Source organism: Klebsiella sp. C349492, assembly GCF_042055345.1.
Taxonomy (GTDB): domain Bacteria; phylum Pseudomonadota; class Gammaproteobacteria; order Enterobacterales; family Enterobacteriaceae; genus Klebsiella; species Klebsiella scottii.
In genome coordinates this window covers 57,672-173,014 of the sequence record NZ_JANQCE010000008.1, presented here as the reverse complement: position 1 = coordinate 173,014, position 115,343 = coordinate 57,672, and the positions used below count along the sequence as shown (strand labels likewise).

The window sequence follows — 115,343 nt, the reverse complement described above, 5'->3', positions numbered from 1 at the left end:
CTTTCGCGCAGATCACCAGCACCTTCTGCGAACGGTGGCTGGTCAGGTGGCCCATCAGCCACTCGACGCGCGGGTCGAAGTTCCACCAGGTTCCGCTATCGCCTTCAAACTCCTGATAGATCTGCTCCGGATAGAGCATGTCGCGAGCGCGCTCTTCGGCGGTTTTACGCGCGCCCATAATGCCGGAGACCTTGATGGCCGTCTGGTACTGCATCGGCAGCGGCAGGCGAATGGTGTGCAGTTCGCGTTTCGGGAAGCCTTTCACGCCGTTACGGGTGTTACGGAACAGAACGCGGCTGGTGCCGTGGCGGTCCATGAGCATGGAGACCAGCTCCTGGCGCGCGGACTGCGCCCCGTCGCGATCGCTGTTGGCGGTCTGCAGCAGCGGCTCGATATCCTGCTCGCCGATCAGCTCGCCGAGCATATTCAGATCGGCATCGCTCAGCCTGTTGCCTGCCAGCAGCAGGGCGACGGCGTCGGCCACCGGGCGGTAGTTCTGCTGCTCTTCAACGAACTGGGCGAAGTCGTGGAAACGGTTTGGGTCCAGCAGGCGCAGACGGGCGAAATGGCTCTCCATCCCCAGCTGCTCCGGCGTGGCGGTCAGCAGCAGGATCCCCGGCACGCGTTCGGCCAGCTGTTCAATGGCCTGGTATTCACGGCTCGGCGCATCTTCGCTCCACACCAGATGGTGCGCCTCATCGACGATCATCAGATCCCATTCGGCGTCACACAGGTGCTCAAGGCGCTGCTTGCTGCGGCGCACAAAATCCAGGGAGCAGATCACCAACTGCTCGGTTTCAAACGGATTATAAGCGTCGTGCTGCGCTTCGGCGTAGCGCTCGTCGTCAAACAGCGAGAAGCGCAGGTTGAAGCGGCGCAGCATTTCGACCAGCCACTGGTGCTGCAGGGTTTCCGGAACGACGATCAGCACGCGCTCGGCGGCGCCGGCCAGCAGCTGCTGATGCAGGATCATCCCGGCTTCGATGGTTTTACCGAGCCCGACCTCATCCGCCAGCAGCACGCGCGGGGCGTGGCGACGGCCAACGTCGTGGGCGATGTGCAGCTGGTGCGGGATCAGGCTGGTACGCTGGCCGCGCAGGCCGCTCCACGGCATCCGGTACTGCTCGCTCTGATATTTACGCGCGCGGTAGCGCAGCGCAAAGCGGTCCATACGGTCGATCTGCCCGGCGAACAGGCGGTCCTGCGGCTTGCTGAAAACCAGCTTGCTGTCGAGCAGCACTTCACGCAGAACAACGTTGGCTTCCTCGGTATCCAGACGGGTCCCGGTATAGGCCAGCAGGCCGTTTTCTTCATTAACTTCGTCAACCTGGAGCTGCCAGCCTTCGTGGCTGGTGATGGTGTCGCCCGGATTAAACATCACGCGGGTGATCGGGGAGTCGTTGCGTGCGTACAGACGATTTTCACCGATGGCGGGGAAAAGAAGGGTAACCATGCGCGCATCCAGCGCTACTACCGTCCCTAATCCCAGTTCGCTCTCTGTGTCGCTAATCCAGCGTTGACCAAGTGTAAAAGGCATATGTGTTCGGCTCTTTAGTTCTTAAATTGCAGGCAATAGTTGATCATCTCCGAATAGGCTGGAGAGAGATCAAAATTGGGTCCAGGAGTGGAAAGGGCGCTATGGTACTGGATGCTGCGGTGATAGTCACCTGTCAAAATAGCCCCAGCTGCCCTGTCACTATTGTAGCAAAATCATCGTCGACAAAGGGAAGTATTCCTTCCGCGACCGGCTGTAATTGTTTCGACAAATAGTGCTCGTAATCGAGCGGCGACTGCTGATAATCGACCGGCTCCGGCCCGCCGGTGGTCCAGACATATTTGATGCTGCCGCGCTGCTGGTACTGCTGCGGCCTGCCCAGCCTGACGTTGTGCTCGTCGGCAAGCCTTGCCGCGCGGACGTGCGGCGGAACGTTGCGCTGATATTCCGCCAGCGGTCGGCGCAGCCGCTTACGGTAGATCAGCCGATCGTCGAGCTCGCCGTTCATCAGCTGACGAATCGTCTCCAGGACGTAGTCACGATAGGGCTGGTTGCGGAAAATGCGCAGGTACAGCTCCTGCTGAAACTGCTGGGCCAGCGGCGTCCAGTCGGTTCGCACCGTCTCCAGCCCTTTAAAGACCATTCTCTGCTCCTGCGCCTCCTGAATCATTCCGGCGTAGCGCTTTTTGCTGCCGGTATCGGCCCCGCGGATGGTCGGCATTAAAAAGCGGCAGAAGTGGGTTTCAAACTCCAGCTCCAGGGTGCTGGTAAGGCGCGCTTTCCCCAGCTCGGCGGCCCACCAGTCGTTGACATAGGCCACCAGCGAACGGCCGATTTTCGCCGCCTCTTGTTCATCATGGGCGCGCCTGAGCCAGACAAAGGTGGAATCGGTGTCGCCATAGATAACGTCATAGCCCTGAGACTCAATCAGCGCTTTGGTCTGGCGCATGATGGCGTGGCCGCGCATGGTGATTGACGAGGCCAGCCGCGGGTCGAAAAAGCGGCAGGCGCTGGTGCCGAGCACGCCATAAAAGGCGTTCATAATGATCTTCAACGCCTGAGACAGCGGCTTGTTTTTATGCCGCTTGGCGTCGTCGCGGCCGTGCCAAATCTGGCCGACGATACCCGGCAGACAGTGCTTCTCGCGGGAGAAGCGCGCGCCGAGAAAGCCTTCGGTGCTGTGCTCGTCATCGGGCAGGGCGCCGCCTTCGACGAGCCCCACCGGGTCGATCAGGAAGGTGCGAATAATCGAGGGATACAGGCTTTTGTAGTCCAGCACCAGCACCGAATCGTACAGGCCGGGGCGGGAGTCCATCACGTAGCCGCCGGGGCTGGCCTGCGGCGGAACTTCGCCGAGGTTTGGCGCAACGTAGCCCAGCCGGTGCATGCGTGGAAAATAGAGGTGGCTGAAGGCGGCCACCGACCCGCCGTGGCGGTCGGCGGGCAGGCCGTTAACCGTGGCGCGTTCCAGCAGAAACGGCACGATCTCCGTTTTCTGGAAGATGCGCGTGACCAGCTCGCAGTCCTGCAAATTGTAGGTTGCCAGCGCCGGCTTATCCTCGCTGAAGCGGCGGTCGATTTCGTCCATCCGATCCCAGGGATTATCGATGGCTTTGCCTTCACCCAGCAGCTCGCGCGCTACCGCCTCAAGTGAAAAAGAGGGGAAGCTCCAGAACGCGGATTTCAGCGCCTCAATGCCGTCGATAATCAGCCGCCCGCTGGCCTGGGCGAAGAATACGCCATTTTTAAAACCGTGCTCGCGCCACTCCAGCTCGCTGTTGCCGCGGCCGAGCAGCAGCGGAATACGGTAGCGCTCGGCGTGTTTTTGCAGCACGCGCAGGTCGAACTGCACCACGTTCCAGCCGATCAGGATGTCCGGGTCGTGGGCGGCAAACCAGGCGTTGAGCTTTTCCAGCAGCTGCGGGCGGCTGGCGACGTACTCCAGCTGAAAATCGACGGCGGGAGAGGCCGCCGGCTCTGGCCCGAGCATGTAGACGACCCGCTGGCCGCAGCCTTCCAGGCCGATGCAGTACAGCTCGCCGTGGCGGCTGGTTTCGATATCCAGCGATACCCATTTCAGCGGCGGCCGGTAGTGCGGGCTGGCCTTCATGCGGGCGTTGAGCAGCTGCGCTCCTCGTTTTTCGCCCTCGACCCAAACCGGCGCGGTAATAAAGCGCTCCATCAGATAGCGCTCCGGCGGGCGGATATCGCCTTCGTAGACGGTAACGCCCTGTTCGCGCAGCTTCTTTTCGAGGCGCATCAGCTGGCGATGGGCGCGGCAGTAAAGGCCAAAAACCGGCTGGCGGTGAAAGTCTTTTAGGCTGAGGGGGGCGAGGCGCAGGCCGTTTTCGCCCTGCAGCAGGCGTTCAGCCTGGGCACGCTGCGCTTCGGGGATAAATGCCACGGACTCCTGCGGCGGCAGGGTGACCTGAAGGGGGCCGTCGTCGGTCGCCAGCCAAAAGGTCAGCTCCGTGCCCTGCGGGGTATCCCGCCAGTGACGGGTCAGTAAGAAACCTTCTCGTGGCTGAGTCACGCCGTGCTCTCATCAAGTCAAACCAGGCCTGAGTATAGCCTGGTTCACGGCGCGATGCTGGGGTTTTATACAGGTATTTTGACCCGTCCCGGCGGCGCTACTGCCCGTAATAGGCCTTCGCGCCGTGCTTGCGTAAATAGTGCTTATCCAGCAGGGTTTGCTGCATATCCGGCAGCTGCGGCGCCAGCTGGCGGCAGAAAATCCCCATATAGGCGATCTCTTCCAGCACAATCGCGTTATGCACCGCATCTTCCGCGTTCTTCCCCCAGGCAAACGGGCCGTGGGAATGCACCAGCACGCCGGGCATTTGCGCCGGGTCGATGGCGTTCTCGCGGAAGGTTTCGACGATAACGCGCCCGGTTTCCCACTCATATTCCCCGTTGATTTCGCTGTCGGTCATCAGGCGGGTGCAGGGAACCGCGCCGTAGAAGTAATCGGCGTGGGTGGTGCCGGTCGCCGGGATTGACTGGCCCGCCTGCGCCCAGATGGTCGCATGGCGTGAATGGGTATGGACGATACCGCCGAGGGTCGGGAAGGCCTGATACAGCAGGCGATGGGTTGGGGTATCCGACGAGGGTTTCTTTTTCCCTTCCACCACTTCGCCGGTTTCCAGGCTCACCACCACCATATCCTCAGCGCTCATCGCGCTGTAGTCGACGCCCGAAGGCTTGATCACCAGCAGGCCCCGCTCGCGGTCGACGGCGCTGACGTTGCCCCAGGTTAAGGTCACCAGGTTGTGCCTGGGCAGCGCGAGATTGGCTTCCAGAACCTGACGTTTCAGATCTTCTAACATTGTGTACTCCGAATAGCGGGTCAGCACAGTTTCCCCTCTTCTCCTCTCCTTAGCGGCGGAGAGGGAGAAGAGGGGGCGACCTCTTAACGTTTGCCGGCGTAATAAACTTCGTTCCAGCGCAGCGCATCTTTGAAGGAAGGCAGGCGGGTTTCGTTATCAATGACGGTCAGCTCGATATCCTGCAGCTCCGCAAACTGGCGCATATCTTCGAGAGTCAGGGCGTGGCTGAAGACGGTATGGTGCGCGCCGCCGGCAATGATCCAGGCTTCGGACGCGGTGCGGAGATCCGGCTGCGCTTTCCACAGCGCGTTGGCTACCGGCAGCTTCGGCAGAGCGTGCGGGGTAGGCACCGTTTCAATGGTGTTAACCAGCAGGCGATAGCGATCGCCGAGATCGATCAGGCTGGCGACGATCGCCGGGCCGGTTTGGGTGTTGAAGATCAGGCGCGCAGGGTCGGCTTTACCGCCAATGCCCAGCGGCTGAACGTCGAGGATCGGTTTTTCCGCCGTGGAGATGGTTGGGCAGACCTCCAGCATATGCGAGCCGAGCACCAGATCGTTGCCGTTGTCGAAGTGGTAGGTGTAATCCTCCATAAAGGAGGTGCCGCCCTGCAGACCGGTTGACATCACCTTCATGATGCGAAGCAGGGCGGCGGTTTTCCAGTCGCCTTCGCCCGCAAAGCCGTAGCCCTGCTGCATCAGACGCTGCACGGCGAGACCCGGAAGCTGCTTCAGGCCGTGTAAATCTTCAAAGGTGGTGGTGAAGGCGTGGAAGCCGCCCTGCTGCAGGAAGCGCTGCATTCCTAGCTCGATACGCGCGGCATCGAGAACGTTCTGCCGCTTATCGCCGCGGACCTGCGCTGCCGCAGTCAGCCGGTAGCTGCTTTCATACTCATCTACCAGGGCGCTGATATCGCCTTCGCTGACGTCGTTGACCACCTGCACCAGATCGCCCACCGGCCAGGTATTGACCGAGAAGCCGAATTTGATCTGCGCGGCGACCTTATCGCCATCGGTGACCGCGACTTCGCGCATGTTATCGCCAAAGCGGCAGACTTTCAGATGACGGGTATCCTGTTTCGAGACCGCCTGGCGCATCCATGAGCTGATGCGCTGATGGGCGTCCCGATCCTGCCAGTGGCCGGTCACCACGCTATGCTGCTGGCGCATACGGGCGCCAATAAAGCCGAACTCGCGGCCGCCGTGCGCGGTCTGGTTGAGGTTCATAAAGTCCATATCGATGCTGTCCCACGGCAGCGACGCGTTGTACTGGGTGTGGAACTGCAGCAGCGGTTTATTGAGGATGGTCAGGCCGTTAATCCACATCTTGGCCGGAGAGAAGGTGTGCAGCCACACCACCATGCCGGCGCATTTATCATCGTAGTTAGCGTCGCGGCAGATGTGGGTGATTTCGTCCGGCGTGGTGCCCAGCGGCTTTAATACCAGCCGGCACGGCAGTTTTGCCTCCGCGTTCAGGCTGTTCACCACGTGCTCGGCATGCTTTGTGACCTGACGCAGCGCTTCCGCGCCGTACAGATGCTGGCTGCCAATCACGAACCAGACTTCATAGTTATCAAAAATCGTCATTTTGGTGTCCTTAATGGGTGAGAGCTGGCTGAGATTGCGAGGCCTTTTCCGCCTGTGCAGCCGAAGGGAGATACTGTTGTTCAGCGCTGACTGACCATTGCCGGTAGCGCTGATAGAGCTGTTCGAAGCGCTGCGCCTGGGCCGGACGCGGCTGCAGGGTGCTTTCCACCCGGCTTGCCATATGCTGCTGGGCCGTTGGAATATCGCTATATACGCCGGCGGAGACGGCGGCAAAGATGGCCGCACCCAGCGCGCAGCACTGATCGGAGGCGACAATTTGCAGCGGCCGGTTCAGCACGTCGCAGCAGGCCTGCATGATGACCGGGTTTTTGCGCGCGATGCCGCCCAGCGCCATCACGTTGATGACCGGGATCCCCTGGTCGGTGAAGCACTCCATAATGGCGCGGGCGCCGAAGGCGGTTGCCGCAACCAGGCCGCCAAACAGCGCCGGCGCATCGGTGGCGAGATTCAGATCGGTTATTACGCCTTTCAGGCGCTGGTTAGCGTTTGGGGTGCGCCGTCCGTTGAACCAGTCCAGCACCACCGGCAGATGGTCGAGCGAGGGATTTTTCGCCCAGGCTTCGGTCAGCGCCGGCAGCAGCTGTTTCTGGCTGGCGCGGATCTGCTCTTTCAGCTCCGGATGGGCAAGCGCCAGCTGCTCCAGCGGCCAGCCGAGAATGCGGCCAAACCAGGCGTAGATATCGCCAAAGGCCGACTGCCCGGCCTCCAGACCGATAAAATCGGGCACCACGCTGCCGTCGACCTGGCCGCAGATGCCTTTCACCGTGCGGGCGCCAACGCTCTGCTTATCGGCGATCAGAATGTCGCAGGTGGAGGTGCCGATGACTTTAACCAGCGTATTAGGCTGCGCGCCGGCGCCTACCGCCCCCATATGGCAGTCGAAGGCGCCGCCGGAGATGGTGACCGTTTCCGGCAGACCCAGGCGCTGGGCCCATTCGGCGCAGAGGGTGCCGACCGCCGCGTCGGCGGTCCAGGTCTCGCTAAACAGCGGCCAGCTGAGGTGCTGATTGATAATGGGGTCGAGCTCGTCGAAGAAGCTGGCCGGCGGCAGACCGCCCCAGTCGGCGTGCCACAGCGATTTATGCCCGGCGCTGCAGCGGCCGCGACGAATATCCTGCGGGCGGGTGGTCGCGGAGAGCAGCGCCGGAACCCAGTCGCACAGCTCAATCCATGAGGCCGCGGCCTGCGCAACGGCGCTATCCTGACGGGTGACATGGAGGATCTTGGCCCAGAACCATTCGCTGGAGTAGATGCCGCCGATGTAGCGGGAGTAGTCCTCTTTGCCCGGCTGGTGGCACAGGCGGGTGATGGCTTCCGCCTCTTCTACCGCGGTATGGTCTTTCCACAGCACGAACATCGCATTCGGGTTGTTGGCGAACTCTTCCCGCAGGGCCAGCACGTTGCCGTCGGCATCGACAGGCGCCGGCGTCGAGCCGGTGCTGTCAACGCCGATACCGACGACGGCGGCGCGCTGCCCGGGGCTCAGCAGCGCCAGCACGCTTTTCAGCGCGGCTTCCATTGATTCAATGTAATCACGCGGGTGGTGGCGGAACTGATTATTCGGGGCGTCGCAAAATAGCCCCTCCTGCCAGCGTGGGTACCACTCTACGCTGGAGGCGAGCTCTTCGCCGGTGACGCATTCCACTGCCAAAGCGCGAACTGAGTCACTACCAAAATCGAGGCCAATCGCAATTGCCATGCTGTTACTCCATGCTAAAAACCATTCATGGTGAAACAGTAGATATCCTCGGGAAAAACCGTCAGGCCGTATTCGCTAATCTTATGGACTATATTGCTATGTCATCGCAAAGTGTGACGCCGTGCAAATATTCAATGTGGACTTTCCTGCCGTATTTATAGACACTTTTGTTATGCGTTGGAATGGCTTACATTGAGCGGTGTCGTCGATTTTTGCTGAAATCAGGCGGGTTTTAATTCGAATTTCAACCCGCATCCCATTACGGGAAGCGCGCTTAGGGATAAAATAACGAATATGGACAATTGGTGTCCAGAGCCTCTCCGGGAGAGCTGAGTTTATGGCTGAAACACAAAACGATCCTTTGCTACCGGGCTACTCTTTTAACGCCCACCTGGTTACGGGGCTGACGCCGATTGATGCGGATAGCTATCTGGATTTCTTTATTGACCGCCCGCTCGGCATGAAAGGTTTTATTCTTAATCTGACGATTCGCGGTGAAGGGGTGATCAACAACCAGGACGAACAGTTTGTCTGCCGGCCTGGCGATATTTTACTCTTCCCGCCGGGGGAAATTCATCACTACGGCCGCCACCCTGATGCCCGCGAGTGGTATCACCAGTGGGTCTACTTCCGCCCGCGGGCCTACTGGCACGAATGGCTGAACTGGCCGACGATTTTCGCCCACACCGGATTTTTCCGTCCCGATGAGCAGTGGCAGGCGCGCTTTGGCGAGCTTTTCGGCCAGATCGTCGACGCCGGACAGGGGGCCGGGCGCTACTCTGAGCTGCTGGCGATCAATCTGCTGGAACAGCTGCTGCTGCGGCGCATGGAGGCCATTAACGAATCCCTGTACCCGCCGCTGGATAACCGGGTCCGCGACGCCTGCCAGTACATTAGCGATCACCTGGCGGACAGCCATTTTGATATCGCCAGCGTCGCCCAGCACGTGTGTCTGTCGCCGTCGCGGCTGTCGCACCTGTTCCGCCAGCAGCTGGGCATCAGCGTGCTGGGGTGGCGGGAAGATCAGCGCATCAGCCAGGCCAAGCTGCTGCTGAGCACCACGCGAATGCCCATCGCCACGGTGGGACGCAACGTTGGCTTTGAAGATCAGCTCTATTTCTCGCGGGTATTTAAAAAATGCACCGGCGCCAGCCCGAGCGAATTCCGCGCAGGATGTGAATAAAACGTAAATAAAGTGAAATGATGCCCCGGAAAATTGTCACAACCGGTAAACTATTCAGACAATTGATGGCTTGACGAAGGCGCGACGGCTCTGGAGAATCCGTGCTTCGTTTTTAAACCGGGCACACTATGCAAGCATTGCTGGAACATTTTATCACCCAATCCACGGTCTACTCGCTGATAGCCGTGATGCTGGTCGCCTTTCTTGAATCGCTGGCGCTGGTGGGGCTGATACTGCCGGGTACGGTGATGATGGCCGGACTGGGCGCGCTTATCGGCAGCGGTGAGGTTAACTTCTGGCAGGCGTGGCTGGCGGGGATCGTCGGCTGTTTATTCGGCGACTGGATCTCATTCTGGCTCGGCTGGCGGTTTAAAAAACCGCTGCATCGCTGGTCGTTTATGAAGAAAAACAAGGCGCTGCTTGATAAGACCGAGCACGCGCTGCACCAGCACAGCATGGTCACGATCCTGATCGGGCGCTTCGTCGGGCCGACGAGACCGCTGGTGCCGATGGTTGCCGGAATGCTTGACCTGCCGGTCGCGAAGTTTATTCTGCCGAATATTATTGGCTGCCTGCTGTGGCCGCCGCTCTACTTTTTACCAGGCATTCTTGCCGGCGCGGCCATTGATATTCCCGCCGATGAGAACAGCGCCAGCTTTAAGTGGCTGCTGCTGGGCGCCGCGCTGCTGGCGTGGCTGGCGGGCTGGCTCTGCTGGCGCCTGTGGCGTAGCGCGAAAACAAGCGATCGTCTGACCCGGCTGCTGCCGCGTACGCGTCTGCTGTGGCTGACGCCGCTGGCGCTGGTGCTGGCGGGCGTGGCGTTAACCCTGGTGATTCGCCACCCGCTGATGCCGGTCTATCTCAATATTCTGCACCAGGTTATCGCGCGCTGATCCCTAACAGATGGGAGGCGCTGCTGTTGCCGCTTAAGAGCGCATCGGTGGCGCCATCCCAGGCGATACGCCCGTCGGCCACCACCAGCGATCGCGGGGCGATGCGGGCCGCATCCTCCACGCTATGCGACACCATCAGCAGCGTCAAATTCCGGCGCTGACAAACCTCCGCAACCAAAATCAGCATCTCCTGGCGTAGCGCCGGATCGAGCGCGGAAAACGGCTCATCCAGCAGCAGTACCGGCTGCTCGCGCACCAGACAGCGCGCCAGCGCCGCCCGCTGCCGCTGACCGCCGGATAGCTCGTCGGGAAGCCTCTCCAGCAGGGAATCAAGGCCCATCTGTTCGGCAATAGCCTGCAGACTGGCGTTTTGCCCGGCGCTCAGCTTAAGCCCTGGGTGCATGCCAAGGCCGATGTTCTGGCGGATGGTGAGATGGTTAAAGAGGTTATTTTCCTGAAACAGCATTGATACCGGGCGACGGGCGGGCGGCGTATCGGTATGCGGCTGACCGTCGATGACGATGCTGCCGCTCGCCGGCGGCAAAAAGCCGGCGATCAGATTCAGCAGCGTGCTTTTCCCCGCCCCGCTGGGGCCGAGTACCGCAATGCGTTCGCCGCGCTGTACGGAGAGGGTGAAACGCATCGGCAGGTGCTGGTACAGCCAGGTTACATCATTCAGTTTTAACATCACGGCCCGGTAGCTTCTCAATCACGGTAAAGAGGACAAAGCACAGCGCCAGCAGCAGCAGGGCGGTAACGGCACCGTCCTGGCTACGATAGGCGCCAATCTGCTGATACAGATAGAACGGTAGGGTGCGGAAATCGTCGTTGCCGAACAGCGCCACCACGCCGAAATCACCGATCGACAGCACGCAGGCAAAGGCCAGCGCCTGGGCCAGCGGGCGCTTCAGGGCGCGAAGCTCTACGACCCGCAGGCGGGTAAAGCCGCTCATCCCCAGCGATTGGCAGAGCATGCCGTAGCGCACGGCGACGTCGCGCATCGGGTTTTCCAGCACCTTCAGCGCATAGGGGATCGCCATCAGCGCATTGGTGAAGATAACGATGCCGTCGGCGGAGTCGGGCAGGCCAACGCTATTATTGAGCAGTAAAAAGAAGCCGGTCGCGAGCACAATTCCCGGCATGGCGAGGATCAGCATCCCGCTGAGCTCCAGCGCCTGGCCGGCCAGCGGGCGGCGGCGGATGCGCAGCTCGCGGCTGCTCCACAGCAGCATCATCGTCAGAATAACGCTGAGTATGCCGGCGGCCAGCGCGATGCGCAGGGAGGTCGATAAGGCTTGCCATAGCGCAGGCTGGGCCAGCACCCGCGGCAGATTGTTATTCAGGCCATCGATGACGACCGCCAGCAGCGGCGGCAGCAGCAGCAGCAGCGCGATCGCGATGAGCACGAAATCGGTCAGGCGGCTGTGCAGGCGATCGTCAGGGTCGCGCCAGCCGCGAACGTGGGTCACGCCGATCGCCAAGGCCTTGCTCAGGCGCTGGCTGAGCAGCACCAGCCCGAGGCAGCAGCTCATCTGGATCAGCGCCAGCATCGCCGCGCGGGCCGGGTCGTAATCAAAGCTCAGCGCCTGGTAGATCGCCAGCTCGATGGTAGTGGCCCGAGGGCCGCCGCCAAGAGAGAGGACGGTAGCGAAGCTGGCGAAGCAGAGCATAAAGATAAGCGCCGCCACCGGAGGAATTTGCCGCCGCAGCCACGGCCACTCCACGAAGCGGAAAAAGTGAAAGCCGCGCATGCCAAGCTGGGCCGCAATTTGCCGCTGTTCGCCGGGAATATTCTCCAGCGCCTGCAGCAGCAGGCGGGTCGCCATCGGCATATTGAAGAAGACGTGCGCCAGCAGAATTCCCTGCAGCCCGTAAGGGGAGAAATCCCACCGCCATCCCAGCGCGCTAAATGCCGCCGCCAGCCAGCCCTGACGGCCGTAAACGCTGAGGATGCCAAATACCGCCACCAGCACCGGCAGGATAAGAGTCATCGCGCACAGGCGCAGCAGCAGCGTGCGGCCGGGAAAGCGGCGCCGGTAAAGGGCGCGGGCAAGAAAAATAGCCGGCACCACCGAAAGCAGCGCCGAGAGAAACGCCTGCCAGAAGGAGAAGCGGACGACGTGCCAGAGATAGCTGTCGCGAACGATCGCCAGCCAGGCCGCCTCCGGCGCGCTGCTCCAGAGCGCCAGAAAAGCGGCCAGCGCCACCACGACCAGCACGGCGGCGGCCGTCAGGCCCGGCAGCAGCCAGCCGATAGTTAGCGGCTGACGGCGCGTTGCCATGCGTTAATCCAGTTCTGTCGTTCGCCAGCGACCTGCTGCGGAGTGAACTCCAGCGTGGTCTGCGGTTTGACCAGCGCGTCAAAGCCGGCAGGGAGCGTCACCTGGGTGACCGGGTACATCCAGTTGCCCGCCGGAATCGCATTCTGGAAACCCGGAGAGACCATAAACTTAAGGAACTTCTCCGCCAGCTCCGGCTGCTTGCTGGCCGCGGTGCGGGCCGCCACTTCGACCTGCAGGTAGTGGCCTTCGCTGAAAGCGGCCGCCGCGTAGTTATCTTTTTTCTCTTCGATAATGTGATAAGCCGGAGAGGTGGTATAGCTCAGCACCAGATCGCTTTCCCCCTTCAGGAACAGGCCGTAGGCCTCGCTCCAGCCCTTGGTCACGGTGACGGTTTTCGCCGCCAGCTTCTCCCAGGCCTGAGGGGATTTGTCGCCGTACACTTTCTGCATCCACAGCAGCAGGCCGAGGCCCGGCGTGCTGGTGCGCGGATCTTCGTAGATCACCCGCCATTTCCGATCGCTCTCAACCAGCTCTTTCAGGCTTTTTGGCGGATTTTTGAGCTTGTTTTTATCGTAGACGAAGGCGAAATAGCCGTAATCAAAGGGTACGAAGGTATCGTTGTTCCAGCCGCCAGGGACCGTAAGCGCGTCGGTCGGCACGTTGCTTTTGGCGAACAGCTTGCTTTGCGCCGCCGCTTCCAGCAGGTTGTTGTCCAGTCCGAGGACCACGTCGGCTTTGCTGTTTTTGCCTTCCATGCGCAGGCGATTCAGCAGCGAGACGCCATCTTCCAGCGCCACGAACTTCAGCTCGCAGCCGCAGTCGGCTTCAAAAGCCTTTTTGACGGCCGGGCCTGGGCCCCAGTCCGCAGAAAAGGAGTCGTAGGTATAAACGGTGAGAACGGGTTTAGCCAACGCGGGAGCGGCGACCAGCACCAGCAGCGGGAGTAATTTTTTCAACACTTTGCACCTCACAAAAAAGGGGTGGCAAAGGATTTTGAGTGAGCCTCAAATCCCTTCGCCGGCGTTATCCGGATCAGGTTCGACGGGTATTTTCTCAGCCCATACGCTTCATCCTGCAGGCTGTCTCAATGCAACCTGAATGAAGCGGCGTATGTTTATTAGCACCCCGTTGAGAACGGCGACCAGTGTAATGATTTTGTTAGCGGACCGAAAGTGCTTCAGCGTCAGGTGGCAAGGCTCTACGGTTCCGGCGGCGCAAACCACGCCGATTTAAAATCAAACCAGCCGAGGGTGTTCATTCTCACACCGCGCATGCTGCGCTGCCCCTGGATCATCAGCCAGTGGTGGATCAGTGGCACGATCGTTTGATTAGCCAGCAGCTGCTGACTCCAGGTTGCGGGGTTTAACTCGCCCGCATGCCAGCGGCCGGCATCCTCCTGCCAGTCAATCGGGATGCAGTGGCGAATAAGCGGAACTTCATAAAGCCAGGCGAACAGGGAAAAGTCGATCGGTAGGGTAAAGTTGGCGCTGTTTAGCCAGATATCGCTGACAACCTCGCCGCGATGCCACTCCGCGTATTCCAGCTCCCGAATCTCCAGCCTGACCTGATGTTCGGCTAACAGCGTCGCCATAATGCCGCCGATCGCGCGATGCTCAATATGGTCCTGGTAATAGGTCAGCGTCACCGACTCCAGGCCCGCGGGCTTCTCGCAGGCGTGGCTGCGCGCGTGGTGCCAGCGCGGCAGCAGGCCGTAGGCCGGGAACCAGTTGCCCTGGTAATGTTCGCCCGCGTGATAGAGCAGGTTCGCCGGCTGGAACAGATAGCTCAGCCACTGGCGTACGGCTGCATTGGCGCCAAGCGGGCTGCGGGAATCAAACAGCAGGTAGTAGCAGCCTTCTTCCAGACGACTTTCGACGGCTTTCTCGCTCTGCGTGGTGCCCTGCAGGGTTAAGCCGCCGTTCGACTCTTCGCCAATCTCCGGCAGCACCCAGACGTTGACCTCGTCAATTAATGCCCGATAGCCGAAGTAGTCGTCGAAAGCATGGATCTTTAGCTGATTTTGGTTATTGCGCGCCACCGCATAGGGCCCGGTACCGATCGGCATCGCGGAGTAGTTCTCCATCGACTGCCATTCGCGCGGCAGTATCACCGCGGAAACCTGGCCCAGCAGCCACGGCAGCCAGCGATCCGGCTGGGTCAGATGGATATCCAGCGTCCAGGCGGTAGGCGAGACGATGCGCTCAATATGGGAGTAGAGCGGCAGGGCGTTGCTGCGCTGCAAAGAGGCGATCACATCCTCCATTTCCAGTTCGCGTCCGTGGTGAAAGTGGATGCCGGGACGCAAAAAGAAGCGCCAGTGGGTGGGTGATAGCTGCTGCCAGTGGTGGGCAATATCGGCTTCCAGTTCCCCATTTTCCTCATTTACCCGCGTCAGGGCGCTGAAGATTTGCCGGGCGATATGGTTTTCCGAACGGCGCAGAGCGCTGCCGGGGAGCAGATTTTTCATCGGCCGGTAGTAGAGCACGCGCAGAATATGCCGCCCCTGGCGAAAGCTCCGTCCGAGATGAGAGACCAGCATCTGGCGCACGGCGGCCTTATCGCCGACCAGCTGCACCAGCTGATCGATGCGATCCTGCTCCAGCAGATCTTCCGCCCGCTGCTGCTGCAGCGCCAGGCCGGTGTAAAGGAAGGCCAGCTTCGATCGCTTACCGCGTCCCGCTTCCGCCTCCCAGGTTAGCCAGCCGCGCTCTTCCATCATGTTCAGCAGGGTTCTCATATGGCGGCGCGAACAGCTTAGCATCTCCGCCAGCTCGTTGAGCGTCGTCTCCTGCGACCTGCCTTCGCAGCATTGCCATAAGCGGATGAACTGTTGTTGCAGACGGGCGGAAGACATAAAAGGGGAACTCCTGATGAAAACTCAGCAATTTATTAATCCCTATATTAGGCCAATAATAGATTCCGATGAAGCGAGGAGATGAATATGATGAGGTCAACCGCTAAGCAGTTCTACCAACGCTACTTTTCTGCGACGCAGGATGCGTCATGGCTAGCCCGCCTGATGGCAGGACGACAGCAGGAAATACTCGGCGAGCTGATGCAGTGGGGAGTTACGTCACCGACCTCTGAGCGTTAACTTGCAGACATCATGTGTGACTGAGTATTGGTGCGTACCTGTCGTCTTTCACGTTCCCGGCGTTGCCGCGGTCCGCTCATAATGGCCGCCTGCCTGTAACCTGAAATCGATTGAGTATAAAATCACCCGCCAGCAGATGACTTCTGCTGGCTTTTTTCGTTTTCTTCGCGTGCTAAGGACATGACATGCTGTGGTTAATGACAATGGGGCGGCGGCTTAACGGCGTCTACGCGGCTTTTATGCTGGTCGCTTTTATGATGGGGATTGCCGGCGCGCTGCAGGCCCCGACGCTCAGCCTGTTTCTCAGCCGCGAAGTAGGTGCGCAGCCTTTCTGGGTTGGGCTGTTTTATACCGTTAACGCCATTGCCGGGATCGCGGTCAGCCTGGCGCTGGCGAAGCGATCCGATAGCCAGGGCGACCGCCGCCGGCTGATTATGTTCTGCTGTCTGATGGCCGTGGGCAACGCGCTGCTGTTTGCGTTTAATCGCCACTACTTAACCCTGATTACCTGCGGCGTAATGCTGGCATCCATCGCCAATGCCGCGATGCCGCAGCTGTTCGCCCTGGCGCGGGAGTATGCCGACAGCTCGGCGCGGGAAGTGGTGATGTTCAGTTCAATCATGCGCGCCCAGCTGTCGCTGGCGTGGGTTATCGGCCCGCCGCTGGCCTTTATGCTGGCGCTGAACTACGGCTTTACCACCATGTTCTCCATTGCGGCCGCTATTTTTGTGATTAGCCTGGCGCTGATCGCCTGTAAGCTGCCGTCGGTGGCGCGGGTGGAGCAGCCTTCGGAGGCGGCAGGCGCGGTGGCGCAGGCCGGCGGCTGGCAGGATAAAAACGTGCGTATGCTGTTTATCGCCTCGACGCTGATGTGGACCTGCAACACCATGTACATCATCGATATGCCGCTGTGGATCAGCAGCGATCTCGGCCTGCCGGATAGCCTGGCCGGGATCTTAATGGGCACCGCGGCCGGGCTGGAGATCCCGGCGATGATCCTTGCGGGCTACTATGTCAAACGCTGGGGCAAGCGTAGCATGATGGTCGCCGCCGTGGCCGCCGGGGTGTTGTTCTACGCCGGGCTGATCCTGTTCCACGACCGCACGGCGCTGCTGGCGCTGCAGCTGTTTAACGCGATTTTTATCGGTATTGTCGCCGGGATCGGCATGCTGTGGTTCCAGGACCTGATGCCGGGACGCGCGGGAGCGGCCACCACGCTGTTTACCAACAGTATTTCCACCGGCGTAATCCTGGCCGGCGTGCTGCAGGGGGCGCTGTCGCAAAGCTACGGCCACGCCAGCGTTTACTGGGCGATTGCGGCGATTTCGCTGGTCACCCTGTTTTTGACCTGCAAAGTTAAAGATATCTAGCCCGTTACCCGCTCGCGGAGCGCCGCGGGCGGCAGGATTCAGGAGAGGATATCGATCGTTTCCCGCAGCTGCCGGATGGCGATTTGCCCCGGCGCGGAGGCCTGGCCCGCGCTGCCGAACGTCATCGCTGAGCCAAACAGTCGCCCGGTAACCCGGCTGATGCCGCCCATTTTGCCCATCGACATGGTGATGATCGGGCGGGTAGCGTACTTCTCTTTCATGGACAGCGTGGCGGAGAGTAGCGTCAGCACATCCTGCGGAGATTGCGGCATGACCGCTATTTTCGGCAGGTCGGCGCCCAGCTCCTGCATGCGGCAGAGGCGGCGAATAATCTCTTCCTCGGGCGGCGTCTTCTGGAAATCATGATTGCTGACGATCGCCTTAACGCCGGCGGCATGGGCATCGTCGATCAGCGATCGGATCTGCGATTCATCGTTGAAGAGCTCAATATCAATCACCTCGACCAGCCCGCTGAGCGCGACCTGACGGTTAAGCGCAAAATAGTCCGCCTCGTCGAGCTGCGCCTCGCCGCCCTCTTTTTGGCTACGGAAGGTGAACAGCAGCGGCGTATCGGCGAGGATCTGGCGAATGTCAGCCAGCGCCAGCATTACCTGCTCGCTTTCGCCAACCTGCGCAAAGCCGTCGGCACGCCATTCGATAATATCGGCGTCGACCTCCGCCAGCGCCCGAGCACGGGCCTTCAGCTCATCGAGGGTTTGGCCCATCAGCGGAACGCAAATGTGGGTTGAACCTTCCTGGAAGGTGATGTTCTTCACCGTAACGGTTGTCGTCATATCAGCGCCTGTGCGTATTTCCTGAGGCCTTCTGTCGCTGAGAAGGCATAAAAAAATGCCCGGTCAGTGGACCGGGCAGGGGAGCCGCTGGCGGCTTTAGTTCATAAAGGCCGGCTGCTTATTCTCGTAGGCGGAGATCGCCTCTTCGTGCTGCAGCGTCAGGCCGATGCTATCGAGGCCGTTAAGCATGCAGTGGCGGCGGAAGGCGTCGATTTTAAAGCTGTACGACCTGTCGCCCGCTTTAACCACTTCGGCTTCCAGATCCACCTCGAACTTAATGCCCGGGTTGGCCTGCACCAGCTTAAACATCTCGTCGACCTGCTCGTCGCTCAGCGTGACCGGCAGCAGCTGGTTGTTAAAGCTGTTGCCGTAGAAGATATCGGCAAAGCTGGGGGCGATAACCACTTTAAAGCCGTAATCGGTCAATGCCCACGGCGCATGTTCACGCGAGGAGCCGCAGCCGAAGTTTTCCCGCGCCAGCAGAATCGAGGCGCCTTTGTACTCCGGGAAGTTGAGGACGAATTCCGGATTCGGCTGCTGTCCCTGATCATCGAGGAAGCGCCAGTCGTTGAACAGATGCGCGCCAAAACCGGTGCGGGTGACTTTCTGCAGGAACTGCTTGGGAATGATCGCATCGGTATCGACGTTTGCGGCATCCAGCGGCACCACCAGGCCCGTATGTTGGGTAAATTTCTCTGCCATGATGGTCTCCTTATTTGATGTCGCGGATGTCGGCAAAATGGCCGCTAACGGCCGCCGCTGCGGCCATTGCCGGGCTGACTAAGTGGGTACGTCCGCCGCGGCCCTGACGGCCTTCAAAGTTACGGTTGCTGGTGGATGCGCAGCGCTCGCCCGGGTTCAGGCGGTCGTTGTTCATCGCCAGACACATGGAGCAGCCCGGCAGGCGCCATTCAAAACCGGCTTCGATAAAGATTTTATCCAGGCCTTCTGCTTCCGCCTGGGCTTTCACCGGGCCTGAACCAGGCACCACTAATGCCTGCACGCCTGGCGCCACTTTACGTCCTTTGGCGATCTCCGCCGCCGCGCGTAAGTCTTCAATGCGCGAGTTGGTACAGGAGCCGATAAAGACTTTATCAATTGCGACTTCGGTCAGCGGGATGCCCGGCTTCAGGCCCATATAGGCCAGCGCTTTTTCCGCGCTCGCGCGCTCTACCGGATCGGCGAAAGAGGCCGGATCGGGGATCATGTCGGTGACGGAGATAACCTGGCCTGGGTTGGTTCCCCAGGTGACCTGCGGAGCAATCTCTGCGGCCTGTAAGATGACGACGGTGTCAAAGGTGGCATCGGCGTCCGTGGTCAGGGTTTCCCAGTAAGCGACCGCTTCGCTAAAGTCCTCGCCTTTAGGCGCGTGCAGACGGCCCTTCACGTAATCAAAGGTGGTCGCGTCCGGCGCCACCAGGCCCGCTTTAGCGCCCATCTCGATGGCCATATTGCACAGGGTCATGCGGCCTTCCATGCTCAGGTTGCGAATGGCTTCGCCGCAGAATTCGACCACGTGGCCCGTACCGCCGGCGCTGCCGGTTTTGCCGATGATCGCCAGCACGATATCTTTAGCGGTGATGCCGGGGGCCGCCTGGCCCTGGACTTCAATCTTCATCGTTTTGGCGCGGCCCTGCTTCAGGGTCTGAGTTGCCAGCACGTGCTCGACTTCGGAGGTCCCGATGCCGAAAGCCAGCGCGCCGAACGCGCCGTGGGTCGCGGTATGGGAATCGCCGCAGACGATGGTCATCCCCGGCAGGGTCACGCCTTGCTCAGGGCCCATCACGTGGACGATACCCTGATACGGGTGGTTCAGGTCATACAGCTCAACGCCGAATTCGTTACAGTTCTTAATCAGCTCCTGCATCTGAATACGCGCCATTTCGCCGGACGCGTTGATGTCTTTGGTCTGAGTCGAAACGTTATGATCCATGGTGGCGAAGGTTTTTCCCGGCTGGCGCACCTGGCGGTTGTGCGCGCGCAGGCCGTCAAACGCCTGCGGGGAGGTTACTTCGTGTACCAGATGACGGTCGATGTACAGCAGCGGGGTTTCGTTTTGCGCTTCATAAACCACGTGAGCATCAAACAATTTTTCATACAACGTCTTCGCCATGATTACACCCCTTCAGCGACGTAGCGGGCAATAATATCGCCCATTTCATCGGTACTGACCGCCGCCGCACCGCGCGCTAAATCGCCGGTACGGATGCCTTCTTCTAATGCGTGGTTGATCGCGCTTTCGATCGCCGTTGCCGCAGCGTCCGCATCGAGGCTGTAGCGCAGCAGCAGCGCCAGCGACAGGATCTGGGCGATCGGGTTGGCGATGTTCTTGCCGGCGATATCCGGCGCCGAGCCGCCTGCCGGCTCGTACAGGCCAAAACCCTGTTCATTGAGGCTGGCGGACGGCAGCATGCCCATTGAGCCAGTGATCATCGCGCATTCGTCGGACAGGATGTCGCCGAACAGGTTGGAGCACAGCAGCACGTCAAACTGGGACGGGTCTTTAATCAGCTGCATGGTGGCGTTGTCGATGTACATGTGCGCCAGCTCAACGTCCGGGTACTCTTTGGCGATTTCGCCGACGATTTCCCGCCACAAAATGGAGGACTGCAGCACGTTGGCTTTGTCGATAGAGGTCACTTTGCTCCGGCGCTTGCGGGCCGATTCAAACGCGATGTGCGCAATGCGCTCGATTTCAAAGCGGTGGTAAACCTCGGTATCAAACGCTTTTTCGTGATGGCCGCTGCCTTCGCGACCCTTCGGCTGGCCGAAGTAGATGCCGCCGGTCAGTTCACGGACGCACAGAATGTCGAAGCCGTTGGCGGCGATATCCGCGCGCAGCGGGCAAAACTCTTCCAGCCCCTGGTACAGCTTCGCCGGACGCAGGTTGCTGAACAGCTTGAAATGTTTACGCAGCGGCAGCAGCGCGCCGCGCTCCGGCTGCTCTGCGGGCGGCAGGTGCTCCCATTTTGGGCCACCGACGGAGCCGAACAGAATGGCGTCCGCCTGCTCGCAGCCGTCCACGGTTGCCTGCGGCAGCGGGGTGCCCTGGCGGTCGATGGCGATGCCGCCAACGTCATACTGGCTGGTGGTAATGCGCATATCAAAACGGTTACGGACAGCTTCCAGTACTTTCATCGCCTGGTTCATGACTTCCGGGCCAATGCCATCACCTGGCAAAACAGCAATATGATAATTCTTCGACATTACACAGTTTCCTTCTTGTTCTCGTTATTTTGAGCTTTGCGTTGCAACTCTTTTTCGACTTCAGCGGCGCGCCAGATGTTGTTCAGAACGTGAACCATCGCCTTCGCCGAGGACTCTACGATATCCGTCGCCAGCCCGACGCCGTGGAAGCGGCGGCCGTTGTAGTTAACGACGATATCAACCTGGCCCAGCGCATCTTTGCCGTGGCCCTTGGCGCTTAAACCATACTTAACCAGCTCGATGTCATACGCCGTGACGCGGTTGATAGCCTGATATACGGCATCGACCGGGCCGTTGCCGTTAGCCGCTTCGGACTTCACTTCGTCGCCGCAGGCGAGCTTGACGGAGGCGGTGGCGATGGCGTTGGAACCGGATTGAACGCTGAAGTAGTCCAGGCGGAAATGCTCAGGCTCTTCCTGCTGCTTGTTAATAAAGGCCAGCGCTTCCAGGTCGTAGTCGAAGACCTGACCTTTTTTGTCTGCCAGCTTCAGGAACGCGTCGTACAGGTGGTCCATGTTGTAGTCGCTTTCCTTGTAGCCCATCTCTTCCATGCGGTGTTTCACCGCCGCGCGGCCGGAGCGGGAGGTCAGGTTCAGCTGTACCTGATTCAGGCCGATGGATTCCGGGGTCATGATTTCGTAGTTTTCGCGGTTCTTCAGCACGCCGTCCTGGTGAATACCGGAAGAGTGGGCGAAAGCGCCGGTGCCGACGATGGCTTTGTTCGCCGGGATCGGCATGTTGCAAATCTGGCTGACGGTCTGGCTGGTGCGCCAGATTTCGCTGTGATTAATGCGGGTGCGTACGTCCATAATGTCTTTACGCACCTTGATGGCCATGATGACTTCTTCCAGCGAACAGTTGCCCGCACGTTCGCCGATACCGTTCATGGCGCCTTCAACCTGGCGCGCGCCGGCGTGGACGGCGGCAATGGCGTTGCCGACGGCTAAGCCCAAATCGTCATGGGTGTGAACGGAAATGATCGCTTTGTCGATGTTCGGGACGTGATCGTACAGGCCGGTAATGATGTTGGAGAATTCGAACGGCATGGTATAGCCGACGGTATCCGGGATGTTAATGGTGGTGGCGCCGGCGCGGATGGCGGCTTCCACGACGCGAGACAGGTCAGCAATTGGCGTACGGCCGGCATCTTCACAGGAGAATTCGACGTCGTCGGTATAGTTGCGTGCGCGCTTGATCATATACACCGCGCGCTCAATCACCTCATCGAGGGTGCTGCGCAGCTTGGTGGCGATGTGCATCGGCGAGGTGGCGATAAAAGTATGAATACGGAACGCTTCGGCGATTTTTAATGACTCGGCCGCGACATCGATATCTTTCTCTACGCAGCGAGCCAGGGCGCAAACGCGGCTGTTTTTGATGGTACGCGCGATGGTCTGTACGGATTCAAAATCGCCCGGAGATGAGACAGGGAAGCCGACTTCCATCACGTCTACGCCCATACGCTCAAGGGCCAGGGCAATCTGCAGCTTCTCTTTAACGCTCAGGCTGGCCTGTAACGCTTGTTCCCCGTCGCGTAAGGTAGTATCGAAAATAATGACTTGCTGGCTCATGGTTAAATCCTTAATCGGTGTCCTGGGCGCCTTGCTGACGAGCATAAAAAAACCCGCGCAATGGCGCGGGTTTTATAGTCTTACTGGAAGATGACTAACGCTTAACGTCGCCCAGCAGCCTACCGCGCAAATTGGATGCGTTTAGTAGTAGTAGGCTGGTGAAACGAGTGCTGCGAATCATTGCGTCATGCTCCAGATGAAATCGATATGCCTTTAGAGTTACTGGATACGCCTTTTGATGTCAACCCCTGAGGGGGAAAATCGCCTTTTTGCCTTGTCACTGAATTAGCTAATTGTGCTGAAGATCGCGCTTTTTTGCCGACAATCGTTTTTGGCGCCGCGGCAGGGGCGAGACTATTTAAAACATTCGCACAAATTTCTTTTCATTCAAGGCGTCACGTTACCGGGGCGGTAATGGCTGGCATCTTAATGAAAAGACTGAGGATATTTACCCTGTGAATATATTAAAATGAGTTCAGGTTAATTATCTATGATAACGGCATGTTAATTTTAATAGTATATTTAATCGATAGTTTAATGCTGCTTCAATTTAATTTAACTATTCCTGCCGTTGTTTATCTTTATAAGTTATGAGTAAACTTAACACCATCAAGTAATCGATATAGTTAAAATGAGTCGGCCATTTTCTCATCATGCTTATTTTTGTCGAAATCATAACTTTGATATATTCCTAAAATTCATTTTTACCCTTTTGCAAATTTCATATGCGTGCTAAATGATATTTTCGGCATTAATTACTGTACTTGTGCAAAGGGAATTTAGCCTGATGGTGAAATTAGATATGATAATTGAAAGTATTGAATATCAAACAGCCCCTGCGGTGGAAGTGACAAAACCTCAGCTACGAATGGTCGATCTCAATCTGCTCACCGTCTTTGATGCGGTGATGCAGGAGCAAAATATCACCCGGGCGGCACAGTCTCTGGGAATGTCGCAGCCGGCGGTCAGCAACGCCGTATCGCGCCTGAAGGTGATGTTTAATGACGAGCTGTTCGTTCGCTATGGCCGCGGGATTCAGCCAACGGCGCGTGCGTTCCAGCTGTTTGGCTCGGTGCGTCAGGCTTTGCAGCTGGTGCAGAACGAACTGCCGGGCTCCGGCTTTGAGCCAATAAGCAGCGAGCGGGTGTTTAATCTGTGCGTTTGCAGCCCGCTGGATAACTATTTGACGGCAACGATCCTCAATAAAGTTAGCGCCGCCGCGCCAAATATTCATTTGATTTTTAAATCGGCGCTGAATCAAAATACTGACCATCAATTACGTTATCAGGAAATTGAATTTGTGGTTGGCTATGAAGAGTTTCGCCGCCCTGAATTTGCCTGCGTACCGCTGTTTAACGATGAGATGGTATTAGTCGCCAGTCGTCAACATCCGCGTATTAGCGAATTGCTGGCGGAAGACGACATTTATCGGGAAGAGCATGCGGTTGTGGCCCTGGATCGCTATGCTTCATTCAGCCAGCCCTGGTATGACAATCTCGATAAACAGGCGCGAATTGCTTATCAGGGAAATGCGATGGTCAGCGTATTAAACGTGGTTTCGCAAACACAAATGGTGGCTATTGCGCCGCGTTGGCTGGCGGCTGAATTCGCGGATAAGCTTAACCTGCGGCTGGTTACTCTGCCGATGCAGGTTAATAGCCGAACCTGCTATCTTTCATGGCACGAAGCCGCTGGTCGCGATAAAGGCCACCAGTGGATGGAAGAACTGCTGGTCAGTATTTGCCGGCGCTAACCTGTCTCTGCATAATCACAAACGGGAGCCGCGGCTCCTGCTTTGTGATCGGGTAGAAGGGGATATTCTGGCCTGCCGTTGACCGAGGCTAGCGCGGCGGCTCGTTTCGAATGATTTTATCTGTTAATGGGTAGTAAGACAGAATTTTATTCTGTTTGGCGGCCTCAGCTATCCGCAGATTCAGATGAAAAATGGATGATTTCCTGCGGCACGGCGATTTGTCCGAGTAATGATTTGCGCCATTTACTGTCGGTGAAGTTTTCCACCTGATTTTTTATTAAATCCTCTTTTTTATTCTTTTAATACTTCTCGCGTACCCGCGGCGGCTAATTGCCTGCCCGTTAGCGACCAGTTATGGTAAAGGCAGGCAGTCAATTCACCTCAATGCGAAGACGAGATTCTGCGCATTTGTGCGAACGCGCGGAAATTGAATTCCGCTGTCGTTAAAAACAATAAGCCGGGAGGCAAACCATGGAGATGTTGTCAGGAGCCGAGATGGTCGTCCAGTCGCTTGTCGATCAGGGCGTCAAGCAAGTATTCGGTTATCCCGGGGGGGCGGTCCTCGATATCTATGATGCGTTACATACCCTCGGCGGTATCGATCATATTTTGGTCCGCCACGAGCAGGCCGCGGTACATATGGCGGACGGCCTCGCCCGCGCCACGGGGGAAGTCGGCGTCGTGCTGGTGACTTCCGGGCCCGGCGCAACGAACGCCATTACCGGTATTGCGACGGCTTACATGGACTCTATCCCTCTGGTGATCCTCTCCGGGCAGGTGGCGACTTCCCTGATTGGCTACGACGCTTTCCAGGAGTGCGACATGGTCGGTATTTCCCGGCCGGTGGTAAAGCACAGCTTCCTGGTTAAGCAAACTGAAGATATCCCCGGCGTCCTGAAGAAAGCCTTCTGGCTGGCGGCCAGCGGCCGTCCTGGCCCGGTTGTCGTCGATCTGCCGAAAGATATCCTCAACCCGGCGAACAAGCTGCCGTACGTATGGCCGGATGCGGTCAGCATGCGCTCCTATAATCCGACGACCAGCGGGCATAAAGGACAGATTAAACGCGCTCTGCAGACGCTGATCGCGGCCAAACACCCGGTGGTGTACGTGGGCGGCGGGGCGATTAACGCCCAATGCGAAGAGCAGCTGTATCGTCTGGTGGAAAAACTTAATCTGCCGGTCGTTTCGTCGCTGATGGGGCTGGGGGCTTTCCCGGCTACGCACCAGCAGGCGCTGGGCATGCTGGGTATGCACGGCACCTACGAAGCCAACATGACGATGCATAATTCCGACGTGATTTTTGCCGTTGGCGTCCGCTTTGACGATCGCACGACCAACAATCTGGCAAAATATTGCCCGAATGCCACGGTGCTGCATATCGACATCGATCCGACGTCAATTTCGAAAACGGTGCCGGCGGACGTGCCGATCGTTGGCGATGCTCGTCAGGTGCTGGAGCAGATGCTGGATCTGCTGGAGCAGGAAGAGGCGCAGCAGCCGCTGGATGAGCTCCGCGACTGGTGGCGGCAGATCGAGCAGTGGCGCGCGCGTCACTGCCTGCAATACGATACGCAAAGCGGCAAGATCAAACCGCAGGCGGTAATCGAGACCATCTGGCGTCTGACCAACGGGGATGCCTACGTCACCTCCGACGTTGGCCAGCATCAGATGTTCGCCGCGCTCTATTATCCCTTTGATAAGCCAAGACGCTGGATCAACTCCGGCGGCCTGGGCACGATGGGCTTCGGCCTGCCTGCGGCGCTCGGCGTGAAGATGGCGCTGCCGGAGGAGACCGTTGTTTGCGTCACCGGCGACGGCAGTATTCAGATGAATATCCAGGAGCTGTCCACCGCGCTGCAGTATGAACTGCCGGTTCTGGTGCTGAACCTCAATAACCGCTATCTCGGGATGGTGAAGCAGTGGCAGGACATGATTTACTCCGGCCGTCACTCGCAGTCGTACATGGAGTCACTTCCGGATTTTGTCCGCCTGGCAGAAGCGTATGGTCACGTAGGGATTCGCATCAACGAGCCGCAGGAGCTTGAGCCGAAGCTGGCTGAAGCGCTGGAACAGGTGCGTAATAATCGTCTGGTCTTCGTCGATGTAACTGTCGACGGCAGCGAGCACGTGTATCCGATGCAGATCCGCGGCGGCGGGATGGACGAGATGTGGTTGAGCAAAACGGAGAGAACCTGATTATGCGCCGGATATTATCGGTATTACTGGAAAACGAATCGGGCGCCTTATCGCGCGTTATTGGTCTCTTTGCGCAGCGTGGGTATAACATTGAAAGCCTGACGGTGGCACCTACAGACGACCCGACGCTCTCGCGGATGACGATTCAGACCGTGGGTGATGAGAAAGCGATTGAGCAGATCGAGAAGCAGCTGCATAAGCTGGTGGACGTGCTGCGGGTCAGCGAGCTTGGACAAAACTCGCACGTTGAGCGCGAGATTATGCTGGTGAAGGTGCAGGCCAGCGGCTTTGGCCGCGAAGAGGTCAAGCGCAACACCGAGATCTTCCGCGGGCAGATTATTGATGTCACCCCGTCTATCTACACCGTTCAGCTGGTTGGCACCAGCGATAAGCTGGATGCATTCATCGCCTCGCTGCGTGACGTCGCGAGAATAGTTGAAGTTGCTCGCTCTGGCGTCGTTGGCCTGTCGCGCGGCGATAAAATAATGCGCTGAGTCGCTGAAAATGACGTAAAAATAGCCCGGCACAAACTGTCGGGCTATTTTTTTGCGAAATCGGTAGGAACTGGAGATAAAACCGGTTGCTGTGCTAACTGTTCTGCGTTTAGATGTTATGAAAATGAATCCATACCTGAAGAAAGGTTATGTTCTGTACTAAATTACCCAAGGGGCAATTGTGAAACTGGATGAAATCGCCCGGCTGGCCGGTGTCTCGCGAACCACCGCTAGCTATGTGATTAACGGTAAAGCGAAGCAGTACCGCGTGAGCGATAAAACGGTCGAAAAGGTGATGGCTGTGGTTCGTGAACACAACTATCATCCGAATGCGGTCGCTGCCGGCCTGCGTGCAGGACGCACGCGATCTATTGGTCTGGTCATTCCGGATCTGGAAAATACCAGCTATACCCGCATTGCTAACTACCTCGAGCGGCAGGCGCGCCAGCGCGGCTATCAGCTGCTGATCGCCTGTTCGGAAGATCAGCCAGATAACGAGATGCGCTGCATTGAGCATCTGCTGCAGCGCCAGGTCGATGCCATTATCGTTTCGACCTCATTACCGCCTGAGCACCCGTTCTATCAGCGCTGGGCCAACGATCCTTTCCCGATTGTTGCGCTCGATCGCGCGCTCGATCGTGAACACTTCACCAGCGTGGTGGGCGCCGATAGGGACGATGCGGAAATGCTGGGCGCCGAGCTGCGTAAATTCCCTGGCGACAGCGTGCTGTATCTTGGCGCTCTGCCGGAGCTGTCGGTGAGCTTCCTGCGCGAGCAGGGCTTCCGGACCGCGTGGCAGGACGATCCGCGTGAGGTGCAGTACCTCTACGCTAACAGCTACGAGCGCGAAGCGGCGGCTCAGCTGTTCGAGAAGTGGCTGGAAACGAATCCGATGCCGCAGGCGCTGTTTACCACCTCGTTCCCGCTGCTGCAGGGCGTGATGGACGTGACGTTGCGTCGTGAAGGCAAGCTGCCATCCGAGCTGGCGATTGCGACTTTCGGCGATAACGAACTGCTGGATTTCCTCCAGTGTCCGGTGCTGGCAGTGGCCCAACGCCACCGCGATGTTGCCGAACGCGTGCTGGAGATTGTCCTCGCCAGCCTCGACGAACCGCGCAAGCCAAAGCCTGGCCTAAGCCGGATTCGCCGGAATTTGTATCGCCGCGGGAGCCTGAACCGTCGTTGAATATTTCCGGCAGGAGGCTGCCGGGATAATTCTACCGCTCGCCAGACGGACGCGCGTCTGGCGATAATCCATACAAATTGCCTTAAAAATGCAAAACTGAATATCTTTCAGACAAATCCCTAAACTTCTTTACGTATTATTTTGTTTTATTCTGGAGCAGGGCCTTTCTTGCATCTGCTGGGTATAAGAAAAGATGTCCCCGCCGATATTTGTATTATTTTGTTACATTCACTAAGTTAATCGCTGAATTAACACTCATTTTATCGCAAACAATACCCACAATCTTCTCCACCCCGCGACAAGAGAGCCTCTCCGGTGACAACCGGCACTGTTAACGGGCATCAGAATCGCCTAAAATGCCGCTCGCGTCGCAAACTGACACTTTATATTTTCCCGCCGAAGATATTTTGTTGCTTTTAACTGTTACGAATTTGTTGGTTGTTTTCTTACACGTATTCATGACGTTAATTTGCCTCGTTTGTTGATGATTTTATCATCAGGCCTAATATCGGCTGCAAATAATGGGTTTTTAAGCTTCGTTGGTATTCGTGCTGGCTTGACAAGCTTTTCCTCCGCTCCGTAAACTCCTTCTGGTGGGAATTTGTGGGGTAAAGTGGCGAAAAGGGGTGAGGCTGGCATGTTCCGTGGGGCAACGTTAGTCAATCTCGACAGCAAAGGCCGTCTGGCCGTACCGACGCGTTACCGCGACGGGCTGATTGAGAGCGCTTCCGGTCAATTGGTTTGCACCATTGACATTCATCACCCGTGCCTGCTGCTTTACCCCTTGCCTGAATGGGAAATCATCGAGCAAAAATTGTCGCGTTTATCGAGCATGAATCCCGCTGAGCGGCGCGTACAGCGTCTGCTTCTGGGACATGCCAGCGAATGTCAGATGGATAATGCCGGGCGGCTATTGATCGCACCGGTGTTACGGCAGCATGCCGGGCTGACAAAAGAAGTGATGCTGGTCGGGCAGTTCAATAAGTTTGAGCTGTGGGATGAAACGACCTGGTATCAACGGGTCAAGGAAGATATCGACGCTGAGCAGTCCGCAACCGGGGAACTGCCGGAGCGACTGCAGGATTTGTCTTTATAAAATGATGGAAAATTTTAAACATACTTCGGTACTTCTGGATGAAGCCGTTAACGGCCTGAATATTCGCCCGGATGGTATCTACATTGATGGCACTTTTGGTCGCGGTGGTCACTCGCGCCTGATCCTCTCCCGGCTGGGAGCGGAAGGCCGCCTGCTGGCAATCGATCGCGATCCGCAGGCGATCGCCGTGGCGAAGACCATCGATGACCCCCGTTTTTCCATCGTACATGGACCTTTTTCTGCGCTTGCAGATTATGTTAGTGAGCGCGAACTGACGGGCAAGATCGACGGTATTCTTCTCGATCTTGGCGTCTCGTCACCTCAGCTTGATGACGCGGAACGCGGCTTCTCGTTTATGCGCGACGGCCCGCTGGATATGCGCATGGATCCGACGCGCGGCCAGTCGGCCGCCGAATGGCTGCAGACGGCCGAAGAGGCCGATATCGCCTGGGTTATTAAAACCTTTGGCGAAGAGCGCTTCGGTAAGCGCATCGCGCGCGCCATCGTTGAGCGCAACCGCGTTGAGCCCATGACCCGCACGAAAGAGCTGGCGGAAGTGGTGACGGCGGCGACTCCGGTGAAGGATAAATTCAAACATCCCGCGACCCGTACCTTCCAGGCGGTGCGCATTTGGGTGAACAGTGAACTGGAGGAGATAGAGCAGGCGCTAAAAAGCTCGCTCAGCGTGCTGGCCCCGGGCGGGCGGCTTTCTATCATCAGTTTCCACTCGCTGGAAGACCGTATTGTGAAGCGCTTTATGCGTGAGCAAAGCCGCGGTCCGCAGGTTCCGGCAGGGCTACCGATGACTGAAGAGCAGCTTAGTAAACTGGGCGGCCGTGAGCTGCGAGCATTAGGCAAGTTGATGCCGGGCGAAGAAGAGGTGGCAGAGAATCCACGCGCCCGTAGTTCAGTTCTGCGCATTGCAGAGAGGACGAACGCATGATCGGCAGAGTGACAGAAGCCTTAAGCAAAGTTAAAGGATCGTTAGGAAGCAACGAGCGCCATGCCTTGCCTGGCGTTATCGGGGACGATCTTCTGCGGTTTGGGAAGCTGCCACTCTGTCTGTTCATTTGCATCATCATTACGGCAATTACGGTGGTCACGACGGCGCACCATACCCGTTTGTTAACCGCCCAGCGCGAACAGCTGGTTCTGGAACGTGACGCGCTGGATATTGAATGGCGCAACCTGATCCTCGAAGAGAACGCCTTGGGCGATCACAGTCGGGTTGAGCGGATCGCGACCGAGAAGTTGCAGATGCAACATGTCGATCCATCACAAGAAAATATCGTTGTACAAAAATAAGGATTATTGCGACGCATGAAAGCAGCGCCGAAAACGCCAAGACCAAAACGTCAGGAAGAACAGGCCAACTTTATCAGTTGGCGTTTTGCGTTGCTGTGCGGCTGTATTCTGCTGGCTCTGACTTTCCTGCTGGGCCGCGTGGCGTGGCTCCAGGTTATCAGTCCGGACATGCTGGTGCGTCAGGGCGATATGCGCTCCCTGCGCGTACAGGAAGTGTCTACCGCGCGCGGGATGATTACCGACCGCTCGGGCCGCCCGCTGGCGGTGAGCGTGCCGGTGAAGGCTATCTGGGCCGATCCGAAAGAGCTGCACGATGCCGGCGGCGTCACTCTCGACAATCGCTGGAAAGCGCTGGCGGACGCGCTGAATATGCCGCTGGATCAGCTGGCGTCGCGCATCAATACCAACCCGCGGATGCGCTTTATCTATCTGGCTCGCCAGGTCAATCCTGATATGGCCGATTACATCAGGAAGCTTAAGCTGCCGGGGATCCACCTGCGCGAAGAGTCGCGCCGTTACTACCCGTCAGGCGAAGTCACCTCTCACCTTATCGGTTTTACCAACGTCGATAGCCAGGGTATTGAGGGCGTTGAGAAGAGCTTTGACAAGTGGCTTACCGGCCAGCCCGGCGAGCGTATCGTGCGTAAAGACCGCTATGGCCGCGTCATTGAGGATATCTCTTCCACCGACAGCCAGGCCGCGCATAACCTCGCGCTGAGCATCGACGAGCGCCTGCAGGCGCTGGTTTATCGCGAACTCAACAACGCGGTGGCGTTTAACAAGGCGGAGTCGGGAAGCGCGGTGCTGGTTGATGTCAGCACCGGCGAAGTGCTGGCGATGGCCAACAGCCCGTCCTACAACCCGAATAATTTCTCCGGCACGGCAAAAGATATCATGCGTAACCGCGCCATCACCGACGTCTTCGAACCGGGTTCAACGGTGAAGCCGATGGTGGTGATGACGGCGCTACAGCGCGGGATCGTCAATGAAAATACCGTGCTGAACACCATTCCTTACCGTATTAACGGCCACGAAATTAAAGACGTGGCGCGCTATAGCGAATTGACCCTGACCGGGGTACTACAGAAGTCGAGTAACGTCGGTGTTTCCAAGCTGGCGTTAGCGATGCCGTCCTCAGCGTTAGTAGATACTTACTCACGTTTTGGGCTCGGAAAAGCGACCAATTTGGGGTTGGTCGGAGAACGCAGTGGCTTATACCCTCAAAAACAACGGTGGTCTGACATAGAGAGGGCCACCTTTTCTTTCGGCTATGGGCTAATGGTAACTCCGTTACAGTTAGCGCGAGTCTACGCAACGATCGGCAGCTACGGCGTTTATCGCCCGCTGTCGATTACTAAAGTTGATCCACCGGTTCCGGGCGAGCGAGTCTTCCCGGAACCTCTCGTTCGTACCGTGGTGCACATGATGGAAAGCGTGGCGCTGCCGGGCGGCGGCGGCGTGAAGGCGGCGATTAAGGGCTATCGCATCGCGATCAAAACCGGTACGGCGAAAAAAGTGGGGCCGGACGGCCGCTACATCAATAAATATATTGCTTACACCGCAGGCGTTGCGCCCGCCAGCCACCCGCGTTTCGCGCTGGTGGTGGTGATCAACGACCCGCAGGCGGGTAAATACTACGGCGGCGCCGTTTCCGCGCCGGTCTTCGGTGCCATCATGGGCGGCGTTCTGCGCACCATGAACATCGAACCGGATGCGCTGGCAACGGGCGAAAAAAGTGAATTTGTGATTAATCAAGGCGAGGGAACAGGTGGCAGATCGTAATTTGCGCGACCTTCTCGCTCCGTGGGTGCCAAATGCGCCGGAGCGAATTCTGCGAGAGATGACGCTGGACAGCCGGGTGGCTGCTTCCGGGGATCTCTTTATCGCGGTATTAGGTCATCAGGCGGACGGGCGTCGTTATATCCCGCAGGCGATAGCGCAAGGTGTTGCTGCCATTATAGCTGAGGCCAAAGATGAGGCTGGCGACGGTGAAATCCGTGAAATGCACGGCGTGCCGGTCATTTATCTTAGCCAGCTCAACGAGCGCCTGTCGGCGCTGGCCGGGCGTTTTTACCATCAGCCTTCGCAGCAGCTGCGCCTGATCGGCGTAACCGGGACCAACGGCAAAACCACCACCACTCAGCTACTGGCTCAGTGGGGCCAACTGCTCGGCGAAACCAGTGCGGTCATGGGTACGGTAGGCAACGGCCTGCTGGACAAGGTTATCCCGACGGAAAATACCACCGGCTCTGCGGTAGACGTTCAGCACGTGCTGTCCGGTCTGGCAGGGCAGGGCGCGACCCTGGCGGCGATGGAGGTTTCTTCCCACGGCCTGGTTCAGCACCGCGTAGCCGCGCTGCAGTTTGCCGCCTCGGTGTTTACCAACCTGAGCCGCGATCACCTGGACTATCACGGTGATATGGCGCACTACGAAGCGGCGAAATGGCTGCTCTATTCCACCCACCACTGCGGTCAGGCGATCGTCAACGCCGATGATGAAGTGGGCCGCCGCTGGCTGGCGAAGCTGCCGGATGCGGTTGCGGTATCGATGGAAGACCATATTAATCCGAACTGCCACGGCCGCTGGCTGAAGGCAACCGCGGTGAGCTATCACGACAGCGGGGCGACCGTTCAGTTTGATTCCAGCTGGGGCAAGGGCGAAGTCGAAAGTCGCCTGATGGGCGCCTTTAACGTCAGCAACCTGCTGCTGGCGCTGGCTACCCTGCTGGCGCTGGGCTATCCGCTGGCCGAGCTGCTGAAAACGGCCTCTCGTCTGCAGCCGGTTTGCGGGCGCATGGAAGTCTTTAGCGCGCCGGGCAAAGCGACCGTGGTGGTGGATTACGCTCATACGCCTGATGCGCTTGAAAAAGCGCTGCAGGCCGCGCGTCTGCACTGCAACGGCAAGCTGTGGTGCGTATTTGGCTGCGGCGGCGATCGCGATAAGGGCAAACGTCCGCTGATGGGCGCTATCGCCGAAGAGTTCGCCGATATCGCCGTTGTCACTGATGATAACCCGCGTACCGAAGAGCCTCGCGCCATTATCAACGATATCCTGGCCGGCATGCTTGATGCCGGGCACGCGAAGGTGATGGAAGGTCGGGCGGAAGCGGTGACCAATGCCGTTATGCAGGCGAAAGAGGGCGACGTGGTGCTGGTCGCGGGTAAAGGCCACGAGGATTACCAGATTGTCGGCAACCGCCGCCTGGACTACTCCGATCGCGTTACCGTCGCGCGCTTACTGGGGACGGTAGCATGATTCGCTTTACGCTCACTCAGCTTGCCGACATCGCCAGCGGCGAACTGCACGGTAGCGATCTGGCCATCGATGAGGTCACATCGGATACCCGCAAAATAACGGCGGGCTGCCTGTTTGTAGCCCTCAAAGGCGAGCGCTTCGACGCTCACGACTTTGCTGCGCAGGCAAAACAGGCGGGCGCCGGCGCGCTGCTGGTCAGCCGCAGGCTGGAGTGCGATTTACCCCAGGTGGTGGTGAAAGATACTCGCCTGGCTTTCGGTGAGCTGGCCGCGTGGGTTCGCCAGCAGGTACCGGCGCGCGTGGTCGCGCTGACCGGCTCCTCCGGAAAAACCTCGGTGAAAGAGATGACCGCGGCGATCCTCGGACAGTGCGGCACCACGCTGTATACCGCCGGCAACCTGAATAACGATATTGGCGTGCCGATGACGCTGCTGCGCCTGACTCACGAGCACCGGTATGCGGTGATTGAGCTGGGCGCCAACCACCAGGGCGAAATTGCCTGGACCGTTAATCTGACGCGTCCGGAAGCCGCGCTGGTGAACAACCTGGCCGCCGCGCATCTTGAGGGCTTCGGCTCGCTGGCGGGCGTGGCGAAAGCGAAAGGCGAAATCTTTACCGGCCTGCCGGCAAACGGCATCGCCATTCTCAACGCCGACAATAACGACTGGCTGAACTGGCAGAGCGTCATTGGCGATCGTAAGGTTTGGCGCTTCTCGCCAAACGCCGCGAACAGCGACTTTACGGCGACCAATATTCATGTCACCAGCCACGGTACGGAATTTACCCTGCAAACCCCAACGGGGAGCGTGGATGTTCTGCTGCCGCTGCCGGGCCGCCATAATATCGCCAACGCGCTGGCCGCAGCCTCGCTGGCAATGGCGGTCGGCGCTGATTTAGCCGCGGTGAAAGCCGGGCTGGCTCAGCTTACCGCGGTGCCTGGGCGCCTGTTCCCGATCCGGCTTACGGAAAATCAGCTGCTGCTTGATGATTCCTATAACGCCAACGTCGGGTCGATGACCGCCGCGGTGCAGGTACTGGCTGAAATGCCGGGCTACCGGGTGCTGGTGGTCGGCGATATGGCCGAGCTCGGCGCGGAAAGCGCCGCCTGCCATCGTCAGGTTGGCGAAGCGGCGAAGATTGCAGGACTCGATCGGGTACTGAGCGTCGGCGCGCTGAGCGCTGATATCAGCTCCGCCAGCGGCGTGGGCGAGCACTTTAGCGATAAATCCGCGCTGGCGACTCGTCTGCGCGAGCTTATCGCAGAGCATAAAATTTTGACCATTTTAGTGAAGGGTTCACGTAGTGCCGCCATGGAAGAGGTAGTACGCGCATTACAGGAGAATGGAACATGTTAGTATGGCTGGCCGAACATTTGGTCAAATATTATTCAGGCTTTAACGTCTTTTCCTACCTGACGTTTCGCGCCATCGTCAGCCTGCTGACCGCGCTGTTCATCTCTTTGTGGATGGGCCCGCGTATGATCGCTCGTCTGCAAAAACTCGCTTTCGGCCAGGTTGTCCGCAACGACGGTCCGCAATCTCACTTCAGCAAACGCGGTACGCCGACCATGGGCGGGATCATGATCCTTACCGCGATTGTGGTATCGGTCCTGCTGTGGGCTTACCCCTCTAACCCGTACGTCTGGTGCGTTCTGACGGTGCTGATAGGTTACGGCATCATTGGCTTCGTTGATGACTATCGCAAGGTGGTACGCAAAGACACCAAGGGCCTGATTGCCCGCTGGAAATACTTCTGGATGTCGGTGATTGCGCTGGGGGTTGCCTTTGCGCTGTATATGGCCGGGAAAGACACGCCGGCCACCCAGCTGGTGGTGCCGTTCTTCAAAGACATCATGCCGCAGCTGGGGCTGCTGTACATTCTGCTGGCCTACTTTGTGATTGTCGGTACCGGCAACGCGGTTAACCTCACCGATGGCCTCGACGGTCTGGCGATTATGCCCACCGTATTTGTTGCCGCCGGTTTCGCGCTGGTGGCGTGGGCGTCGGGCAACATGAACTTCGCCAACTACCTGCATATTCCCTATCTGCGTCATGCCGGCGAACTGGTTATCGTCTGTACGGCAATTGTTGGCGCGGGCCTTGGCTTCCTGTGGTTTAACACCTATCCGGCTCAGGTCTTTATGGGCGACGTGGGTTCGTTGGCCCTCGGCGGCGCGCTGGGCATCATTGCCGTGCTGCTGCGTCAGGAATTCCTGCTGGTTATTATGGGTGGCGTTTTTGTTGTTGAGACCCTGTCGGTCATTCTGCAGGTCGGCTCCTTCAAGCTGCGCGGCCAGCGCATCTTCCGAATGGCGCCGATTCATCACCACTATGAACTGAAAGGCTGGCCGGAACCGCGCGTGATCGTGCGCTTCTGGATTATTTCGCTGATGCTGGTGCTGATTGGCCTGGCGACGCTGAAGGTACGTTAATCATGGCAGATTATCAGGGTAAGAAAGTCGTCATTATTGGGCTGGGTATGACCGGCCTGTCTTGCGTGGACTTTTTCATGGCCCGCGGCGTGACGCCGCGCGTCATGGATACTCGCGCTGCGCCTTCAGGCCTGGATAAGCTGCCGGAAGAAGTGGAGCGCTACGTTGGCGGCCTGAACGAGGATTGGCTGCTGGCGGCCGATCTGATCGTGGCAAGCCCGGGTATCGCCCTGGCGCACCCCTCTCTGAGCGCGGCGGCGGATGCCGGCGTGGAAATCGTTGGCGACATCGAGCTGTTCTGCCGCGAGGCGCAGGCGCCGGTTGTGGCGATTACCGGTTCAAACGGTAAAAGCACCGTCACCACCCTGGTGGGTGAAATGGCGAAAGCGGCCGGCGTAAACGTCGGCGTCGGCGGCAATATTGGCCTGCCGGCCCTGATGCTGCTGGATGCTGAACGCGAACTGTATGTTCTGGAACTTTCCAGCTTCCAGCTGGAAACCACCTCCAGCCTGCGGGCGGTTGCCGCGACGATCCTCAACGTGACCGAAGATCATATGGACCGCTATCCGCTAGGCCTGCAGCAGTATCGGGCGGCCAAACTGCGCGTTTATGAAAATGCGAAGAGCTGCATCGTGAATGCTGATGACGGATTGACGATGCCGGTGCGCGGCGCCGATGACCGCTGCATCAGCTTTGGCGTGGACGTCGGCGACTACCACCTCAACCGCCAGCAGGGAGAAACCTGGCTGCGGGTGAAAGGTGAGAAAGTGCTGAACGTCAAAGAGATGAACATCACCGGCCAGCATAACTACAGCAATGCCCTGGCGGCGCTGGCGCTGGCGGATGCCGCAGGCCTGCCGCGGGCCAGCAGCCTCAAGGCGCTGACTACGTTTACCGGTCTGGCGCACCGCTTCCAGCTGGCGCTGGATCATAACGGCGTGCGCTGGATTAACGATTCCAAAGCCACCAACGTTGGCAGCACCGAAGCGGCGCTGAACGGTCTGCATCTGGACGGTACGCTATATCTGCTGCTTGGCGGTGACGGCAAATCCGCTGATTTTGACCCGCTGAAGCGTTATCTGGCCGGCGACAATATCCGCCTCTACTGCTTCGGTCGCGACGGCGAGCAGCTGGCGGCGCTGCGCCCTGAGGCGGCGACGCAGACGGAAACCATGGAGCAGGCGATGCGTCAGATTGCGCCGCTGCTGAAGCCGGGCGATATGGTGCTGCTGTCACCGGCCTGCGCCAGCCTCGATCAGTTTAAAAACTTCGAACAACGGGGGGATATCTTTACCCGCCTGGCGAAGGAGTTAGGCTGATGCGTCTATCCCTCCCGCGCCTGAGAATGCCCCGACTGACGCTGCCGCGTTTGCCGGGAATGCGTATCTTCTCCTGGCTGTTTGCCGCGCTGAAGGGCTGGGTGATGGGCTCGCGGCAGAAAGATAACGACAGCCTGGTGATGTATGACCGGATGCTGCTGTGGCTGACGTTTGGCCTGGCGGCGGTCGGCTTCATCATGGTGACCTCGGCCTCGATGCCGGTTGGTCAGCGTCTGGCGAACGATCCCTTTCTGTTTGCCAAGCGCGACGGACTCTACATTCTGCTGGCGCTGGGGCTCGCGCTGGTGACCCTGCGCCTGCCGATGGTGTTTTGGCAGCGGCACAGCACCGCGATGCTGATCGCCTCGATCGTGATGCTGCTGATCGTGCTGGTGGTCGGGAGTTCGGTAAACGGGGCATCGCGCTGGATTGCGCTGGGCCCGCTGCGTATTCAGCCTGCGGAGTTTACCAAGCTGTCGCTGTTCTGCTACATCGCCAACTACCTGGTACGTAAAGGCGATGAGGTGCGCAATAACCTGCGCGGCTTCCTGAAACCGATGGGCGTGATTTTCGTGCTGGCGATTCTGCTGCTGGCGCAGCCGGACCTCGGAACGGTGGTTGTGCTGTTTGTCACGACCCTGGCGATGCTGTTTCTCGCCGGCGCTAAGCTGTGGCAGTTCATTGCCATTATCGGCATGGGGATCTCGGCGGTGGTGCTGCTGATCCTCGCCGAACCGTATCGTATTCGCCGCGTAACCTCCTTCTGGAACCCGTGGGAGGATCCGTTTGGCAGCGGCTACCAGCTAACCCAGTCGCTGATGGCCTTTGGTCGCGGCGAAATGTGGGGGCAGGGCTTAGGCAACTCGGTACAAAAGCTGGAGTATTTGCCGGAGGCGCACACTGACTTCATCTTCGCCATCATCGGCGAAGAACTCGGTTATATCGGTGTGGTACTGGCCCTTTTAATGGTATTCTTCGTCGCTTTTCGCGCCATGTCCATTGGCCGCAAAGCGCTGGAGATTGACCACCGTTTCTCCGGCTTTCTGGCCTGTGCGATCGGTATCTGGTTTAGCTTCCAGGCGCTGGTTAACGTCGGCGCGGCTGCGGGCATGCTGCCGACCAAGGGCCTGACGCTGCCGCTTATCAGCTACGGTGGTTCCAGCTTGCTGATTATGTCGACGGCCATCATGTTGCTGTTGCGTATTGATTATGAAACGCGTCTGGAAAAAGCGCAGGCGTTTACACGGGGTGTTCGATGAGCGGTCAGGAAAAGCGGTTAATGGTGATGGCGGGCGGTACCGGCGGGCATGTGTTCCCGGGGCTGGCGGTCGCGCACCATTTAATGGACCAGGGCTGGCAGGTTCGCTGGCTGGGTACCGCCGATCGTATGGAAGCGGACTTAGTGCCAAAGCACGGTATTGAGATAGATTTTATCCGCATCTCCGGCCTGCGCGGCAAAGGCCTGAAGGCGCAGCTGCTGGCGCCGGTACGTATTTTCAACGCCTGGCGTCAGGCGCGCGCGATTATGCAACGTTTCCAGCCGGACGTCGTGCTGGGGATGGGCGGATACGTGTCCGGCCCCGGCGGGCTGGCGGCGTGGTCGCTGGGTATTCCGGTGGTGCTGCACGAACAGAATGGTATTGCCGGCCTGACCAATAAATGGCTGGCAAAAATTGCGAAGAAAGTGATGCAGGCGTTTCCCGGCGCGTTCCCCCACGCTGACGTGGTGGGCAACCCGGTACGTACCGATGTGCTCGCGCTGCCTCTGCCGGAGCAGCGGCTGTTTGGGCGTCAGGGGCCGACCCGCGTTTTAGTGGTTGGCGGCTCGCAGGGCGCGCGCGTATTGAACCAGACCATGCCGCTGGTGGCCGGGAAGCTGGGCGGCGCGGTGACCATCTGGCATCAGAGCGGTAAAGGCGGCCAGCAGACGGTACAGCAGGCTTACGCCGATGCCGGGCAGCCGCAGCACAAGGTGACCGAATTTATTGATGATATGGCGGCGGCGTATGCCTGGGCCGATGTGGTGGTATGTCGCTCCGGTGCGCTGACGGTGAGCGAAATTGCCGCCGCAGGATTACCGGCGCTGTTTGTGCCGTTTCAGCACAAGGATCGCCAGCAGTACTGGAACGCGCTGCCGCTGGAGAAAGCGGGAGCCGCGAAAATTCTCGAACAGCCCCAGTTCACGGTTGACGCCGTGGCGCAAACCCTGGCCGGCTGGGATCGGGAAACGCTGCTGGATATGGCGGAACGAGCGCGTAGAGTCTCGATTCCGGATGCTACCGAGCGGGTAGCGGAAGAAGTGAGCGCTGCAGCACTGGCGCGCTAATCGCGGTGAATCCCACCGCCCGAATAGAGAAGTTGATGGCGTAAAGAATGAATACACAAGATTTGGCAAAACTGCGTTCCATAGTGCCCGAGATGCGTCGCGTCCGGCACATTCACTTTGTTGGCATTGGCGGTGCCGGTATGGGCGGTATTGCCGAAGTTCTGGCCAACGAAGGCTACCAGATTTCCGGCTCCGACCTGGCGCCGAATCCGGTTACGCAACAGCTGGCTAAACTTGGCGCCACGATCTATTTCAACCATCGCCCTGAAAACGTGCGTGATGCCAGCGTGGTGGTGGTTTCCAGCGCAATCTCTGCGGACAATCCGGAGATTGTTGCCGCGCATGAAGCGCGTATTCCGGTTATCCGCCGCGCGGAGATGCTGGCGGAGCTGATGCGTTTTCGCCACGGCATCGCTATCGCCGGCACGCACGGTAAAACCACGACCACCGCGATGGTCTCCAGTATTTATGCCGAGGCTGGCCTCGATCCTACCTTCGTCAACGGTGGGTTGGTCAAAGCGGCCGGCGTTCATGCCCGTCTTGGGCATAGCCGTTATCTGATTGCGGAAGCGGATGAGAGCGACGCTTCGTTCCTGCATCTGCAGCCGATGGTTGCCATTGTGACCAATATCGAAGCCGATCACATGGATACCTACCACGGTGATTTTGAAAACTTAAAGCAGACGTTCGTTAACTTCCTGCACAACCTGCCGTTCTACGGACGCGCGGTGATGTGCGTGGACGACCCGGTCATTCGTGAGCTGCTGCCGCGCGTTGGCCGCCAGACGACGACCTACGGCTTTAGCGATGATGCCGACGTGCGTATTGAAGACTATCGCCAGCTTGGCGCGCAGGGCCATTTCCGCCTCGTGCGCCAGGACAAAGAGGTTATCCAGGTCACGCTAAACGCGCCGGGCCGCCATAATGCGCTGAATGCGGCGGCTGCCGTGGCGGTGGCGACGGAAGAGGGCATTGAAGACGACGCGATTCTGCGGGCGCTGGAAGCGTTCCAGGGCACCGGCCGTCGCTTTGATTTCCTTGGTGAATATCCGCTGGCTGAGGTCAACGGTAAAAGCGGCAGCGCGATGCTGATTGATGATTACGGTCATCACCCGACGGAAGTGGATGCGACCATTAAAGCGGCTCGCGCCGGCTGGCCGGATAAAAATCTGGTGATGCTGTTCCAGCCGCACCGCTTTACCCGTACGCGCGATCTGTACGACGATTTTGCCAACGTGCTGACTCAGGTCGATGCGCTACTGATGCTGGACGTCTACTCCGCTGGCGAAGCGCCGATCCCGGGGGCGGATAGCCGCTCCCTGTGCCGCACTATTCGCGGTCGCGGCAAGGTGGACCCGATTCTGCTTTCCGACCCGGCCCAGGCGGCAGAGATGCTGGCTTCGGTGCTGACCGGGAACGACCTGGTGCTGGTGCAGGGCGCAGGAAATATAGGAAAAATTGCCCGCCACCTGGCTGAAATCAAACTCATGCCGCAAAAAGCGGGGGAGGAGCGCCGTGGCTGATAAAATCGCGGTTCTTTTCGGCGGGACCTCCGCCGAGCGAGAGGTATCGCTCAACTCCGGCGCGGCGGTGCTTGCCGGCCTGCGTGAGGGCGGCGTTGACGCCCATCCCGTCGACCCTCGCGATGTCGATATTACTCAGCTGAAGCAGCTGGGTTTTAAGAAAGCGTTTATTGCTTTGCACGGCCGCGGTGGGGAAGATGGAACGTTGCAGGGGCTGCTTGAGCTGATTCAACTGCCTTATACCGGCAGCGGCGTGATGGCTTCGGCAATCTCAATGGATAAAGTGCGCAGTAAATTACTGTGGCAGGGCGCGGGCTTACCCGTTGCTCCGTGGGTGGCGCTGACCCGTTCACAGTTCAACGCGGGCCTTACCGCAGAGGCCGCGCAGCAGATTACGGCGCTTGGCCTGCCGCTCATTATTAAGCCGAGTCGTGAAGGTTCAAGCGTCGGCATGTCGAAAGTAAGCGAAAGTTGTGAATTACACAATGCATTGGCGCTGGCTTTTCAGCATGATGATGAAGTTCTGATTGAGAAATGGCTCAGTGGACCAGAATTCACCGTTGCGATCGTCGGTGAAGAAATTTTACCGTCAATTCGTATCCATGTGGCTGGAACCTTCTATGATTATGAGGCGAAGTATCTCTCTGATGAGACGCAATATTTCTGTCCTGGTTGTGAGGAACCTGCCCGCGAGTCAGAAATTCAGGCCCTGGTACTGAAAGCCTGGAATGTTCTTGGCTGTAGCGGCTGGGGACGGATTGACGTGATGCTGGACAGCGATGGCCAGTTTTATCTGTTGGAAGCGAATACTTCCCCTGGCATGACCAGCCATAGCCTGGTGCCGATGGCGGCGCGTCAGGCGGGGATGAGCTTCTCACAGCTTGTTGTTCGAATTTTGGACCTGGCGGGGTGATATGTCGCAGGCTGCGCTGAATACGCGGAACCACGAAGAAGAAGAGGAAACGTCTTCTTCGCGCCGAAGTAATGGAACTCGTCTGGCGGGGATTTTCTTCCTGCTGGCGGTGCTGTGTACCGTATTGGTCAGCGGGTGGATGGTTCTGGGCTGGATGGAAGACGCACAGCGTTTACCGCTGTCCAAGATGGTGGTAACCGGTGAGCGTCACTACACGCGTAATGACGATATTCGCCAGGCAATTCTGGCGCTGGGTTCTCCTGGAACCTTTATGACTCAGGATGTGAATATTATCCAAAGTCAGATTGAGCGCCTGCCGTGGATTAAACAGGCGAGCGTCAGAAAGCAGTGGCCGGACGAATTGAAGATTCATCTGGTTGAATATGTGCCGATTGCGCGTTGGAATGATCAGCATATGGTAGACGTAGAAGGTAATTCTTTCAGCGTCCCGGCGGATCGCACCAATAAACAGAATTTACCGATGTTGTATGGCCCGGAAGGCAGCGAGAACGAAGTGTTGCAAGGATATCGCGACATGGGGCAGGTGCTGGCAAAGGATAAATTCACGTTGAAAGTGGCGGCGATGACCGCGCGTCGCTCCTGGCAGCTGACGCTTAATAACGATATTAAGCTCAACCTTGGCCGCGGCGACACCATGAAACGTCTTCAGCGCTTTATGGAACTTTACCCGGTTCTTCAGCAGCAGGCGCAGACCGATGGCAAACGGATAAGCTACGTTGATTTGCGCTATGACTCGGGCGCGGCGGTAGGCTGGGTGCCTGCTCCCGCTGAGGAAACTAATCAACAACAGAATCAGGCACAGGCAGAACAACAATGATCAAGGCGACGGACAGAAAGCTGGTAGTTGGACTGGAGATTGGCACCGCGAAGGTTGCCGCTTTAGTAGGGGAAGTTCTGCCCGACGGCGTGGTCAATATCATTGGCGTGGGCAGTTGCCCATCGCGTGGTATGGATAAAGGCGGGGTTAACGACCTGGAATCCGTGGTGAAATGCGTACAGCGCGCCATTGACCAGGCCGAACTGATGGCTGATTGCCAGATTTCGTCAGTGTACCTGGCGCTTTCAGGTAAACATATTAGCTGTCAAAATGAAATTGGGATGGTGCCGATTTCAGAAGAAGAGGTGACGCTGGACGACGTTGAGAACGTGGTGCATACCGCCAAGTCGGTCCGCGTACGCGATGAGCATCGCGTGCTGCACGTCATCCCGCAGGAGTACGCCATTGACTACCAGGAGGGGATTAAAAACCCGGTTGGCCTGTCTGGCGTTCGTATGCAGGCAAAAGTGCATTTGATTACCTGCCATAACGATATGGCAAAAAATATTGTTAAAGCGGTGGAGCGCTGCGGTCTGAAAGTGGACCAGCTCATTTTTGCCGGTTTAGCGGCCAGTTATTCCGTGTTGACGGAAGATGAACGTGAGCTTGGTGTCTGCGTTGTGGACATCGGCGGTGGTACAATGGATATCGCCGTGTATACCGGCGGCGCGCTGCGTCACACCAAAGTGATCCCGTACGCGGGCAACGTGGTAACCAGCGATATCGCCTACGCCTTCGGTACGCCGCCGAGCGATGCCGAAGCGATCAAGGTGCGCCACGGCTGCGCGCTGGGCTCAATCGTCGGTAAAGACGAAAACGTCGAAGTTCCGAGCGTAGGCGGACGCCCGCCGCGCAGCCTGCAGCGTCAGACGCTGGCAGAGGTTATTGAGCCGCGTTATACCGAACTGCTCAACCTGGTCAATGAAGAGATCCTGCAGCTGCAGGAGCAGCTCCGCCAGCAGGGCGTGAAGCACCATCTGGCTGCGGGGATTGTGTTAACCGGCGGCGCGGCGCAAATTGAAGGTCTCGCCGCCTGTGCGCAGCGGGTGTTCCATACGCAGGTGCGTATCGGTGCACCGCTGAACATTACCGGTTTAACGGATTATGCCCAGGAGCCGTATTATTCAACGGCGGTTGGGTTGCTGCACTACGGGAAGGAGTCTCATCTTAGTGGTGAAGCAGAAGTGGAAAAACGCGTAACTGCATCAGTTGGCTCGTGGATTAAGCGACTAAATAGCTGGCTGCGAAAAGAGTTTTAATTTTTTAAGAGAACGCAGAAAATTAGCGTTCTCAGGCGACAGGCACAAGACGGAGAGAAACTATGTTTGAACCAATGGAATTAACCAACGACGCGGTGATTAAAGTCATCGGCGTCGGTGGCGGCGGCGGTAATGCCGTAGAGCACATGGTGCGCGAGCGCATTGAAGGTGTTGAATTCTTCGCGGTGAACACCGATGCGCAGGCGCTGCGTAAAACGGCTGTTGGCCAGACTATTCAGATTGGTAGCGGTATTACCAAGGGGCTGGGCGCAGGCGCCAACCCGGAAGTCGGCCGCAATGCGGCGGATGAAGACCGTGAAGCGCTGCGTGCTGCTCTCGACGGCGCAGACATGGTGTTTATCGCGGCTGGTATGGGCGGCGGTACCGGTACCGGTGCGGCGCCTGTGGTAGCAGAAGTGGCGAAGGATCTGGGTATCCTGACCGTCGCGGTTGTGACTAAGCCCTTCAATTTTGAAGGCAAGAAGCGTATGGCTTTCGCCGAACAGGGGATCACCGAGCTCTCTAAGCACGTGGATTCACTGATCACTATCCCGAACGACAAGCTGCTGAAAGTTCTCGGCCGCGGCATTTCGCTGCTGGACGCCTTCGGCGCAGCAAACGACGTGCTGAAAGGCGCAGTGCAGGGGATCGCCGAGCTGATTACCCGTCCGGGTCTGATGAACGTCGACTTTGCGGATGTGCGCACCGTGATGTCCGAAATGGGCTATGCGATGATGGGCTCCGGCGTGGCGAGCGGTGAAGACCGTGCGGAAGAAGCGGCTGAAATGGCGATTTCTTCTCCGCTGCTGGAAGATATCGATCTGTCCGGCGCGCGCGGCGTTCTGGTCAACATCACCGCTGGCTTCGACCTGCGTCTGGATGAGTTCGAAACCGTAGGTAACACTATCCGTGCTTTCGCCTCGGATAACGCGACCGTGGTTATCGGTACTTCTCTGGATCCGGATATGAACGATGAGCTGCGCGTGACCGTTGTTGCTACCGGTATTGGCATGGACAAACGTCCGGAAATTACCCTGGTAACCAACAAGCAGGTTCAGCAGCCGGTAATGGATCGCTACCAGCAGCACGGTATGGCGCCATTGAATCAGGAGCAGAAACCGGCAGCGAAAGTGGTGAACGACAATACGCCGCAAACCGCGAAAGAGCCGGATTATCTGGATATCCCGGCCTTCCTGCGCAAGCAAGCTGATTAAGAATTGGCTGGAAGTTGGGCATCAGCGCTCTTTGTGCTAAACTGCCCGTCCGAAAGTGTTATACACTTCGGTTGGATAGGTAACTTGGCGAGATTATACGATGATCAAACAAAGGACTCTTAAACGTATCGTTCAGGCGACTGGCGTCGGTTTGCATACCGGCAAGAAAGTCACACTGACGTTACGACCTGCGCCGGCAAATACCGGGGTCATCTATCGTCGCACCGACTTGAATCCACCGGTTGATTTTCCGGCTGATGCCAAATCTGTGCGTGATACCATGCTCTGTACTTGCCTGGTGAACGAGCATGACGTGCGGATTTCAACAGTCGAGCACCTGAATGCCGCACTGGCTGGCCTGGGCATTGACAACATAGTTATTGAAGTCGATGCGCCGGAAATCCCGATTATGGACGGCAGTGCTGCTCCGTTCGTTTATCTGCTGCTGGATGCCGGCATCGATGAGCTGAACTGCGCCAAGAAATTTGTGCGCATTAAAGAGGCCGTTCGCGTCGAAGATGGCGATAAGTGGGCTGAGTTTAAGCCGTACAATGGTTTTTCGTTGGACTTCACCATCGATTTTAACCATCCGGCGATTGACTCAAGCAACCAGCGCTATGCGATGAACTTCTCTGCTGATGCATTTATGCGCCAGATTAGCCGTGCGCGTACCTTCGGTTTTATGCGTGATATCGAATATCTGCAGTCCCGCGGCCTGTGCCTGGGCGGCAGCTTCGATTGTGCCATCGTTGTTGACGATTATCGCGTACTGAACGAAGACGGCTTACGCTTTGAAGATGAGTTTGTCCGCCACAAAATGCTGGATGCGATTGGTGACCTGTTTATGTGTGGTCACAATATCATCGGCGCATTCACGGCGTTCAAATCAGGTCACGCGTTGAATAACAAACTGCTGCAGGCCGTTCTGGCAAAACAGGAAGCCTGGGAGTATGTGACCTTCGAAGACGAAGCAGAAATGCCGCTGGCATTCCGCGCACCATCAATGGTTATGGCGTAAGCCTGACCATTCAGTAAAATCGACTGGTAACCTGGTACTCTCTCCGGCCAGGGAGCCAGTCGTTTTTCTTTTTTACCTTCCGGTTCTCATTTCACCCCGATTCAACGATCGCTGACACCGCGCGTTCGCTGCTTAATTGACCGCTTTTACCTCCGCAAAGCTTTCATTCCTGCTGCCGTGACGCGGTATTAATGGTAATATTTGGGCGCAAAATTATTTCCTGGGGTTGCTTCAACTAAAGGTAATGGACGTGAGTGGATTGCTGACGCGCTGGCGACAGTTTGGCAGACGGTATTTCTGGCCGCATCTCCTGTTGGGGATGGTCGCGGCTAGCTTTGGCCTGCCTGCGTTAAGCAATAGTCACGAAACGGCATCGCCTGCGAAAGCAGCGGCCAGCAGCCACACGCCGAATAAAGTTAATTTCTCCCAGCTGGCGCTTCTGGATGCCAGCCGCCGGCCAAACTTTACCGTCGATTACTGGCATCAGCACGCCATCCGCACGGTTATTCGTCATCTGTCATTTGCCATGGCGCCTCAGGCGCTGCCGGTTGCGGAAGAATCTTCGCCATTACAGGCGCAGCATCTGGCCCTGCTCGATACGCTCAGCGCGCTGCTGACGCAGGAAAGCAAGCCGCCGGTCATTGTGCGTCAGGCGGCATACAACCCCTCCCATCGCGCCTTTTGCGTCTCCGTCTGGATTAGCCAGGTCACCGGGATACGCGCCGGGCCGCAACGCCTCAGCTGAACTAAAAACGGATCATTCTATTTTTTGTGACTCCGCATCGCGGGGCGTTTGAGATTTTATTATGCTAATCAAATTATTAACTAAAGTTTTCGGTAGCCGTAACGATCGTACATTGCGCCGCATGCGCAAAGCTGTGACGCTGATTAATTCCATGGAACCTGACATGGAGAAGCTTTCTGATGATCAGCTGAAGGCTAAAACAGAAGAGTTCCGCGCGCGTCTGGCGAAGGGCGAAAGCGTAGAAAGCCTGATCCCGGAAGCCTTTGCCGTGGTACGTGAAGCCAGTAAGCGCGTATTCGGTATGCGTCACTTTGACGTACAGCTGCTGGGCGGCATGGTGCTCAATGAGCGCTGCATTGCAGAAATGCGTACCGGTGAAGGTAAAACGCTGACCGCTACCCTCCCGGCCTATCTGAACGCGCTGTCAGGTAAAGGCGTTCACGTCGTGACCGTCAACGACTACCTGGCGCAGCGTGATGCTGAAAACAACCGTCCGCTGTTTGAGTTCCTCGGTATGACCGTTGGTATCAATATGTCGGGCCTGCCTGCTCCGGCCAAACGTGAAGCTTACGCCGCCGATATCACCTACGGCACCAACAACGAATACGGCTTCGACTATCTGCGCGATAACATGGCGTTCAGTCCGGAAGAGCGCGTACAGCGTAAGCTGCACTATGCGCTGGTGGATGAGGTGGACTCCATCCTGATCGATGAAGCGCGTACGCCGCTGATCATTTCCGGCCCGGCTGAAGACAGCTCGGAAATGTACAAGAAAGTGAACAAGATCATTCCTCATCTGGTGCGCCAGGAAAAAGAGGACTCCGATACCTTTACCGGTGAAGGCCACTTCTCGGTAGATGAGAAAGCGCGTCAGGTGAACCTGACCGAACGCGGGCTGGTCCTGATTGAAGAGCTGCTGGTGAACGAAGGCATTATGGACGAAGGCGAATCTCTGTATTCACCGACTAACATTATGCTGATGCACCACGTGACCGCGGCGCTGCGTGCGCACGTGCTGTTCACCCGCGACGTTGACTACATCGTAAAAGATGGCGAAGTCATTATTGTCGATGAGCATACCGGTCGTACCATGCAGGGGCGTCGCTGGTCAGACGGTCTGCACCAGGCCGTCGAAGCCAAAGAAGGCGTTGATATCCAGAACGAGAACCAGACGCTGGCGTCCATCACCTTCCAGAACTACTTCCGTCTGTACGAGAAGCTGGCGGGGATGACCGGTACTGCGGATACCGAAGCGTTCGAATTCAGCTCTATCTATAAGCTGGATACCGTAGTGGTACCGACCAACCGTCCGATGATCCGTAAGGATATGGCGGATCTGGTCTATATGACCGAAGCAGAAAAAATTCAGGCGATTATCGAAGATATCAGAGAGCGTACTGCCGCCGGTCAGCCGGTTCTGGTAGGTACGATTTCTATCGAAAAATCCGAAGTGGTTTCGCAAGAGCTGACCAAAGCGGGCATCAAACACAATGTCCTGAACGCGAAGTTCCACGCCAGTGAAGCGGATATCGTGGCTCAAGCCGGCTACCCGGCCGCGGTGACCATCGCCACCAACATGGCCGGTCGTGGTACGGATATCGTGCTGGGCGGCAGCTGGCAGGCGGAAGTCGCCGCGCTGGAAGACCCGACTCCAGAGCAGATCGCTCAAATCAAAGCCGACTGGCAGGTGCGTCACGAAGCGGTGCTGGCCTCCGGTGGTTTACACATTATCGGTACCGAGCGCCATGAATCTCGCCGTATCGATAACCAGCTGCGCGGTCGTTCAGGTCGTCAGGGCGATGCCGGTTCTTCTCGTTTCTATCTGTCGATGGAAGATGCCCTGATGCGCATTTTTGCCTCTGACCGCGTGTCCGGCATGATGCGTAAGCTGGGGATGAAGCCGGGCGAAGCGATTGAGCACCCGTGGGTCACCAAAGCTATCGCCAACGCGCAGCGCAAGGTTGAAAGCCGTAACTTTGATATTCGTAAGCAGCTGCTGGAATATGATGACGTGGCTAACGATCAGCGTCGCGCCATCTACAGCCAGCGTAACGAACTGCTGGACGTATCTGATGTGAGCGAAACCATCAACAGCATTCGCGAAGACGTTTTCAAAACAACTATCGATGCGCACATTCCGCCGCAGTCGCTGGAGGAAATGTGGGATGTCGAAGGCCTGCAGGAACGTCTGAAAAACGACTTCGATCTCGATCTGCCGCTCAAGGAGTGGTTGGACAAAGAGCCTGAACTGCATGAAGAAACTCTGCGTGAGCGTATTCTGCAGAACGCGGTAGAAACCTATCAGCGTAAAGAAGAAGTCGTGGGTACCGAAATGATGCGTCATTTCGAAAAAGGCGTAATGCTGCAGACGCTGGACTCCCTGTGGAAAGAGCATCTGGCGGCAATGGACTACCTGCGTCAGGGCATCCATCTGCGCGGCTACGCGCAGAAAGATCCTAAGCAGGAATACAAGCGTGAATCGTTCTCGATGTTTGCGGCGATGCTTGAATCCCTGAAGTATGAAGTGATCAGCACCCTGAGCAAGGTTCAGGTGCGGATGCCGGAAGAAGTTGAAGCGATGGAACAGCAGCGCCGCGAAGAGGCGGAGCGCCTCGCGCAGATGCAGCAGCTGAGCCATCAGGATGACGACACGGTAGCCGCAGCCGCACTGGCTGAGGAAACCGGCGAGCGTAAGGTTGGCCGTAACGATCCTTGCCCGTGTGGTTCCGGTAAGAAATATAAGCAGTGCCATGGTCGTCTGAGTTAAGCTCAGAGAATAAAAATGAAGGCGCAGATATCTGCGCCTTTTTTATGGAATTAACGCAATGAAAATACTGCAAATCTCAGTTGGCATCATCCGTAACCCGCAGGGTGAAATCTTTATTACCCAGCGCGCTGCCGATGCGCATATGGCAAATAAGCTCGAGTTTCCCGGTGGGAAAATTGAAGCGGGAGAGTCTGCCGAGCAGGCTTTAGCGCGTGAGCTGCAGGAAGAGGTTGGCATTACGGTACGCGCGTCCACTCTGTTTGATAAGCTGGAGTATCAGTTCCCCGATCGGCATATCACGCTATGGTTCTGGCTGGTTGATGACTGGGAAGGCGAGCCCTGGGGTAAAGAAGGGCAGCCGGGGCGCTGGATTGCCCAGCGTGCGCTGCTGGCCGAGGAGTTTCCGCCGGCTAACGAACCGATTATCAGCAAATTAGTGCAGTCCGCCCGCTGAGAAAATGGCCCGGACAAGACGCAACGTCATCTCCGGGATTTTCTCTGCCGCCAGACGCTACTGCTGCTGTTCGCTCCAGTCATCGGTATCGGACAGGTCGCCCGCGCTAGGAATGCGTTTTTCTTCCGCCGCCCATTCACCTAAGTCAATGAGCTGACAGCGTTTTGAGCAAAATGGCCGAAACGGGCTGTGCTCATTCCAGACCACGTTTTTACCGCAGGTCGGGCAGTTGACGATTGTCTCTTTCGACATGTTTTCTCCTTAACAACAGGCCAGTTCAAAATCAAAACGCTCGGGGACGATACCGAGTTCGCTGTCCAGCGGGAGAAAGCGAATGGCAAAGCGGCTTTTATGGCCAGAAATTTGCGGATACAGCTGGCTGGCAAGATCGAGGCGTAAACGCAGCAGATCGGCATCATCGCCATTATCCTGATAAAAACCGTTGAGGCTGGTCTGCTTGCGAAAGGGCGCGGAGTTGCGAATCAAATCGAGGATCAGCACCAGCGCCTGGGTGAGCGGCTGAAGGCTCACTAACCATCTGCCAACCTGCTCGTCGCGATACTCCTGAGGCATATGCAGCCAGATATGCAGCGTGGGCAGATCGAAACTACAGCAGCCGCCGGGAATGCTCAGACGCTGGCGAACCAGCGCAATTAAACGATCTTCACGCAGGAACTGGCCGATGCGCGGGGCAGACATTAACGCGCTGCCGGACTGCTTCAGCTGTTGGCGCAATTCGTCAATACGCCCGCGGTCGACGCCTGGCACTTCTGCCCAGGACTGCAGTTTACGCTGCTGCCGCTCGAGCTCTTTGAGCAGATCCGTGCGCACCTCGCCGCGTTCGAGGACATCCAGGAGATCGCCCGTATTGCGGAAAAAGTGGAGCGCGTCCGCGTAGGTGGCGAGCGTCGGATGCACGGACAGCTGTTGAATCAAAAACTCAATACGCAGCCAGGTGCGCATTTTCTCATTGAGGGGATGTTCAAATAGAACAGGGGTATGCATTACGATTTTTCCTGTGAGGCGGCCTGCGATGCCAGCATTAGATACTTTTCATGCAGGCGGGCGACATCCGATGCGATGGCATCCGGAGGGCCCATATTTTCAATGACATCATCCGCAGCGGCGAGGCGTTGCTCACGCGTCGCCTGGGCGGCAAGAATACGTTCTGCGTGCTCACGGCTGACCCGATCGCGCAGTATGGTTCGCTGTATTTGCGTCTCTTTTGGGACATCGACGACCAGCACGCGGTCAGCGTTGGCAGCGAGGTTGTTTTCGACCAGCAGGGGAACGACCCAGAGAACATAAGAAGAGGACGCCGCCTGCATTTGACGGCGGGTTTCCTGCTGAATGAGCGGGTGCAGCAGCGCGTTAAGCCAGGTTTTATCCTCGGCGTGAGCGAAAATGTGTTCCCGCAGGCTGCGGCGGTTCAGCGTGCCGTCATCGTTAATCATTTGTTGGCCGAAGCGAGCGGCAATCGCCAGTAGCGCGGGAGTTCCAGGTTCTACCACCTGACGGGCGATAACGTCGGCGTCAATAACGTTAACACCAAGGTGAGAAAATACATCGGCTACGGTGCTTTTGCCGCTACCGATGCCGCCCGTTAACGCTACCGTATACCTCATATACCCCGTTCCTGAAACTGATCATATACACATTGACTTTTCAGCAGCGCCCGCGCTTCACGAGCCGTGACTCTGCGGTGGGTGTCCCGTCAGGCTGCTTCAAGCCGGAAAGAGACTTTTACGACGGATACTGGATTGCTTTGTACATATAAATCAAATGGTTAAAAATGACGCTCTGGCCGTTGATTATCGCGTTCGCGCTTTTCTCAATCCACCAGGTAAATTTGTACGATTGTAGCGTAAAAAAAGTGAAAATCGCAGTCTTGCGCAGTCATGATTCGTGAGTATGATAACGTCACTGGAGTTGTGCTCTCACAATAATGCAATTAACCCCAGGAATTCGCACATGCGTATTGAAGAAGATCTGAAGCTTGGCTTTAAAGACGTTCTTATCCGCCCCAAGCGCTCTACCCTCAAAAGTCGTTCTGATGTTGAACTGGAACGCGAATTCACTTTTAAACATTCTGGCCTCTCCTGGTCCGGCGTGCCGATCATCGCAGCGAATATGGACACCGTCGGTACGTTTAGTATGGCAAAAGCGCTGGCTTCTTTCGGGATCCTCACTGCCGTACATAAACACTACACCGTAGAAGAGTGGCGCAGCTTTGTGCAGACCACTCCTGCCGATGTGCTGAAGTACGTCATGGTTTCTACCGGTACCTCGGATGTCGACTTCGAAAAAACCAAACAGATCCTGACGCAGAACCCGCAGCTCGGTTTCGTTTGCATTGACGTGGCAAACGGTTATTCCGAGCATTTCGTGCAGTTCGTGGCGAAAGCGCGCGAAGCCTGGCCGCTGAAAACGATCTGTGCGGGTAACGTCGTGACCGGCGAAATGTGCGAAGAGCTGATTCTTTCCGGCGCGGATATCGTGAAGGTCGGCATCGGTCCGGGTTCCGTTTGTACTACCCGCGTGAAAACCGGCGTTGGCTACCCGCAGCTCTCTGCGGTTATCGAATGCGCCGATGCGGCTCATGGCCTTGGCGGTCAGATCGTCAGCGATGGCGGATGCACCACGCCAGGCGACGTAGCGAAAGCCTTCGGCGGCGGCGCTGATTTCGTCATGCTGGGCGGTATGCTGGCAGGCCACGAAGAGAGCGGCGGCACCGTTGTTGAAGAGAACGGCGAGAAGTTTATGCTGTTCTACGGTATGAGCTCTGAATCCGCCATGACCCGTCATGTGGGCGGCGTTGCGCAGTACCGCGCTGCGGAAGGTAAAACCGTTAAGCTGCCCCTGCGCGGCCCGGTTGATAATACCGCCCGCGATATCCTCGGCGGCCTACGTTCCGCCTGCACCTATGTCGGCGCATCTCGTCTGAAAGAGCTGACCAAACGCACAACCTTTATTCGCGTACAGGAACAAGAGAACCGCGTGTTCAACAGCCTGTAATGCCGTTTTGCTGGCGCACCTCCTGCGCCAGCCGCTATCCCCCCATTCCGCTAATGGCGTCGCCCAGATGAAAAATGGGTAAATACATCGCCACCACCAGTACGCCAACAACGGCGCCGGTTATCAGCAGCAGCATCGGTTCAAGCAGCGTGGCCAGGCCTTCTGCCTGACGGTGCGTGCGTTCGCTATGATGGCGGGCAAGGTTCTCCAGCATGATATCCAGCGATCCTGAAGCCTCCCCGGTGCGGATGAGCTGCAGGCATAGCGGGGTAAATCCTCCACTGTTCGCCAGCGCCTGCCAGATGGCGGTCCCGTGGGCAATCTGAGTATTAACCTGATGGATCCTCTGGCGCCAAAGCGGGCAGCTTAACGTCTCTTCTACGCTTTCCAGGCCCTGCATAAAGCTGATGCCGGCGCTCTGCGTGAGGGTTAAAACGGTAAATATCTGGCTGAGCCGCTGTCCCCCTATCAGCTTTCCGACTACCGGCAAAGCGTGAAGCAGCCTTTGCCGCCGTAGTAGCCAGGAAGGGCGACGTTGGGCCAGCTGGTTGAGGAGAAACGGCAATATCGCCATCAACAGCAGCAGCGGCCAACGGTTGCTGAGGCTTTCTCCGGCGCTTATCACTACTTTGGTCAACAGAGGGAGCGGCGTGTTGAACGTCTGGTAGATAGCGGCAAACTCCGGCAGGACAAAGGTGAGCATGCCCATCACCACCAGCAGCGCCAGCAGCAGAATGACCAGCGGATAGCGCAGCGCCTTTTTGACCTTTTCGCTCAGCTGCAGCTGCTCCCGCTGCTGGCGAGCCAGATGAAAGCAGCAAAGATCCAGTTTACCGGTAAGCTCACCGGTGCGGATCATGGCCAGATAGAGCGGAGGAAACGCCTGCGGCCATCTTTCCAGCGCGCTGGAAAGCGGGATGCCCTGCGCAAGGTCCCGAGCCAGCGTTCGCAGAAGCGCCTGCCACTGCGCGCCCTGCTGCTGCTGTGCCAGCAGCTCTAACCCCTCGGCCAGAGGCAGCCCCGCCTGCAGGAGGGTCGCCAGCTGATGGATAATCTGGCCGCTGTAGCGCGGGTGCCACAGCGAGCTGCGTACCGCGCAGCGGCGGAGCGCGAGGGGGATAATCCGTTCATGCTGCAGCGCCTGAATAACCTCCAGGCGGGAGCTTTTCCACAGCGAGCCCTGGCAGGGCGATCCTTCGGGATCAAGCCCGCGCCAGCGCCAAAGGCGTTCAGTCGCCATGGGGGAGCCCCAGCACGCGGACCACCTCTTCAAAACAGGTGAGCCCCTGCTCAATGGCCAGGCAGCCGCTTTCAAACAGCGTCATCATTCCGGCTTCACGCGCCAGAGATTCAATCTCCACCGCGCTCAGCCCCTGGGAAATAGCCTGCTGCAGCGCGGCGCCTATCGGGAGCACCTCAAATAGCGCCAGGCGCCCATAGTAGCCGTGATAGCAGTGCCGACAGCCCGTAGCCTGCCAGCGGGGAAGCCGACGCGGCCACAGGCTGTGCGGCACGTCAATGCCGCCTGCACCTTCCCGACGGCAGCGTGGGCAGAGCCTGCGCACCAGGCGCTGAGCAATGACCAGCGATAGCGCGGATGAGAGCATCCAGCAGGCAATTCCCATTTGCTGCAGGCGAATAAGCGTTTCGCTGGTCGAGTTAGTGTGCAGCGTCGAGAGCACGAGGTGCCCGGTTTGCGCCGCTTTGATCGCGATTTCTGCCGTTTCCGCATCGCGTATTTCGCCAACCATAACAATGTCCGGGTCCTGGCGCAGCAGCGCGCGCAGGACGCTGTTAAAGGTTAATCCGGATCGCGGGTTGATCTGCGTTTGATTCATGCCGGCAATGGGAATTTCCAGCGGGTCCTCTACGCTGCAAATATTAACCTCATCGCGGTTTCTCTTCTGTAGGGCGCTGTAGAGCGTGATGGTCTTACCGCTGCCGGTTGGGCCGGTGACCAGCAGAAGCCCCTGGGGCTGATTGAGCGCGGAGCCAAAGGCGGCAAGCTGCTCTGAGGAGAGGCCGAGCGCCTCGAGGTCCAGCGCCTGTTCCACCTGATGCAGCAGGCGCAGGACGATCTTCTCACCGTAACGGCAGGGCAGAGTGGCGATGCGAAATGACACCGATTGTCCCGAGAGAGTCTGCGTAAACTGGCCGTCCTGCGGCAGGCGGTGTTCGGCAATATCCAGGTTCCCGAGCACCTTAAGTCGCGCCGTTATCGGCAGTGCCAGTTCGGCGGCAAGCGGCGCAAGCGGATGGAGCACCCCATCGACCCGCAGACGTATGCGCAGGTTATTTTCGCCAGGCTCGACGTGGATATCAGATGCGCGCTGGCGCAGCGCCTGCTCCAGAATCTGATTGACCTGTTCGATGACGCCCGTCGGTGCTTCGCCGCTGGCGGCAGATGGCCCGGGCTGTGCGGACGACTGCTGGCGCTGATTCATTTTTTCCTGGCTCCAGCACTCGATATCGATCCGCTTTTGCGTGGCGAAGCGCAGCGCTTCCATTAGCTCAGGCGGCGGAGAGTCTACCACCGCGATGGAGAGGGTTTGCTCATCGCTGTTAAGCAGCAGGGCGTGGTAGCGCTGGCAGAGGGCGATCAATTTTTCGGCTTTCATCGCGATGGCCTCAGTTAAAGCGGAATACGTCTTCACACGCCTGCTTGAGGGCGCTGCCGCTGGCGATGTCGCACTCTCTCTGCCAGCCGGTAATACCATTTGCGGTATCCCAGCCGGGCGTCATGGTGACGCGTAGCCCGTTCAGGCTTTCTTGCCCGCTAAGGGTGACGACGCCTTTAGCCACGGTCATTGCGGAAACGTAGCGCGTGGTGGCGGGAGAGGGAATGCCGTTGCTACCGCCATCGCAGCTTGTCAGGCCGCCGTGCTCAAGGGCGCATAGCTCAACCGCCGTGCGGTAGGGAATAAAGGTTTGCAGGACATCGGTCAGCGCCGCCTTGCGCAGATAGTTCTGGTAGGCGGGAATACCGATGGCGCTCAGAATGGCGATAATGCCAATCACCACCATGAGTTCGATAAGGGTAAAGCCACGTTGTCTGTCCATCGATTGCTCCTTGTTATCGTCGGGAGCACTGTGGCGGTCTGCGGGGAGGATGACGAGCGATAAATGAGCGCTCAGGAAACGGCTTCCCAGGCTTTCTTTACGCGTTACAGGGCGAGGGCAAAACGCTGAGATCGCCCTCGCAAAGCGTGCGCCCCGGCAGGCGATCCATGCCGGGGCGGAGCGTTAGCGGAAACGCATTGACAGGTCGAGCGCGCGGACGTGTTTGGTCAGGGCGCCAACGGAGATGTAATCGACGCCGGTTTCGGCAAATTCACGGATAGTATCGAAGGTGACGTTGCCGGAAACTTCCAGCGCGGCCTGGCCGTTGGTACGCTTCACCGCTTCGCGCATCAGGTCGGGGGTGAAGTTATCGAGCATGATGATATCAGCTCCGGCTTTCAGGGCTTCATCCAGCTCATCAAGGGATTCAACCTCAACTTCTACCGGCACGTCCGGATGCAGCCAGAAGGCCTTCTCGATGGCCTGGCGCACGGAGCCGGAGGCAATAATGTGGTTCTCTTTGATCAGGAAGGCATCGAACAGCCCCAGGCGATGGTTTGCGCCGCCTCCGCACAGTACGGCGTATTTCAGCGCGGTGCGCAGGCCGGGCAGCGTTTTACGGGTATCGAGCAGCTGGGTTTTGGTGCCCGCCAGCAGATCCACGTAGCGGCGCACCTCGCTGGCGACCCCGGATAGGGTCTGCACGAAGTTCAGCGCGGTGCGCTCGCCGGTCAGAAGAAGGCGGGAAGGGCCCTGCAGCTCAAACAGCGGCTGATCCGCCTTGACCGCGTCGCCATCTTCAACCAGCCAGGTGACGCTGACGTCGTCGCCGGCCAGCTGAATAAAGACCTCTTCCACCCAGCGTTTGCCGCAGAACACGCCGTCTTCGCGGGTAATGACAACCGCGTGCGAGCGTGCGCTTTCCGGCAATAATTGCGCGCTAATATCGTTGTTAGCGTCAACTTCGCCGCCTAAATCTTCGCGCAGGGACTGGGCTACTGCATCGGTAATATCGAGGTTAATGCGTTCCAGCAGCGCGTCACGGCGGCGGTCGGGGTTGTAGCGACGAGGCGACATGATAAAGCTCCAGATAGATAAGATTCAGAAGTGGGAAACATGCTAACCTGAACGGCGTTTCTACACCATATACTCTTCATCCTTCAGGCTATTGCCGCGTTGGCGTGCCTGCGTTGTAGAGGTGGAGGCGCGGCGATCGGCCCCGAACGAATTTGTGTATGATAATCGGCATCCTTGGGCCATGGGCGGCCCGGGAGCATGCGTTAGTGAAAGGAGACTCCGCAATGCAGTTGAACGGAGGATGGCTGGTGGGCGCGCGTCGGGTTCCTTCGCCGCACCATGATTGCCGCCCGGATGATGAAACCCCCTCCCTGCTGGTGGTGCATAATATTAGCCTGCCGCCGGGTGAATTTGGCGGTCCGTGGATTGACGCTCTGTTCAGCGGCACGCTCGATCCCAACGCGCATCCTTTTTTTGCCGGGATCGCTCAGCTACGGGTTTCGGCACATTGTCTGATTCGCCGCGACGGTGAAATCGTGCAGTATGTGCCTTTCGATAAGCGCGCGTGGCATGCCGGCGTATCCTGCTATCAGGGGCGTGAGCGCTGCAACGACTTCTCTATTGGTATTGAGCTGGAAGGAACGGATACGCTGGCTTATACCGATGCGCAGTATCAGCAGCTGGCCGCGGTTACGCGGCAGCTGACCGCGCTGTATCCGGCTATCGCTGAAAACATGACCGGCCATAGCGATATCGCGCCGGTGCGTAAAACGGATCCCGGCCCGGCGTTTGACTGGGCAAAATTTCGCGGTCTGTTGACCGCTTCGTCAGATAAGGAGATGCCATGACGTTATTTTCTACGCTGCTGGTTCTCATCGCCGAACGCCTGTTTAAGCTGGGCGAGCACTGGCAGCTCGATCATCGCCTTGAGGTTCTGTTCCGTCGCGTGAAGCACTTCTCGCTGTTCGGCACGCTGCTGATGGCGGCGGTGGCGATGGTTGCGGTGTACATTATTCAGAGCCTGCTGCACGGCGTGCTGTTTAACGTCCCGCTGCTGGTGTTCTGGATCCTGCTTGGTCTGCTGTGCATTGGCGCCGGCAAAGTCCGCCTGCACTATCACGCCTACCTGAAGGCCGCTTCCCGCAATGATAAGCATGCCTGCGATGCGATGGCCAGCGAGCTGACGCTTATCCACGGCGTCCCGCCGGGCTGCGACAACCGTGAATACCTCAGCGAACTGCAGAATGCGCTGCTGTGGATCAACTACCGCTATTACCTTGCGCCGCTGTTCTGGTTTGTGGTCGGCGGGCCGTGGGGCCCGATCACGCTGATTGGCTATAGCGTCCTGCGTGCATGGCAGTCGTGGCTGGCCCGCTATCAAACGCCGCACCATCGTTTGCAGTCAGGGATTGATGGCATTTTGCACGTCGTGGACTGGGTGCCGGTGCGGCTGGTAGGCGTGGTTTACGCGCTGGTTGGTCACGGCGAGAAGGCGCTACCCGCGTGGTTCGCCTCGCTGGGCGATCGCCATTCGTCGCAGTATCAGGTACTGACGCGTCTGGCGCAGTTCTCGCTCGCCCGTGAGCCGCATGTCGATAAGGTCGAGACGCCGAAGGCGGCCGTTTCAATGGCCAAGAAAACGTCGCTGGTGGTGGTGGTGATTATGGCCCTGCTGACGATTTACGGAACGCTGATTTAAGTCCCCCGCCCGTCAGCGGGCGCGGCGCAGGCGGGATGTCGAAATCAGGCATCCCGTTTTCTTGCCAGGCGATGCGCTTCAGCCGTTAGGATCGTACCGCGGGTTCGGTGGCGTTCCGCGCGATACGCCAGTACGTCTTCCCTTTTTCTCTCCACCTGCCGGTTAGCGGCTATCGCATGCAAGCGCGAATATGCGGCGCTGGAACATTCCCTGCGCAGCGAGACGCGCCCATGATGGGGTCAGCGTGTTGTGAAATGCGTTGCGGTATCGGTTGGCGATATGGAAAAACGACTGATTAGGGGGAAGGGGGAGGCGGGTAACAGGGCTCTGCGCCCGCTAAGATGCGGCGGGCACAGAGTTTAACGATGTATTAATGTGCTTTTACGGCGCTGGCGCTTCTCTGTTTGAACAGGTAGCCGACGCCGAGAACGGCAATCCACACCGGGATCAGGTAGACGGAGATGGCCATGCCCGGGGTGATCAGCATGATGACCAGTACCGCGACCATGAACAGCAGGCAGATCCAGTTACCGAGCGGATAGAACAGCGCCGGGAAGCGGGTAACCACGCCCTGCTGCTGTTTTGCCCGACGGAACTTAATGTGCGCCAGGCTGATCATTGCCCAGTTAATGACGAGGGCAGAAACAACCAGCGCCATCAGCAGACCAAACGCCGATTCCGGCGCGAGATAGTTAATCAGCACGCACAGCGCGGTCACCACGGCGGAAACCAGAATGGTGTTCACCGGCACGCCGCGCTTGTCGACGTTCATCAGCGCTTTCGGCGCGTTACCCTGCTGGGCAAGACCAAACAGCATTCGGCTGTTGCAGTAAACGCAGCTGTTATACACCGACAGCGCGGCGGTCAGCACCACCACGTTGAGCGCGTTAGCAACGAAGGTATCTCCCAGTTCGTGGAAGATCAGCACAAACGGGCTGGTATCTGCGGTTACGCGCGTCCACGGCAGCAGAGAGAGCAGTACCGCCAGCGAGCCCACGTAGAAAATCAGAATACGGTAGATAACCTGATTGGTGGCTTTGGGAATGCTCTGCTCCGGGTTATCCGCTTCTGCCGCGGTGATCCCGACCAGCTCCAGGCCGCCAAACGAGAACATGATGATGGCCATCATCATGACCAGCCCGGTGAAGCCGTGCGGCAGGAAGCCGCCCTGATCCCACAGGTTGCGGACGGTTGCCTGCGGGCCGCCGTTGCCGCTGAACAGCAGCCAGCCGCCGAACAGAATCATCGCCACAACGGCAACGACTTTAATAATGGCGAACCAGAACTCCATCTCGCCGAATACCTTCACGTTGGTGAGGTTGATGGCGTTAATGGCAACGAAGAAGATCGCCGCAGAGACCCAGGTCGGGATCTCCGGCCACCAGAACTGGACGTATTTTCCGACCGCTGTCAGCTCGGCCATCGCGACCAGAACGTACAGCACCCAGTAGTTCCAGCCGGAGGCAAAGCCGGCAAACCCGCCCCAGTACTTGTAGGCGAAATGACTGAATGAACCTGCCACCGGCTCTTCTACAACCATCTCACCGAGCTGGCGCATAATCAGAAAAGCAATAAAACCGGCGATGGCATAGCCAAGGATAATGCCGGGACCTGCCGACTGGATAACGGACGCGCTGCCCAGAAACAGGCCGGTACCGATAGCGCCGCCCAGAGCAATAAGCTGTATATGGCGGTTTTTCAGGCCGCGCTTTAGCCGATCGCCTTGCTGTTGACCTTCCATCATGAAACCTCGTGTGTGGTTATTTTGCGTTTACGCTTCATCCTTCAGGCTGTTGCTTTATTGTCGGTCCCTGCCAGATAGCATAGCTATCTCTATTCCAGAGAGTTTAAGACCAGCCTTGTTCTGCGTGATTCAGCGTCGACATTATTGTGTTGTGTAATTATGAAATTCCGTTTCTGTATTAATTTCTTTACGCAAGGCGGAATATAAAATCACTAAAAGGCCTTTTGTATCATGGAGAATAGTGATAAGTGCGGGCGAATGCACCTGCTTTATGAAGGGGTGATGACGAAGCGAACAAAAAGAAACCATTTGTAAACGGGGCGGCAATTAGCCTCTTTAACCCTTAATGACTAATTACGCAGTAAAAGTGAATTTAAAAACGATTTTTTGACTGTTGAATCGGTTCAGATGGCGTATTTTTCGTTTCATAAAAGTTAACGCTACCTCCAACGTGGTAAAGACATCATTTGTGAGAAGTTACAATTCTGAAATGTTATTTCTGTAAGGTTGTTAAAATGTGCCTGCTTTACTGATTTCAATCAAAACCTGTATGGACAGAAGGTGAATACTTTGTTACTTTACCGCTACGAACTGCGAATTGGTAAGACCAATTGACTACGGGCTAATGGCAGAGACAGGGAATATGGCCTACAGCAAAATCCGCCAACCAAAACTATCTGATGTGATAGAGCAGCAGCTTGAGTTTTTAATCCTTGAGGGGACGTTGCGCCCCGGTGAAAAACTCCCGCCTGAACGCGAACTGGCTAAACAGTTCGACGTTTCCCGTCCCTCGCTGCGTGAGGCGATTCAACGCCTCGAAGCCAAGGGCCTGTTGCTTCGTCGCCAGGGCGGTGGAACTTTTGTACAGAGCAGCCTGTGGCAGAGCTTCAGCGACCCGCTGGTAGAGCTCCTGTCCGATCACCCTGAATCCCAATTCGACCTGCTGGAAACCCGTCACGCGCTTGAAGGCATCGCGGCTTATTACGCGGCGCTGCGCAGCAATGATGCTGACCGCGAACGCATTCGCGAGCTGCATCAGGCCATTGAGCGGGCCCAGCAGTCCGGCGATCTTGACGCCGAATCCGATGCCGTCGTCCAGTATCAAATTGCCGTCACCGAAGCGGCGCATAATGTTGTGCTGCTGCATCTGCTACGCTGCATGGAGCCGATGCTGGAGCAAAACGTTCGCCAGAACTTTGAATTGTTGTACGCCCGTCGGGAAATGCTCCCGCAGGTCAGCAATCATCGCACTCGTATTTTCGAGGCGATAATCGCCGGGGAGCCGGAGCAGGCGCGTGAAGCGTCGCATCGACACCTGGCGTTCATTGAGGAAATTTTGCTGGATCGTAGCCGTGAGGAGAGTCGTCGAGAACGCTCACTGCGTCGTTTACAGCAACGGAAGGATGAGAACTCCGGTTCTTAAGCGCCATTTTTTAGAGCGCGGCAACTAAACGCAGAACCTGTCTTATTGTGCTTTTGGTTGTTCAAATAGTTCGGGTTATATCGCGGCGGCAAGCGCGTGAATCCCCGGGAGCATAGCTAACTATGTGACCGGGGTGAGGAAGCGCAGCCAACAAAGAGATAACCTGAAATATGAAGAACAAAGAGTGCAATGGGACAGGTTCCAGATTAATCAACGATTAGATAGATAAGGAATACCCCCCATGTCAGAACGTTTACCAAATGACGTGGATCCGATCGAAACTCGCGACTGGCTACAGGCGATCGAATCGGTCATCCGTGAAGAAGGTGTTGAGCGCGCTCAGTATCTGATTGACCAACTCCTTTCTGAAGCCCGCAAAGGCGGGGTGAAGGTTGCTGCTGGCACATCTACTGGCAGTTACGTCAACACTATTGCCGTTGAAGATGAACCGGAATACCCGGGGAATCTGGATCTGGAACGTCGAATTCGTTCTGCGATTCGCTGGAACGCCATCATGACCGTTCTGCGCGCATCGAAAAAGGATCTTGAGCTGGGCGGCCACATGGCTTCCTTCCAGTCCTCCGCGACCTTCTATGAAGTGTGCTTCAACCACTTCTTCCGTGCGCGCAACGAGCAGGATGGCGGCGACCTGGTTTACTTCCAGGGCCACATCTCTCCGGGCGTATACGCACGTGCGTTCCTGGAAGGTCGTCTGACTGAAGAGCAGATGAACAACTTCCGTCAGGAAGTTCATGGCAAAGGCCTCTCTTCCTACCCGCACCCGAAACTGATGCCGACCTTCTGGCAGTTCCCGACCGTATCAATGGGTCTGGGCCCAATCGGTGCAATCTACCAGGCTAAATTCCTGAAATATCTGGAACACCGTGGCCTGAAAGATACCTCCAAACAAACCGTTTACGCTTTCCTGGGCGACGGCGAGATGGACGAGCCGGAATCTAAAGGCGCCATCACCATCGCGACCCGTGAAAAACTGGATAACCTGGTCTTCGTCATCAACTGCAACCTGCAGCGTCTGGACGGTCCGGTCACCGGTAACGGCAAAATCATTAACGAACTGGAAGGCATTTTTGCCGGTGCTGGCTGGAACGTTATTAAGGTTATCTGGGGCGGTCGCTGGGATGAGCTGCTGCGTAAAGACACCAGCGGTAAGCTGATTCAGCTGATGAACGAAACCGTTGATGGCGACTACCAGACCTTCAAATCCAAAGACGGTGCCTACGTTCGCGAGCACTTCTTCGGTAAATATCCGGAAACCGCAGCGCTGGTTGCCGACTGGACTGACGAGCAGATCTGGGCCCTGAACCGCGGTGGTCACGATCCGAAGAAAGTCTTCGCTGCACTGAAAAAAGCGCAGGAAACAACTGGCAAAGCCACCGTCATCCTGGCCCATACCATCAAAGGTTACGGCATGGGTGATACCGCTGAAGGTAAAAACATCGCTCACCAGGTTAAGAAAATGAACATGGACGGCGTACGCTACGTCCGCGATCGTTTCAACGTGCCGGTTGCCGATGCTGATATCGAAAAACTGCCGTACGTTACCTTCCCGGAAGGTTCCGAAGAGCATACCTATCTGCACGCTCAGCGTGAGAAACTCCACGGCTACCTGCCAAGCCGTCAGCCTAACTTCGATGAGAAGCTGGAGCTGCCGACCCTGGAAGATTTCGGTCCGCTGCTGGAAGAGCAGAACAAAGAAATTTCTACCACCATCGCCTTCGTTCGCGCCCTGAACGTGATGCTGAAGAACAAGTCCATTAAAGACCGCCTGGTGCCGATCATCGCCGATGAAGCGCGTACCTTTGGTATGGAAGGCCTGTTCCGTCAAATTGGTATCTACAGCCCGAACGGCCAGCAGTACACCCCGCAGGACCGTGAGCAGGTTGCTTACTATAAAGAAGACGAGAAAGGTCAGATCCTGCAGGAAGGTATCAACGAACTGGGTGCCGGCGCATCCTGGCTGGCTGCTGCGACCTCTTACAGCACCAACAACCTGCCGATGATCCCGTTCTACATCTACTACTCCATGTTCGGGTTCCAGCGTATCGGCGACCTGTGCTGGCAGGCAGGCGACCAGCAGGCTCGCGGCTTCCTGGTAGGTGGGACTTCCGGTCGTACCACGCTGAACGGCGAAGGTCTGCAGCACGAAGATGGTCACAGCCATATTCAGTCTCTGACTATCCCGAACTGTATCTCTTACGATCCGTCTTACGCGTACGAAGTTGCCGTCATCATGCACGATGGCCTGGAGCGTATGTACGGTGAGAAACAAGAGAACGTTTACTACTACATCACCACGCTGAACGAAAACTACCACATGCCGGCAATGCCGGAAGGTGCTGAGGAAGGTATCCGTAAAGGTATCTACAAACTCGACACTCTCGAAGGTAGCAAAGGTAAAGTTCAGCTGCTGGGTTCCGGTTCTATCCTGCGTCACGTGCGTGAAGCAGCAGAGATTCTGGCGAAAGACTACGGCGTAGGTTCTGACGTATACAGCGTAACTTCCTTCACTGAGCTGGCGCGCGATGGTCAGGACTGTGAGCGTTGGAACATGCTGCACCCGCTGGAAACCCCGCGTGTACCGTACATCGCTCAGGTGATGAACGACGCACCGGCCGTGGCTTCTACCGACTATATGAAACTGTTCGCCGAGCAGGTTCGTACCTATGTACCGGCTGATGATTACCGCGTACTGGGTACCGACGGCTTCGGTCGCTCTGACAGCCGTGAAAACCTGCGTCACCACTTCGAAGTAGATGCTTCCTACGTGGTTGTTGCGGCGCTGGGCGAACTGGCTAAACGTGGTGAAATCGATAAGAAAGTTGTGGCTGAAGCAATCGCCAAATTTAACATCGATGCAGATAAAGTTAACCCGCGTCTGGCGTAAGAGGTAAGAGAATAATGGCTATCGAAATCAATGTACCGGACATCGGGGCTGATGAAGTTGAAATCACCGAAATCCTGGTCAAAGTTGGCGACAAAGTTGAAGCTGAACAGTCGCTGATCACCGTAGAGGGCGACAAAGCCTCTATGGAAGTCCCGTCTCCGCAGGCTGGCGTTGTTAAAGAGATCAAAGTCTCTGTTGGCGACAAAACCGAGACCGGTAAACTTATCATGATTTTCGATTCCGCCGATGGTGCAGCAGCCGCTGCACCTGCGCAGGAAGAGAAAGCAGCAGCGCCAGCTCCGGCCGCTGCACCGGCTGCGGCCGCGGCGAAAGACGTGCACGTGCCTGATATCGGCGGCGACGAAGTTGAAGTCACCGAGATCATGGTTAAAGTGGGCGACACCGTCACGGCTGAACAGTCCCTGATTACCGTTGAAGGCGACAAAGCGTCGATGGAAGTCCCGGCACCGTTCGCGGGTACCGTGAAAGAGATCAAAATCAACGCCGGCGACAAAGTCTCCACCGGCTCGCTGATTATGGTCTTCGAAGTGGCGGGTGCGGCACCTGCTGCGGCACCGGCGCAGGCTGCTGCTCCGGCAGCGGCGTCTGCACCAGCGGCTTCCGGTTCTAAAGAAGTGAATGTACCGGATATCGGCGGCGACGAAGTTGAAGTGACCGAAGTGATGGTGAAAGTGGGCGACAAAGTTGCCGCTGAACAGTCACTGATCACCGTTGAGGGCGACAAGGCCTCGATGGAAGTTCCGGCTCCGTTCGCGGGCACCGTGAAAGAGATCAAAATCAGCACCGGCGATAAAGTTTCCACCGGCTCGCTGATTATGGTCTTCGAAGTTGAAGGCGCGGCGCCTGCTGCGGCTCCGGCGGCAGCTGCTCCGGCACCTGCAGCGGCTGCACCGGCTCCGGCTGCGAAAGCGGCGGCCCCTGCGGCGAAAGCTGAAGGCAAATCCGAGTTCGCTGAGAACGATGCCTACGTCCATGCGACTCCGCTGATCCGCCGCCTGGCACGCGAATTTGGCGTGAACCTGGCGAAAGTGAAAGGCTCCGGTCGTAAAGGCCGCATCCTGCGCGAAGACGTCCAGGCCTACGTGAAAGATGCCGTTAAGCGCGCTGAGTCTGCGCCTGCTGCCGCTACCGGCGGCGGTATCCCGGGCATGCTGCCGTGGCCGAAAGTGGACTTCAGCAAGTTTGGTGAAGTTGAAGAAGTCGAGCTGGGCCGTATCCAGAAAATCTCTGGTGCTAACCTGAGCCGTAACTGGGTGATGATCCCGCACGTTACGCACTTCGACAAAACCGACATCACTGACCTGGAAGCGTTCCGTAAGCAGCAGAACGCGGAAGCTGAGAAGCGTAAGCTGGACGTGAAATTCACTCCGGTGGTCTTCATCATGAAAGCGGTTGCCGCTGCGCTTGAGCAGATGCCTCGCTTCAACAGCTCCCTGTCCGAAGATGCGCAGCGTCTGACGCTGAAAAAGTACATCAACATCGGTGTTGCGGTTGATACGCCTAATGGTCTGGTTGTTCCGGTCTTCAAAGACGTGAACAAGAAGAGCATTACCGAGCTGTCTCGTGAACTGACTGTGATCTCTAAGAAAGCGCGTGACGGTAAGCTGACGGCTGGCGAAATGCAGGGCGGTTGCTTTACCATCTCCAGCATCGGCGGCCTGGGTACCACCCACTTCGCGCCGATTGTGAACGCGCCGGAAGTGGCTATCCTCGGTGTGTCCAAATCCGCGATGGAACCGGTGTGGAATGGTAAAGAGTTCGTTCCGCGTCTGATGATGCCGATCTCTCTGTCCTTCGACCACCGCGTAATCGACGGTGCTGATGGTGCTCGCTTTATTACCATCATCAACAACACCCTGAGCGATATTCGCCGCCTGGTGATGTAAGCGAAAAGCCGGCCTGACGGCCGGCTTTTTTCTGGTAACCTCCCGTGCGTTTTGAGGTTATCGGCAATAAAGGACAAAATCGTTTGCCGTTTGTTGTTTCAAAATTGTTAACAATTTTGTAAAATGCAGGCGGATAGAACGTCCCGGTGGATATAAGGGTATTAATATACATGCCCTATGGATTTCTGGATGCAGCAAGGCAGCAAGCGCCAGAGTCCCCAGGAGCTTACTCAAGTAAGTGACTGGGGTGAAGGCGTGAAGCTAACGCAGTTGCGGCCTGAAAGACGACGGGTATGACCGCCGGATACTAACTACAGAGGTCATGATGAGTACTGAAATCAAAACTCAGGTCGTGGTACTTGGGGCTGGTCCCGCAGGTTATTCTGCTGCCTTCCGTTGCGCTGACTTAGGTCTGGAAACCGTCATCGTCGAACGTTACAGCACCCTGGGCGGTGTTTGTCTGAACGTCGGCTGTATCCCTTCTAAAGCACTGCTGCACGTCGCTAAAGTTATCGAAGAAGCGAAAGCTCTGGCCGAACACGGCATTGTTTTCGGCGAGCCGAAAACCGATATCGACAAAATTCGTACCTGGAAAGAGAAAGTTATCACCCAACTGACCGGCGGTCTGGCCGGTATGGCCAAAGGCCGTAAAGTGAAAGTGGTAAACGGTCTGGGTAAATTTACCGGGGCTAACACCCTGGAAGTTGAAGGCGAAAACGGCAAAACCGTGATCAACTTCGACAACGCGATCATCGCGGCGGGTTCCCGTCCGATCGAACTGCCGTTCATTCCGCATGAAGATCCGCGCGTATGGGACTCCACCGACGCCCTCGAACTGAAATCCGTACCGAAACGCCTGCTGGTTATGGGTGGCGGTATCATCGGTCTGGAAATGGGTACCGTTTACCATGCGCTGGGTTCAGAGATTGACGTGGTTGAAATGTTCGACCAGGTTATCCCGGCTGCCGATAAAGACGTGGTGAAAGTCTTCACTAAACGCATCAGCAAGAAGTTCAACCTGATGCTGGAAACGAAAGTGACCGCCGTTGAAGCAAAAGAAGACGGTATCTATGTTTCCATGGAAGGCAAAAAAGCCCCGGCTGAAGCGCAGCGTTACGACGCCGTGCTGGTGGCTATCGGCCGCGTGCCGAACGGTAAAAACCTCGATGCAGGCAAAGCCGGCGTTGAAGTTGACGACCGCGGCTTTATCCGCGTTGATAAGCAGCTGCGTACCAACGTACCGCACATCTTCGCTATCGGCGATATCGTGGGTCAGCCGATGCTGGCGCACAAAGGTGTTCACGAAGGTCACGTTGCCGCAGAAGTTATTTCTGGCCTGAAGCACTACTTCGACCCGAAAGTGATCCCGTCAATCGCCTATACCGAACCAGAAGTTGCCTGGGTTGGTCTGACCGAGAAAGAAGCGAAAGAAAAAGGCATCAGCTACGAAACCGCCACCTTCCCGTGGGCAGCATCCGGCCGTGCGATCGCTTCCGATTGTGCAGACGGTATGACTAAACTGATCTTCGACAAAGAGACCCACCGTGTTATCGGCGGCGCGATTGTCGGCACCAACGGCGGCGAGCTGCTGGGTGAGATCGGTCTGGCTATCGAAATGGGCTGTGACGCAGAAGACATCGCTCTGACCATCCACGCGCACCCGACTCTGCACGAGTCCGTTGGCCTGGCGGCAGAAGTCTTCGAAGGTAGCATCACCGACCTGCCGAACGCGAAAGCGAAGAAAAAGTAAGTTTTTCTTTCCGGCAAAAAGCATAAGCGGCTCTGTGAGCCGCTTTTTTTATGCCTGATGTTTAGAACTGTGTCTGCGTTCATAACCTGCTACAGGTTATAGATACTTTGACAATAATTACGAAGTAAACTTATAGCTGGTTAATTATTAGTGGGGTGGGTTATGAAACGCTTTTTAACAACGACGTTGTTAGCCGCAACGCTGGCATCCGGTATGGCCTGTGCCGCCGATCCTTCCATTCCGTGGGCTGACAACAGCGGCGGCACGGAAAATACGCATATCGCCGCTATGGGGCAGAACCTGAATACGCAGCACCAGCAGATCAGCAAAACGAGTGAAGGCGTATGGGCGGCGAACTCGGGCAGCATCCAGAGTGATGAAGCTGCGTTGAGCAGCACTAAGCCGGCATTTAGCGGCTATCCGCAGCTGATGCCGCATCAGGGCTAAAATCGCTTCAGCTTCTCAGATGCCCGGCACAGGATGAGGCGCCGGGCATGTTTTATGCCTTTTCCCCTGAAAGGGCGCGCCAGCCGCACGACGGGATGAGGCGGCTGATTTTGCCGGAATATTGCCCAGCCGGCGGCAGCGGCGTGAAATTTATATACCGGGAAACCGGTGTAAAGACTGCAAAATCCTGCCCTTAACGATTCAGCTAATTTTTAATGTTGCTTTTTTGTAAACAGATTAACACCTCCCTAAAATCCTGCTATGCTGCCGACGCGGTATCGGGCATTTACCCTACAAACTGCTGTCTCACAGGAGCGTGAAGAGAATCGCCTGCCGCATTTTACAATGAGAGCGAGGAGAACCGTCGTGCTAGAAGAATACCGTAAGCACGTAGCTGAGCGTGCAGCCGTTGGGATTGTTGCCAAACCCTTAGATGCAACCCAAATGGCCGCGCTGGTAGAACTGCTGAAAAACCCGCCAGCGGGTGAAGAAGAATTCCTGTTAGACCTGTTAATTAACCGCGTACCGCCGGGCGTCGACGAAGCCGCCTACGTTAAAGCCGGATTCCTTGCCGCCATCACCAAAGGTGAAGCGACCTCCCCACTGGTTAGCCCTGAAAAAGCCGTCGAACTGCTGGGCACCATGCAGGGCGGTTACAACATTCATCCGCTGATTGACGCGCTGGACGATGCTAAACTGGCTCCGATTGCCGCGAAAGCGCTGTCCCATACGCTGCTGATGTTTGATAACTTCTATGATGTAGAAGAGAAAGCGAAAGCAGGTAACGAATACGCTAAACAGGTGATGCAATCCTGGGCCGACGGCGAGTGGTTCCTGAGCCGCCCGCCGCTGGCGGAAAAAATCACCGTGACCGTTTTCAAAGTTACCGGTGAAACCAACACCGATGACCTCTCCCCGGCGCCGGACGCCTGGTCCCGCCCGGATATCCCGCTGCACGCGCTGGCGATGCTGAAAAACGCCCGTGAAGGTATCGAACCGGATCAGCCGGGCTCGGTTGGCCCGATCAAGCAAATTGAAGCGCTGCAGAAAAAAGGTTTCCCTCTGGCCTACGTTGGCGACGTTGTCGGTACCGGCTCTTCGCGTAAATCCGCCACCAACTCGGTGCTGTGGTTTATGGGCGACGATATCCCGAACGTGCCGAACAAGCGCGGCGGTGGCCTGGTTCTCGGCGGAAAAATCGCCCCTATTTTCTTCAACACTATGGAAGATGCGGGCGCGCTGCCGATTGAAGTTGACGTCAACGACCTGAACATGGGCGACGTTATCGACGTTTACCCGTTCAAAGGTGAAGTGCGTCATCACGAAACCAACGAACTGCTGGCGACCTTCGAGCTGAAGACCGACGTGCTGATCGATGAAGTCCGCGCCGGTGGCCGTATTCCGCTGATTATCGGCCGTGGCCTGACTACCCGCGCGCGTGATGCGCTGGGCCTGCCGCATAGCGACGTTTTCCGTCACGCGAAAGACGTTGCCGAAAGCACCAGCGGCTTCTCGCTGGCGCAAAAAATGGTTGGCCGCGCCTGCGGCGTAGCCGGTGTTCGTCCCGGCGCCTACTGCGAGCCGAAGATGACCTCCGTTGGCTCCCAGGATACCACCGGTCCGATGACCCGCGATGAGCTGAAAGACCTGGCGTGCCTCGGCTTCTCCGCCGACCTGGTGATGCAGTCCTTCTGCCATACCGCGGCCTATCCGAAGCCGGTCGACGTGACCACGCACCATACTCTGCCGGACTTCATTATGAACCGCGGCGGCGTCTCCCTGCGTCCGGGTGATGGCGTTATCCACTCCTGGCTGAACCGTATGCTGCTGCCGGATACCGTCGGTACCGGCGGTGACTCCCACACCCGTTTCCCGATCGGTATCTCCTTCCCGGCGGGCTCTGGTCTGGTGGCGTTTGCCGCCGCAACCGGCGTGATGCCGCTGGATATGCCGGAATCCGTACTGGTCCGCTTCAAAGGTAAAATGCAGCCGGGGATCACTCTGCGCGATCTGGTTCACGCCATCCCGCTGTACGCTATCAAGCAGGGCCTGCTGACCGTTGAGAAGAAAGGTAAGAAAAACATCTTCTCCGGACGCATTCTGGAAATCGAAGGCCTGCCGGACCTGAAGGTTGAGCAGGCGTTTGAGCTGACCGATGCCTCCGCTGAGCGTTCTGCAGCCGGCTGTACCATCAAGCTGAGCCAGGAGCCGATCGTTGAGTATCTGAACTCCAACATCGTTCTGCTGAAGTGGATGATTGCCGAAGGGTATGGCGATCGCCGTACCCTGGAGCGTCGCGTTCAGGGGATGGAAAAATGGCTGGCGGACCCTCAGCTGCTCGAAGCCGATGCGGATGCGGAATATGCCGCGGTTATCGACATCGACCTGGCGGATATCAAAGAGCCGATCCTCTGCGCGCCGAACGATCCGGACGATGCTCGTCTGCTGTCCGACGTTCAGGGGGAGAAGATCGACGAAGTCTTTATCGGCTCCTGTATGACCAACATCGGCCACTTCCGCGCGGCAGGTAAGCTGCTGGATAGCCATAAAGGCCAGCTGCCGACCCGCCTGTGGGTGGCTCCGCCAACCCGCATGGATGCGGCTCAGCTGACCGAAGAAGGTTACTACAGCGTATTTGGTAAGAGCGGCGCGCGTATCGAAATTCCGGGCTGCTCCCTGTGCATGGGTAACCAGGCGCGCGTAGCCGACGGTGCGACGGTGGTTTCCACCTCAACCCGTAACTTCCCGAACCGTTTGGGGACCGGCGCGAACGTCTACCTGGCTTCTGCTGAGCTGGCGGCCGTGGCTTCACTGCTTGGCAAGCTGCCGACGCCGGAAGAGTACCAGACCTTCGTTGCGCAGGTCGATCAGACGGCGGCGGATACCTACCGCTACCTGAACTTCAACCAGCTGGATCAGTACACTGATAAAGCGGATGGGGTTATTTTCCAGACGGCGGTGTAAGGTGACGCGTCAGCCCGCCTGACGAATTGCCTGTAAACTCTCCAGTGCCCGGTGAACATTGCATCACCGGGCATTTTTATTTCCAATCCTTCATCCGCCCGGCTTTTTTTCTTCCCCGGTACTGCGATAATTACGCTATGGGTACAGTGCAGCGTGACGCATTGCCCTTGCAGAGGAAGAGACTATGGATTACGAATTTCTGCGCGATATTACCGGAGTGGTAAAGGTGCGGATGGCGATGGGCCACGAGGTGGTGGGGCACTGGTTTAATGAAGAGGTGAAGGATAATCTCGCCCTGCTGGACGAAGTGGAACAGGCCGCGCGTACCGTAAAAGGCAGCGAGCGCTCCTGGCAGCGTGCCGGGCATGAGTACACGTTATGGTTAGACGGCGAAGAGGTGATGATCCGCGCTAACCAGCTGGAAATCTCCGGCGATGAAATTGAAGAAGGGATGAGCTACTACGACGAGGAGAGCTTCTCCCTCTGCGGCGTCGAAGACTTTTTGCAGGTCGTTGCCGCCTACCGTCGCTTCTTACAAGACCGCTAACCCCCCGGCAGCGCTCTTTTTGGCGCTGCCCGCACTCTCCTCCTTGATTACATTTAATCAAATAATCATTAAACGGCTTAACGTTGACCCGGAACTGCGATCTGACCCTTATTTTTCTTTTTATTGATTTAATATAATCACGTGTGATTATATTAAATCAATTCGGAGGGCGGTATGAAAATTAAAGCGACAATAGAAAAAATCCCCGGAGGGATGATGGTCGTCCCGCTTGTGCTGGGGGCTATGCTCAATACCTTCGCCCCCGAGGCGCTGCAGGTGGGGGGCTTTACCACGGCATTATTTAAGAACGGCGCCGCGCCGCTTATCGGGGCGTTTTTACTCTGCATGGGGGCGGGTATCCATATAAAAGCCGCCCCTAAATCTCTGTTGATTGGCGGCGGTATTACCTTCACTAAGTTCGTTGTGGCGGTAGCGCTTGGATTTACCGTCGAGACGTTTTTTGGCGTCGACGGTCTGTGGGGACTCTCCTCCGTCGCCATTATTGCCGCGATGAGCAACACTAACGGCGGCCTGTACGCCGCTCTGGCCGGCGAGTTTGGCAGCGAGAATGAGGTGGGGGCAACGCCGCTGATGTCTCTGAGCGACGGCCCGATACTGACGATGATCGCTCTGGGCGCGGCGGGTATGGCTAATATTCCGCTGATGTCGATCGTGGTGGTGCTGATCCCCATGCTTATCGGCATGCTGCTCGGCAATCTGGATGCGCAGATGCGCGAATTCCTCACTAAAGGCGGCCCGCTGCTGATCCCATTCTTTGCTTTTGCGCTAGGCGCCGGAATCGACCTGTCCATGCTGTTGAAGGGCGGGCTTGCCGGGATCCTGCTGGGCGCGCTGACCACCCTGGTGGGCGGTTTCTTCAATATTAAAGTCGATCGCCTGCTGGGCGGGACCGGTATTGCCGGCGCAGCGGCTTCCAGCACCGCTGGTAACGCCGTCGCCACGCCGATGGCGATTGCACAGGCGGACCCTGCGCTGGGCGCGATCGTGGCGGTGGCGACGCCGCTGGTGGCCACGTCGGTGATTGTGACCGCCCTCTTAACGCCAGCGCTGACGTCGTGGGTGGCGAAGCGTAACCAGCAGCAGGCGAAGATCGCCCTCGGGGAGAAACCGCAATGAAGATGATTGTTATCGCAGATGATTTTACCGGAGCAAATGATACAGGGGTCCAGCTGGCCAAAAAGGGCGCGCGCACTGAGGTCATGCTCGATGAACGACAGCAAGCGTCACGTAAGGCTGATGTCCTGGTGATAAATACCGAAAGCAGGGCGTTGGCGCCAGCTGAGGCGGCAGAGAAGGTGAGGGCGGCCGTCGCGCCCTGGTTTCGCGAGCGGGATAACCCGCCGCTGGTATACAAAAAGATAGACTCGACGTTCCGCGGTAACGTCGGCGCGGAGGTCGAAGCGGCAATGCAGGCCTGCGGGGCCAGGCTGGCCATCGTGGCGGCAGCGATCCCTGCGGCGGGCAGGGTAACGATGAACGGACAGTGTCTGGTACACGGCGTACCGCTCGTCGAAACAGAATTTGCCAGCGATCCAAAAACACCGATTATTTCTTCTCATATCAAGACATTGCTTGAATTGCAGACCGCCTGTCCGGTTTATGAGCTGGATCTGGCGACGGTACGTGGCGGTGGCTCAGGCGCCGAACTCCAGCGCTTAGGCGAGAGCGATGGTGGGATTGTGGTCGTTGATGCCGAAAATGATGGCGATTTAGCCCTGCTGGCCCAGGCGGTGGCCGGGCTTCACGACCGTTACCTGCTCGTTGGCGCGGCGGGTTTTGCTAACGCGCTGCCGGCAGGCTGCTATCTCAGCCCACGGCAGCAGCTGCCGGTGCTGGTAGTCGCCGGTTCGATGAGTGAAGCGACCCGGCAGCAAATTGTGTTTGCGGCGAAAGAGAGAGCGCTGGGGATTGTGGATATTGATGTCGAGGCGCTGCTGCAAACGGACAGCGATAGCATGAAGGAAAAGATCGTCCACCAGTCCACTGCCGTTTTGCGCGATCGTCAGCATTGTGTGCTGAGAACCAGCCGCGACGCCGATGCGCGCGGGATGATTGAGACGCTGTGCGAACGCTACCAGCTTTCACGCCAGCAGCTAGGAGACAGCATTAGCTCAGCGCTAGGCGATATCACGCTCGCCATCATCAACCGAGCGCAAATCGGGGGGCTGTTCCTCACGGGCGGAGATATTGCTATCGCCGTGGCGAGAGCGCTCGGCGCTGAGGGTTATCGCATCGACAGCGAGGTTGCGCCCTGCGTGCCCTGCGGAACGCTGGTTAACAGCGAAATTGACGATCTGCCGGTGATCACCAAAGCCGGCGGATTTGGCGGTGAAGCCACGCTTCGGGATGCACTTTATTTTATTGAGGAGATGTACAGTGACAAATAACGTAATTGCCGTCACGATGGGCGACCCGGCAGGCATCGGGCCCGAAATCATTATCAAATCTCTGGCCGAAGGCGAGCTTTCCGGCACGCCGGCAGTCGTGGTGGGATGTTTACAGACGCTACAGCGTCTGCAGGCGTCCGGCGTCACCCCGCCCGTAGAATTACGCCCGATAAAGCAGGTTTCCCAGGCGCGCTTTGCGCCGGGGATCGTTAACGTCATTGACGAACCCCTGAAAGAGCCTGCCATGCTCATACCGGGAAAAGTGCAGGCGCAGGCCGGCGACCTGGCTTACCGCTGCGTTAAGCGGGCCACCGAAATGGCGCTGGCGGGAGAGGTCTCCGCCATCGCGACCGCGCCGCTGAATAAAGAGGCGCTTCATCTGGCGGGGCACATGTATCCGGGCCATACGGAGCTGCTGGCCCGGCTGACGGACAGTCGCGATTATGCGATGGTGCTGTATACCGACAAGCTGAAGGTCATACACGTTTCGACGCATATTGCGCTGCGTAAATTCCTCGATACCCTGAACGGCGAGCGTATCAAAACGGTGATCTCGCTCGCCGACACTTTCCTAAGGCGCGTGGGGTTCAGCTCTCCGCGTATCGCGGTAGCCGGCGTTAATCCTCATGCCGGTGAAAACGGTCTTTTTGGCGATGAGGAGATTAATATTGTCGGCCCGGCGATAGCGCAGATGCAGCAGCGGGGAGTGGCCGTTTATGGCCCTTGCCCGCCGGATACCGTCTTTCTGCAGGCCTGGGAAGGGCAGTACGATATGGTGGTGGCGATGTACCACGATCAGGGGCATATTCCGTTGAAGCTGCTTGGCTTCTATGATGGCGTCAATATCACGGCCGGGCTGCCGTTTATCCGCACCTCAGCGGATCACGGCACCGCGTTTGATATTGCCTGGACAGGTAAAGCTAAGTCTGAGAGCATGGCGATCTCTATCCAGCTAGCCAGTCAGCTTGCTTAATTTATAGATCGTTATCCGGATTCATTCAGGTTGCACAAGGCGGCAGTCCGCGGTGCCTGAGGCGGTTACCCGCGCCGGTTAAGCGCTGGCGTGGCTATCGGCTCGCAACGTGAAAGATGAAAGGTATATGAAGTCACAAAATCGATTAGACCAGATTCTGGACTATCTGAAAGGCCATAATCTGGTCACCGTTGAACAACTGGTTACCGCTATTGACGCTTCCCCCGCGACCATACGACGCGATCTGATTAAGCTGGATGAGCAGGGCGTGATTAATCGCAGCCACGGCGGCGTGGCGCTTAACCGCTTTATCCCTGCTCAGCCGACGACGAATGAAAAGCAGCTGCTGCATCCCCAGGAAAAGAGCGCGATTGCCCAGCTCGCCCTGTCGATGATTAAAGCCGGAGATTCGGTCGTGCTGGATGCCGGGACGACGATGCTGGAGCTGGCGCGTAACCTGACTTCGCTGCCGCTGCGCGTGATTACATCCGATTTACGCATCGCCCTGTTTCTCTCGGAGTTTAAGCAGATAGAGGTGACCATTATCGGCGGTCGCATCGATGACAGCAGCCAGTCGTGCATTGGCGATCACGGTCGTAAGCTGCTGCGCGGTATCTACCCGGATATCGCATTTATTAGCTGTAATTCGTGGAGCCTGGAGAAGGGAATTACCACTCCCACGGAAGAGAAGGCCGGGCTCAAGCAGGATCTGGCGCTGAATGCGAGCCGCCGGGTGCTGTTAGCGGACAGCAGCAAGTATGGCTCCTGGTCGCTGTTTTGCGTCACCCCGCTTGCCAGCCTGACGGATATCGTCACCGATCGCGGCCTGGCGACCCAGGCACAGGAGGCGCTCGCCAACCTGCCGTGCCAGCTTCACCTGGCATAACCAGGCAGCGCCGCCGCCGCGGCCCTGCCTGCGTCTCTTAGATATGCGGAATGTTGCGGGCGTAGTAAATCTCGCGCATCTCTTTCCACAGCAGGTCGGTAATGACCCTGCGCTCCTCTTCGCTTAAATCTTCCGGCCGGGTATGGAACATGTAGTGCTTCAGGTCGAACTCCTTCAGCAGCATCTTGCTGTGGAAGATATTTTCCTGGTACACGTTGACGTCCACCATGTCATACAGCGCCTTGATGTCGTCGGACATAAAGTTCTGTATTGAGTTAATCTCGTGATCGATAAAGTGCTTCATCCCGTTGATATCACGCGTAAAGCCGCGAACGCGGTAATCAATGGTGACGATATCGGACTCCAGCTGGTGAATAAGGTAGTTCAGCGCCTTCAGCGGCGAAATGACGCCGCAGGTTGAAACTTCAATATCAGCGCGGAAGGTACAGAGCCCGCCCTCGGGATGGCTTTCCGGGTAGGTGTGGACGCAGATATGGCTTTTATCAAGGTGGGCGACCACGGTTTCCGGCAGCGGGCCCGGATGCTCGCTTTGATCGATAAGCTGCGGGTCAATCGGTTCTTCACTGACCAGAATGGTGACGCTGGCGCCCTGCGGCTCATAATCCTGGCGCGCGATATTCAGGATGTTGGCGCCGATTATCGAGCACGTCTCGGACAAAATCTCGGTCAGGCGGTTGGCGTTATAGAGTTCATCGATATAGGCGATATAGCCGTCGCGCTCTGCTGCCGTTTTGGCATAGCAGATATCGTAAATGCAAAAACTCAGGCTCTTGGTCAGGTTGTTAAAGCCGTGCAGCTTCAGTTTTTTCAATTTAGTTCACCCCCTTACTTAAGATCGCTGACGGACAGCGCATCCTGCAGATATTGCGGTAGGGCGAATGCCGCCGTATGAATTGCCGGGTTGTAATAACGGCACTTCAGGTTTGCTTTGTGAAAGCGTGCCTGGATAATTTCGCCGGAAAGATGGCGCAGCGCGTCGTTATCCGTCGCCCAGGCGAAGGTCATAATGCCGCCGTAATAGGTGGGTACCGCCGCCTGATAGAAGCTGACGTCGCTGAAATAGTGGCTCAGCTTGCGGTGGCTGTCGACGGCTTCGTCCTGCTGCAGAAAGCTCACGCCGTTCTGGGCGACGAAAATTCCGCCGGGGTTCAGGCAGCGCTTACAGCCCTCATAGAACGCTGAGGTGAACAGGCTTTCGCCGGGACCAATTGGGTCGGTGCAGTCGGAGATGATGACGTCAAACGTTTGCGTCGTCTGGTTAACAAAATTGACGCCGTCATCAATAACCAGCGTAAAGCGCGGATCGTCGTAGGCGCCGGCATTGTGGTTTGGCAGGTACTGGCGGCAGAAAGAGACTACGCCCGCGTCTATCTCAACCATGGTGATAGTTTCGATATGGGGATGACGGGAGACTTCGCGCAGCATTGCGCCATCGCCGCCGCCGATAATCAGCACGTGCTTCGCCTGGCCGTGGGCCAGCAGCGGCACGTGGGTCATCATTTCATGATAGATAAACTCATCGCGCTCGGTGGTTTGCACCACGCCGTCCAGCGCCATCACGCGGCCAAAAGCGGCGTTCTCAAAAATGATCAAATCCTGATGATCGGTCTTCTCGTGATACAGCACGTTATCAACGGTAAAATACTGACCAAAATGGTCGTGCAGTGTTTCATGCCACAGGTTGCTATCGGCCACGGGTTGATTCCTCCTTTGTTAACATCTGTTACACCCGTAAAAAACGAGCGCAACATCATAGCCAACTATAGATGAGGATGCACGGCGGATATTGCAGCCATGCGCGCGCGGGCAAATACGCCTGAAAATAGAGGCGATAGCGGGCGGATATTTTTTGGCGGCGGGCTTATTTAACGACGTTATTTAACGTAAGCCAGCAGGCTTAGGGAATCGCGCGCCAGCGCCTTACATTTTTTTGGGGTCGAAATCTTGATGCCGCTGAGATCGCGGTAGCTGTCTTCGCCGAGCGCTTTCATATTAAAGCTGTCGTAGTTGCTCAGATCCCATTGATTCTGTTGAGCAAAGAAGACCAGCGCGCGACGGATCTGGGTATTAGGCAGGTTCTGGTAACCGCAGTCGTTTTTCAGAAAAACAAATACCGCTGTTAAATCAGCCATATCTTCCGCTTCCGACTCGCTTAACGCGTAGCTATTGGCGGATAGTGCAAGCAGGCTGCCGAGCACTAGTGTTCTGCAAAGCGTCTTCATTTTGTTTACCATTGAATCACGGACGAACAAAGTTAGCATACTTCTTTACATGACGCCGAGCTTTATTCTTACTCTTCTGCTTGACCTTCCCGTTGCTGGAGGGTTTAAGCTCAAAAGTTCACCAGCAGAATAAAAGGATGTGAAATGCAACGTCGTGAATTTATCAAATTAACCGCCGCGCTTGGCGCATTCAGCGCGCTTCCGCTCTGGAGCCGCCCGGTGTTTGCCGCCGCTCGTCCGGCATTGCCGATACCAGACCTGCTCGCCGCCGACGCGCGTAATCGCATCACGTTAACCATCCAGGCCGGGAAAACGCAGTTTGGTCCTCACAGCGCGACCACCTGGGGCTATAACGGCAATCTGCTGGGCCCTGCGCTGCGCCTCAAAAAAGGGCAGGCGGTAACCGTTGATATTCATAACCGCCTGACCGAAGAGACCACCGTGCACTGGCACGGGCTGGAGGTCCCCGGCGAGGTTGACGGCGGGCCGCAGGGAGTCATTGCGCCGGGGGCTTCCCGCAGCGTGAGCTTCACGCCGACGCAGCGGGCCGCCACCTGCTGGTTCCACCCGCATCAGCATGGTAAAACCGGACGCCAGGTTGCGATGGGCCTGGCGGGTCTGGTGCTGATTTCCGATGAGGAGAGCGAGCGCCTGCTGCTGCCGAAGCAGTGGGGGATCGATGATGTGCCGGTGATCGTGCAGGATAAGCGCTTCACCGCCGCCGGCGAAATTGACTATCAGCTTGATATCATCAGCGCCGCCGTCGGCTGGTTTGGCGATACGCTGCTGACCAACGGGGCGCTCTATCCCGAGCACGCCGCCCCGCGCGGCTGGCTGCGTCTGCGCCTGCTTAACGGCTGCAACGCCCGCTCGCTGAATTTCGCCGCCAGCGATGGCCGGCCGATGTACGTGGTGGCCAGCGACGGCGGGCTGCTTGCCGAGCCGGTCAAAGTGAGCGAGCTGCCGATATTGATGGGGGAACGCTTTGAAGTGCTGGTGGATACCAGCGACGGTAAAGCCTTCGATCTGATCACGCTGCCGGTCAGCCAGATGGGAATGGCGATTGCGCCGTTCGATAAGCCGCAGCCGGTGCTGCACGTCCAGCCGTTGACGATTCAGGCATCCGGCCAGCTGCCGGATGCGCTGGCGGCGCTGCCCGGGCTGCCGCCGCTGGCAGGCCTGACCCAACGCACGCTGCAGCTGTCGATGGACCCGATGCTGGATATGATGGGAATGCAGGCGCTGACGAAAAAGTACGGCGATGGGGCGATGTCAGGCATGCACCACGGCAGCATGATGGATAGCGGCGGCATGGGAAATATGAACCACGGCGAGAGGGGTAAAATGGACCACGCGGGTATGGGGCAGATGAACCACGGCGGCAACGCGTTCGACTTCCATAACGCCAATCGTATCAATGGCAAAGCTTTTGACATGGACGTGCCGATGTTCGCCGCGGCGAAGGGGCAGTATGAACGCTGGGTGATTTCCGGCAAAGGCGACATGATGCTGCACCCGTTCCATATCCACGGAACCCAGTTCCGTATTCTGTCGGAAAACGGCCAGCCGCCCGCCGCGCATCGAACGGGATGGAAAGATACCGTGCGGGTCGATGGCGGCGTCAGCGAGGTGCTGGTGAAGTTCGAGCACGACGCGCCGAAGGAGTTTGCCTATATGGCGCACTGCCATCTGCTGGAGCATGAGGATACCGGCATGATGCTCGGCTTTACGGTCTAGCCCGGCCGCAGGGCCTGGCTCCGCAGGCTATCCTGCAAAACCGCAAAAGAAAAGGCCCGGTTCTCACCGGGCCTTTTGCTCTTTGACTTCAGCGGTTATTTCGCCTCATCCGGCAGGGCGTAAGCGACGATGTAGTCGCCCATTTTGGTCCCGAACGAACCGTGACCGCCGGCGGAGATGACAACATACTGCTTGCCATCAACCTCGTAGGTCATCGGCGTCGCCTGGCCACCCGCCGGCAGGCGGGCCTGCCACAGCTTCTCACCGTTGCTCATATTGTATGCGCGCAGGTAGTTATCCGCGGTGGCGCCAATAAACAGCACGTTACCCGCCGTGGAGATTGGGCCGCCCAGCATTGGCATCCCGAGATTAAACGGCAGCTGGACAGGCATCGGGAACGGCAGGCTGTCCTGCGGCGTCCCGATGCGCTTTTTCCACACCACTTCGTTGGTCTTCAGATCCAGCGCGGAGATATAGCCCCAGGCCGGCTGTTTGCACGGCAGGCCAAACGGTGACAGGAACGCGTTAAGGGTTACGCCAAACGGCACGCCATACTGCGGCTGAACGCCGGACTCGGTACCGGAACCTTTAGCATCTTTTGGCGGCTCCATTGGGTTGCCCGGGCCGCGTGGGATCAGCTTAGAGACGAACGGCAGCGCCATCGGGTTGGCAATCGCCACCTGACGGTTCGGATCGACGGAGATACCGCCCCATTCGAACATCCCGAGGTTACCCGGGAATACCAGCGTACCTTGCTCAGACGGCGGGGTGAAGATGCCTTCATAGCGCAGCTGGTGGAAGATAACGCGGCACACCAGCTGGTCGAACATGGTGGCGCCCCACATATCCGCACCGGTCAAATCTTTCTTCGGACGGAAGCTCAGGTCGGAGAACGGCTGCGTTTTCGCAACGTAATCGCCTTTCGCCGCGCCCTGCGGAACCGGTTTTTCCGGCGCCGGGACAACCAGCTCGCCGTTACGACGGTCCAGAACGAAGATGTTGCCGGTTTTGGCCGGCGCGTAGATAACCGGTACGGTCTTACCGTTGACGTCAATATCTGCGAGGGTTGGCTGCGACGGCATATCCATATCCCACAGATCGTGATGAACGGTCTGGTAGCTCCATGCCAGTTTACCGGTGGTCGCGTTCAGCGCGACGATAGAGCTGGCGAAGCGCTCCTGCTCCGGCGTACGGTTACCGCCCCAAATATCCGGAGTGGTGACGCCCATCGGCAGATAGATTAAATCCAGCTTCGCGTCATAGGCCGCAGGCGCCCACGAGTTAGGGGAGTTCAGCGTAAAGTGGTGCTGGTCATCGGGAATCGCGTTCGGGTCTTTGGCGCCCGGATCGAACACCCACTGCAGCTTACCGGTATTGACATCGAAACCACGAATGACGCCCGACGGCTCGCGGGTGGAGAAGTTATCGGTCACCGCGCCGGCAATGATAATAGTGGTATCGGTGACGATCGGCGGGGATGTCGGTTCGTACATTCCCGGAGTGGTCACCGGCATATTGGTCTGCAGGTTGAGGATCCCTTTATTGGCAAAGGATTCGCACAGCTGACCGTTGTCGGCGTTAATGGCGAACAGGCGACCATCGTTGACCGGCAGGATGATGCGGCGCGGACAGTTGGCGACCACGTCAGCCGGCGCGCTGTCGGCTTTGGCTTCGTGGTAAGAGACGCCGCGGCAGGTCACGTGCTGGAAGGACGGGTCCGCGTTCAGCTGCGGATCGAAGTGCCACTTCTCTTTCCCGGTCGCCGCGTCCAGGGCGAACAAACGCTGATGGGCGGTACACAGGTAGAGCATGTTGCCGACTTTAATCGGCGTCACTTCGTTAGTGATCTCACCCGGATCGTTCGGCTGCTTCAGGTCGCCGGTGCGGAACACCCAGGCTTCCTTAAGGTTCTTCACGTTATCGGCGTTGATTTGCTTCAGCGGCGAATAGCGTTGACCCTCCTGGTTACGGCCATATGCCGGCCAGTCGCCGTCGGCAACGGCGGAGATCGGGGCCGCAGGCGTGGCGTCGGCGCTCAGGGTGCCGTTCACTTCCTGCGGATCGTTAAATCCGGCCCAGGTCAGGATCCCGCCGCTGATCAGCAGGGCGATAACCAGCCCGGCGACCGCACCGGCGGAAGGGACGGGCAGACGGCGCCAGACAAAGGGCAAAATCAGCCAGATGCCGAAGAATACCAGGATATCGCTACGCGGGGTGAGCGCCCAGAAGTCGAAGCCGACCTCCCAGACTCCCCAAATCATCGTGGCGAGAAGCAGCGCGGCGTACAGCCAAAGCGCTGAACGCTTACCGCGCAGCAGCATAACGGTGACGGCGAGCATAACCAGACCGGCAATCGGGTAGTACCAGGAGCCGCCGATGGCCGCCAGCCATACCCCGCCAACTAAAAGATAGAGACCACAGAACGCTGCAAAGAGAGCAGTCAGCGTCACGAGTCGCCGTGATTGTTGAGATTTTGTTTCTGCCATAGAAGGTTACTCGTTTTGTTTGTTAATTTTTTAGATGCAATTAATTATAGGATTTAACAAGTGTGATCGGAATCACAAAATGGCTTTTATTATTCCCTGCACCGCAGATTTCTTTTTACTGGTATACTGGTCAGCTTGCCGGTCAACGTCGATGTGAGAGCAGCGGCCTTGATGATTTATCTTAAGAATCAAATGGTTAGTTTTATGAAACATACTGTAGAAGTGATGATCCCGGAAGCCGAGATCAAAGCACGTATCGCCGAACTGGGTCGTCAAATCAACGAATGCTACAAAGACAGCGGCAGCGAAATGGTGCTGGTGGGGCTGCTGCGCGGCTCATTTATGTTTATGGCCGACCTGTGCCGCGAAGTTCAGGTGCCGCATGAAGTCGATTTTATGACCGCTTCCAGCTACGGCAGCGGCATGTCCACGACCCGCGACGTTAAAATCCTCAAGGATCTGGATGAAGACATTCGCGGTAAAGATGTCCTGATCGTGGAAGACATCATCGACTCCGGCAACACGCTCTCCAAGGTGCGTGAGATCCTCAGCCTGCGCGAGCCGAAATCGCTGGCCATCTGTACGCTGCTGGATAAGCCGAGCCGTCGCGAAGTGAGCGTACCGGTTGAGTTTGTCGGCTTCGCTATCCCGGACGAGTTCGTGGTCGGTTACGGTATTGATTACGCCCAGCGCTATCGCCATCTGCCGTACGTGGGCAAAGTGGTGGTGCTGGACGAGTAGGGCGCAGGTGAGCAATATTGCGGTGCCCGGCTAAGCAGCGTGCCGCCGGGTTTATCCGGTCCAGTGCAGGCTGCCTGCCCGGATACGGAAAGCGCGTCAGTTACTTGTGATTGACGTGCTTAATTTTGAGGTTGGAAATTCCGTGACGGTAGCGCTGTTCGAGAGTTTCGCGACTGACGGCGGTAACGTCGAGATCGCGCAGCAGGCCATCGTGGATACCGTAGGCCCAGCCGTGGATCGTCACCTTCTGCCCGCGTTTCCACGCCGAGCGCATAATCGTTGAGTGACCCAGGTTATAGACCTGCTCCATCACGTTCAGCTCGCACAGCGTATCAAGGCGACGCTCTTCGGGCATCTCGCCCAGCAGCGAACTGTGTTTAAACCAGATATCGCGAATATGCAGCAGCCAGTTGTCGATCAGGCCCAGCTCGGTGTTTTCAATCGCCGCCTGCACGCCGCCGCAGCCGTAGTGGCCGCAGATGATGATATGTTCGACCTCCAGCACATCAACGGCGTACTGCACCACTGAAAGACAGTTCAGGTCGGTGTGAATCACCAGATTGGCAACGTTGCGGTGCACAAACAGTTCGCCAGGCTCCAGGCCAGTTAACCGTTCAGCGGGTACGCGGCTATCAGAACATCCAATCCACAGAAAGCGCGGTTTTTGCGCCTGAGACAAGGTTGCAAAAAAACCGGGATCTTCTTCCACCAGCATTTTTGACCATAGTGCATTATTGCTGATGAGTGTATCTATATCGTTCATGGACGTTCACGGCCTATAACCAGGTAAGTGCGTTGCGCTAATATAGGTTAACCTCACGTTTTTTAAAACAACCCATCGCGTGTCACGACACGAGAAGAGATATTTAATGACCATTGCTCTGGAATTAAAACAGCTTACAAAAACCTACCCCGGCGGGGTTCAGGCGCTGCGGGGGATCGATCTGCAGGTTGAAGCAGGCGACTTTTATGCGCTGCTGGGCCCTAACGGCGCGGGTAAATCCACCACGATTGGCATTATCAGCTCGTTGGTAAATAAAACCTCAGGTCAGGTCAACGTCTTTGGCTACGACCTGCAGAAGGACGTGGTTAACGCCAAGCGCCAGCTCGGCCTGGTGCCGCAGGAATTTAACTTTAACCCCTTCGAAACCGTGCAGCAGATCGTCGTCAATCAGGCGGGCTACTACGGCGTTGAGCGTAAAGAAGCGGTTATACGCAGTGAAAAATACCTGAAACAGCTCGATTTATGGGAAAAGCGCGGCGAGCGCGCGCGGATGCTATCCGGCGGCATGAAGCGCCGGCTGATGATCGCCCGCGCGCTGATGCACGAGCCGAAATTGCTGATCCTCGATGAGCCGACGGCGGGCGTGGATATCGAACTTCGCCGCTCGATGTGGGGTTTCCTCAAGGATTTGAACGATAAAGGCACCACCATTATCCTGACCACCCACTACCTGGAAGAGGCGGAGATGCTGTGCCGCAATATCGGCATTATTCAGCGCGGAGAGCTGGTGGAGAATACTTCCATGAAAGCGCTGCTCGCGAAGCTTAAATCTGAAACCTTTATTCTCGATCTGGCGCCGAAAAGCCCGCTGCCGGTGCTCGAAGGCTATCATTATCGCCTGGTGGACACCTCAACCCTGGAAGTTGAGGTGCTGCGCGAGCAGGGGATCAACAGCGTATTTTCTCAGCTGAGCGCGCAGGGCGTTCAGGTTTTAAGCATGCGTAACAAAGCCAACCGCCTGGAAGAGCTGTTTGTCACGCTGGTACATGACAGGAAAGGAGAATCAGCATGATGCAGCTGTACTGGGTCGCGCTGAAAAGCATCTGGGCCAAAGAGATCCACCGTTTTATGCGTATCTGGATCCAGACGCTGGTGCCGCCGGTGATCACCATGACGCTCTATTTCGTCATTTTTGGCAACCTGATCGGCTCGCGCATCGGCGAAATGCACGGCTTCACCTATATGCAGTTTATCGTGCCGGGCCTGATTATGATGGCGGTGATCACTAACGCCTACGCCAACGTGGCCTCCTCTTTTTTCAGCGCTAAATTCCAGCGTAATATTGAGGAGCTGCTGGTGGCGCCGGTGCCGACGCACGTGGTTATCATCGGCTACGTTGGCGGCGGCGTGGCGCGCGGGCTGTTTGTGGGGATCCTCGTCACCGCGATCTCGCTGTTCTTCGTCCCGTTCCAGGTTCACTCCTGGCTGTTCGTTGGGCTGACGCTGATCCTGACTGCCATCCTCTTCTCGCTGGCGGGTCTGCTGAATGCGGTATTTGCCAAAACCTTCGACGATATCAGCCTGATCCCGACCTTCGTGCTGACGCCGCTGACCTATCTCGGCGGGGTCTTCTATTCTCTGACCCTGCTGCCGCCGTTCTGGCAGGCGCTGTCGCATCTTAACCCGATCGTCTACATGATCAGCGGCTTCCGCTACGGCTTCCTCGGCATCAACGATGTTCCGCTGATTACCACCTTTGGCGTACTGGTGGTATTTATCGTCGCGTTCTATCTGCTGTGCTGGTCTCTGATCCAGCGCGGACGCGGTCTGCGCAGCTAGCGGGCGATATTTGGCGCTTCGCTGACCGATTAGGCGAAGCGCTATCCGCTAATCTTGACTGCCATCACCGACATCAATCATTCCCCTTGTTAAATTAGCCTCCTGCTAAGGAGGTAGGCGATGTTAGGTTGGGTAATTGCTTGTCATGACGATAAAGCGCAGGAACTGCTGGACCGTCTGGAAAAAAAATATGGCCCGTTGACGCAGTGTCGGGCGGTGAACTACTGGCGTAATCTCAGCAGCAATATGCTGAGCCGGATGATGTGCGACGCGCTGCACGCAACCGATAGCGGCGATGGCGCGATCTTTCTGACCGATGAAACCGGCGCGGCGCCGTATCGGGTCGCGGCGCTAATGAGCCATAAGCATACCCACTGCGAAGTGATCTCCGGAATCGACTATCCATTGTTAGAGAGAATGTATCTTCTGCGCGAGAGCCTGAGCAGCGAAGCGTTTCGCGAGGCGATAGTCAGCGCCGGAGGCCCGGTAGTCAGCAGCCTCTGGCACCAGCAGCAAAAGAATCCGCCTTTCCGCCTGCTGCATGAAGCGTTCGGCAATTAGGCGTTGGTATTGATGGCGCTTTTGTTACAATGGCGGCAGTTTCTTTCCAGCGGTTAGACGTCGATGTTTGCCCGAATCTTTGCTCTGCTCCTCCTGCTGACGTCGCTCAGCGCCTCTGCCAGCCTGTTAAGCCAACAGGGCGTTCCTGCTCGCTATATGCAAACCGCTGAAGACGCGGTTATCTGGGCGCAGATCGGCAATCAGGTGGTCAGCGTCGGTAATATCCGGGCCGGGCAAATTATTGCCGTCGTGCCGACGGCCGCCGATTATTATGAATTCAGCTTCGGCTTTGGTACCGGTTTTATCGATAAAGGCCATCTGCAGCCGGTGCAGGGTAAGCAGCGGGTGGAGGACAGCCTTGGCGATTTGCATAAGCCGCTGAGTAATCAAAACCTGCTCACCTGGAAAGATACCCCGGTTTACGACGCGCCATCCAGCGGCAGCGCGCCGTTCGGCACGCTGGCCAATAATTTGCGCTATCCGATAATCAGTAAGCTGAAAGATCGGCTGAATCAGACCTGGTTTCAAATTCGTATCGGCAATCGCCTGGCGTGGGTCAGTAGCCTGGACGCCCAGCAGGATAACGGCATTCCGATCCTCACCTATCATCATATCCTGCGTGATGAAGAGAACACCCGCTTTCGCCATACCTCGACCACCACCTCCGTACGCGCCTTCAGCAACCAGATGACCTGGCTGCGCGACCAGGGCTACACCACCCTGACCATGTATCAGCTGGAAGGCTACGTGCGCAATAAGGTCAACCTGCCGGCGCGTGCGGTGGCGATCACCTTTGATGACGGCCTGAAGTCGGTCAACCGCTACGCCTGGCCGATCCTCAGGCAGTATGGCTTTCACGCCACGGCGTTTATTATCTCCTCGCGCATTAAGCGCCATCCGCAGAAATGGGCGCCTAAATCGCTGCAGTTTATGAGTATTTCTGAGCTGAAGCAGATTCAGGACGTCTTTGACGTGCAGTCGCATACCCATTTTCTGCATCGGGTTGATGCCTGGCATCATCCGATTCTGCTGAGCCGCAGCTACCACAACATCCTGTTTGATTTTGAGCACTCGCGCCGCGCCTTGACGCAGTTTAATCCGCACGTGCTGTATCTCTCCTATCCGTTTGGCGGCTATAACGCCACGGCGGTCAAAGCCGCGAACGATGCCGGTTTTCATATGGCGGTGACCACGGTGAGAGGGAAGGTGAAACCCGGGGATAATCCGTTCTTATTGAAGCGGCTCTATATTCTGCGCACGGATTCGCTGGAGACGATGTCGCGGCTGATCAGTAACCAGCCGCAGGGATAGCTCGACGCCCGTCCTGAGCAGGGCGTCGCAAGGCATCAGGCAACCTGGACCGGAATGGCTTTGGCCTGGCGCTTCATTTCGTTGTCGCCTTCAAAATAGGCGACCTTTGGCCGCCAGCTGCGGGCTTCTTCATCGCTCATGGTGACGAAGCTGGCGATGATCAGAATATCGCCGACGCTGGCGCAGTGCGCCGCCGCGCCGTTAACGGAAATGATTCTGGAGCCGCGCTCGGCGGCGATGGCGTAGGTGGTGAAGCGGTTACCGTTAGTCACGTTCCAGAGATGGATCGCCTCATTTTCGAGGATCCCGGACGCATCAAGGAAATCCTGGTCAATAGCGCAGGAGCCTTCATAGTGCAGATCGGCCTGGGTGACTTTTACGCGGTGGAGTTTGCCCTGCAGCATATTACGAATCATAGTGTCTACCTTTATTCCCGTCATACTTCAAGCGGCATACAGGCTGGCTGCACTCGAACTATTGCGGGTATCTACCTGACGAAAACGAAGCGGATGTCGCATCCGCTTGAGCAAATGCCGGGCAGTATTGCCCGGTTTTTAACCTTTGTCTACAGGCCGAGCTCGACGATTTTATTGTCGATAAGACGCGCCTGGCCGAGCCATGCTGCCATCAGGATCACCGCCCGTTGGCTGGTTTCCGTCAGCTCCAGCAGCGTATCCGCATCGCGGATCTGAATATCGTCGGAGCGGAAGCCCTTTTCGTCCAGCTCCTGCCCGGCAAGGGTAATCATTTCATCCAGATTACGCTCGCCGGCCGCCAGCTTTTCCGCCACGCTATTCAGCACTTTATACAGCCCTGGGGCGATCTTGCGCTGGTCAGCGGTAAGGTAGCCGTTGCGTGAACTGAGCGCTAAGCCATCTTTGGCGCGGATAATCGGTACGCCGATAATCTCGATATCGTAACCCATGTCGGCAACCATCTTGCGGATCAGCGCCAGCTGCTGGAAATCCTTCTCGCCAAAGCAGGCAACGTCCGGCTGCACCAGGTTGAACAGTTTGCTGACGATGGTGGAGACGCCGCGGAAGTGGCCCGGACGGCTGGCCCCTTCAAGCATGGTCGACAGGCCTGGAACATCGACGTAGGTCTGACCTTCGGTACCGTGCGGATAGATTTCCGCCGGAGCCGGTGCGAATACGAAGTCCACTTTGCGTTTGTTCAGCTTCTCGCAATCGTCCTGCAGCGTGCGCGGGTAGCGCGTCAAATCGTCAGGGCGGTCGAACTGCATCGGGTTAACGAAAATGCTGACCACCACGACGTCAGCGCTGGCTTTCGCTTCATCAACCAGCTTCATATGACCGTCATGCAGGTTGCCCATGGTGGGGACCAGCGCAATGCGCTTGCCTTCCTGACGTAAACGGCGGATATGCTGACGCAGCAGCGGCAGGGATTCAATAATCAGCACAACAAGACTCCTTAATGGAAACTGTGTTCTTCGCCCGGATAGACGCCGGACTCCACTTCGGCAATATACTGCCGTACCGCCGCGCGTATGTCGCCTGCTGCGGCGAGGAAATTTTTAGCGAATTTAGGGATATGGCCGCCGGTGATGCCGAAGGCGTCATGCATAACGAGGATTTGCCCGTCGGTAACGTTGCCCGCGCCGATGCCGATCACCGGGATGGTCAACGCGTCGGTAACGCGCTGGGCCAGCGCGACCGGCACGCACTCCAGCACCAGCAGCTGCGCGCCTGCGGCTTCCAGCGCCAGCGCGTCGTCAAGCAGCGTTTGGGCCGCATCGCCGCGTCCCTGAACCTTATAGCCGCCAAAAACGTTAACCGACTGCGGCGTCAGGCCAAGGTGACCACAAACCGGCACCGCCCGTTCCGTCAGCATTTTTACGGTCTCAGCCAGCCACGCGCCGCCTTCGATTTTGACCATATTCGCCCCCGCGCGCATCACCACGGCGGCATTGGCAAAGGTCTGTTCCGGCGTGGCGTAGGCCATAAACGGCAGGTCGGCGAGCAGCAGGCAGGCCGGAGCGCCGCGACGTACTGCCTGGGTGTGGTAGGCAATGTCTTCGACCGTCACCGGCAGCGTGGAGTCGTGGCCCTGTACCGTCATGCCCAGCGAGTCGCCAACCAGCATCACGTTGATGCCTTCATCGGCAAACAGCCTGGCGAAGCTATAGTCGTAGGCGGTGATCGTGGCGAAGCGCTTCTTCTCCTGTTTGCATTTCTGCAGCAGGGCGATAGTGGTCGGTTTCATAACGTTTCCTGATGATGAAAGTCATATTAACCGGCATTCTAACAGCAGCATTGGAGGGGGCAACGGTTTTAGGCAACCGATGACCACGATTGCCGTAATTGCTTAAAGCCGCGGGGACTACCAGAGGGCGGGTTTATCGGCAGCGAGCCGGGTCAGTACGGTGCGTAACGCGACGCCGTCAGGAAAATGGAGTTCAGGGGCAATCTCAAACAGCGGCCACAGCATAAAGCCGCGGTTTTTCATGTCGTAATGCGGCACCGTCAGGCGTTCGCTGTCAATAACCTGCTCGCCAAACAGCATGATATCAAGATCGAGCGTGCGCGGGCCCCAGCGTTCGGCCTTGCGTTCGCGACCCTGCTGCAGCTCGATGCGCTGGGTATGATTCAGCAACTCTTCTGCGGCAAGCCCGGTCTCCAGCGCGACGGCGGCGTTAAGGTAGTCAGGCTGATCCTGCGGTCCCAGCGGCGGCGTGCGGTAGAAAGAGGAGACGGCGACGATCCGGCTGTTGGGGATCTCCGCCAGCGCAGCGACGGCAGCATTAACCTGCTCCAGAGGAGCGGCCAGATTGCTGCCGAGGGCGATAAAGGCGAGCGTCATGCGCCGCCCGGGCGCGGGGCGCGTTTGCGTGGACGACGATGACGGCGGCGCGGCGCCGGCTCTTCATCGAGTTCGTTCAGCATATCTTTTTGATCTGGCGGCGGGGCTACCTGGAACTCGCCCCACCATTTGGTCAGGCGCAGCAGCTCGCCGTTCTTTTCGGCGCCGGCGCGCAGCTCAAGCAGATCGTACGCGGCGCGGAATTTTGGATGCTCCATCAGCTTCCACGCGCGTTTGCCCTGGCGGCGGGACATCCGCAGCTGCAGCTGCCAGATATCGCGAACCAGGGTGGTGATGCGCTTCGGAATCGCCAGCGTACGGCAGGCTTCGTCCAGCACGTCGTTCATCGCCAGCAGGAAGGCGTCGTTGTACGCCAGGCCGCTTTCCTGGGTAATTTTCTGCGCCATTTCCAGCAGCGGATACCAGAACATCACCGCAAACAGGAACGCCGGATTAACGCGCATATCGTTATGGATGCGGTTATCCGTGTTCTTCAGAACCTGGGTGATGATGTGCTCCATCGGACTATCGCCGTGCTCGGTAAAGTAGCGGGTGATGGTCGGGAACAGCGGCTGGAACAGGTTGTATTCGCGCAGCAGCATATAGGTATCAAAACCGTAGCCCGCCTGCAGCAGCTTCAGCACTTCTTCAAACAGACGCGCCGGAGGGACGTCGTGAAGCAGCGCCGCAAGGCGCGGGATCGGCTCGGCGCTTTCTGCGCTGATGCTCATATTGAGCTTGGCGGCAAAGCGCACCGCGCGCAGCATGCGTACCGGATCTTCGCGGTAGCGGGTTTCCGGATCGCCAATCAGGCGGATAACGCCTTCCTGCAGATCCCTCATGCCGCCAACGTAATCGCGCACGGTAAAGTCGGCAACGCTGTAGTAAAGGCTGTTAATGGTGAAATCGCGGCGCTGGGCATCTTCTTCGATGGAGCCGAAGATGTTATCGCGCAGCAGCATGCCGTTCTGGCCGAGCTGCGAGGTTACGCGATCGGTCGTATGCCCTTCGTGGTGACCACGGAAGGTGGCGACTTCGATAATCTCCGGCCCGAACATGACGTGAGCCAGACGGAAACGGCGACCGACCAGGCGGCAGTTGCGGAACAGTTTACGTACCTGATCCGGGGTAGCGCTGGTGGTGACGTCGAAATCTTTCGGTTTCTTGCCAAGCAGGAGGTCGCGTACGCCACCGCCGACGAGATAGGCTTCGTAGCCCGCCTTGTTCAGTCGATAGAGCACCTTGAGGGCATTATCACTGATATCTTTGCGGGAAATTGCATGCTGTTCACGCGGGATAACCGTCATATGCGTTTGTTCGACGGCGGCTTCTGCCTCGCGTTCCTCACGGCTTAGCACCTTACGGCAAAAATTAGCGACTCGGGTAAAAATGTTGCACCTCGTAGTGTCAGACTGACTTCAGGACCAAAAAGCTACTCTATGGACTTCAGATTGCAGCACGGCGACAGGCTTGTGGGCTCCCGGTTGCATAGCGAACTATGTCACCTGGGCGGACAAATGCGGCTATCGCAGCGGCAATGCGTAAGGCGATGAGTAAAAATTGCGGCTAATCATAGCTCAGCGGGAGCCATTTGAGAATGCTGGATTTTTTCCGGTTTCCAGTTCGCTACCGCCTGTTTGAGTAAATCATCGATACTCAACGCTCGCCATTCCTGCTCAACATCCTGATTAAGAAACATTAGCGCCCGTATAATTTCGGGACGCGGATCGCCTTCCGGCAGCGCCGGGGCGTGATTTTGTTTGGAGAGTTTATTCCCCTCGGCGTTCAGCGCCAGCGGCAGATGCATATAATCCGGCGCCTGCCAGCCGAAGTGCTGGTAGAGCGAAATCTGCCGCACCGTGGGCTCAATAAGATCGGCGCCGCGGACTATCTCGCTCACTCCCTGGAAACGATCGTCCACCACTACCGCAAGATTATAGGCGAACAGGCCGTCGCGGCGGTGGATAATAAAATCTTCGCGCGCCAGCGGCTCGTCGGCAACGATGGTGCCGCGCAGCTGGTCATAAAACGCGAGAACCGGCCGGGTTTGGCGTATGCGCAGAGCGGCGTTCTGAGCCGGCAGCCGCAGGTCGCGGCAGTGGCCGTCATAGACGCCGCCGACGGAGTGAATACGCGCGCGGGTGCAGGTGCAGTAATAGCAAAGCCCCTGCTCATGCAGCCAGGCAAGGTGCTCGCGGTAGGCTTCATGACGCTGCGACTGCCACAGCACTTCGCCATCCCAGTGCAGTCCGTAGTGCTCAAGCTGGCGCAGAATGGTATCGGCAGCGCCGGGAACTTCCCGCGGCGGGTCGATATCCTCAATGCGTACGCGCCAGATCCCGTTTTTTGCCCGAGCCTGTAGATAGCTGCCGAGTGCGGCAATCAAGGAACCGAAATGGAGTTCGCCGGAAGGTGAGGGGGCAAAGCGGCCTGTATAGCGTGAGTCATTCATGGTCTATAGAGCATGTAGGCGGGAGAAACTCCCGCCGGAGATACGATAGCGAAGTGGATTAGCCAGCCATCTGTTTTTCGCGAATTTCCGCCAGAGTTTTGCAATCGATGCACAGATCAGCGGTCGGACGCGCTTCCAGACGGCGAATGCCGATCTCAACGCCACAGGATTCACAAAAGCCGAAATCTTCGTCTTCGACTTTCTTCAGTGTTTTCTCGATCTTTTTGATGAGTTTACGTTCGCGATCGCGGTTACGCAGTTCCAGGCTGAATTCTTCTTCCTGAGCGGCACGATCTACCGGGTCCGGGAAGTTAGCTGCTTCATCCTGCATGTGTGATACGGTGCGATCCACTTCATCCCTGAGTTGATTACGCCATGCTTCAAGAATACGCTTGAAGTGCGCTAGCTGGGCTTCATTCATATACTCTTCGCCCGGTTTCTCTTGGTACGGCTCCACCCCAGCGATGGCGAGAATACTCAGGGACGATGTTTTACGGTTTTGCCCTTCTTGCATGTTGCTTCTCCTTAACACGCACTATCGATCCCCATGGTGGGGGAAAAATCAGGCCGCTATAAATAGCAGATGCTTTTCCGGATAGCAATTATCTAAACGTTACACTTGACAACCCTGTGAAGAAAAGCGTATTTGCGCTCGCGACCCGGACACTATTTAGCCGTTTGTTTACCGGGAGTTAACACCACGGTAATCGGCTTATTCAGAGTCATCATCTCGGTAGAAAGTTCCGCTTTATATGCGAGAATTTCAACCCCCTTGGTTTGCGCTTCAATCAATAGCTGTGCGTATCTGGCATCAATGTGGTGAGCGGGAGAAAAACGGTCGATCGCCGAATGCAGCACGGCGAACAAAATAACCGCCCGATCTCCCGCTGCCGCCACGCCCATCAGCTCCCGCAGGTGCTTCTGGCCGCGCTCGGTGACCGCATCGGGGAAATAACCGCTCTCTTTTTCCGCTAAGGTAACCGATTTCACTTCAATATAGCAGTTTTGTCGATCTTCTGCCTGTAACATAATATCGATGCGGCTATTCTCACCACCATATTTCACTTCACTTTTCAACGTATTATAGCCAGAAAGTTCGCGAATATTTCCCGCCAGTATCGCCTCTTTCGCCAGCGTATTGGCGCGTAAAGTATTCACGCAAATTGTCGCGCCCTGCTGGGTTTCGGTTAATTCCCAGGTATGGGCATACTTGCGCTTCACGTTGTCAGAGGTCGAATACCAGACGGTATCGCCGGGGGTAGCGCAGCCGGTCATCGCCCCGGTGTTCGGGCAGTGCAGGGTCAGCTCCCGCCCGTCGGGAGTCACAACGTCGGCCAGAAATCGTTTGTAACGTTTAATCAGAACGGCGGACTGGAGCGGTGGGTTGAACTGCATCAGCTTTCCTTGTTGAAGGGATAACGTTCCAGCGCGGTATAGCGGGTACGTCCGCGGGCAAAGCTGGATTCATAAAGTACAAATTCACGGACCGCAAACGTCCAGCTGAAGCCGGGCGGCGGAATGGGGACCGCGCTGCGGGCGTCGCGCAGCAGGGTGATATGCGGGTGGAACGGCTGCGGGCTTTGATAGCAGCCGCTGCGGGCCGCCTGCGCGCGCAGCATGCTGGCCAGCTGCAGCACGCCGCGCGGCGGCTGGCGCGTACCGAGCCACACCACGCGCGAACGCAGCCACTGTCCGGCATCGTCGAGGGTCAGCGTAAAGCCGGGCTGGCGAATGCGTCCCGCCAGCGCCGCTAGCGCGCGCTGCTTATCCGCGCTGACCTCGCCAAGAAACGCCAGCGTCAGGTGCAGATTATCTTTTGCCACCGGCCTGCCGGCGTCATCCGGGAAGCTCAGGGCGCGCCAGTCGACGATCTGTCGCTGCACCTCTTCAGGCAGTTCAAGGGCGAAAAACAGCCTTTTCGGCTCGGACATGATAAATACCCGCTAATCATTTCAGTGCGATGAATGTCAACCTGCAGCGGATCTGCAACGCGAAAGACGACAAGTCTGGCGTGATGCTACAATGCCTGCCCTTGAATGTTAAGCCCTGGAGCCTTTCGTGTCCTCATTGCCGGTTGCTGCCGTCCTCCCCGAACTTCTCTCCGCTCTGCAGCAGGCGCCGCAGGTGTTGCTCAATGCGCCAACCGGCGCCGGTAAATCGACCTGGCTGCCGCTGCAAATCCTCGCGGCGGGCCATATCGACGGGCGCATTATCCTGCTGGAACCGCGCCGGCTGGCGGCGCGCAACGTGGCGCAGCGCCTTGCCGAACTGCTGGGCGAGAAGCCGGGCGATACCGTGGGCTACCGGATGCGTGCGGAAACCTGCGTCGGGCCGAATACCCGAATCGAAGTGGTCACCGAGGGGATCCTGACGCGCACGCTCCAGCACGATCCCGAGCTGAAGGGCGTTGGGCTGGTGATCCTCGATGAGTTCCACGAACGCAGCCTGCAGGCGGATCTGGCCCTCGCCCTGCTGCTCGACGTGCAGCAGGGCCTGCGCGACGATCTTAAGCTGCTGATTATGTCGGCGACGCTGGACAACGATCGCCTGCAGCGGCTGCTGCCGCAGGCGCCGGTGATTACCTCCGCAGGCCGGGCTTTCCCGGTGGAGAAGCGCTATCAGGCGCTCGCCGCACACCAGCGCTTCGATGAGGCGGTGGCGATAGCCGCCGCCGAGCTGCTGCGCCAGGAGAGCGGGTCGATGCTGCTGTTTCTCCCCGGCGTCGGCGAAATTCAGCGGGTGCAGGAGCTGCTGGCCGGGCGGGTTGCCGACGATGTGGCTATCTGTCCCTTGTACGGGGCGCTGCCGCTGAGCGAGCAGCGTAAGGCGATTCTGCCGGCGGCGAAGGGAACGCGCAAGGTGGTGCTGGCGACCAATATCGCCGAAACCAGCCTGACCATTGAGGGGATCCGTCTGGTGGTGGATAGCGCCCAGGAGCGGGTTGCCCGCTTTGACCCCCGCACCGGCTTAACCCGCCTGATAACTCAGCGTATCAGCCAGGCATCCATGACCCAGCGCGCCGGTCGCGCCGGGCGTCTTGAGCCCGGTATTTGCCTGCATCTGATCGCCAAAGAGCAGGCGGAACGCGCGGCGGCGCAGAGCGACCCGGAGATCCTGCAAAGCGATCTTTCGTCGCTGCTGCTGGAGCTGCTGCAGTGGGGATGTCACGATCCCGCCGAACTCCGCTGGCTGGATCTGCCGCCGGAAGCCAACCTGGCGGCGGCCCGACGCCTGCTGACGGCGCTCTCGGCGCTGGAGGGCGGCAGGCTGTCGGCGCGCGGGCGTAAAATGGCCGCGCTGGGCAACGATCCGCGCCTTGCGGCCATGCTGACCGCGGCGGATTCTCCCGATGCGGCGGCAACGGCGGCTAAGCTGGCGGCGATCCTCGAAGAACCGCCGCGCGGCGGCAATAGCGATCTTGGCTCGGCGTTTGCCCGCCAGCAACCTGGCTGGCAGCAGCGGGCGCAGCAGCTGCTGAAGCGCCTCGGCAGCCGCGGAGGCTATCCGGACGCGCAGCGCGCGGCGGCGCTGCTGGCGCCGGCCTTTGCCGACCGGATTGCCCGCCGACGCGGCCAGGAGGGGCGCTATCAGCTGGCAAACGGCATGGGGGCGATGCTTAACGCCGATGACGCGCTCGGACGCCATGAGTGGCTGATTGCGCCTCTGCTGCTGCAGGGAAGCTCATCGCCGGATGCGCGCATTTTACTTGCGCAACCGCTGGATATTACCGCGCTGCTGGAGCAGCTGCCGGATCTGGCGCAGCGCTCCGATACCGTGGAGTGGGATGAGGCCCAGGGAACGCTGAAGGCCTGGCGACGCACCTGTATCGGCCAGCTGGTGATCAAAACTCAGCCGCTGGCAAAACCGTCGGAAGAGGAGCTGCACCGGGCGATGCTCAACGGCATTCGCGATAAAGGCCTCAGCGTGCTGAACTGGACGGCGGAGGCGGAGCAGCTCCGTCTGCGCCTGCACTGCGCGGCGCAGTGGCTGCCGGAGGAGGCGTGGCCGGCGGTTGATGAGGCTTCTCTGCTGGCTACGCTGGAGGAGTGGCTGCTGCCGCAAATGAGCGGAGTGCACTCGCTGCGCGCGCTCAGGGCGCTGGATATTCGCCAGGCGCTGCAAAACTGGCTGCCGTGGCCGCTGCGCCAGAAGCTCGATAGCGAGCTGCCAACGCACTACGTCGTGCCGACGGGCAGCCGGATCGCCATTCGTTACCATGAGGAAAACCCGCCGGCTCTGGCGGTACGCATGCAGGAGATGTTTGGCGAAGCGACGACTCCGATGATTGCCCAGGGCCGCATGGCGCTGGTGCTGGAGCTGCTGTCGCCCGCCCAGCGCCCGCTGCAAATTACCCGCGATCTCAGCGCCTTCTGGCAGGGAGCCTATCGGGAAGTGCAAAAGGAGATGAAGGGGCGCTACCCTAAACACGTCTGGCCGGACGATCCGGCAAACGCCGCGGCGACCCGCCGCACCAAAAAGTATTCGTCGCCGGGTTCGCGCTGAGCCCAGCCTACGACGCCTGGACCCATAAAAACAGGCCGCCGCCGGCCAGCGCCAGCCAGGGGCCGAAGGCCAGCGGCTGATCCAGCGCCTGGCGGGTCAGCCGCCGCTGCAGTAAGGTCCAGATCAGCCCGCTGGCTGAGGCCAGCAGCAGCGTATGCGGCAGCGCCTGCCAGCCGGACCACGCGCCGAGCGCCGCCAGCAGCTTAAAATCGCCATATCCCAGCGCCTCCTTGCCGGTCAGCAGCCGAAATACCCAGTACACCGCCCAGAGCGACACGTAGCCCGCCACCGCGCCGATAACCGCATCCGTCAGCGGCACAAACGCGGCGTTGAGATTAAACAGCAGCCCGGCCCACAGCAGCGGTAGCGTCAGGCAATCGGGGAGCAGCTGCGTCCTGCCGTCGATGATGGCCAGCACCAGCAGGGTGGAAAGCAGCCCCAGCCCGCCCAGCAGCGGTAAACCGGGAGTCAGCAGATACCCGGCGAGAACAAACAGCAGCCCGCAGAATAGCTCGGTCAGCGGATAGCGGCGTGAAATCGGCCGCGCGCAGCAGCGGGAGCGGCCCTTCAGCAGCAGGAAGCTGAACAGCGGGACGTTATCCCGCCAGGCAACGGGTTGCCGACACTGCGGGCAGAACGACGGCGGAAAGCTGAGATTGAGCCGCTCCTGCCCCTCCTCGGCCATTAACATCAGCGGCAGCCGGTAGATCACGACGTTAAAAAAGCTGCCGAAGCACAGGCCAAAAATAAACAAAAAGCAGCCCCATATCAGGGGGAACTGCTGGGAAAATGCGGTAAATAGGGTCATGGTTTCTCCCGTGGCGACCATTTGCCCTGCAGCTGCCAGGGCGTGCGTCCATGTTCATCCTGGCGGCCGCCCTGGGCGATAAGCGCCGCGAGCAGCGTCGGCGTTGACTGTCGGCTCTGCAGCGTGCCGCGAAAGGCGTAGCCGCCGTCAGGCGTGAGGGTGCCCTGTCCGCTTAGGCTCAGCTGATGCGAGTCCTGGCTGATGTTCATCGTCAGCGCGCCCGCAGGCGTACAGCTGAATTTGCCGCTGACGCTGGCCAGCGTCAGGGAGCCGGCGGGCGAGCTCAGCGCCGCATCCTGCCAGCGCGCGCGCCCCTCGGATATCTGCTGGCAGCCGGCATGGCTGAAGCGAGCCTCGGCGATTTCCACCGTAATCAGGCCGCCGGCGTCAACCGCCCCTGCCTGCGCCAGCCCGCGGCCGGCAATACTGGCGGGGACGATAAAGCGGCCATCGCGCAGGGTCAGCGCGCTCAGCCCCTGGAGCCAGGCCTGGCCGCGCAGCCCGCTGGGATCGCTGAACGAAATACGCCAGCCCGGAAGTGCGCCGGAGAAAGCCAGCTGCCAGCGCAGGTGGGCGAGGCTGGCTCCGCGCCAGGCAATATCTCTGGCCTCGCCTCGCCAGACGGTGCCGGCAAGCTCGCCGACGCCGATCCCGGCCGGCAGCGCGGCGGTCAGCAGCCTGGCGGGGGTGGTGAGCAGCATCCACAGCAGCCAGGCGCCGAGCAGAAGTCCGATGGCGGCTTTACTTCTCATGCTGACGCTCGAGGATCAGCGTATTCACCGTCACCCAGCCGGGACGCTGGGGATGCGCGGTGACGGCCAGCGAGGCGGCGTGAATTCCCCCTCGGCCCAGCGCGTCCAGCCATGACATCAGAGCCTGAAAGGTGCAGGCTTCGAGGGTGACGCTCACCCGTATCCCCTGCGGCTGCAGTCGGACGATCGCCAGTTCCTGACGGGCCGCCTCGCGCATGATGATCGCCGAAGGCTCCTCGCCGCTGGCCGCAGGGCCCGGCTGCTGGCGGCTTAGCTGCTGTAGCAGCGGAGTCTGCTGCCGCATCCAGCGCAGGCTGGCCTGCTCTTTGACGAGGGTTTGCCGCCACTGCTGTTCGCGGTTGAGCCACGGCTGCCAGAAGGCGTAATACGCGATACCGACGAACAGCGCGATGGCCATCGCCATCAGCAGGCGCTGCTCCCGCTGCGAGCGCTGCTGCCATAAAATACGCAGGCTATCCATCGTTACCCTCCAGGGAGAGACGCCCTTCAATGCCATCCGCGCGCGGCTTCATTTCGCCGGTTCGTACGCGAAAATGGGGCTGCGCCCGGAGAGTGAACTGCTCCAGCGCCCGGGGCGATACCGCCGAAACGTCGAGCTGCAGGGCGTTGCGCGCGCCATCATAGGCCAATGCCCGCAGGCGAACTCCCGGGGTCTCGGCCACGATTTTTTGCACCAGGCCGATGGTGACGACTGCCGGCGGGTGCGCCGCCGTCTGCTCAAGCTGGCGCAGATGCTGCTGCATCTGCAGGCGCGGATTAATCACCCGGATCTCCGTTTTAAACCACTGGCGATAAAACCCCTGGCTGGCCTGCTGAGCCGCGGCTGCCCGCTGGCCGAGCGCCAGATGATCGAGCACGGCGTTGGTGCCCCACAGCAGCGCCAGCGCGGCGGCTGCGGCCATCGCCGGACGCCAGCGCAGCCCGGCGGGCTGCCAGCGGCGTTTCGGCGCAAAGTCTCCCTGGCGTAAGCAGATGCGCTGCGCCGTCGGATCCGCCGCCGCCGCCAGCTGGAGTAAATCCTGCGCCGCCTGTTCGCGCCACGGCGCCGGGATCGGCGGGGGCGGAGAGTAGCTGTCGATCGGCGGCTGCTCCTCGCCGGGGGAGAGCAGCTCGGCCAGCCAGCCGGCTTCCGCCGCCATCCCGCCCCAGGCCTGGTGGCGAATCAGCCACTGTTCGCCGACCTGCAGCGCGCTCCAGCGGCCCGGAGTGAAGGGGAGGGCCAGCGCATCCGGCGTCAGGGCGAGGATCTCCAGCCCCAGCTCGTCGCAGCGGGCGAGCCACTCGCGCATTTTTTGCCGCTGCAGGGCGGCGACATGGCAGATATTTTTCTGCCGGTGGAGCAGCGCAAAATGGACCTCTTCAACGTCAGTTGCCAGCTGCTCTTCGAGCAGGAAGGGCAGGATCTGCTGCGGGCGCTGGCGCAGGCCGGCGGGCAGCGTCACGCGGTGAAAAGCGCAGTCGCTGGCGGGAACCAATACCCAGGCGGGATAGCGCGCCGCCAGCTCGCGCAGCGTCGGGTCATCGTCACCGGGAGACCATGCGCCGGCGCTCTCCGGCTGTCCGGGCGAGAGCAGGCGCCAGGCTATCGGCCGATCAGGGGCGCCAAGGCGCAAAATGAGCGCCGCGCGCGGCGGCGTTTTATCGTTATTCATCGGCCACTCTGTAAAGTCCATAACGTCGCTGGATAACGCGGAAGCTGCGCCCCTCCAGCTGCAGGAGGCTGCGCTGCTGATAGCGCGCGCTGCCCATGACCACGGTGAACGATGCGACAAAGCGTTCACTATGGACCGTCAGCCAGGGGCGTACGGCGGTGGTGTCGGTGTCCTGCAGCGCCTGCTGGGCTAAAAACGCGGCAACGCTGTTCCAACCGCTTGCCGGACGGGCGCTCAGCAGCTGGCGCGCCTGCTGAATGCTCAGATCGGCGGGAAACAGCGCCGCCAGCAGAGCGGCCTGCGCCGGCTTCAGGGTATTGATATTGATCTGCAGGGCGTCGTTCGGCTGGGCGCAGACGTAGGGCAGCAGACGCTGGTACAGCGCCGGGTCCATCCCGGCGAGCAGGCGCAGCTCGCTGAGGTCCTGGATACTCTGGTTGCCGGTCAGGTAGCCCGGGGACTGCGCCATATAGACCTCGTCTTCCGCGCCGTTAAGCAGCGGCTGACTATCCGCATCGATCCAGTCGCGCAGGGCGGCGGTGAGCTGCAGGGCGCGCAGCGGCTCCGCGCCGAGCTTTTCCAGCAGACGGGTAAAGGCGCGCGCCGCGGCGGGGATCGCTTCGCTTTCATCGGCGGCGGTGCGGTTGATGGCGTTCAGATTGAAACAGGCCTGGTCGTCGGTAATAGTGGCGTAAATCTCACCGTCGGCGAGCGTAAAGCGGCGTCCCTGCTGGGCCCAGTTTTGCGCCAGATGGGTTTGATTCGGCGAATCAAGCGCGTCGCGCTGCAGCAGGGCGGCGACCATCGTCTCCGCGCCCAGCGCGTACCATTTGGCCTGCAGGTTATCGAGGGTGGTGGCCGTTTGCTGGTACATCCGCGCCGTTCTTTCGGTAATGGCGCTCGCCAGCACCATCATCAGGGCGAGGATCAGCAGCACCATCAGCAGCGCGACGCCGCGCTGTCGGCCGTTCACGGCTGGTCTCCGGGGGCAAGCAAAAACAGGCGCGTGATGTCGCCGTAGCCCTTCAGCGTTAAGGTCACTTCAAGCGCCTGCGGCAGATTTTGCGCGGACTCCCAGCGATCCTGCCAGCGGCCGCTGGCGTAAAAGCGCAGGCGGAACGCCTGGACGTCGCGCTGCAGGACCCAGGTCGTCGGCCGGCTGCCGGTGAGCGGGTCCTGCTGGTCATAGCTCAGACGCTCCAGCTGCTGCTGGCGCAGGCGGTAGCTGACGCTCTGGATCTCTGAGCGCGGCAAAATGCCCATCGGGTTTGGCCAGCCGCTGCGGCTAAAGGCTATCGCCCAGTCGTCGCTGCCCAGCAGGAAGCGCCCGGCGGAGAACAGGGCGTCGTCGTTGCGCCCGCGGCGGGGAACGATCTGGTTGAAGTCGGCGGCCATCTGGCTAAAGGTCTGCTGCAGCGCCTGGATCTGCTGCGCTTTTTCTTTGGTGAGCGTATCCGCGCGAATGACGTTTTGCAGTACGCCGATCGCCGCCACGCTCAGCGCGGCGAGGATCGCCAGCGCCAGCAGCATTTCAACGAGGGTAAAGCCGCGCATGGTGCCATTCTTCATGGCCGGGTCACCCAGGTGCGCAGCGAAGAGACCGGAGCCTTATCGCTTTTATCATGGCGGACCTCGACGTCCAGCGCCCGCAGCTGCGGGAGCTCCGTTTCGACGCCCTGCCAGCGGATGTGCCAGCTGCCGCCTGCCGCCTGGACCGTCGTTTCCGAGGGGCTCAACGCCGGCCAGCGGTTTTCCAGCTTCAGCTGGATTAGCTGATTGTCGGCAAGCCATCCGGCGAGGGTTTTCTCCTCCATTCGCCCGAGGTGGCGGGTCTGCTGCAGCGTTGCCTGCATCACGGACAGCCCGGCGAGGGCGAAGACCACCAGCGCGACCATGACTTCGATAAGCGTCATCCCGGATTGTGATTTCATGGACTCTCCTCCCGCTGCGCCGGCTGAATGTCGCCGCGAGCATCAACGTTCAGCGACTGCCCGCTGCCGATGCGCAGCTGAAAGGGAGTCACTTCCCCGCCGGGGAACAGCAGAACGTCGGGCTGTTCGCCCGGCGTCCAGGCGGCGCCATCGGGAAAGCTCAGCGCCAGCGGTTCCGGGGCGGCGCTGCCCGAGGTGGCGAGGCGACCAATCTGCAGCGGCTGCCAGCGGGAGTCCTCCTCGCCGCCGTCCGCTTTGCCAGCCTGGCCGCTCTCGTCTGGGGTCAGCAGCCGCATAAACTGCCAGCGGTCGGGGTGAATCGAGATACCGTAGAACTGGCCGGTCTGCAGCCCGCGGTCACGGACAAAGCTCAGCTGTGCCTGGAAGCGCTCGAGGATCTGCGCCGCGTCATCCTCGCGCGATGGCGGAAACGCCAGCATCACCATGCCCGCGCTAACGCCCATCAGCAGCAAAATGAGCATCATCTCCAGTAGCGTGAAGCCGCGCTGTTGCACTATTTTTTCCCGATATTCCAGTTGCCGAGATCGTCGTTGGTGTCCGGCATGCCGTCCGGCCCGACGCTAAACACGTCGACCTGGCCGTGCTGGCCCGGGCTGAGCAGCTGATAGTCGTTGCCCCACGGGTCCTGCGGCAGACGGCGGATATAGCCGCCTTCCGGATAGTTACGCGCCAGCGGCTCGGCGGTGGGACGGCTGACCAGCGCCGCGAGCCCCTGCTCGGTGTTGGGATAGCGGCTGTTATCCAGCTTGTACATATCCAGCGCGCCTTCCAGCGCCACCAGATCGCTGACCACCTTTTGCCGGTCCGCTTTTTCTTTATTGCCCATCAGGTTAGGTACCACCAGGCTGGCAAGAATACCGAGGATGACAATCACCACCATAATTTCCAGTAGGGTGAATCCACGCTGTCGTTGCATATTTTTCTCCATTAAGACAATTACATACTCATAAGGGTGTTGAGCTGCAGGATCGGCTGCAGAATGGCCAGCACGATAAACAGCAACATGCCGGCCATCGCCACCACCAGCAGCGGCTCAAACAGGCTGAGCGCCATCTGAATTTGCGCGCTCAGCTCGCGGTCCTGGTTATCGGCGGCGCGTTCGAGCATGCCGTTGAGCTCGCCGCTCTGTTCGCCGCTGGCAACCATGTAGCGCATCATCGGCGGGAAAAGGGCGGTGGTTTCGAGGGCGTGGTGCAGGCTGCTCCCTTCGCGCACCGACTCCGCGGCGGTTTCCAGCTGGCGGCGCGCCCAGGTGTTGCTTAACACCTCCGCGCTGATGCGCATCGACGGCAGCAGTGGGACGGCGCTGGCGTTAAGAATGCTGAGGGTGCGGGCGTAGCGAGCGCTGTTGATGCTGCGGGCCACCCGGCCAATCAGCGGCAGGCGCAGCAGCTGTCTATGCCAGATGAGCCGCCGCGCGGGCTGGCGCAAGGCGTAATGCAGCAGCAGCCCGCCCGCCAGCAGCGCCAGCAGTAGCCAGGGCCCGGCGCTGCGGACGATATCGCTCATGGTCATCAGCAGGCGGGTGGAAAACGGCAGGGCCTGCTTGAGATGGACGAACTGATCGACGACCTTCGGCACCACCGTGGAGAGCAAAATGGCGATCACGCTGATGGCGACCAGGGTCAGAACGATGGGATAGATCATGGCCTGCAGCAGGCGGGCGCGAAGCTGCTGGCGCTGTTCGGTATAGTCCGCCAGCCGGTTAAGCACGCCGGCAAGGTGTCCGGAGGTTTCGCCCGCGGCGACCATCGCGCAATACAGCCGATCGAAGCAGGCCGGATAGCCGCGCATGGCCTCCGCCAGGGTATGTCCTTCCAGCACCTTGCCGCGCACCCCGGCCATCAGGGTTTTCAGGTGCGCTTTTTCGCACTGCTGCGCCACGGCATCCAGCGCTTTTTCCAACGGGATTGCCGCCGCTACCAGCGTCGCCAGCTGCCGGGTGAGCAGGGCGAGGTCGCCGGCGCCGGTGCGTCGCGTCAGCAGCAAACGCCCGCCGCCGCGCGCGGGGCCTTCAGCGGCCTTGACCTCAACGGGCAGCCAGCCCTTTTCCCGCAGCAGCTGGCGGGCGTGGCGGGCGGAGTCCGCCTGCTGTACGCCGCGCTGCGTCCTGCCGCGTTCATCGAGCGCCTGGTAGCGAAAAATGGCCATCCTGCTCCCCCTGTGCCGTTTGCTGCTCGGTCACCCTGACCACCTCTTCCCAACTGGTGATGCCGCTCAGCACCTTCTCCAGCCCGGCGCGGCGGAGGGTGATATAGTCCGTCCCCAGCCGCTGGCCCAGCGTTAATTCGTTTTCCCCGCGGTGGATTGCCATCCGCACCCGATCGTCGACCCGCAGCAGCTCGTGGATCCCGGTGCGCCCGCGATAGCCGGTGAAGCCGCACTCCCCGCAGCCCTCGGCGTGCCACATGGCGGTACCGGTCGGGACGCCCATCCGTTTCGCCGTTTCCGCATCCGCCTGCCCCGGTCGACGGCAGTGCGGGCAGAGCCGGCGCACCAGGCGCTGCGACATCACCGCCAGCAGCGAGGTTGACAGCAGAAAAGGCTCCACGCCCATATCCTGCAGGCGCGAGATCGCCCCCAGCGCGCTGTTGGTATGCAGCGTGGAGAGCACCAGGTGGCCGGTGAGGGAGGCCTGGACGGCAATCTGCGCCGTCTCGCCGTCGCGGATCTCGCCCACCAGCACCACGTCAGGGTCCTGGCGCAAAATGGCGCGCAGCCCGCGGGCAAAGGTCATCTCCACCCTGGGGTTGACCTGGGTCTGGCCGATCCCTTCCAGCTCGTATTCGACGGGGTCTTCGATGGTCATAATATTGCGCTCGCGAGCGTCCAGCCGGCTGAGGGCGGCGTACAGGGTGGTGCTTTTGCCCGAACCGGTAGGGCCGGTGACCAGAATGATGCCGTGCGGGCGGGCCATCAGTTCATCGACCTGCTGCAGGAGCGCGGGCGGCATGCCGAGGGTCAGCAGGTCGAGGTTGACGCTGTTTTTATCCAGCAGGCGCAGCACCACGCGCTCGCCGTGGCCGGAGGGCAGCGTCGAGACGCGCACGTCAACGGCGCGCCCGCCGATACGCAGCGCCATGCGGCCATCCTGCGGAATGCGCTTTTCCGCGATATCGAGGTTGGCCATCACCTTAATGCGCGAAATAAGCAGGGCCGCAAGCCGACGCTGCGGGCGGAGGATCTCCCGCAGGACGCCATCAACGCGAAAGCGGATCTGCAGGTGGCGCTCGTAGGTTTCGATATGAATATCCGAGGCCTGCTCTTTGATAGCCTCCGTCAGCATGGCGTTGATCAGGCGGATAATGGGCGCATCGTCCTCGCTATCCAGCAGATCGTCGGTGTCGGGCAGCTCGTCGGCGAGGGTGTATAAATCCAGCTCGTTGCCGATATCGGCCATCATGCGCCGGGCTTCCGCCGAATCACGCTGATAGCTGAGCACCAGCAGCTTCTCGAACTCATCGGCGGCCAGCCGCTGGACCTCGATCGGCATATCCGCTACCCGGCGCGCCTCAAGCAGCGCCGCTGCCGGGGCGTCGGCGAGGCAGCGGACGGCGCAGGTCGCGCCATCGCTCAGCAGGATAATGCCGTGGGCGCGGGCATAGACGAAAGGCAGCAGCGGGCGGCGTTCCGCCGCTGGCGTCATGGTTTGCCTCCCAGGTTGAAGGCATCGATGGCGGCGCCGATCCGACGAAACGCGGCGGTATCCTGCTGGGGGTAGATATGCAGCAGGTCATCGTTCAGCGACGCTTCCGTGCCGTCTTTGCCGCGCTGTTTGGTTTGTGCGTCGTTAAAGGCGGTGTACTGACCCGAAGAGGCCTGCCGGTAGCCATCGCGATCGCGAATAATGGTCGGCCGGATAAACAGCATCAGGTTGCGTTTGGAAACCTTTTTGCTGGTGGAGCGGAACAGGGCGCCAATCAGCGGAATATCGCCGAGCAGCGGGACCTTGTCGGCGGAGTCGGTGACGCTTTTGTCCAGCAGCCCGCCCACGACGACGGTTTCGCCGCTGCCGACCAGCACCGCGTTGTTAACCGTGCGGGTGTTGAAGGTCGCGCCTAAATCCGAGCTGGTGCTGGAGGCGGAGTCGGCGACGCTGGAAACCTCCTGCTCAATTTCCAGCAGCACCGAGTCCCCTTCGTTAATCTGCGGCTTGACCTTCAGCTTGATGCCGACGGTTTTTCGTTCGACGGTATTGAAGATGTTATCGCCGGAGGTGGTCTGCGAGCCGCTGAGCACCGGAACCTCCTGGCCGACGTTAAAGGTCGCCTCCATGTTGTCGAGGGTGACGATGCTGGGGGTGGCGAGAATATCGTTTTTGCTGCTGCTGGAGAGGGCGGTGAGCAGCATCGCCCAGTTCCCCTGATAGAACCCGGCGGCGATGCCGTTAAAGGAGCTTAGCGCGCTGGCGAGCGAGCTGGTGACCGTGCCGTCTTTGTTGTACTGGTTGGCGCCGGCAATGGCCGTTGAGATCGGCAGCCCGCTGTTGTTGAACTGGGTCATGCCGGCATTTTTGTTGGCCCACTGTACGCCCAGATTGAGGCCGTCGGCGTCCTGAACCTCGGCAATAATGGCTTCAACCAGCACCTGCGGACGGCGAATATCCAGCTGAGCGATGACCCGCTCTAGGTCGTTCATGACGTCCGGGGCGGCGGTCACGATCAGCGCGTTGGTCTGGCCGTGGGCTTTGATGATGATGTTTTTATCCAGCGCCGCCACCGGCTTCGCGCTCTGCTTTTCGCTCTGCATGCTGCTGCTGATGCCGGTTAGCACCTCCACCAGATCGGCGGCTTTGGCATACTTGAGGTAGATAACCTTGGTGTTTCCCTGTACCGCCTGCTGGCGGTCGAGCTGCCTGATCATGGTGATGATGCGCTGGCGGGAGTTCGGTTCGCCGCTCACCAGCACCGAATTGGTCCGCTCGTCGGCGACCACGTTCGCCACCATCGAACCGGGGAGCGCGGATTTGCTGGTGTCTTTGTTCAGCTCATTCACCAGCTTGACCACGTCGGCGGCGGAGGCCCAGGAGAGCGGGACCGTCACCACGCTGCGATCGCCGGCGTTATCAACGCGCTCGACGATGGTCAGCAGGCGCTTAATCACCGCCGCGCGTCCGGTCATCAGCAGCACGTTGGACGGCTCGTAGTGCACCACGCTGCCGGCCCCGGCGTTGTCATTGAGCTGTCGCAGCAGCGGCGCGAGATCGCGGGCGGCCACGTTGGTCAGCGGTACCACCCGGGTAACCACCTCATCGCCCTCGCCCGGCGAGGCGTCGCTGGCGACCGGGACCGCCGCGGTTTTGGCATCTTTTGAACGCACGACCTTCAGTACGCCATTATTCATATTGATAACCGCAAAACCGTAGACGTCGAGGACGCTGAGGAAGAACTGATAATATTGTTCTTCATTGAGCATATCGTAGCTGCGAACGGTAATTGTGCCGCGTACGCTGGGGTCGATAATGACCGTCTTATTGAGGTTTTTGCTGACGGTATTAATAAATTCCTGAATATCGGTGCCCTTGAAGCTGGCGGAGAATTCTTCTGCGCCGGCGGGTTTGAATAACAGCGTGCTGAATATCATCAGCAGCGTGAAAAGCAGACGGAAATTTATGGTCCTGCGCAATTATTCATCCCTCAAGGCTAAATAGATATCCTGCCGCTGACCATCGCGTTCGACGGTTAGCGTTATTTCGCTGAGCTCGGGGAGCTGTTTTAATGCTTGCTGAGCCTGCTGCCGATCGCGAAGATCGAGGCCATTCATGGCGACCGCCAGATCGTTTTCATGTAAGCCGGACTGACGAAAAAGAGTGGGGTCTTTTCCCGGATTGAGTCGATATCCGCTGAGCTGCTCATTAACCATAATCGGGGAAATATTGAGATAGTTGAGAATATTTTGCGGCTGTTCGCGCAGCTGTTTAACCCACGCTTTCGCGGGCGGCGTCAGGGCGGGTTTCACGCCCGCGGCGGCGTCGTCAAAGAGCGGTATCGCTTCGTTTCTGCCCCGGTAGTTAACGATCAGGCGATCGTTGAGAATAGCGACTATTTTGGCTTCGTTACCCGGCGTGCTGTCGCCAACGCCCAGGCTAACCTGTTGATTCCCTTTTGCCACGATGGCAATCGACCGCGCGGCATCGCTGCTGACGAGCAGGCCGGTGATCCGCAGCTTCAGGGCGGAAAGCGGCGCCTGGGCCAGGCTCTTACCGTCGGTGGATACGCCCGATGCCGGAGGCGTTTTTTCCGCGCTGCCAAATAGCGTAAACGGCGCTAATTCCGTTTGTCGAATAGCGATCGGGGGAGCGAAAATCGTCGCGGCGTTAATCGCCATAGCCGCAGGATCTACAGGGAATATAATCCGCCAGCTTAATTTGGCGAGCTGCTGAGCGATAAGTAATAATATGACGAACATCACAATATGAGGAGTGTTGTTAATTATTGTTTTATTTGTTAGTGTTAACCTCATCACAGAAAAAGGTATTTTAATTCTTTTTCTCATCCTGTTTTCCCCGGGGCGGCATCGCTTCCCTACCTGTATTGGTGGGTGGCTTTTTATATTTAGATCTTTTATTGCGAAATTCTTGATTAGTCGCCGCAAAGCATAATGAGTTTCGCTATCCGGGTCGTCATTCCCTTTTTATTTTTACTCCCCCGGCCGCCTACGCCCCCCCATTAATTGTTAATGGATGATTGAATCGCTGAAAGCAAAAATATCTAATTGCCGGCGCTTTACAGATAAACATCTTCTCTTACCTTTCATAATTTATTAAGCATATTAGGGACTATCGAATGCTCAGATATACCTGTAATGCCCTATTCCTTGGCTCGTTGGTTTTACTTAGCGGCTGCGATAATAGTTCTTCATCTTCTTCCTCTGGCTCACCTGACACTCCCGATAATCAGGATGTCGTTGTTCGTTTACCCGATGTGGCGGTTCCCGGTGAAGCTGCCACGGCTTCCTCTCAGCAGGCGGTCATTCATCTGGTTGATATTGCTGGCATTACCGGCACCACCGCCGCGGATTACAGCACCCGGAACCTCTATCTCTGGAATAATGAAACCTGCGATGCGTTAAGCGCGCCGGTGGCGGACTGGAATGACGTCAGCACCACCCCGAGCGGCAGCGATAAATACGGCCCGTACTGGGTGATTCCGCTCAATAAAGAGAGCGGCTGTATTAACGTCATCGTCAGAGATGGCACCAACAAGCTGATCGATAGCGATCTGCGCGTGTCGTTCGGCGACTTTACCGACCGCACGGTCTCGGTTATCGCCGGCAGCGGCTCGCTATATGATACCCGCGCGGATGCGTTTCGCGCCGCGTTTGGCGTGGCGCTTGCCGAGGCCCACTGGGTTGACAAGACCACTCTGCTGTGGCCGGGCGGACAGGACAAACCAATCGTCCGCCTTTACTACAGCCACAGCAGTAAAGTGGCCGCCGATAGCGAAGGGAAATTTACCGATCGCTATCTGAACCTGACCCCCACCACCGTCAGCCAGCAGGTGAGCATGCGCTTCCCGCAGCTCTCCAGCTATGCCGCGTTTAAGCTTCCGGATAATGCGCCGGTTGATGAACTGCTGCAGGGCGAGACGGTGGCGATCGCCGCGGAGAAAGACGGCATTCTGATCTCCGCCACCCAGGTGCAGACGGCGGGCGTGCTGGACGATGTCTACGCGCCGCCGGCGGAGGCCCTCAGCTACGGGGCGCAGGTGAGCGATGGCGGGGTTAATTTCCGCCTTTGGGCACCTACCGCGCAGCAGGTCGACCTGGTGCTGTATAGCGCTGATAAAAAGGTGCTGGCCAGCCATCCGATGACCCGCGACGCGGCCTCGGGCGCCTGGGCATGGCAGGGCGGAAGCGACCTGAAGGGGGCCTTCTATCGCTATGCGCTGACGGTTTATCACCCGCAGTCGCGCAAGATTGAACAGTACGAGGTGACCGACCCTTACGCCCATAGCCTCTCCACCAATTCGGAGTACAGCCAGGTTGTCGATCTGAACGACAGCGCGCTCAAGCCCGACGGCTGGGATAGCCTGGCGATGCCTCATGCGCAGAAAACCAAAGCCGATCTGGCGAAGATGACGATTCATGAATCGCATATTCGCGATCTTTCTGCCTGGGACAGCACCGTTCCGGCCGAGCTGCGCGGTAAATATCTGGCGCTCACCGCTCAGGACAGCAACATGGTGCAGCATCTGAAAAAGCTCTCCGCCTCCGGAGTGACCCACGTTGAGCTGCTGCCGGTCTTCGATCTGGCGACGGTCAACGAGTTCAGCGACAAAGTGGCCGACATCCAGCAGACGTTCAGCCGCCTCTGCGAAGTCAACAGCGCGGTGAAGAGCAGCGAATTTGCCGCTTATTGCGCCAGCGGGTCGACGGTGGAAGAGGTGCTTAATCAGCTGAAGCAAAGCGATAGCCAGGATAATCCGCAGGTTCAGGCGCTGAACAGCCTGGTCGCGCAGACCGATTCCTATAACTGGGGCTACGATCCGTTCCACTACACGGTGCCGGAAGGCTCTTACGCCACCAACCCGGAAGGGACCGCGCGGATCAAAGAGTTCCGTACCATGATCCAGGCGATTAAGCAGGATCTGGGAATGAACGTGATCATGGACGTGGTGTACAACCACACCAATGCCGCCGGGCCAACTGACCGGACTTCGGTGCTGGATAAAATCGTCCCCTGGTACTATCAGCGTCTGAACGAAACTACCGGAAGCGTTGAATCGGCGACCTGCTGCTCGGACTCCGCGCCGGAGCATCGGATGTTCGCCAAGCTTATCGCCGACTCGCTGGCGGTATGGACCACCGATTACAAAATTGACGCCTTCCGTTTCGACCTGATGGGCTATCACCCGAAAGCGCAGATCCTGTCGGCGTGGGAGCGGGTGAAGGCCCTAAATCCGGATATCTACTTCTTCGGTGAAGGCTGGGATTCCGGGCAGAGCGACCGTTTCGAAATCGCTTCGCAGATCAATCTCAAAGGCAGCGGTATCGGGACTTTCTCCGATCGTTTGCGTGACTCGGTGCGCGGCGGCGGTCCGTTTGACTCCGGCGATGCGCTGCGTCAGAACCAGGGGATCGGCAGCGGTGCTGGAGTATTGCCTAACGAGATCGCCAGCCAGAACGAAGATACGGTGCGCCATCTTGCCGATCTGACGCGTCTGGGAATGGCCGGAAACCTGGCCGACTTTGTGATGGTTGATAAAGACGGCGCGGTGAAAAAAGGCAGCGAGATTGACTACAACGGCGCGCCGGGCGGCTATGCGGCTGACCCGACGGAGGTTGTTAACTACGTCTCGAAGCACGATAACCAAACGCTGTGGGACATGATTAGCTACAAAGCCGCGCAGGAGGCCGATCTCAATACCCGCGTGCGGATGCAGGCGGTATCGCTGGCGACGGTGATGCTGGGTCAGGGGATCGCCTTCGATCAGCAGGGGTCGGAGCTGCTGCGCTCTAAATCCTTCACCCGCGACTCCTATGACTCCGGCGACTGGTTTAACCGCGTCGACTACGCCATGCAGGACAATAACTTTAACGTCGGGATGCCGCGCAGTAGCGATGACGGCAGCAATTACGATCTGATTTCCCGCGTTAAGGAGATGGTGGCGACTCCCGGCGAGCCGGAGCTGCAGCAGATGACCGCGTTCTATCAGGAGCTGACCCAGCTGCGCAAATCATCCCCGCTCTTCACCTTAGGTGACGGCAGCGCGGTGATGAAGCGCGTCGATTTCCGCAATACCGGAGCCGACGCGCTGGCTGGTCTGCTGATCATGACCATCGATGATGGCGTCCAGGCGGGAGCGAGCCTCGACGGCCGGGTGGACGGCCTGGTCGTGGCGATCAACGCGGCGCCTGAGAGCCGGACCCTCCATGATTTCAATGGTGAAAACCTGCAGTTGAGTTCCGTTCAGCAGGCGGCGGGAGAGGGGTCGCTGGCGAACGGCGTCGAGATCGCTGCCGACGGCGCGATTACGCTGCCTGCCTGGTCCGTTGCGGTGCTGGAAAAACCGCAGGGCGACGCGCAGGGCGCGGGCCTGCCGGTAAGCAGTAAGTAAAGCGTCTCTTTAGCTGACCCGCATGAAAGGGGTCAGGCAGCCCGGCGCTCAGAGCCGGGCTGCGGTTTTTCCGGTATCAGGAGAGAGGGTGTGATGATTCGCCATGATGAAGAGTGCCCGACGCCCGCGGCGGACATCCGGGATGCGGGAGCGCCGGTGATGGTCGGCGGAATGGTGCAGGTTCCCTGGCTGACCGTCCCGCTCTACGCCGCGCTATTTATCGCGCTGGGCTGGTTTAGCGGCGAGCAGTGGCGAAATGCGCCGGTCGCGCAAACGTCGATGGTGCCGGTGGCGCACGCGGCGCTGGTGCCGCTTAGCCATTCTGCATCGGCCCCCACTCCGGCTCCGGCAAAGGCTCCGACAAAGGAAAAGGGGCAGGCCAGCGTGGAGGAGGAGAGTTCAGAGGAGGATTATTTACCGGCACTGCGCTACAGCGCGCATATCTACGCCTCGCGCGAGGATAAGCGCACTATTGTTATCAACGGCCAGTCCTGGCAGGAAGGGCAATCACCGCTGCCGAATCTGGTGATTGAGCAGATTCAGCAGGATTTAACCGTGTTTAGCTTTAAGGGCAATACGTTTACTCTGGCGGCGCTGGATGACTGGCCGGGAGGTATTATTGCGGATAGTCCGCAGGGGCAATAAATTGCGCGGCAATAAAACGCAAAATAACCGGCTGCGACATTTTATTGACGACCTAAGCCAGCAATAAATGGCGCCAGCTGGCGATTAAACTGACTGCATTTGGTTGTTTCCGGAGTACTGTCCTGCTGCAGCTGTTGATACATCTGCGCGCTGCGCTGAGCCAGGGTCGCGTAATCGATATTTCCCCATCCTCTTTTTTTCCCGACATTCCACGCGGCCTGGGTAAGGGCTTCGTCTGCGGGCAGATCGCTGCGATTGCATCTGTTCTTCAGATAGCGGGCGCCTGCGGCCACGGATGAGAGCTGCTCAAGCTGCGCCTCGCTGCTGACGGCAGGGCTTAAGGTTGAGGAGCGATTCTGCTGGCACCCTGCAAGAGCGGCAATCATGATAAGCGGAAATATAACGAAAGTTCGCATAATATTAAGCTGGAATGGTTAACTGAAGGGTAGTTTAACAAATATTTCCACGGAGTCATCAGTAAATATTATTATATATAATTGTTAAGCGGCTCCCACTTTTATCCGCGGATGGTTTAAGGTTTATCTTTACTTCCGGAAAAATATTTATTGTCACAGTCCGAATATAATATTTCATGCGCCGGGAAGTTTTAGTTTTTATCGTCGGCGTGGGGGGCGAAAATTCTGAAGCGCACGGAGACGCGGTGAACATTTTTTATGTT

The 115,343-nt window shown here is 58.3% G+C and carries 101 protein-coding genes and 1 riboswitch (1 of these 102 only partly in view); of the genes, 50 read left to right on the top strand and 51 right to left on the bottom strand.

What is annotated here, in order from left to right; genetic code table 11:
- The 5 genes from rapA to araB all read right to left on the bottom strand — a co-directional run.
- Positions 1 to 1,537, bottom strand: partial view of an RNA polymerase-associated protein RapA gene (rapA, locus tag NWP14_RS24390; protein ID WP_095103813.1) — the 5' portion only. The gene continues 1,370 nt to the left of window position 1, outside the view; 1,537 of the gene's 2,907 nt are visible here — the first part of the coding sequence; the start codon lies at positions 1,535 to 1,537; the stop codon falls past the left edge of the window.
- Between the two features lie 133 nt (positions 1,538 to 1,670).
- Complete coding sequence (gene polB, locus NWP14_RS24385; RefSeq protein ID WP_375216128.1) at positions 1,671 to 4,028, bottom strand: DNA polymerase II; 2,358 nt, start codon at positions 4,026 to 4,028, stop codon at positions 1,671 to 1,673.
- 97 nt (positions 4,029 to 4,125) lie between these two features.
- Entirely contained in the window at positions 4,126 to 4,821 is a 696-nt protein-coding gene (gene araD, locus NWP14_RS24380; protein WP_095104107.1) for an L-ribulose-5-phosphate 4-epimerase, read from the bottom strand.
- 83 nt (positions 4,822 to 4,904) lie between these two features.
- Entirely contained in the window at positions 4,905 to 6,407 is a 1,503-nt protein-coding gene (araA, locus tag NWP14_RS24375; RefSeq protein WP_375216127.1) for an L-arabinose isomerase, read from the bottom strand.
- A gap of 10 nt (positions 6,408 to 6,417) precedes the next feature.
- A complete protein-coding gene (gene araB / locus NWP14_RS24370) occupies positions 6,418 to 8,127 on the bottom strand; it encodes a ribulokinase (protein WP_375216126.1) in 1,710 nt (569 codons plus the stop codon).
- 337 nt (positions 8,128 to 8,464) lie between these two features.
- Here araB and araC point away from each other — a divergent pair, with 337 nt between their 5' ends.
- The gene (gene araC / locus NWP14_RS24365) at positions 8,465 to 9,310 is read left to right on the top strand and encodes an arabinose operon transcriptional regulator AraC (protein ID WP_095103805.1); all 846 of its coding nucleotides are present in this window, start codon (positions 8,465 to 8,467) and stop codon (positions 9,308 to 9,310) included.
- Positions 9,311 to 9,438: 128 nt separating this feature from the next.
- Entirely contained in the window at positions 9,439 to 10,203 is a 765-nt protein-coding gene (locus tag NWP14_RS24360) for a DedA family protein (RefSeq protein WP_375216125.1), read from the top strand.
- On the opposite strand, the gene thiQ is transcribed toward NWP14_RS24360, so the two are convergent.
- From thiQ to sgrR, 4 genes are all read right to left on the bottom strand, one after another.
- Entirely contained in the window at positions 10,190 to 10,891 is a 702-nt protein-coding gene (thiQ, locus tag NWP14_RS24355; protein ID WP_375216124.1) for a thiamine ABC transporter ATP-binding protein ThiQ, read from the bottom strand. The two genes, NWP14_RS24360 and thiQ, sit on opposite strands and share 14 nt — an antisense overlap.
- Positions 10,875 to 12,485 carry a thiamine/thiamine pyrophosphate ABC transporter permease ThiP gene (gene thiP, locus NWP14_RS24350; RefSeq protein ID WP_375216123.1) on the bottom strand — a complete coding sequence of 537 codons (1,611 nt, stop codon included), beginning with the start codon at positions 12,483 to 12,485 and terminating at the stop codon, positions 10,875 to 10,877. The genes thiQ and thiP overlap by 17 nt, the downstream gene beginning before the upstream one ends.
- Positions 12,461 to 13,444 (bottom strand): thiamine ABC transporter substrate binding subunit, encoded by a 984-nt coding sequence (thiB, locus tag NWP14_RS24345; protein ID WP_095103797.1) that lies wholly within the window; start codon positions 13,442 to 13,444, stop codon positions 12,461 to 12,463. Before thiB ends, thiP begins: the two co-directional genes overlap by 25 nt.
- 32 nt (positions 13,445 to 13,476) lie before the next feature.
- Positions 13,477 to 13,623: riboswitch (TPP riboswitch) on the bottom strand.
- Positions 13,624 to 13,683: 60 nt separating this feature from the next.
- Positions 13,684 to 15,339: an HTH-type transcriptional regulator SgrR gene (gene sgrR, locus NWP14_RS24340; protein ID WP_095103795.1), complete on the bottom strand. Its 1,656-nt coding sequence runs from the start codon at positions 15,337 to 15,339 to the stop codon at positions 13,684 to 13,686.
- Positions 15,340 to 15,426: 87 nt separating this feature from the next.
- Here sgrR and sgrT point away from each other — a divergent pair, with 87 nt between their 5' ends.
- Both sgrT and NWP14_RS24330 read left to right on the top strand, forming a co-directional pair.
- Complete coding sequence (gene sgrT / locus NWP14_RS24335) at positions 15,427 to 15,579, top strand: glucose uptake inhibitor SgrT (RefSeq protein ID WP_095103793.1); 153 nt, start codon at positions 15,427 to 15,429, stop codon at positions 15,577 to 15,579.
- 185 nt (positions 15,580 to 15,764) lie between these two features.
- A complete protein-coding gene (locus tag NWP14_RS24330) occupies positions 15,765 to 16,949 on the top strand; it encodes a sugar efflux transporter (protein WP_095103791.1) in 1,185 nt (394 codons plus the stop codon).
- Between the two features lie 38 nt (positions 16,950 to 16,987).
- Here NWP14_RS24330 and aroD read toward each other — a convergent pair whose 3' ends face one another.
- From aroD to leuL, 6 genes are all read right to left on the bottom strand, one after another.
- Positions 16,988 to 17,743 carry a type I 3-dehydroquinate dehydratase gene (gene aroD, locus NWP14_RS24325; RefSeq protein ID WP_346430402.1) on the bottom strand — a complete coding sequence of 252 codons (756 nt, stop codon included), beginning with the start codon at positions 17,741 to 17,743 and terminating at the stop codon, positions 16,988 to 16,990.
- Positions 17,744 to 17,839: 96 nt separating this feature from the next.
- Entirely contained in the window at positions 17,840 to 18,445 is a 606-nt protein-coding gene (leuD, locus tag NWP14_RS24320; protein WP_095103788.1) for a 3-isopropylmalate dehydratase small subunit, read from the bottom strand.
- Positions 18,446 to 18,455: 10 nt separating this feature from the next.
- Positions 18,456 to 19,856 carry a 3-isopropylmalate dehydratase large subunit gene (gene leuC / locus NWP14_RS24315; protein WP_331834557.1) on the bottom strand — a complete coding sequence of 467 codons (1,401 nt, stop codon included), beginning with the start codon at positions 19,854 to 19,856 and terminating at the stop codon, positions 18,456 to 18,458.
- A gap of 2 nt (positions 19,857 to 19,858) precedes the next feature.
- Positions 19,859 to 20,950, bottom strand: coding sequence for a 3-isopropylmalate dehydrogenase (gene leuB, locus NWP14_RS24310; protein ID WP_375216122.1), 1,092 nt, complete (start codon positions 20,948 to 20,950; stop codon positions 19,859 to 19,861).
- Entirely contained in the window at positions 20,950 to 22,521 is a 1,572-nt protein-coding gene (gene leuA, locus NWP14_RS24305) for a 2-isopropylmalate synthase (RefSeq protein WP_095103785.1), read from the bottom strand. Before leuA ends, leuB begins: the two co-directional genes overlap by 1 nt.
- Before the next feature lie 94 nt (positions 22,522 to 22,615).
- On the bottom strand, positions 22,616 to 22,702 hold the full coding sequence (leuL, locus tag NWP14_RS24300; protein WP_115193567.1) for a leu operon leader peptide: 87 nt from the start codon (positions 22,700 to 22,702) through the stop codon (positions 22,616 to 22,618).
- 603 nt (positions 22,703 to 23,305) lie between these two features.
- Between leuL and leuO the strand changes: the two genes are divergently transcribed.
- The 23 genes from leuO to mutT all read left to right on the top strand — a co-directional run bounded on the left by leuO (position 23,306) and on the right by mutT (position 50,614).
- A complete protein-coding gene (leuO, locus tag NWP14_RS24295; RefSeq protein ID WP_331834604.1) occupies positions 23,306 to 24,274 on the top strand; it encodes a transcriptional regulator LeuO in 969 nt (322 codons plus the stop codon).
- 471 nt (positions 24,275 to 24,745) lie between these two features.
- Positions 24,746 to 26,470 carry an acetolactate synthase 3 large subunit gene (gene ilvI, locus NWP14_RS24290; RefSeq protein ID WP_095103784.1) on the top strand — a complete coding sequence of 575 codons (1,725 nt, stop codon included), beginning with the start codon at positions 24,746 to 24,748 and terminating at the stop codon, positions 26,468 to 26,470.
- 2 nt (positions 26,471 to 26,472) lie between these two features.
- Positions 26,473 to 26,964, top strand: a complete 492-nt coding sequence (gene ilvN / locus NWP14_RS24285) for an acetolactate synthase small subunit (RefSeq protein ID WP_041144039.1) — start codon at positions 26,473 to 26,475, stop codon at positions 26,962 to 26,964.
- Positions 26,965 to 27,145: 181 nt separating this feature from the next.
- A complete protein-coding gene (gene cra / locus NWP14_RS24280) occupies positions 27,146 to 28,150 on the top strand; it encodes a catabolite repressor/activator (RefSeq protein ID WP_095103783.1) in 1,005 nt (334 codons plus the stop codon).
- A gap of 637 nt (positions 28,151 to 28,787) precedes the next feature.
- Positions 28,788 to 29,246: a division/cell wall cluster transcriptional repressor MraZ gene (gene mraZ, locus NWP14_RS24275; RefSeq protein ID WP_041144041.1), complete on the top strand. Its 459-nt coding sequence runs from the start codon at positions 28,788 to 28,790 to the stop codon at positions 29,244 to 29,246.
- A 1-nt stretch (position 29,247) separates the two neighbouring features.
- Entirely contained in the window at positions 29,248 to 30,189 is a 942-nt protein-coding gene (gene rsmH / locus NWP14_RS24270; RefSeq protein WP_095103780.1) for a 16S rRNA (cytosine(1402)-N(4))-methyltransferase RsmH, read from the top strand.
- Positions 30,186 to 30,551 (top strand): cell division protein FtsL, encoded by a 366-nt coding sequence (gene ftsL, locus NWP14_RS24265; protein WP_004857854.1) that lies wholly within the window; start codon positions 30,186 to 30,188, stop codon positions 30,549 to 30,551. The genes rsmH and ftsL overlap by 4 nt, the downstream gene beginning before the upstream one ends.
- A 15-nt stretch (positions 30,552 to 30,566) precedes the next feature.
- Positions 30,567 to 32,333, top strand: coding sequence for a peptidoglycan glycosyltransferase FtsI (locus NWP14_RS24260; protein WP_041144043.1), 1,767 nt, complete (start codon positions 30,567 to 30,569; stop codon positions 32,331 to 32,333).
- The gene (gene murE / locus NWP14_RS24255) at positions 32,320 to 33,807 is read left to right on the top strand and encodes a UDP-N-acetylmuramoyl-L-alanyl-D-glutamate--2,6-diaminopimelate ligase (protein WP_375216121.1); all 1,488 of its coding nucleotides are present in this window, start codon (positions 32,320 to 32,322) and stop codon (positions 33,805 to 33,807) included. Before NWP14_RS24260 ends, murE begins: the two co-directional genes overlap by 14 nt.
- Positions 33,804 to 35,162 (top strand): UDP-N-acetylmuramoyl-tripeptide--D-alanyl-D-alanine ligase, encoded by a 1,359-nt coding sequence (gene murF / locus NWP14_RS24250; protein WP_375216120.1) that lies wholly within the window; start codon positions 33,804 to 33,806, stop codon positions 35,160 to 35,162. Before murE ends, murF begins: the two co-directional genes overlap by 4 nt.
- The gene (gene mraY, locus NWP14_RS24245) at positions 35,156 to 36,238 is read left to right on the top strand and encodes a phospho-N-acetylmuramoyl-pentapeptide-transferase (protein WP_095103777.1); all 1,083 of its coding nucleotides are present in this window, start codon (positions 35,156 to 35,158) and stop codon (positions 36,236 to 36,238) included. The genes murF and mraY overlap by 7 nt, the downstream gene beginning before the upstream one ends.
- A 2-nt stretch (positions 36,239 to 36,240) precedes the next feature.
- Entirely contained in the window at positions 36,241 to 37,557 is a 1,317-nt protein-coding gene (gene murD, locus NWP14_RS24240; protein ID WP_375216119.1) for a UDP-N-acetylmuramoyl-L-alanine--D-glutamate ligase, read from the top strand.
- Positions 37,557 to 38,816: a cell division protein FtsW gene (ftsW, locus tag NWP14_RS24235; protein WP_095103774.1), complete on the top strand. Its 1,260-nt coding sequence runs from the start codon at positions 37,557 to 37,559 to the stop codon at positions 38,814 to 38,816. Before murD ends, ftsW begins: the two co-directional genes overlap by 1 nt.
- Positions 38,813 to 39,883 carry an undecaprenyldiphospho-muramoylpentapeptide beta-N-acetylglucosaminyltransferase gene (gene murG, locus NWP14_RS24230; protein ID WP_095103773.1) on the top strand — a complete coding sequence of 357 codons (1,071 nt, stop codon included), beginning with the start codon at positions 38,813 to 38,815 and terminating at the stop codon, positions 39,881 to 39,883. Before ftsW ends, murG begins: the two co-directional genes overlap by 4 nt.
- Before the next feature lie 47 nt (positions 39,884 to 39,930).
- Positions 39,931 to 41,406 carry a UDP-N-acetylmuramate--L-alanine ligase gene (murC, locus tag NWP14_RS24225; RefSeq protein WP_095103772.1) on the top strand — a complete coding sequence of 492 codons (1,476 nt, stop codon included), beginning with the start codon at positions 39,931 to 39,933 and terminating at the stop codon, positions 41,404 to 41,406.
- A complete protein-coding gene (locus NWP14_RS24220; protein WP_095103770.1) occupies positions 41,399 to 42,319 on the top strand; it encodes a D-alanine--D-alanine ligase in 921 nt (306 codons plus the stop codon). Before murC ends, NWP14_RS24220 begins: the two co-directional genes overlap by 8 nt.
- 1 nt (position 42,320) lies before the next feature.
- Positions 42,321 to 43,157, top strand: coding sequence for a cell division protein FtsQ (ftsQ, locus tag NWP14_RS24215; RefSeq protein ID WP_095103769.1), 837 nt, complete (start codon positions 42,321 to 42,323; stop codon positions 43,155 to 43,157).
- Positions 43,154 to 44,416: a cell division protein FtsA gene (ftsA, locus tag NWP14_RS24210; RefSeq protein ID WP_004857881.1), complete on the top strand. Its 1,263-nt coding sequence runs from the start codon at positions 43,154 to 43,156 to the stop codon at positions 44,414 to 44,416. The genes ftsQ and ftsA overlap by 4 nt, the downstream gene beginning before the upstream one ends.
- A gap of 62 nt (positions 44,417 to 44,478) precedes the next feature.
- Positions 44,479 to 45,630 carry a cell division protein FtsZ gene (gene ftsZ, locus NWP14_RS24205; protein ID WP_041144053.1) on the top strand — a complete coding sequence of 384 codons (1,152 nt, stop codon included), beginning with the start codon at positions 44,479 to 44,481 and terminating at the stop codon, positions 45,628 to 45,630.
- Between the two features lie 100 nt (positions 45,631 to 45,730).
- The gene (gene lpxC, locus NWP14_RS24200) at positions 45,731 to 46,648 is read left to right on the top strand and encodes a UDP-3-O-acyl-N-acetylglucosamine deacetylase (protein WP_095103768.1); all 918 of its coding nucleotides are present in this window, start codon (positions 45,731 to 45,733) and stop codon (positions 46,646 to 46,648) included.
- A gap of 250 nt (positions 46,649 to 46,898) precedes the next feature.
- Entirely contained in the window at positions 46,899 to 47,393 is a 495-nt protein-coding gene (gene secM / locus NWP14_RS24195) for a secA translation cis-regulator SecM (RefSeq protein ID WP_223261814.1), read from the top strand.
- A 61-nt stretch (positions 47,394 to 47,454) separates the two neighbouring features.
- Entirely contained in the window at positions 47,455 to 50,160 is a 2,706-nt protein-coding gene (secA, locus tag NWP14_RS24190) for a preprotein translocase subunit SecA (RefSeq protein WP_095103765.1), read from the top strand.
- A gap of 58 nt (positions 50,161 to 50,218) precedes the next feature.
- Complete coding sequence (gene mutT / locus NWP14_RS24185) at positions 50,219 to 50,614, top strand: 8-oxo-dGTP diphosphatase MutT (protein WP_095103764.1); 396 nt, start codon at positions 50,219 to 50,221, stop codon at positions 50,612 to 50,614.
- Positions 50,615 to 50,671: 57 nt separating this feature from the next.
- Here mutT and yacG read toward each other — a convergent pair whose 3' ends face one another.
- The 3 genes from yacG to coaE are packed head-to-tail and all read right to left on the bottom strand — an operon-like array spanning position 50,672 to position 52,239.
- Complete coding sequence (yacG, locus tag NWP14_RS24180) at positions 50,672 to 50,866, bottom strand: DNA gyrase inhibitor YacG (RefSeq protein WP_041144058.1); 195 nt, start codon at positions 50,864 to 50,866, stop codon at positions 50,672 to 50,674.
- Between the two features lie 9 nt (positions 50,867 to 50,875).
- Positions 50,876 to 51,619 (bottom strand): cell division protein ZapD, encoded by a 744-nt coding sequence (gene zapD / locus NWP14_RS24175; protein ID WP_095103763.1) that lies wholly within the window; start codon positions 51,617 to 51,619, stop codon positions 50,876 to 50,878.
- Positions 51,619 to 52,239: a dephospho-CoA kinase gene (gene coaE, locus NWP14_RS24170; protein ID WP_346430398.1), complete on the bottom strand. Its 621-nt coding sequence runs from the start codon at positions 52,237 to 52,239 to the stop codon at positions 51,619 to 51,621. The genes zapD and coaE overlap by 1 nt, the downstream gene beginning before the upstream one ends.
- 346 nt (positions 52,240 to 52,585) lie before the next feature.
- Between coaE and NWP14_RS24165 the strand changes: the two genes are divergently transcribed.
- Positions 52,586 to 53,629: a GMP reductase gene (locus NWP14_RS24165; protein ID WP_375216118.1), complete on the top strand. Its 1,044-nt coding sequence runs from the start codon at positions 52,586 to 52,588 to the stop codon at positions 53,627 to 53,629.
- Between the two features lie 34 nt (positions 53,630 to 53,663).
- On the opposite strand, the gene hofC is transcribed toward NWP14_RS24165, so the two are convergent.
- The 4 genes from hofC to nadC all read right to left on the bottom strand — a co-directional run bounded on the left by hofC (position 53,664) and on the right by nadC (position 57,766).
- Positions 53,664 to 54,869 carry a protein transport protein HofC gene (hofC, locus tag NWP14_RS24160; RefSeq protein WP_375216117.1) on the bottom strand — a complete coding sequence of 402 codons (1,206 nt, stop codon included), beginning with the start codon at positions 54,867 to 54,869 and terminating at the stop codon, positions 53,664 to 53,666.
- Positions 54,859 to 56,247: a type II secretion system protein GspE gene (gene gspE / locus NWP14_RS24155; RefSeq protein WP_331834566.1), complete on the bottom strand. Its 1,389-nt coding sequence runs from the start codon at positions 56,245 to 56,247 to the stop codon at positions 54,859 to 54,861. The genes hofC and gspE (NWP14_RS24155) overlap by 11 nt, the downstream gene beginning before the upstream one ends.
- Before the next feature lie 10 nt (positions 56,248 to 56,257).
- A complete protein-coding gene (gene ppdD / locus NWP14_RS24150; protein WP_095103754.1) occupies positions 56,258 to 56,689 on the bottom strand; it encodes a prepilin peptidase-dependent pilin in 432 nt (143 codons plus the stop codon).
- A 183-nt stretch (positions 56,690 to 56,872) separates the two neighbouring features.
- Positions 56,873 to 57,766 carry a carboxylating nicotinate-nucleotide diphosphorylase gene (gene nadC / locus NWP14_RS24145; RefSeq protein ID WP_331834567.1) on the bottom strand — a complete coding sequence of 298 codons (894 nt, stop codon included), beginning with the start codon at positions 57,764 to 57,766 and terminating at the stop codon, positions 56,873 to 56,875.
- 224 nt (positions 57,767 to 57,990) lie between these two features.
- Between nadC and ampD the strand changes: the two genes are divergently transcribed.
- Complete coding sequence (gene ampD, locus NWP14_RS24140; protein WP_095103750.1) at positions 57,991 to 58,554, top strand: 1,6-anhydro-N-acetylmuramyl-L-alanine amidase AmpD; 564 nt, start codon at positions 57,991 to 57,993, stop codon at positions 58,552 to 58,554.
- Positions 58,551 to 59,405: a beta-lactamase regulator AmpE gene (gene ampE / locus NWP14_RS24135; protein ID WP_095103748.1), complete on the top strand. Its 855-nt coding sequence runs from the start codon at positions 58,551 to 58,553 to the stop codon at positions 59,403 to 59,405. Before ampD ends, ampE begins: the two co-directional genes overlap by 4 nt.
- Positions 59,406 to 59,775: 370 nt before the next feature.
- Here the strand turns inward: ampE and aroP are convergent, their stop codons facing one another.
- Positions 59,776 to 61,149 (bottom strand): aromatic amino acid transporter AroP, encoded by a 1,374-nt coding sequence (aroP, locus tag NWP14_RS24130; protein ID WP_095103746.1) that lies wholly within the window; start codon positions 61,147 to 61,149, stop codon positions 59,776 to 59,778.
- Between the two features lie 643 nt (positions 61,150 to 61,792).
- Between aroP and pdhR the strand changes: the two genes are divergently transcribed.
- The 11 genes from pdhR to NWP14_RS24075 all read left to right on the top strand — a co-directional run bounded on the left by pdhR (position 61,793) and on the right by NWP14_RS24075 (position 77,359).
- Positions 61,793 to 62,572: a pyruvate dehydrogenase complex transcriptional repressor PdhR gene (gene pdhR, locus NWP14_RS24125; RefSeq protein WP_041144071.1), complete on the top strand. Its 780-nt coding sequence runs from the start codon at positions 61,793 to 61,795 to the stop codon at positions 62,570 to 62,572.
- Between the two features lie 241 nt (positions 62,573 to 62,813).
- Positions 62,814 to 65,477, top strand: coding sequence for a pyruvate dehydrogenase (acetyl-transferring), homodimeric type (aceE, locus tag NWP14_RS24120; RefSeq protein WP_095103744.1), 2,664 nt, complete (start codon positions 62,814 to 62,816; stop codon positions 65,475 to 65,477).
- A gap of 14 nt (positions 65,478 to 65,491) precedes the next feature.
- The gene (aceF, locus tag NWP14_RS24115; RefSeq protein ID WP_375216116.1) at positions 65,492 to 67,384 is read left to right on the top strand and encodes a pyruvate dehydrogenase complex dihydrolipoyllysine-residue acetyltransferase; all 1,893 of its coding nucleotides are present in this window, start codon (positions 65,492 to 65,494) and stop codon (positions 67,382 to 67,384) included.
- Positions 67,385 to 67,709: 325 nt separating this feature from the next.
- Positions 67,710 to 69,134 (top strand): dihydrolipoyl dehydrogenase, encoded by a 1,425-nt coding sequence (lpdA, locus tag NWP14_RS24110; RefSeq protein ID WP_095103739.1) that lies wholly within the window; start codon positions 67,710 to 67,712, stop codon positions 69,132 to 69,134.
- Positions 69,135 to 69,296: 162 nt separating this feature from the next.
- Entirely contained in the window at positions 69,297 to 69,581 is a 285-nt protein-coding gene (locus tag NWP14_RS24105) for a hypothetical protein (RefSeq protein ID WP_095103737.1), read from the top strand.
- A gap of 366 nt (positions 69,582 to 69,947) precedes the next feature.
- Positions 69,948 to 72,545 carry a bifunctional aconitate hydratase 2/2-methylisocitrate dehydratase gene (acnB, locus tag NWP14_RS24100; RefSeq protein WP_346430392.1) on the top strand — a complete coding sequence of 866 codons (2,598 nt, stop codon included), beginning with the start codon at positions 69,948 to 69,950 and terminating at the stop codon, positions 72,543 to 72,545.
- 184 nt (positions 72,546 to 72,729) lie between these two features.
- A complete protein-coding gene (yacL, locus tag NWP14_RS24095) occupies positions 72,730 to 73,092 on the top strand; it encodes a protein YacL (RefSeq protein WP_095103735.1) in 363 nt (120 codons plus the stop codon).
- Between the two features lie 174 nt (positions 73,093 to 73,266).
- The gene (locus tag NWP14_RS24090; RefSeq protein WP_095103733.1) at positions 73,267 to 74,229 is read left to right on the top strand and encodes a 2-keto-3-deoxygluconate permease; all 963 of its coding nucleotides are present in this window, start codon (positions 73,267 to 73,269) and stop codon (positions 74,227 to 74,229) included.
- On the top strand, positions 74,226 to 75,500 hold the full coding sequence (locus NWP14_RS24085; RefSeq protein ID WP_095103732.1) for a four-carbon acid sugar kinase family protein: 1,275 nt from the start codon (positions 74,226 to 74,228) through the stop codon (positions 75,498 to 75,500). The genes NWP14_RS24090 and NWP14_RS24085 overlap by 4 nt, the downstream gene beginning before the upstream one ends.
- The gene (locus tag NWP14_RS24080) at positions 75,460 to 76,473 is read left to right on the top strand and encodes a D-threonate 4-phosphate dehydrogenase (RefSeq protein WP_095103731.1); all 1,014 of its coding nucleotides are present in this window, start codon (positions 75,460 to 75,462) and stop codon (positions 76,471 to 76,473) included. The genes NWP14_RS24085 and NWP14_RS24080 overlap by 41 nt, the downstream gene beginning before the upstream one ends.
- Before the next feature lie 127 nt (positions 76,474 to 76,600).
- Positions 76,601 to 77,359, top strand: a complete 759-nt coding sequence (locus NWP14_RS24075; protein WP_346430391.1) for a DeoR/GlpR family DNA-binding transcription regulator — start codon at positions 76,601 to 76,603, stop codon at positions 77,357 to 77,359.
- A 37-nt stretch (positions 77,360 to 77,396) separates the two neighbouring features.
- Here NWP14_RS24075 and speD read toward each other — a convergent pair whose 3' ends face one another.
- From speD to NWP14_RS24060, 3 genes are all read right to left on the bottom strand, one after another.
- Positions 77,397 to 78,191, bottom strand: a complete 795-nt coding sequence (gene speD / locus NWP14_RS24070) for an adenosylmethionine decarboxylase (RefSeq protein WP_095103728.1) — start codon at positions 78,189 to 78,191, stop codon at positions 77,397 to 77,399.
- Between the two features lie 14 nt (positions 78,192 to 78,205).
- The gene (gene speE / locus NWP14_RS24065; protein WP_331834572.1) at positions 78,206 to 79,075 is read right to left on the bottom strand and encodes a polyamine aminopropyltransferase; all 870 of its coding nucleotides are present in this window, start codon (positions 79,073 to 79,075) and stop codon (positions 78,206 to 78,208) included.
- 179 nt (positions 79,076 to 79,254) lie between these two features.
- Positions 79,255 to 79,602, bottom strand: a complete 348-nt coding sequence (locus NWP14_RS24060; protein WP_095104103.1) for a YacC family pilotin-like protein — start codon at positions 79,600 to 79,602, stop codon at positions 79,255 to 79,257.
- A gap of 144 nt (positions 79,603 to 79,746) precedes the next feature.
- Here NWP14_RS24060 and cueO point away from each other — a divergent pair, with 144 nt between their 5' ends.
- Positions 79,747 to 81,339: a multicopper oxidase CueO gene (gene cueO / locus NWP14_RS24055; RefSeq protein ID WP_375216115.1), complete on the top strand. Its 1,593-nt coding sequence runs from the start codon at positions 79,747 to 79,749 to the stop codon at positions 81,337 to 81,339.
- 95 nt (positions 81,340 to 81,434) lie between these two features.
- Here cueO and NWP14_RS24050 read toward each other — a convergent pair whose 3' ends face one another.
- Complete coding sequence (locus NWP14_RS24050) at positions 81,435 to 83,825, bottom strand: glucose/quinate/shikimate family membrane-bound PQQ-dependent dehydrogenase (protein WP_375216114.1); 2,391 nt, start codon at positions 83,823 to 83,825, stop codon at positions 81,435 to 81,437.
- A gap of 204 nt (positions 83,826 to 84,029) precedes the next feature.
- On the opposite strand from NWP14_RS24050, the gene hpt reads away from it, so the two are divergent.
- Complete coding sequence (gene hpt / locus NWP14_RS24045; RefSeq protein WP_346430390.1) at positions 84,030 to 84,566, top strand: hypoxanthine phosphoribosyltransferase; 537 nt, start codon at positions 84,030 to 84,032, stop codon at positions 84,564 to 84,566.
- Between the two features lie 100 nt (positions 84,567 to 84,666).
- Here the strand turns inward: hpt and can are convergent, their stop codons facing one another.
- Complete coding sequence (gene can / locus NWP14_RS24040) at positions 84,667 to 85,329, bottom strand: carbonate dehydratase (RefSeq protein WP_045859826.1); 663 nt, start codon at positions 85,327 to 85,329, stop codon at positions 84,667 to 84,669.
- Positions 85,330 to 85,435: 106 nt separating this feature from the next.
- Between can and NWP14_RS24035 the strand changes: the two genes are divergently transcribed.
- The 4 genes from NWP14_RS24035 to NWP14_RS24020 all read left to right on the top strand — a co-directional run bounded on the left by NWP14_RS24035 (position 85,436) and on the right by NWP14_RS24020 (position 89,001).
- Positions 85,436 to 86,362, top strand: coding sequence for an ABC transporter ATP-binding protein (locus NWP14_RS24035; protein ID WP_095103723.1), 927 nt, complete (start codon positions 85,436 to 85,438; stop codon positions 86,360 to 86,362).
- Entirely contained in the window at positions 86,359 to 87,129 is a 771-nt protein-coding gene (locus tag NWP14_RS24030) for an ABC transporter permease (protein WP_045859825.1), read from the top strand. The genes NWP14_RS24035 and NWP14_RS24030 overlap by 4 nt, the downstream gene beginning before the upstream one ends.
- A gap of 120 nt (positions 87,130 to 87,249) precedes the next feature.
- Positions 87,250 to 87,690 (top strand): PTS sugar transporter subunit IIA, encoded by a 441-nt coding sequence (locus tag NWP14_RS24025; RefSeq protein WP_095103721.1) that lies wholly within the window; start codon positions 87,250 to 87,252, stop codon positions 87,688 to 87,690.
- 63 nt (positions 87,691 to 87,753) lie between these two features.
- The gene (locus NWP14_RS24020; RefSeq protein ID WP_375216113.1) at positions 87,754 to 89,001 is read left to right on the top strand and encodes a polysaccharide deacetylase family protein; all 1,248 of its coding nucleotides are present in this window, start codon (positions 87,754 to 87,756) and stop codon (positions 88,999 to 89,001) included.
- 35 nt (positions 89,002 to 89,036) lie between these two features.
- On the opposite strand, the gene panD is transcribed toward NWP14_RS24020, so the two are convergent.
- The 9 genes from panD to thpR form a co-directional block, all read right to left on the bottom strand.
- Entirely contained in the window at positions 89,037 to 89,417 is a 381-nt protein-coding gene (gene panD / locus NWP14_RS24015) for an aspartate 1-decarboxylase (RefSeq protein WP_095103716.1), read from the bottom strand.
- Between the two features lie 149 nt (positions 89,418 to 89,566).
- Positions 89,567 to 90,421, bottom strand: a complete 855-nt coding sequence (gene panC / locus NWP14_RS24010) for a pantoate--beta-alanine ligase (RefSeq protein ID WP_375216112.1) — start codon at positions 90,419 to 90,421, stop codon at positions 89,567 to 89,569.
- Between the two features lie 11 nt (positions 90,422 to 90,432).
- Complete coding sequence (panB, locus tag NWP14_RS24005; RefSeq protein ID WP_331834579.1) at positions 90,433 to 91,224, bottom strand: 3-methyl-2-oxobutanoate hydroxymethyltransferase; 792 nt, start codon at positions 91,222 to 91,224, stop codon at positions 90,433 to 90,435.
- A 117-nt stretch (positions 91,225 to 91,341) separates the two neighbouring features.
- Positions 91,342 to 91,821 carry a 2-amino-4-hydroxy-6-hydroxymethyldihydropteridine diphosphokinase gene (folK, locus tag NWP14_RS24000; RefSeq protein ID WP_095103713.1) on the bottom strand — a complete coding sequence of 160 codons (480 nt, stop codon included), beginning with the start codon at positions 91,819 to 91,821 and terminating at the stop codon, positions 91,342 to 91,344.
- Entirely contained in the window at positions 91,818 to 93,212 is a 1,395-nt protein-coding gene (gene pcnB / locus NWP14_RS23995) for a polynucleotide adenylyltransferase PcnB (RefSeq protein WP_095103712.1), read from the bottom strand. The genes folK and pcnB overlap by 4 nt, the downstream gene beginning before the upstream one ends.
- Before the next feature lie 179 nt (positions 93,213 to 93,391).
- Positions 93,392 to 94,273 carry a tRNA glutamyl-Q(34) synthetase GluQRS gene (gene gluQRS, locus NWP14_RS23990; protein ID WP_095103710.1) on the bottom strand — a complete coding sequence of 294 codons (882 nt, stop codon included), beginning with the start codon at positions 94,271 to 94,273 and terminating at the stop codon, positions 93,392 to 93,394.
- A gap of 58 nt (positions 94,274 to 94,331) precedes the next feature.
- Complete coding sequence (gene dksA / locus NWP14_RS23985) at positions 94,332 to 94,787, bottom strand: RNA polymerase-binding protein DksA (protein WP_004858018.1); 456 nt, start codon at positions 94,785 to 94,787, stop codon at positions 94,332 to 94,334.
- A 152-nt stretch (positions 94,788 to 94,939) separates the two neighbouring features.
- On the bottom strand, positions 94,940 to 95,668 hold the full coding sequence (gene sfsA / locus NWP14_RS23980) for a DNA/RNA nuclease SfsA (RefSeq protein ID WP_095103709.1): 729 nt from the start codon (positions 95,666 to 95,668) through the stop codon (positions 94,940 to 94,942).
- Positions 95,668 to 96,204, bottom strand: a complete 537-nt coding sequence (gene thpR / locus NWP14_RS23975; protein ID WP_095103708.1) for an RNA 2',3'-cyclic phosphodiesterase — start codon at positions 96,202 to 96,204, stop codon at positions 95,668 to 95,670. The genes sfsA and thpR overlap by 1 nt, the downstream gene beginning before the upstream one ends.
- A gap of 127 nt (positions 96,205 to 96,331) precedes the next feature.
- Between thpR and hrpB the strand changes: the two genes are divergently transcribed.
- The gene (hrpB, locus tag NWP14_RS23970) at positions 96,332 to 98,776 is read left to right on the top strand and encodes an ATP-dependent helicase HrpB (RefSeq protein ID WP_375216111.1); all 2,445 of its coding nucleotides are present in this window, start codon (positions 96,332 to 96,334) and stop codon (positions 98,774 to 98,776) included.
- Between the two features lie 7 nt (positions 98,777 to 98,783).
- On the opposite strand, the gene NWP14_RS23965 is transcribed toward hrpB, so the two are convergent.
- The 13 genes from NWP14_RS23965 to gspC are packed head-to-tail and all read right to left on the bottom strand — an operon-like array spanning position 98,784 to position 110,438.
- Positions 98,784 to 99,584: an A24 family peptidase gene (locus NWP14_RS23965; protein WP_346430388.1), complete on the bottom strand. Its 801-nt coding sequence runs from the start codon at positions 99,582 to 99,584 to the stop codon at positions 98,784 to 98,786.
- Positions 99,581 to 100,336, bottom strand: coding sequence for a type II secretion system protein N (locus tag NWP14_RS23960; RefSeq protein ID WP_375216110.1), 756 nt, complete (start codon positions 100,334 to 100,336; stop codon positions 99,581 to 99,583). Before NWP14_RS23960 ends, NWP14_RS23965 begins: the two co-directional genes overlap by 4 nt.
- A complete protein-coding gene (locus NWP14_RS23955) occupies positions 100,326 to 100,817 on the bottom strand; it encodes a type II secretion system protein M (protein ID WP_331834584.1) in 492 nt (163 codons plus the stop codon). The genes NWP14_RS23960 and NWP14_RS23955 overlap by 11 nt, the downstream gene beginning before the upstream one ends.
- Complete coding sequence (gene gspL, locus NWP14_RS23950; RefSeq protein ID WP_375216109.1) at positions 100,810 to 102,009, bottom strand: type II secretion system protein GspL; 1,200 nt, start codon at positions 102,007 to 102,009, stop codon at positions 100,810 to 100,812. Before gspL ends, NWP14_RS23955 begins: the two co-directional genes overlap by 8 nt.
- A complete protein-coding gene (gene gspK, locus NWP14_RS23945) occupies positions 102,002 to 102,982 on the bottom strand; it encodes a type II secretion system minor pseudopilin GspK (protein WP_375216108.1) in 981 nt (326 codons plus the stop codon). Before gspK ends, gspL begins: the two co-directional genes overlap by 8 nt.
- A complete protein-coding gene (gene gspJ, locus NWP14_RS23940; RefSeq protein WP_095104101.1) occupies positions 102,979 to 103,563 on the bottom strand; it encodes a type II secretion system minor pseudopilin GspJ in 585 nt (194 codons plus the stop codon). Before gspJ ends, gspK begins: the two co-directional genes overlap by 4 nt.
- Positions 103,564 to 103,574: 11 nt before the next feature.
- Entirely contained in the window at positions 103,575 to 103,940 is a 366-nt protein-coding gene (gene gspI, locus NWP14_RS23935; RefSeq protein ID WP_095103696.1) for a type II secretion system minor pseudopilin GspI, read from the bottom strand.
- Entirely contained in the window at positions 103,937 to 104,455 is a 519-nt protein-coding gene (gspH, locus tag NWP14_RS23930; RefSeq protein ID WP_375216107.1) for a type II secretion system minor pseudopilin GspH, read from the bottom strand. Before gspH ends, gspI begins: the two co-directional genes overlap by 4 nt.
- Positions 104,455 to 104,877, bottom strand: a complete 423-nt coding sequence (gspG, locus tag NWP14_RS23925; protein WP_095103692.1) for a type II secretion system major pseudopilin GspG — start codon at positions 104,875 to 104,877, stop codon at positions 104,455 to 104,457. Before gspG ends, gspH begins: the two co-directional genes overlap by 1 nt.
- Positions 104,878 to 104,897: 20 nt before the next feature.
- Positions 104,898 to 106,112, bottom strand: a complete 1,215-nt coding sequence (gspF, locus tag NWP14_RS23920) for a type II secretion system inner membrane protein GspF (protein WP_375216106.1) — start codon at positions 106,110 to 106,112, stop codon at positions 104,898 to 104,900.
- The gene (gspE, locus tag NWP14_RS23915) at positions 106,081 to 107,607 is read right to left on the bottom strand and encodes a type II secretion system ATPase GspE (RefSeq protein WP_375216105.1); all 1,527 of its coding nucleotides are present in this window, start codon (positions 107,605 to 107,607) and stop codon (positions 106,081 to 106,083) included. The genes gspF and gspE (NWP14_RS23915) overlap by 32 nt, the downstream gene beginning before the upstream one ends.
- Positions 107,604 to 109,544, bottom strand: a complete 1,941-nt coding sequence (gene pulD, locus NWP14_RS23910) for a GspD family T2SS secretin variant PulD (protein ID WP_331834606.1) — start codon at positions 109,542 to 109,544, stop codon at positions 107,604 to 107,606. Before pulD ends, gspE (NWP14_RS23915) begins: the two co-directional genes overlap by 4 nt.
- Positions 109,545 to 109,586: 42 nt before the next feature.
- Positions 109,587 to 110,438, bottom strand: a complete 852-nt coding sequence (gspC, locus tag NWP14_RS23905; RefSeq protein ID WP_375216165.1) for a type II secretion system protein GspC — start codon at positions 110,436 to 110,438, stop codon at positions 109,587 to 109,589.
- Between the two features lie 308 nt (positions 110,439 to 110,746).
- Here gspC and pulA point away from each other — a divergent pair, with 308 nt between their 5' ends.
- Both pulA and gspB read left to right on the top strand, forming a co-directional pair.
- On the top strand, positions 110,747 to 114,019 hold the full coding sequence (gene pulA / locus NWP14_RS23900; protein ID WP_375216104.1) for a pullulanase-type alpha-1,6-glucosidase: 3,273 nt from the start codon (positions 110,747 to 110,749) through the stop codon (positions 114,017 to 114,019).
- Positions 114,020 to 114,109: 90 nt separating this feature from the next.
- Complete coding sequence (gene gspB / locus NWP14_RS23895) at positions 114,110 to 114,664, top strand: type II secretion system assembly factor GspB (RefSeq protein ID WP_370525585.1); 555 nt, start codon at positions 114,110 to 114,112, stop codon at positions 114,662 to 114,664.
- Positions 114,665 to 114,705: 41 nt separating this feature from the next.
- Here gspB and gspS read toward each other — a convergent pair whose 3' ends face one another.
- On the bottom strand, positions 114,706 to 115,080 hold the full coding sequence (gene gspS, locus NWP14_RS23890) for a type II secretion system pilot lipoprotein GspS (protein WP_095103682.1): 375 nt from the start codon (positions 115,078 to 115,080) through the stop codon (positions 114,706 to 114,708).
- Between the last annotated feature and the right edge of the window lie 263 nt (positions 115,081 to 115,343).

What these genes read in the sequence shown, in the direction of transcription:
- murC (WP_095103772.1), top strand. Translation starts at nt 39,931, where the DNA reads ATGAATACACAAGATTTGGCAAAACTGCGTTCCATAGTGCCCGAGATG.
- murF (WP_375216120.1), top strand. Translation starts at nt 33,804, where the DNA reads ATGATTCGCTTTACGCTCACTCAGCTTGCCGACATCGCCAGCGGCGAA.
- NWP14_RS24050 (WP_375216114.1), bottom strand. Translation starts at nt 83,825, where the DNA reads ATGGCAGAAACAAAATCTCAACAATCACGGCGACTCGTGACGCTGACT.
- dksA (WP_004858018.1), bottom strand. Translation starts at nt 94,787, where the DNA reads ATGCAAGAAGGGCAAAACCGTAAAACATCGTCCCTGAGTATTCTCGCC.
- ilvN (WP_041144039.1), top strand. Translation starts at nt 26,473, where the DNA reads ATGCGCCGGATATTATCGGTATTACTGGAAAACGAATCGGGCGCCTTA.
- gspI (WP_095103696.1), bottom strand. Translation starts at nt 103,940, where the DNA reads ATGAAATCACAATCCGGGATGACGCTTATCGAAGTCATGGTCGCGCTG.
- thiP (WP_375216123.1), bottom strand. Translation starts at nt 12,485, where the DNA reads ATGGCAACGCGCCGTCAGCCGCTAACTATCGGCTGGCTGCTGCCGGGC.
- secA (WP_095103765.1), top strand. Translation starts at nt 47,455, where the DNA reads ATGCTAATCAAATTATTAACTAAAGTTTTCGGTAGCCGTAACGATCGT.
- araC (WP_095103805.1), top strand. Translation starts at nt 8,465, where the DNA reads ATGGCTGAAACACAAAACGATCCTTTGCTACCGGGCTACTCTTTTAAC.
- gspE (WP_331834566.1), bottom strand. Translation starts at nt 56,247, where the DNA reads ATGAAAGCCGAAAAATTGATCGCCCTCTGCCAGCGCTACCACGCCCTG.
- panD (WP_095103716.1), bottom strand. Translation starts at nt 89,417, where the DNA reads ATGATTCGTAATATGCTGCAGGGCAAACTCCACCGCGTAAAAGTCACC.
- coaE (WP_346430398.1), bottom strand. Translation starts at nt 52,239, where the DNA reads ATGAGGTATACGGTAGCGTTAACGGGCGGCATCGGTAGCGGCAAAAGC.
- leuB (WP_375216122.1), bottom strand. Translation starts at nt 20,950, where the DNA reads ATGTCGAAGAATTATCATATTGCTGTTTTGCCAGGTGATGGCATTGGC.
- NWP14_RS24030 (WP_045859825.1), top strand. Translation starts at nt 86,359, where the DNA reads ATGATGCAGCTGTACTGGGTCGCGCTGAAAAGCATCTGGGCCAAAGAG.
- NWP14_RS24035 (WP_095103723.1), top strand. Translation starts at nt 85,436, where the DNA reads ATGACCATTGCTCTGGAATTAAAACAGCTTACAAAAACCTACCCCGGC.
- ampD (WP_095103750.1), top strand. Translation starts at nt 57,991, where the DNA reads ATGCAGTTGAACGGAGGATGGCTGGTGGGCGCGCGTCGGGTTCCTTCG.
- gspF (WP_375216106.1), bottom strand. Translation starts at nt 106,112, where the DNA reads ATGGCCATTTTTCGCTACCAGGCGCTCGATGAACGCGGCAGGACGCAG.
- NWP14_RS24260 (WP_041144043.1), top strand. Translation starts at nt 30,567, where the DNA reads ATGAAAGCAGCGCCGAAAACGCCAAGACCAAAACGTCAGGAAGAACAG.
- lpxC (WP_095103768.1), top strand. Translation starts at nt 45,731, where the DNA reads ATGATCAAACAAAGGACTCTTAAACGTATCGTTCAGGCGACTGGCGTC.
- gspL (WP_375216109.1), bottom strand. Translation starts at nt 102,009, where the DNA reads ATGAATAACGATAAAACGCCGCCGCGCGCGGCGCTCATTTTGCGCCTT.
- panB (WP_331834579.1), bottom strand. Translation starts at nt 91,224, where the DNA reads ATGAAACCGACCACTATCGCCCTGCTGCAGAAATGCAAACAGGAGAAG.
- mraY (WP_095103777.1), top strand. Translation starts at nt 35,156, where the DNA reads ATGTTAGTATGGCTGGCCGAACATTTGGTCAAATATTATTCAGGCTTT.
- pulA (WP_375216104.1), top strand. Translation starts at nt 110,747, where the DNA reads ATGCTCAGATATACCTGTAATGCCCTATTCCTTGGCTCGTTGGTTTTA.
- lpdA (WP_095103739.1), top strand. Translation starts at nt 67,710, where the DNA reads ATGAGTACTGAAATCAAAACTCAGGTCGTGGTACTTGGGGCTGGTCCC.
- araB (WP_375216126.1), bottom strand. Translation starts at nt 8,127, where the DNA reads ATGGCAATTGCGATTGGCCTCGATTTTGGTAGTGACTCAGTTCGCGCT.
- rsmH (WP_095103780.1), top strand. Translation starts at nt 29,248, where the DNA reads ATGATGGAAAATTTTAAACATACTTCGGTACTTCTGGATGAAGCCGTT.
- araA (WP_375216127.1), bottom strand. Translation starts at nt 6,407, where the DNA reads ATGACGATTTTTGATAACTATGAAGTCTGGTTCGTGATTGGCAGCCAG.
- NWP14_RS23955 (WP_331834584.1), bottom strand. Translation starts at nt 100,817, where the DNA reads ATGGATAGCCTGCGTATTTTATGGCAGCAGCGCTCGCAGCGGGAGCAG.
- leuA (WP_095103785.1), bottom strand. Translation starts at nt 22,521, where the DNA reads ATGAGCCAGCAAGTCATTATTTTCGATACTACCTTACGCGACGGGGAA.
- sgrR (WP_095103795.1), bottom strand. Translation starts at nt 15,339, where the DNA reads ATGTCTTCCGCCCGTCTGCAACAACAGTTCATCCGCTTATGGCAATGC.
- ilvI (WP_095103784.1), top strand. Translation starts at nt 24,746, where the DNA reads ATGGAGATGTTGTCAGGAGCCGAGATGGTCGTCCAGTCGCTTGTCGAT.
- NWP14_RS24105 (WP_095103737.1), top strand. Translation starts at nt 69,297, where the DNA reads ATGAAACGCTTTTTAACAACGACGTTGTTAGCCGCAACGCTGGCATCC.
- leuC (WP_331834557.1), bottom strand. Translation starts at nt 19,856, where the DNA reads ATGGCGAAGACGTTGTATGAAAAATTGTTTGATGCTCACGTGGTTTAT.
- ftsA (WP_004857881.1), top strand. Translation starts at nt 43,154, where the DNA reads ATGATCAAGGCGACGGACAGAAAGCTGGTAGTTGGACTGGAGATTGGC.
- NWP14_RS23965 (WP_346430388.1), bottom strand. Translation starts at nt 99,584, where the DNA reads ATGACCCTATTTACCGCATTTTCCCAGCAGTTCCCCCTGATATGGGGC.
- NWP14_RS24165 (WP_375216118.1), top strand. Translation starts at nt 52,586, where the DNA reads ATGCGTATTGAAGAAGATCTGAAGCTTGGCTTTAAAGACGTTCTTATC.
- mraZ (WP_041144041.1), top strand. Translation starts at nt 28,788, where the DNA reads ATGTTCCGTGGGGCAACGTTAGTCAATCTCGACAGCAAAGGCCGTCTG.
- NWP14_RS24025 (WP_095103721.1), top strand. Translation starts at nt 87,250, where the DNA reads ATGTTAGGTTGGGTAATTGCTTGTCATGACGATAAAGCGCAGGAACTG.
- folK (WP_095103713.1), bottom strand. Translation starts at nt 91,821, where the DNA reads ATGACGCTCGCCTTTATCGCCCTCGGCAGCAATCTGGCCGCTCCTCTG.
- gluQRS (WP_095103710.1), bottom strand. Translation starts at nt 94,273, where the DNA reads ATGAATGACTCACGCTATACAGGCCGCTTTGCCCCCTCACCTTCCGGC.
- ftsZ (WP_041144053.1), top strand. Translation starts at nt 44,479, where the DNA reads ATGTTTGAACCAATGGAATTAACCAACGACGCGGTGATTAAAGTCATC.
- yacG (WP_041144058.1), bottom strand. Translation starts at nt 50,866, where the DNA reads ATGTCGAAAGAGACAATCGTCAACTGCCCGACCTGCGGTAAAAACGTG.
- NWP14_RS23960 (WP_375216110.1), bottom strand. Translation starts at nt 100,336, where the DNA reads ATGAGAAGTAAAGCCGCCATCGGACTTCTGCTCGGCGCCTGGCTGCTG.
- hpt (WP_346430390.1), top strand. Translation starts at nt 84,030, where the DNA reads ATGAAACATACTGTAGAAGTGATGATCCCGGAAGCCGAGATCAAAGCA.
- murG (WP_095103773.1), top strand. Translation starts at nt 38,813, where the DNA reads ATGAGCGGTCAGGAAAAGCGGTTAATGGTGATGGCGGGCGGTACCGGC.
- NWP14_RS24090 (WP_095103733.1), top strand. Translation starts at nt 73,267, where the DNA reads ATGAAAATTAAAGCGACAATAGAAAAAATCCCCGGAGGGATGATGGTC.
- yacL (WP_095103735.1), top strand. Translation starts at nt 72,730, where the DNA reads ATGGATTACGAATTTCTGCGCGATATTACCGGAGTGGTAAAGGTGCGG.
- NWP14_RS24075 (WP_346430391.1), top strand. Translation starts at nt 76,601, where the DNA reads ATGAAGTCACAAAATCGATTAGACCAGATTCTGGACTATCTGAAAGGC.
- nadC (WP_331834567.1), bottom strand. Translation starts at nt 57,766, where the DNA reads ATGTCGCCTCGTCGCTACAACCCCGACCGCCGCCGTGACGCGCTGCTG.
- NWP14_RS24060 (WP_095104103.1), bottom strand. Translation starts at nt 79,602, where the DNA reads ATGAAGACGCTTTGCAGAACACTAGTGCTCGGCAGCCTGCTTGCACTA.
- sfsA (WP_095103709.1), bottom strand. Translation starts at nt 95,668, where the DNA reads ATGCAGTTCAACCCACCGCTCCAGTCCGCCGTTCTGATTAAACGTTAC.
- ftsW (WP_095103774.1), top strand. Translation starts at nt 37,557, where the DNA reads ATGCGTCTATCCCTCCCGCGCCTGAGAATGCCCCGACTGACGCTGCCG.
- ftsL (WP_004857854.1), top strand. Translation starts at nt 30,186, where the DNA reads ATGATCGGCAGAGTGACAGAAGCCTTAAGCAAAGTTAAAGGATCGTTA.
- thiQ (WP_375216124.1), bottom strand. Translation starts at nt 10,891, where the DNA reads ATGTTAAAACTGAATGATGTAACCTGGCTGTACCAGCACCTGCCGATG.
- pulD (WP_331834606.1), bottom strand. Translation starts at nt 109,544, where the DNA reads ATGATATTCAGCACGCTGTTATTCAAACCCGCCGGCGCAGAAGAATTC.
- can (WP_045859826.1), bottom strand. Translation starts at nt 85,329, where the DNA reads ATGAACGATATAGATACACTCATCAGCAATAATGCACTATGGTCAAAA.
- hofC (WP_375216117.1), bottom strand. Translation starts at nt 54,869, where the DNA reads ATGGCGACTGAACGCCTTTGGCGCTGGCGCGGGCTTGATCCCGAAGGA.
- aceF (WP_375216116.1), top strand. Translation starts at nt 65,492, where the DNA reads ATGGCTATCGAAATCAATGTACCGGACATCGGGGCTGATGAAGTTGAA.
- ampE (WP_095103748.1), top strand. Translation starts at nt 58,551, where the DNA reads ATGACGTTATTTTCTACGCTGCTGGTTCTCATCGCCGAACGCCTGTTT.
- sgrT (WP_095103793.1), top strand. Translation starts at nt 15,427, where the DNA reads ATGATGAGGTCAACCGCTAAGCAGTTCTACCAACGCTACTTTTCTGCG.
- NWP14_RS24020 (WP_375216113.1), top strand. Translation starts at nt 87,754, where the DNA reads ATGTTTGCCCGAATCTTTGCTCTGCTCCTCCTGCTGACGTCGCTCAGC.
- zapD (WP_095103763.1), bottom strand. Translation starts at nt 51,619, where the DNA reads ATGCATACCCCTGTTCTATTTGAACATCCCCTCAATGAGAAAATGCGC.
- gspS (WP_095103682.1), bottom strand. Translation starts at nt 115,080, where the DNA reads ATGCGAACTTTCGTTATATTTCCGCTTATCATGATTGCCGCTCTTGCA.
- NWP14_RS24360 (WP_375216125.1), top strand. Translation starts at nt 9,439, where the DNA reads ATGCAAGCATTGCTGGAACATTTTATCACCCAATCCACGGTCTACTCG.
- aroD (WP_346430402.1), bottom strand. Translation starts at nt 17,743, where the DNA reads ATGACGACAACCGTTACGGTGAAGAACATCACCTTCCAGGAAGGTTCA.
- NWP14_RS24080 (WP_095103731.1), top strand. Translation starts at nt 75,460, where the DNA reads ATGCACTTTATTTTATTGAGGAGATGTACAGTGACAAATAACGTAATT.
- thpR (WP_095103708.1), bottom strand. Translation starts at nt 96,204, where the DNA reads ATGTCCGAGCCGAAAAGGCTGTTTTTCGCCCTTGAACTGCCTGAAGAG.
- gspE (WP_375216105.1), bottom strand. Translation starts at nt 107,607, where the DNA reads ATGACGCCAGCGGCGGAACGCCGCCCGCTGCTGCCTTTCGTCTATGCC.
- mutT (WP_095103764.1), top strand. Translation starts at nt 50,219, where the DNA reads ATGAAAATACTGCAAATCTCAGTTGGCATCATCCGTAACCCGCAGGGT.
- aceE (WP_095103744.1), top strand. Translation starts at nt 62,814, where the DNA reads ATGTCAGAACGTTTACCAAATGACGTGGATCCGATCGAAACTCGCGAC.
- leuD (WP_095103788.1), bottom strand. Translation starts at nt 18,445, where the DNA reads ATGGCAGAGAAATTTACCCAACATACGGGCCTGGTGGTGCCGCTGGAT.
- gspJ (WP_095104101.1), bottom strand. Translation starts at nt 103,563, where the DNA reads ATGCGCGGCTTTACCCTCGTTGAAATGCTGCTGGCGCTGGCGATCCTC.
- cueO (WP_375216115.1), top strand. Translation starts at nt 79,747, where the DNA reads ATGCAACGTCGTGAATTTATCAAATTAACCGCCGCGCTTGGCGCATTC.
- leuL (WP_115193567.1), bottom strand. Translation starts at nt 22,702, where the DNA reads ATGATTCGCAGCACTCGTTTCACCAGCCTACTACTACTAAACGCATCC.
- aroP (WP_095103746.1), bottom strand. Translation starts at nt 61,149, where the DNA reads ATGATGGAAGGTCAACAGCAAGGCGATCGGCTAAAGCGCGGCCTGAAA.
- NWP14_RS24330 (WP_095103791.1), top strand. Translation starts at nt 15,765, where the DNA reads ATGCTGTGGTTAATGACAATGGGGCGGCGGCTTAACGGCGTCTACGCG.
- gspG (WP_095103692.1), bottom strand. Translation starts at nt 104,877, where the DNA reads ATGCAACGACAGCGTGGATTCACCCTACTGGAAATTATGGTGGTGATT.
- pdhR (WP_041144071.1), top strand. Translation starts at nt 61,793, where the DNA reads ATGGCCTACAGCAAAATCCGCCAACCAAAACTATCTGATGTGATAGAG.
- araD (WP_095104107.1), bottom strand. Translation starts at nt 4,821, where the DNA reads ATGTTAGAAGATCTGAAACGTCAGGTTCTGGAAGCCAATCTCGCGCTG.
- murD (WP_375216119.1), top strand. Translation starts at nt 36,241, where the DNA reads ATGGCAGATTATCAGGGTAAGAAAGTCGTCATTATTGGGCTGGGTATG.
- ftsQ (WP_095103769.1), top strand. Translation starts at nt 42,321, where the DNA reads ATGTCGCAGGCTGCGCTGAATACGCGGAACCACGAAGAAGAAGAGGAA.
- ppdD (WP_095103754.1), bottom strand. Translation starts at nt 56,689, where the DNA reads ATGGACAGACAACGTGGCTTTACCCTTATCGAACTCATGGTGGTGATT.
- NWP14_RS24085 (WP_095103732.1), top strand. Translation starts at nt 74,226, where the DNA reads ATGAAGATGATTGTTATCGCAGATGATTTTACCGGAGCAAATGATACA.